Raw genomic sequence first — 114,510 nt, forward strand, 5'->3', positions numbered from 1 at the left:
GCACCCGGGATGCGGCACGCCACATGGCCGAGCACGGCGGCGGTTCGGTGATCAACCTCGGATCCATCGGCGGCATCCAGGCCGGCGGCGGCGTGTCGACCTACCGCGCCTCCAAGGCCGCCATCATCCACTTCACCAAGTGCGCGGCGATCGAACTGGCGCACTACGAGGTCCGCGTCAACTGCATTGCGCCGGGCAACATCCCGACGCCGATCCTCGCGTCGTCGGCCACCGCGGAGGACCGCGAACGCCTTGAGCGCTTCGAGGCGCGGATCCGCACGCAGATGCGCGACGATCGCCCGCTCAAACGGGAGGGCACCGCGGCCGACGTCGCCGAGGCGGCCCTGTATCTCGCCACCGACCGGTCCCGGTACGTGACCGGCGTCGTGCTGCCCGTCGACGGCGGCACTGTCGCGGGGAAGGTGATCGTGCGCAGGCCCGCGGCTGGAGGCCCACCAGCGTGAGCAGATTAAATCAGTCGCTTGACTTAGTGAGTGTGGCCCGGTTCACTGAGGTGGTGACCACTGCGCGGACCGTGCGTGCCGACCGGGCGTCGAGCACGCAAGAGGCGATCCTGAAGGCGGCCGAACGTCTCTACGCCGAACACGGGGTGTTCGCCGTGTCCAATCGGCAGGTCAGTGAGGCGGCCGGCCAGGGCAACAACGCCGCCGTCGGGTACCACTTCGGCACCAAGGCCGACCTGGTGCGCGCCATCGAGCACAAGCACCGCGGTCCGATCGAGGAGCTGCGCGAGCAGCGCATCGCCGCCATCGGCGACTCCGCCGACATGCGCGACTGGGTCGCGGCGCTGGTGTGCCCGTTGACCGATCACCTTGCCGAACTGGGGAATCCGACCTGGTACGCGCGGTTCGCCGCGCAGGTGATGACCGACCCCGCCTACCACAACATGATCGTCAAGGACGCGCTGTCCTCCTCGTCGTTGGTGCGGGTGCTCGACGGCATCAACGGCTGCCTGCCCGACCTGCCGGTCGAGGTCCGCGTCGAACGCAACATCATGGGCCGCAACCTGCTCATGCACAGCTGCGCCGAACGCGAGCGCCTGCTCGCCCACGGCGCACCGGTCGCCCGCCCGTCCTGGCAGGCGGCCGCGTCGGGCCTCATCGACGCGATCCTCGGACTGTGGCACGCGCCGGTGACGGAGGTGCCCTGACATGAGGGTCACCGTCGACCAGGACAGGTGCGTTTCCTCGGGGCAGTGCGTGCTCAACGCCGGCGAGGTCTTCGACCAGCGCGACGACGACGGCGTCGTCCAATTGCTGATTCCCGAGCCCGGACCCGAACACATAGAACAGACCCGCAAGGCCGCGGCCGCCTGCCCCGCCCTGGCCATCCATCTCGAGGAGCAAGGATGACGGAGACGCTGACCGAGGAAGCGGTGTCGGCCGCTCCCGAGTACCCGATGGAGCGCTCGGCGGGGTGCCCGTTCGCGCCGCCCGAACCGATGCTCGAGATGAACCGGACCGCACCCCTGTCCCGGGTGCGGATCTGGAACGGCGCCACACCGTGGCTCATCACCGGACACGAGGTGGCCAGGACGCTGTTCGCCGATCCTCGGGTCAGCGTCGACGACCGGCGTGAAGGCTTCCCGCACTGGAACGAGCACATGCTCGCGACGGTGGACAAGCGGCCCCGGTCGGTGTTCACCTCAGATGCCGAGGAGCACACCCGATTTCGACGCATGCTGTCCAAGCCGTTCACGTTTCGGCGCGTCGAGGCACTGCGCCCGGTGATCCAGCAGGTCACCGACGAGTGCATCGACGCGATCCTGGCCGGTCCTGCGCCCACCGACATGGTCTCCCAACTGGCTCTGCCCGTACCCACCCGGGTGATCAGCGACATGCTCGGCGTGCCCTACGACGATCACGAGTTCTTCCAGGAGCATGCCAACGCCGGGCTCGCGCGGTACGCGGCCGCGGACGCCATGCAGAAGGGTGCGATGAGCCTGCACCAGTACCTGATCAATCTGGTCGAGGAGAAGCAGGCCCATCCCGCCGAGGACGCCGTGTCCGACCTCGCAGAGCGCGTCACCGCGGGCGAGATCAGCGTCAAGGAGGCCGCGCAGCTGGGCACCGGGCTGTTGATCGCAGGTCACGAGACCACCGCCAACATGATCGGCATCGGCATCCTCGCGCTGCTGGAGAATCCGGAACAGGCTGCGCTACTGCGTGATTCCGAGGACCCCAAGTTCATCGCGAACGCTGCCGAAGAGCTGATGCGCTACCTGTCGATCATCCAGAACGGCCAGCGGCGGGTCGCGATCGAGGACATCGAGATCGCCGGCGAAACCATCAGGGCGGGGGAGGGCGTCATCATCGACCTCGCACCGGCCAACTGGGATGCGGCGGCCTTCCCCGAGCCCGACAGGCTCGATTTCAACCGGGACGCAGGCCAACAGCTCGGCTTCGGCTACGGCAGGCATCAGTGCGTGGGGCAGCAGCTCGCCCGCGCGGAACTGCAGATCGTGTTCCACACCGTGCTGCGCCGCATGCCCACGATGAAGCTCGCCATCCCGTTCGACGAGGTGCCGTTCAAACACGACCGTCTCGCCTACGGCGTCTACGAACTGCCGGTGACCTGGTAGTCACCTGTTGCCCTACCGCCCGATTGGAGACCCACCATGTCCACGCCAGTAGCCACGCTCTATCCCCCCGAAGGCTTCGGTGCCCCCAAGAACCGGCACGGCCACTTCCCGGGGGAGGGCCTGGCCGATCTTCCCAAAGACACGGTGATCTTCTCGGCCGACAACCACATCTCGGTCGCCGACGACATCTTCTACGAACGTTTCCCCGAAGAGCTCAAAGGTGCCGCGCCGCGGATCTGGTACGAGGACGGCGCGTACATGGTCGGCATGAAGGGCAAGGCCTGGACCGGTGGCGACTTCGGCCGTGTCCTGATGCAGTACGACGACCTCGCCGGCGCCGCGTCGAACAACATCACCGCGCGCATACGCGAGCTGAAGGAAGACGGCATCGACAAGGAACTGGCGTTCCCCAACGCGGTGCTGGCACTGTTCCACTACCCGGACAAGGCCCTCCGCGAACGCGTGTTCCGCATCTACAACGAGCACATCGCCGATCTGCAGGAGCGGTCGAACGGGCACTTCTACGGCGTCGGCCTGATCAACTGGTGGGACCCCAAGGGAACGCGCAGCACGCTCGAGGAGTTGAAGTCACTGGGGCTGAAAACCTTTCTGCTGCCGCTGAACCCCGGCAAGGACGACGACGGCAACATCTACGACTACGGCAGCACCGACATGGACGCCGTGTGGGACGAGATCGAGGCGGCCGGTCTACCGGTCAGCCATCACATCGGCGAGACGCCGCCCAAGACGCCGTGCCAGAACAACAGCGTGGTCGTCGGCATGATGGTCAACGTCGACTCGTTCCGCGAGCAGTTCGCCAAGTACGTGTTCTCCGGGATCCTCGACCGTCATCCGGGGCTGAAGATCGGCTGGTTCGAAGGCGGCATCGCGTGGGTGCCGACCGCCCTGCAGGACGCCGAGCACATGTTGGCCTCCTACCGGCACATGTTCAACCACGAACTCCGGCATCCGGTCAACCACTACTGGGCCAACCACATGAGCGCATCTTTCATGGTGGACCCGCTCGGTCTGGCGCTGATCGACAGGATCGGCGTCGACAACGTGATGTGGTCCTCGGATTATCCGCACAACGAGAGCACCTTCGGCTACTCGGAGAAGTCTCTCGCGTCCGTGGTGGACGCCGTCGGGGCGCAGAACGCGGTGAAGATCGTCAGCACGAACGTGCAGAAGTACCTGGAACTTTGATGACCACGTCTACTCATTCCGGCGTGACGCAGATCGCCCGGACCGGGTACACGTGGCTGGACATCCCTGCCGAGCCGGATCTCGCCCGGATGCGCCGAGAAGTCGGTGCCCGTCTGCACACCGCGATGGCCGACCAGGGCGTGGACGCCCTGGTGCTGCTGGGCAACGGCAACGTCATCTACGCCACTGGCATCAGCTGGCCGCTGGCCGACGCGGGTTTGTCACATGTCGAGCGGCCGGTCGCGGTCGTGCTGGCCGGCGATGAGCACCCGCACCTGTTCCTGCCCTTCCGCGAGGGCGCGGTCATGGAGTCGGACCTGCCAGCCGACCACCTGCATGGGCCGGTCTATCTCGAGTTCGACGAAGGCGTCAGTGAATTCGCCAGAGTCCTGGCGGGCTTGATCCCGGCTGCCGCCACCGTCGCGACCGACGAGTTGACGGGGGCGATGCGGCGGGCCGGCGCCGCGCTGTTCCCGAGCGCGCCGATCGATGCCGCCCCGGTGATCGGTGCGGCGAAGCTGGTCAAGACGATCGACCAGATCGCGTGTGTCCGGCGGGCCTGTCAGATCACCGAACAGGCCGTCGCCGAGCTTCAGAAGTCGTTGGCGCCCGGTGCGCGTCAGATCGACCTGTCCGCCGAGTTCGTACGCCGTACCTTCGAACTCGGCGCGACCACCAACATGTTCGACTCGGTCTGGCAGGTCATGCCCACGTCGAAGGCCGCCGGGACCTGGACCACCACCGGCGATCTCGCGCTGCCGTTGCTGACCACCGAGCGCGAGCTGGCACAGGGGGACGTGCTGTGGACCGACGTGTCCATCTCCTACCACGGCTACTGCTCCGACCACGGGCGCACCTGGATCGTCGGTCAGGACCCGACGGCGGCGCAGCAGCGGCAGTTCGACACATGGAGCCGGATCGTCGACGGGGTGCTCGCGGTGACCAGGGCCGGGGCCACCTGTGGTGACCTCGGACGTGCGGCGATCGCGGCCGCAGGCGGAGAGAAGCCGTGGCTTCCGCATTTCTACCTGGGCCACGGTATCGGAACGAGCGCGGCCGAAATGCCGATGATCGGAACCGATCTCGGTCAGGACTGGGACGACGGCTTCGTCTTCCCGGCAGGCATGTTGCTGGTGTTCGAACCGGTGGTGTGGGAGGACGGCACCGGGGGCTATCGAGGTGAGGAGATCGTCGTTGTCACCGAGGGCGGCTGGATGCCGTTGACCGCGTATCCGTACGACCCCTACGAGGTGTCCGATGGGGACTGAGATCGAAGCCGACGGTCGAGCTCTGCGGTTCAGCCGCCGGCAGCGCGCCCTCACGCAGATGGAGGTCCACGACCTCGACGTGTTGGTGCTCGGCCGTCAGGCCAACGTCCGCTACATCTCCGGTGCCCCGCAGCTGTGGGTGGTCGGCACCCGCCCGTTCGGTCCGATCTGCGAGTTCGTTCGTGCCACCGGTGAGATCCACCTCAACAGCACCTGGGACGAGGGCATTCCCGCCGAGATCCCGCACGAGAATCTGTACGGATTCGCATGGAACCCGATGACGTTGGTCGGCGTCCTCCAAGGCATCACCGGCAGTGAGAGTGCTCGCCGGGTCGGAACGGACGCGTTGACACCGACTTTCGCCACGTTGCTGCCGATGGCTTTCCCGAACGCGGAGTTGATCGACGCCGAGCAGGCGATGCAGGCCGCCCGCCGGATCAAGACTCCCGAGGAGGTGCAGGCGTTGCGTCGCGCGCTTGCGGTCGCCGAGGAGGGGCTGGCGGCCGGTGTTGCCGCACTCGGCCCGGGAATCACCGAGAAGGCGCTCGCCGGCGCGGTGCTGGAAGCAGAGGCCGCCGGCGGGGTGAGCACCCCGGCGACCCAGGACGCCGCCTGGGTGACGTCGAAAGAACATCCGTGGCGCCGCGCCGAGGGCGACGGTGTGGTGCGGGAGGGTGATCTGGTGGCGGTGTCGGCCGGGGTACTGGCCGACGGATATGTCGCCGAGGTGGCCCGAACCCTCTATGTCGGTGAGCCGACCGACGCCGTGCGTGCGCTGTACCGGCGCCGAGACGACCTGTGGGGCCGATTGCTGGGGGCCTGCCGCCCCGGCATGCCGACGAGCATGCTGTTGGACGCCTACCGGCAGTCGGGCGAGAATCTGCCGGCAATGCCGGTCGCACACGGCCTCGGCTTGGGCTTCGACCCGCCGGTCGTGACACCCAGTCTGCGCGAGACCGCGGAGACCGACATCCTCGAGGAGGGCATGGTGCTCGCGGTCAGCGCCTACGTGTGGGAACGGGGCGTGGGCGCGGTGTTCACCCGCGATGCCGTGTTGATCAGCGCCGACGGCGCCGAGATACTGTCGGCCGCAACGGCTTACGGTGAAACGGTCCATGACTGAGCGACCTTCGCCCGAGGACATCATCCTCTACGCGAAGGACCCGACGACCAAGATCGCCACGATCACGTTCAACAGGCCCGACTACCTCAACGCGCCGACGTCGGCGGCGCGGCTGCGGTATGCGGACGTGCTGCGTGCGGCAACCGTCGATAACGACGTCAAAGTGGTCGTGATCCGCGGCGTCGGCGACGATCTCGGCAGTGGGGCGGATCTTCCCGAGTTCATGGAGGGCCGCGACGACCCGTCTGCTCGGCTGGCCGAGTTGCGGCTCGAGGACGAGGGGGTCGGCGACGTCACCTATCCGCCGGCGGGCACTTTCCGCAACGGCGCCACGATCAGCGCGTGGTATGCCAACGTGGCGGCCGGCAACCGTCCGCTGCAGGAGCTGAAGAAGATCAGCATCGTCGAGGCCAAGGGATACTGCTACGGCTGGCACTTCTACCAATGCGCCGACGCCGACCTGGTGATCTCCTCCGAGGACGCGCTGTTCGGGCATCCGTCGTTCCGCTACTACGGGTGGGGTCCGCGGATGTGGACATGGGTGCAGATGATGGGGCTGCGCAAGTTCCAGGAGATGGTGTTCACCGGCAGGCCGTTCACCGCGGCCGAGATGTACGACTGCAACTTCCTGAACAAGGTGGTGCCCAGAGAGCGGCTCGAAGCGGAGGTGGAAAAGTACGCGCGGTCGTGTGCGCGCAACCGTCCCGTCGACACCGTGTTCCAGCAGAAGATGTTCTTCGAGATCTTCAAACAGCAGCAGGGCGAGTACATGGGCAGCCTGCTGGCGGCCTTCTTCGAATCCATGGGCAGCGGCGCGGTCAACGACGGCGAGGACTTCGACATGAACGAGGCGATCCGCACAGGGCTCGGCGACGCCGTCAACGACAACGACCTCAGGTTTCCCCCGGAGTTCCGGCTCAGCAAGTCCAACCGTGCCCCGGACGCCGATGCCTGAGCACCCGCTGGCCGGATACGTCGTCGTCGATCTCTCCAGCGGTATTGCGGGCGCCTACTGCACGAAGCTGCTGGCCGACGGTGGTGCTGAGGTCGTGAAAGTCGAACCGCCCGAGGGTGATCCGCTGCGGTCGTGGTCTGCGTCGGTGGCCGATATCGGCGGGGGCGCCGACGGTGCCCTGTTCTCCTACCTCGCATGCTCCAAACACAGTGTGGTCGCCCATCCGGATACCGACACCGACCTCGTCGACGCCCTGCTCGCCGGCGCGGACACGGTGGTGTGGTCGCGCGGTCCCGGCATCGCCGGCGCACCCGGGTTCGGGCCCGGCGAGATCCACCGCAGGCATCCGCACCTGACCGTCACCGCGATCACGCCGTTCGGTCTGGACGGACCCTGGAAAGACCGGCCCGCCACGGAGTTCACGTTGCAGGCGTGGTCGGGCGGGATCGTCGGCCTCGGCCGTGGCACCCCCGACCGCGCGCCGGTCCACGTCGGCGGGCAGGTCGGTGACTACCTTGCCGGTGCGTACGCGAGCGCGGCCACCTTGGCGTCGCGCATGCGGGGCGGCGCCGAGCTGATCGACCTGTCGATGCTGGAGACCTCCATCCTCGGCCTCACCTACTATCCCGTGACCTACTTCGAGATGCTCGGCAGGCCGTGGCGTGACGCGCGCCGGCTGACGGTGCCCGGCATCGCTCGCGCCAAGGACGGTCTCGTCGACATCGGCTGCGGTACCGCCCAGCAGTGGTTCGACCTGTGCGCGATGACCGGACACGTCGAATGGATCGACGAGGAGTCGCCGCTCACCATCACCCAGCAGGCGACCGAGCACGCCGACGAGTTGTACGCGTGGCTGGCCGACCAGACGGTCGACGAGATCCGCGACCTCGCGACGGCCTTCCGGATCCCGAACGCGCCGGTCGCCAACGGCGCCAACGTCGAACGGCTCGATCACTACGTCGAGCGCGGGTCGTTCATCCCGAATCCGCGCGAGGGGTTCACCCAGCCGGGCCACCCGTATCGGATGGCGCCTGCTGCGCTCCGGCCACCCGGGCCGGCCCCGCGCCGCGGCGAACACACCGAGGCCTACCGTGCGCGGAATCGGGGGTACCTCCCGCTTGCGGGGCACATTCCTGGTCGCGATCGCGGCGAATTCACGACCAGGAATGCTATTCCGCGGAAAGAGGGTCGGCCGTGCGCGGGGCTGCGGGTGATCGACATGACGACCTTCTGGGCCGGGCCCAGCTGCACCCATCTGCTGGCGATGCTGGGCGCCGACGTCATCCACGTCGAATCCACCCGCCACCCCGACGGCACCCGGCTGATCGCCGGCATCCCCGCCGGCGAGGAGCTGTGGTGGGAGCGCTCACCGATCTTCTCGGGCCTGAACACCGACAAGCGCGGCGTGACGTTGAATCTGCAGCACCCGACCGGCCGCGAACTGCTCGGCCGCCTGATCGCGACCGCCGACGTCGTCGTCGAGAACTTCACCCCGCGCGTGCTCGAGAGCATGGGCCTGACCTACGACGCGGTCAAGGCCATCAAACCCGACATCGTCATGGCCCGGATGCCCGGGTTCGGCCTCGACGGTCCGTGGCGTGACAACCCCGCGTTCGCCTACGTGATCGAGGCGGCCGCCGGAATCAGTTGGCTCACAGGCTATCCCGACCTCAATCCGTTCGAGCCCTACTCGGTGGGCGACCCCAACGCCGGGGTACACGCGCTCAACGCGATCCTGCTGGCGCTCGAACACCGCCGCAAGACCGGCGAGGGTTCGATGGTCGAGGCGGCGATGGTCGACGCGGCGCTGGCCGTCGCCGCCGAGCAGGTGATCGAGTACTCGGCGTACGGCGCGCTGCTTGCGCGGACGGGTAATCGCGGCCCGACCGCCGCGCCGCAGAATCTCTATCGCACCAACGAGACCGACGAGTTCGGCCGTCCCGACACCTGGGTGGCGCTCGCCGTGGAGACCGACCGGCAGTGGGCGGGTCTGTGCGATGCGCTGGGCAGCCCGCCGTGGGCGATGTCCGACGAGCTGACGACTGCGCGCGGCAGGCGCGCCCGGCACGATCTGCTCGACCGCCACCTGGCCCGGTGGTGTGGCGACCGTACCGGTGACGACATCGTGACGACGCTGTGGGACAGGGGCGTTCCTGTCGCCAAGGTCATGCAACCGCACCGGCAGACGGAACTGCCGCAGCTGTCGGCGCGGGGGTTCTTCGAGACGGTCCCACACCCGGTGAATCCGCCGACACCGCACAGCACCTTGCCGTTCCGCTCCAGCCGCGGTCCCGAGCGCGTGCACACCACGCCGGCTCCGCTGCTCGGCGAGCACAACGCCGAGGTGCTGCGCGAACTCGGCCTCGGCGACGAGGAGATCGCCCGGCTCGAGGCCGACGGGATCATCGGCACCGAGATCGCCCGGTGAGCGTCAGCCCATTTCGATCCGGATGTTCTTGACCTGCTGGAACTCCCGGAGTCCGTCGAGACCGCCGGTACGGCCGGATCCGCTCTGCTTGTATCCGCCGTAGGGGCCCTGCGGCGAGATCTGACTGAACTGGTTGATCCACACCGAACCCGCCTGCAGCTGCCGGGCGACCGTGTGCGCGCGGACGAGGTCGCGGGTGTGGACGAAGGCGTTGAGCCCATACCGGGTGTCGTTGGCGATCCGCACAGCGTCATCGTCGTCGTCGAACCGGATGAGCGAGACGACGGGGCCGAAGGTCTCCTCCTGGGCCAGTGTCGAGTTGTTGTCGACCGTCCCGAACACCGTCGGGGCGATGTAGTAGCCACTGGCCAGATCGCCGCCCAGACGTGTGCCGCCGGTGAGCAGTTCACCGGAACGTTCGTCGACCGCTTGGTGGACGGCGTTCAGGATGCGTTGCGCGGCAGACTCACTGATGACAGGACCGAAGGCCACAGCGGGATCCCGCGGGTGTCCGATCCGTGCGCTACCGATCAGGTCGAGGAACTTCGCCGCGAAGGCGTCGTAGACGGAGCTGTGGACGAGGATGCGGCTGGCGCAGGCGCAGCTCTGCCCCGACTGCATCAGCGGTCCCTGATGAGCGGCCAGCGCGGCCGCGCTCTCGAGATCGGCGTCGGCGAACACGATCTGGGCGGATTTGCCACCCAACTCGGTGACGACCGGGGTGAGGTTCTGCGCGGCGGCGGTCAGTACGGCACGCGCGGTCTCACCACCGCCGGTGAAGTGGATCTTGCGCACCCCGGGATGACGGACGAGTGCATCTGCGCCCTCCGCGCGCGCTGGAAGGACGCTGACGAGTCCGGGCGGCAGCCCCGCCGCCAGGCACAGTTCCCCGAAGCGAAGTGCCGCAAGCGGAGCGAGCTCCGACGGTTTGAAGATCACGGCGTTGCCGGCGGCCAGCGCCGGCGCGACGCACGCCCCGGCGACCACCAGCGAGCCGTTCCACGGTGCGATCACCCCGACCACCCCGTACGGCTCGCGCTCGATGAGGTTCACGTCGAAGGAGTGACTGACCGGCGTACTCGTGCCGTGGGGCTTGTCGACGTACCCGGCGAAGTGGCGCAGGAACCGCTCGAGCAGATGCGCGGTACCGGCGAAGGACACCGGTACGGCGTAATCGCGCACGTTGAGTTCCGTCAGCTCGTCGAGGTGCTCGTGCACCGCATCGGCGAGGTCGATGAGCAGATCCCGACGGCGATCGACGGTCAGTGCCGTCCACTCCCGGTGCGCGTCCCATGCCGCGGTGACCGCCAGGTCGATCTCGGCAGCACCGGCCAGCGCCACCGTGGCGTTCGGCTGCCCGGTCGCCGGGTCGATGTGCGCATGCCGACTGTCCGTGTCCGTGATCCGCTGGTCACCGATCACCAGACCGACCGTGTCGTGGACGACGTTCACGACGTCGCCTCCGATTCTCCGGCCCACTCAGCCGTCACCCGCTGCTTCTGTTCGGCGATGACCTGTCCCAGGTGTTCGGCCTTCGGCCAGCCGCAGTGCGCGGCGAAATGCAATGCCAGTTCGTCCATCTCGTCGAAGGAGAGGTCGCGACTCTTCAGCGCCGCATAGACGTGGCTGAGGATCGGATAGGGCGCGTCCTGGAAGGCGACGCACGCGACGGTGATCAGGCGCCGTTCCTTGACGCCGAGGCCGGGCCGCAGCCACATCTCACCGAACACGAAGTTGAGGATCCCGGCGCCCTGGAACGGGTTGTCCCGGTTCGGGGCGTAGGGCAGGCAGTTGATGTCCTTGAACGATTGCTCGCCGACACACAAGCGCTGCTCCGGATCGCTGGGCGTCGTCAGCGGGAGCAGTGGCTCCGGCGCGGGCACCGGCAGACCGCGCTCGGCGTGGATGCGTTCCCACTGCTGGTCGACGACCATGTTGAAACGAGATGCCTTGGGCCAGCCTGCGTAGACCGCGAAATGCAGCACCGTCTCCTGCATCTCACCGATGGCGACGTCGCCGCTACTCAGTGCGGCGTACACGTGGTCGCGCAGGGGGCCTTCGGCATCCGCGTCGGCTACACACGGCAGGGTGACGAAACGCCGCTCCCGACGGGTGAGGTTGGGCCGTTGCCACACTTCGGCGAAGACGAAATCGAGCAGTTGTTCGGCGGCCGCGGAGCAGTACCCGGGTGCGGGGACCGTCATGATGTCGGCGTACGCGCCTCGTCCGCGCCCGGTCATGGCCGTGCTCACCGCAGCGTCACCCCGGCGTCGACCTTGAGTTCCAGGCCGGTGACGTAGCGGGATTCGTCGGAGACCAGGAACAGCACGGCGTTGCTGATGTCGATCGCCTCGGCCATCACGATCGGCATGGCATTGGCGAAGATCGGGGCCAGGTCGGGCCGTTCCTCCCGGAGCAGACCATGCAGCGAGGCGGGCTGCATGCCCGTCTCGACGCCGGTCGGGTGCACGGTGTTCACCCGCACGTTCATCGCCGCCAATTCGTTGGCCAGGGCGCGACTCAGCCCCACCACGCCGTGCTTGGACGCGGTGTAGGGCAAGTGCAGTGGCGATCCCTTGATGCCGGCCGCCGAACTGATGTTGACGAGGCTGCCGCCGCGGTCGACGAGGTGCGGAAGGGCGGCGCGGCAGGTGTTCCAGGTGCCGATCAGATTCACATCGACCACGGTGCGCCACTGCTCGGACGTGGTCGTGTCCCAGGTTCCCGCGGTCAGCACCCCCGCGTTGGCGACCGCCGCATCCAGCCCGCCCAGCGTCTCGACCCCTTCATCGACTGCAGCGCAGAGGGTTTCGGCGTCGCGCACATCGACGGTCGCGGTGACCGCACGCCTGCCCGTGTCTTCGACCAGCTGTGCGGTCTCGGCGAGGTCGTCGGCGGTGGCGAGCGGATACTCGACCGACGGAAGTGATCCGCAGATGTCGACGAGGATGAGGTCGGCGCCCTCCTCTGCGAGCCGGACGGCGTGACTGCGGCCCATGCCGCGTGCCGCGCCGGTGACGAGCACCCTCTTGCCGGCGACGCGGCCGTTCCCGGCGCTCACAGCTTGTTGCAGAAGCCGGCGTCGACCGGGAACGTGACCCCGGTGACGTACTCGGCCGCGTCGGAGACCAGGTAGGCGATCGCGGCGCTGATGTCCTCGGGCTCGAGCAGTTGCACCGGCAGCGGGTTCTGCAGATGCGGACCTCCGCCGGGGTAATGCTCGAGGAAAGCGGTCATCGCCGGATTGACCGCCATCATCGTGTTCACCGCGGTGGGATGCACGGTGTTCACCCGGATGCTGTGCGGGGCCAGTGCATTGGCGAGCGTGCGCATCAGGCCGACGATGCCGTGTTTGGATGCGGCGTATCCGAGGCCGCCTCCCTGCAGCCCACCGAATCCGCGCAGGCCGGCGGTCGAGCTGGTGAAGACGATCGAGCCGCCGCGTCCTCCCGCGATCAGGTGGGGGATGGCCGCCTTGGCCGTGTGGAAGGACCCCGCCAGGTTGACGTCGACGACGTCGGTCCACATCTGCAGTTCTTCCTCGATCGTCAGCTCGCGGAACGCCATCGAGGCGATCCCGGCGTTCGCGCAGACGATGTCGAGCCGACCGAACCTTTCCACTCCCGCGGTCAGTGCGTCGTCGAGCGCATGGAAGTCGCGGACGTCGGCCACCGAGGCGACGATCGTGCCGCCGCGTGATTCGACGAGCGACACGGTCTCGGCCAGTTCGTCACGATCGGCCATCGGATAGCCGTTCGACGCGATGTCGGCGCAGATGTCCACGCCGACGATGCTCGCGCCGTCGGCCGCCAGTCGGAGCGCATGGCTTCGCCCCTGCCCGCGGGCCACCCCGGTGATGAAGGCGACTTTGCCGTCCAGAGAACCCATCGAACCCCTCGATCGTCGGGACGCCGCTGCCGCGGCGGAAAGTGAGTAACCTCGTTACACCCGGTACCGTAACGGAGTTACTACTCGACGGCAAGGATGCTTTCCGATGACGGGATCAGTGCAATCGGGGCCGTCTACTGCGGACGGCGATTCCCGCGTGCTCGCGACCGTCGTCGACATCCTCGAGTCGGACGGCTACGACGCCGTGCAACTTCGTGCGGTGGCGCGGCGGGCGCGCACGTCTCTGGCGACGATCTACAAGCGTTACCCCACCCGCGACGAGTTGATCCTCGCGGCGCTCGAAGCGTGGATGGCCGACAACAGGTACGCCGGTGTGGTTCCGCATGCCCGCGCACCGGGAGAGTCCCTCTACGACGCGCTGATGGATCTGTTCCGGCGCATCTTCGAACCGTGGGAGCGCCACCCCCGAATGCTCAGCGCCTACTACCGGGTGAGGTCGTCGCCGAGCGGCAAGCGGTTGCTCGACAGCGGGCTTGGCATCGTCGGACCGGCCGGACTCGAGTTGCTCTCCGATGTAGACGACGAGTTCATCAACAGTCTCGACACGATCGTCTCCAGCGTCGTGTACGGGTTGCTCGGCCGTTTCGCCATCGGTGAGATCGCCATCACCGACATCCTTCCCACCCTGGATCGGACGGTGTACTGGCTGACCAAGGGGTACGAGGCCGGCAATGCCGCCCTCACCGAGGTGGCTCAGCCGTCGGTGCAGGGTCGGGGTGGGCGATGATCACGCCGTCGGACATCCTGCTCACCGGCCGGGTGGCCGTGGTCACCGGCGGTGGCGCCGGGATCGGGCGCGGAATCGCCGGCGGGCTGGCGGCTTTCGGCGCGTCGGTGGCCATCTGGGAGCGCAACCCAGACACGTGCGCGGCGGCGGCCGACGAGGTCGGTGCGCTGGGCATCGTCGTCGACGTGCGCGATGCCGACGCCGTCGATGCCGCGCTCGCTCGCACCGAGGCCGAGTTGGGAACCGTCTCGGTGCTGGTCAACAATGCGGGCGGCACGTTCCGGTCGCCGCTGCTGGAGACGTCCGAGAACGGCTGGGATGCGTTGTACCGCAGCAACCTTCGCCATGTGCTGCTCTGCACGCAGCGGATCGCACGTCGGCTGGTGGCCGCAGGTATGCCGGGGAGCGTCGTGAACATCACCTCGATCGAGGGCGTACGTGCCGCGCCCGGGTACGCCGCCTACGCGGCCGCGAAGGCCGGCGTCGTCAACTACACCAAGACCGCGTCGTTCGAGCTGGCGGCCCACGGCATCCGGGTCAATGCGCTCGCACCCGACCTCACCATGACCGAAGGTCTGGCCGGCATCGCGTCGGTCGAGCGCTCCGACGACATCGGCGCGGGCATCCCGATGCGCCGTGCCGGGACCGTCGACGAGATGGCCTCAGCCGCCGTCTTTCTCGCGTCGGACATGTCGGCGTACATCACCGGCCAGACCCTCCACGTCGACGGCGGCACCGAGGCTGCGGGCGGCTGGTACCTCCACCCGCGCACCGGAGCGGCCACGCTGGGACCCGGCGCAGGCTAGGAGTCCGGCGACGGATCGCCGAGCTTGGCCGCGACCGCGCCCCATGGGTTTGCGAATTGTCCCGGCTGCTTCCAGTAGGCCGCGCGACGCTGGAGAATTGCCTTCACCAGCGGCGCCGCCAGTGGCAGCACATGCCGTGCCGGCCCGGCCCGCCTGGCGGCCTCGTCGAGCATGTCGTGCCACGAATGGTGCTGGAAGCCCAGTGCTTCCTGCGCCCGGGCCGTGTCCATCCAGTCGGTGACGAACCAGTCGTCGTCGCTGTCGGGGTTGCCCCTGCGTCCGGTGGGCAGTCCGTTCTTCAGTCCGCGGGCCGCGGCCAGCGCCGGGCCGACCTGACCCTGGCGCACCCGGTGGGAATCGTCGCCGGCGATCAACAGGATCTCGCCGACCACATCGGCGGTGGTCGCTGCGGCGAAGGCCCACGCGACATCGCGGACGTCGACGGTGTGCAACCTGCCGTCGGTGGGTAACGTGCTCTCGAAGTACAACGCGTCCATCGAGAACGGAATGGCCTTGGGGTCGACGCTGAGTACGCCGCCCAGCCGCAGCACCACCCAGTCCAGTGAGGAAGCTCGGACGATCGCCTCGGCCTCGGCCTTGTGGGCGCTGTAGAGGTCGGAGTGTTTCATCGGCATGTCCGCGGTGACAGGCTCCGCGCAGCGGTGGGGATTGCGCGCCCCGTACACCGCGTTGCTCGACGCCTGGACGAATCGTGGGGGAGCGGGCTGGGATTCGGCGATCCGGACGAGCGTGGCGGTGGCATCGACATTGACGCGCCGGGCCAGCGCGCGGTTCTTGTAGATCGCCGGCGGGATGATCGCGGCAAGGTGAACGATCACCTCCGGCGCCACCTCGGCGACCAGATGCCCGGTCTGCTCCGCGTCGGTCAGGTCGGCCCACTGCACCGAGACGCCCGCAGGAAGCTCGGCTGCGGCCGTCCGGTTGGCTGGGGTGTCGAGATCGGCGACCACGACCCGTCGGCCGAGTTCGGCCAGGCGGCGCACGGTGGCGGAGCCGACGAGGCCGAACCCTCCGGTGACAAGCACCGTTCCCGGCATGAAAGCTCCTCTCACCTGCGGTTATGTTATTCTCTAAAAAGGAGAGTAGCATCACCGGCACCATGGCCGAGGAACAGGCCGAGACGGCCAAGTGGGACCCGGCGCTCGCCCGGCAGATCGCTGCACGGGTGGGGCCGCTGGTCAGACGATACTTTCGTGCCGAGGTCCGCGGGCTCGACGCGATGCCCGCCACCGGGGGCGCGCTCGTGGTCTCGAATCACTCCGGCGGCATGCTCACGCCCGACGTTCTGGTCTTCGCGCCGGAGTTCTACAAGCGGTTCGGCTTCGAGCGCCCGTTGTACACCCTGGCGCACTACGGGGTCTTCCTCGGACCCCTCGGCGACGTCCTGCGACGTGCCGGCGTGATCGAGGCGAGCCGCGAGAACGCGGCCAAGGCACTGCGATCCGGTGCGGTGGTGCTCGTCTTCCCCGGCGGCGACTACGACTCCTACCGTCCGACGCTGACGGCGAACGTGGTCGACTTCGCAGGCCGCACCGGCTATGCGCGCACCGCCATCGAGTCGGGGGTACCGATCGTGCCGGTGGTCTCGATCGGTGCGCAGGAAACACAGATGTTCCTGGCGCGCGGGGACGCCATCGCCCGCCGGATCGGCCTGACCCGTGCGCGGATGGAGATCCTGCCGTTGAGTATCGGTTTCCCGTTCGGCCTCTCGGTGATCTTCCCGCCTAACATCCCCCTGCCGTCGAAGATCGTCACGCGCGTGCTGGCGCCCATCGACGTCGCCGCGGAGTTCGGCGACGATCCGGACGTCGACGAGGTCGATCTGCACGTGCGCGCCGTGATGCAGGCGGCGCTCGACGAGCTGGCACGTGAACGGCGTTTCCCCATCCTCGGTTGACGCGGCATCCCTCAGCCGACGGCAGGCGCCGGCGCCATCGCGGTGGCGACCCTGCTCGGCGGCGGAAGACCGCACGCTCCGCGCAGCTCGCCGAAGGCCTGCACCATCGCATCGGTGGCCTCGTGCGAATCGGTGAACGTACAGTCGTCGGAGAGCACCGCGATGTCGAGCTGATCGACGTAACTCCATACGGTCATGTTGAACGCGCTCCCGGCCGAAAGCACGCCGACAGAGTAGATCTCACTGACCGGTGCGCCGCCGATGTGGCCGCGATCCCGCGGGCCGGGCACGTTCGAGATCGCGACGTTCATCAGCCGGTTGTGATCGGCACGGGTTGACTGCGCGCGAAACAGGGCCGGCGCCAACGGTGGAGGCAAGTACTCGAGCATCCGGCCCTGCAACGTGGGACCCAGCAGATCGTTCACCTCCTTCGCGCGCGTACTCGCCAAGGACGTCAGGGCGACGCGCCGCAGCGGATCCGCGACGTGCACCGGCAGTGACACCATCATGCCGCCGATCTCGTTGCCGGTGATCCTGTCGGTCGACTTGTCGGTGGCGACGGGCACCGTCGCCATGATCGGACGCTCAGCGTGGCCGTCGTAGCGCAGCAACAGTTCCCGAAGGCCGCCAGCGGCGACGGACAGCACGACGTCGTTGAACGTGACCGACAGGGTCTTGGCCGTCTCCTTGACCTCGGCGAGCGAGACGGTGGCGGTCGCGAACGTGCGCGCGGGCGACACCACGTGGTTGAGAAAGGTCGACGGCGCGTTGAAGGGCTTGGCGAGGTCGGGATCGGCGCGGCGGTCCCGGGTCCGCCTCCGCAGCCGCACGGCACCGCGGGCGGCGTCGGCGAGCAGCCCGGGCAGCCGGGCCATGTTGTGCACGTGGTCGAGCTGGGCCTCCCACAGCAGTTGACCCGTCGACGGCACCTCACAGCTCTGCGGGGGTTCCTCTCGCTCGTCCTGCGCGGGGCCGGCCAGATCCATCAGCCGCGCTAGCAGATTCGCCGATGCGACACCGTCGGCCAGCGTGTGATGCACCTTGCCGATGAGCGCGAAGCGGGAGCCGGCCATCCCCTCCGCGAAGTGGAACTCCCACAGCGGCCGGCCGCGGTCCAACGGCGTGCTCGCGATCTCGCCGATCACTCGGTCGAGTTCGCGCCGGCCGCCGGGGGCGGGCACCCGCACCCGGCGCAGATGGTAATCGAGGTCGACCGGACAGTCCTGCAACCACATCGGGTGGTGCAGCCGCCAGGGAATGTCGACAAGGCGGTAGCGCAACGGTTCCAGGAGATGAAGCCGCCGGGCCACGGTGCGCCGGAACGTCTCGAATCCGTAGTCGCCGTCACGGCCGGAGGCGTCGATGACGGCAACCTTCAGCGTGTGCGTGTGAAGATTCGGTGTCTCGCTGTACAACAGCATGGCGTCCATGCCGTTGAGGCGCTTCATGGGACTTCATGCAACCACTCGAGCGTCATGATCAACGCCGTTTCGCCGAATGGTTCAACCGCAGACGGACTCGAGTGCCTCACGGGTGTCGAGGTCGACGAAAGCCGCGCCGTAGCGCTGCGCGAAGGCGAGGCAGATGTCGGCGCGCTGCCATGCGTCGCCGCCCGACAGCGTGGCCATCCAGATCGCGAGACCATGCGCCACCGAGGCCCGGTAGCGCAACCAGATGTCCTCGTCGGTGGGGAGTTCCGCAACCGGAAGGCGCAGTGCGTCGCGGTACTCACCGAGCAGCTCGCGTTCGCAGCGGCGTCGGTCGTCGATGGTCAGGGCGCCCTGGAGGAAGTAGCCGAGATCCAGAGAGTAGTTGCCGCGGCGCACCATCTGCCAGTCGAGGAATCCGACCGTGTCGTCGGGCATCACGTAGGTGTTGCCGATGTGTGGGTCGCCGTGCAGCAGGGTGGGAGGCGATGTCAGGCCCGACTCGGTGAGCGAGCCGATGTAGCGGGCCCAGATGTCGGAGAACAGGTCGGTTCCCGACAGTTCGCGGACCTCGGCGGGCACCGAATCGCCCAGCCGTTCGTGCGCGATGTGCAACGGCGCGTACTCCAGCCCGGCGAAGGCGATGAACGGTTCAACCCAGTCCAGCTCGCGCCGGGAGGGCAGCCGATCGCCCCAGTACTGACTGTGCAGCCGGGCCAGACCTCGCACGCCCGAGGCGACCTGCTCGACGGTCATCGGGCGCGTGGCATCGCGCGGATCCGCGCCGCGCGAAACGACGTCCTCCATGATCATCAGGAAGTCACGCCGGTCTTCGTCGATCACCGCGGTGTACACGGCGGGATGGTCCAGCGGCAGTGACACTTTCGAGGAGAACAATCTCGGCTCGTGGTAGAGCCCGCTGGTCAGTGCCACCAGATCGGCATGCTCCGGATCCACCGCCTTGGCGAACACCGTCGCCGGTCCGGCACCCGCGGAGTACGTCAGTGCCAGCCGAGCCCTCCTGTTGGTGCCGTCGTCTCGCAGCACGACACGCACGCCGTCCACCGCGACACCCGGAAAGTGCTCCATCAGAACGGCTGTCATCCACGCAGGGGTGATCTCGCCCCATCCCTGCGGAATCACCGGGTCGTCCCGATTCGCCGCGGTGGTCACTTCAGGCAGCTGCCCCCGTCGATGGGGAGTGTGACACCCGTGATGAACCGCGCCTCGTCGGATGCCAGGAACAGCACGGCATTGGCGATGTCCTCCGGTTCGACCCAGCCGATGGGGAGGGTGTGCATCAGCTGACCGACGACCTTCATGTCCTCGGGACCCGGGTTCTCCAGGTCGGGCCGGAACAACTTCATCGTGGGCTCGTTCATGAACAGCGGGGTGTTGACGTTGGTGGGATGCACCGAGTTGACGCGGATGTTGTGCGCGCCGAGTTCCACGGCGAAGGTCCTCATCAGGCCGACGACACCGTGTTTGGCGGCGACGTAGTGCCCGGTGTGCGGGTAGGCCTTGAGGCCGCCGACCGAACTCGTCAGCACGATCGACCCGCCGTTGCCGCCGGCCAGGATGTGCGGCACACCGGCCTTGACCGTCTTCCACACCCCGGACAGATTCACGCCGATCATGTCGTCCCAGTCGGGCTCACCGGTCTCGTGCAGCAACTGCCCGCCGTTGCCGATGCCTGCGTTGGCGACGATGATGTCGAGTTTTCCGAACTCCTCGACACCGGCGTTCACGGCGCTGTTGAGGGCATCGAAGTCACGCACGTCGACCTCGGCCGTGTGGACCCGGCCGCCGGCGTTCTTGACCAGGTCCGCGGTTTCCGCGAGGTCCTCCGAGGTGGACAGCGGGATCCGCACCGTGTCGATCTGTCGGCAGATGTCGACGGCGATGATGTCGGCACCCTCTTGCGCGAGCCGCACGGCATGGGCCCTGCCCTGTCCGCGCGCGGCTCCGGTGATGAAAGCGACTTTGCCTTCGACGCGTCCCGTCATGGTCATCAATCCTTCTGTGTCGTCGCTGAAGCGGGGGTCGTCAGGGGATGAAGGTGGGCATGGACTCCCAGCCGCGGACTGCGGTGGTCTGGGACGGGACCGCGTGAGACCAGTCGACTTCCCATGTCGGGAATCGCTTGAGGATCTCCTCGAGCGCGATCCGGCCCTCGAGGCGCGCCAGTGCGTTGCCCATGCAGAAATGTGTTCCGGCGCCGAACGTCATGTGCGAGCGCACCTCTCGGTGGATGTCGAACACATCGCCGTCGGGCGGAAAGCGCCGATGGTCGTGGTTGGCGGCGCCCATCAGCAGCAGGATCGCGCTGCCCTCCGGAACCGTCTGGCCGTAGTACTCGGTGTCGCGGGTGACGTACCGGGCCACCTGCAGCGCCGGCGGCTCCCACCGCAGGATCTCTTCGATCGCCTGGGGGATGAGTGAGGGGTCCTCGGCAAGTTGGCGGCGCTGGTCGGGATGGTCGGCCAGCGTCTTGGCGGCCCAGCCGATCAGCCGCGTCGTCGTCTCGGCACCCGCCGTGGCGACCACGGTCAGGTACATCAGCAGCTCATCACGCCGCAGCCGGCGCACGGTGCCGGTCTCGTCGGTGAATTCGACGTTGAGCAGGTCGGTCATGATGTCGTCGGACGGGTGCTCGGTGCGGTAGTCGATGAACTCCGCGAACACCTCACCGGTGGCCCACTGGCCGATCTCCGTGCTCTGCAGCGTCGCCTCGCCGTGGTCGGTGACCCGGCGCTGGTCGGCCTCGGGGATGCCCAGCAGCATGCCGATGACCCGCATCGGCATCTGCTCGCCGAGATCGTTGACGAAGTCGAAGCGGCCGGAGCCGATCAGCGGGTCCAGGCAGCGCGCGGTGAACTCACGGATCCGCGGCTCGAGAGCGAGCACCTTGCGGGGGGTGAACATGCGGGAGAGCAGATTGCGATGGATGTTGTGGATCGGCGGATCCTCGAAGATCAGCGTCCCCGGCGGGATGTCCATGCCCGACTTGATGATCTCGAGCAGCGCGCCGCGGCCGGAGATGAAGGTGCTGTGGTCGATGAGCGCCTTGTTGACGTCGTCGAACCGGCTCAGCGCGTAGAAGTCGTGCTTGGCGTTGTAGTACAGCGGCGCTTCCTCGCGGAGGCGAGCGAACACCGGGTAGGGGTTCATGTTCAGGTCGACGCTGTAGGGGTCGTAGTACAGCTCGCCCGGCGTCTCGGCGTCCTGCACGTCGGGGTTGTCGGCACTGATCGTCACGGTGTCCCTCTCGCTGGCCACGTCTCTGCGTAAGACATCGGGCTGCAATGTGTCTCACACTCTGACATCGGAGGACGCAAGGTGTCAATGACCGACTCGCTGAAGGCGAGGATGACTCTCGGTTTAGAAGAACTACCTTCTCCCCAAGGTTGGCGAGAGGAAGGGCGGCGTTACAGTAGAAGCACGTTCGGCCAAGCCTGTGCTGCAGTGTGCCCGAAGGGAGAGTGAGGTTCTCGCTGCTTCGCTCAGTCGGCGGCGAAGCCGTGGGCGCAGAAGTCCCACACTTCGTCGGCAGTGATCGGATGTGCCGCGCCGTCGCCGACATCCCCGCTGGACTGCGCGACGAACATCACGGTCTGCATGGTGATGGCGGCCATGCGCTTCGGGCTGACGCCGTCACGAAGCAGGCCCGCGGCACCGGCATCCTCCATCAACTCGGTGAGGAGCGCGAGGAGCGGCGCATGCGCGATCTTGACCTCGGACGGATGGGACACCAGCAGTCGCGGCGCGAAATCGGTGAAGAGGGGCCGCTTGGCCGCCGGGTCCGGCCGCGACGACTCGAACAGCAGGGAGATGGCCACTTTGAGCCGCTCGAGGGGATCGTCCTGGCCGGCGGTCGCGGCGCGGATCTGATCCGCCGAACGGCTCAGCGCGTCTTCGAAGAGGGCGAGCAGAAGTTCGTGTTTGCCGTCGAACTGGAGGTAGAAGCTGCGCAGCGACTGGCGCGACCGGTCGACGACCTCCTGCACCGTGAAGTCGGTGCTGCCCTTCTCGATGATGATCGCCTGCGCGGCGTCGAGGAACCGCTGCACCCGCTGGGCGGCGCGCAACTTGGCGGTCTTGATCGAACGCTCGACCGCACGCTGCTTCCAGGCCGGCTCCTCGCTGGGGCTGGTCACCGGCGGCTCGGACGCAGGCCGACTGGGAAGAACATGAACTGACTGTACCGGAGAACGCCTTGCCATAGCGGTCTAGGACCCCCTCTCGGCCGACGTGTCAGAGATTGTAACTTCCTCACCACGAGAATAGTATTCTCATTTTGGTGATAACAGAAGGCCCAGTCTCCACTTCGACACCGGGCTTCCCGACACCCGAGGACGGGCCGTGTACATCGACTACGACGTGACCGACAAGATCGCGACGATCACCCTGGATCGCCCTGAGGCTGCCAATGCGCAGAATCCCGAGCTGCTCGACGAACTCGATGCGGCGTGGACACGGGCGGCTCAGGACCCGGACGTCGCGGTGATCGTGCTGCGCGCCAACGGCAAACACTTCTCCGCGGGTCACGATCTGCGCGGCGGCGGTCCCGTTCCGGACAAGATCACGTTGGAGTTCATCATTGAGCACGAGGCGCGGCGCTACCTGGAGTACACGTTGCGCTGGCGCAATGTCCCCAAGCCGTCGATCGCCGCGGTTCAGGGCCGCTGCATCTCGGGGGGACTGCTGCTGTGCTGGCCGTGCGACCTGATCATCGCCGCCGACGATGCGCAGTTCTCCGATCCGGTGGTCCTGATGGGCATCGGCGGCGTCGAATATCACGGGCACACCTGGGAATTGGGCCCGCGCAAGGCGAAGGAGATCCTGTTCACCGGGCGTGCGATGTCGGCCGAGGAGGTACTGGCCACCGGCATGGTGAACAAGGTGGTGCCGCGCGCCGAACTCGACAGCCAGACCAGGGCGATGGCCCAACAGATCGCGAAGATGCCGCCGTTCGCTCTGCGGCAGGCCAAGCGTGCGGTGAACCAGACGCTGGACGTGCAGGGTTTCTACGCCGCGATCCAGTCGGTGTTCGACGTCCACCAGACCGGACACGGCAACGCGCTCAGTGTCGGGGGATGGCCGGTGCTGGTGGATCTCGAGCACATGAAGGCCAACATCACTTAGCTGGAGGCTCTGGTGTGCGCACAGATCGTCTCGTGAAGCCGTCTTTCGATCTGGACGCACACCAGGCGCGCTGCAGGATCCCGCTCAGAGGTTGGCCAGGCGCGGTGCCGAGCCGCGGGCCCGCAGGCCTGCGCCGGCCCGGCGGGTGAGTTCCCGTGAGCTGCCCAGTAATCCGTCCAGCACCAGTACCCGCTCGACGTGGTGGTGCAACTCGTGTTCGGCCGTGAAGCCGATGCCGCCGAGCACCTGCTGACAGTTCTTCGCTGCGGTCAGTGCCGCCCTGCCCGCGGCGGCCTTGGCGAGCAGCGAGGTCAGATCGGGGTTGTCCACGGCGGGCAGGCTCAGCGTCGCCTCGGCGCCCTCGATGGCCACCAGCGTCTCGGCCAGCCGATGCCGGACCGCCTGGAAGCCGGCGATCGGTTTGCCGAACTGCACGCGGTCCAGCGCATGCCGGCGAGCCAGCGCCACCATCGCCCGCGCGGAGCCCACCAGCCACCAGCCCACCGCCACCCGCGCTTCGGCCAGCCGGATCGGGTAGCCCTCCTCCTCGCGGCGCAACGGCAGACCGCCCAGCGTCGGCTCGGCAGTGGTCGGGCTGATGCGGTCCCACACCACCCACGTGTTGCCGGCGTACGGCAGGGGCAGTTCGACGGTGTCGCCGATCGTGTTGCCGGTGGCGTGCAGCACGACATCGACGAGTACCGAAGCGTGCGTACCGGTCTCGCCGAGGAGCCGGAAAACCAGGGGCACCGCGATCTGCGGCGTGTCCGCGAGCATGTCGGCCCAGCCCAATTCGGTCAGTGCCGCGTCGAGCTGCGCGCCGGACGCCGACAGCATGGTCTTGCGCAGCGCGGCCTCCAGCATGTCGAGTGACTCGCGGTCCATTGCGTGGTCGATTCCAGCGGCCATGGTCACTCCTTCCCGAGATCGAGTAGACGGCGGGCGATGATGTTGCGCTGCACCTCGGCCGTGCCGCCGTAGATCGTGGCTGCGCGCGAGTACAGGTACTCGGTGCGCCACGGGCCGTCGTCGAGTTCGATGACGCCCGGCAGCAGATCGCGCGCGGTGTCGTAGAGCCGCTGCTCGGCGCCGGCCAGCAGCACCTTGTCCACCGAGGTGTCCGGGCCGAGCTTCTGTCCGTTGGCGAGCCTGTGCTGGGTGGCCCGGGACCGGCAGCGCAGCGTGTGCAGCGCCAGATATGTCTCGCCCATGTCCGCGTCCACGGCCTGCCCCTGCGCCTTCACCGCTGCGATCAACGCGTCGAAACGTGAGTAGAGGTAGGCGATGCGCTGCCAGAAACAGGTGGAGCGCTCGTACGGAAGCAGATCCATCGCAAGGCGCCAGCCGTCGCCGGGAGCTCCCAGCATCCGGCCGCCGTCCACGACGACGTCGTCGAAGTAGACCTCGCAGAACTCGTCGACGCCGTGCATGGTGCGCAGCGGTCGTACGGTGATGCCGGGGGTGTCGAGGTCGACGAAGAACGCGGTGATGGCCTCGTGGTTCGGGATGTCAGGGCCGCCGGTCCGGGTGAGCAGCACGCACCGGCGGGAGAACTGCGCGAAGCTCGTCCACACCTTCTGGCCGTTGACGATCCACTCGTCCCCGCGCCGGGTGGCGCGGGTGGTCAGCGACGCGAGGTCGCTTCCCGACCCCGGTTCCGAAAACCCTTGGCACCACATCTCTTCTCCGCTGAGCAGCTTCGGCACCATCTCGGCGGCGAGTGCGGGGGAGGCGTAGTCGATGATCGTCGGCGCCAGCACGTCGAGCATGGAGTACGGTCCCGGCTCGACCAGACGGCGACCGACCACCTCCTCGCCGACGATGGCGCGCAGGATGTCGGGTCCGCCGAGCCCGCCGGCGTGCTCGGGCCAGCCGTAGCGGTTCCAGCCGGCGTCGTACAGGGCGCGCTGCACTCGGGCGAACTGGGTGAGGTGTCCTTCGAGTGAGTGGTCGTCGGCCGGCGTCAGATCGTGCTCGCCCAGCCATGCCACCAATCGCGTCCGGAACGTCGCCGGGTCGTGGAGGTCGGTCATCCCGCCTCAGGCCTCCCGATCGCGTGGGGGCGCCCGGAGTCGTGGTCGCCGTTGCGCCGGATGAAGGTCATGGCCCGGGTGCGCAGGCGCCAGCCCTGCTCGGTGCGGACGTAGGTGTCGTTGTAGTAGCCGATGCGCATGTCGTGGGTGCTGTGTTCGACGAAGCACAGCGGTTGGGTTCCGGTGGCCCGGTCCCGGTCCTCGGGGTCGAGCGTCACCAGCGACGTGCCGGTCATGAAGAGCCCTTTGGGCGCGGCGCCGACGAGTTCGGGGAAGCGGGCCAGGGTGTAGGTCGAGCCGAACGCGCTGTAGGTGCCGTCCGGGGTGAAGACCGAGACCAGCCCGTCGATGTCGCCCTGCGTGATGGTCACGGCGTACTTGGCCAGCACCTGCTGGATCTCCACGAGATCGTCGGTGCGCGAGGGTTCAGTTGGCACAGTCATTCTTGTAGACCTTACCGCCCTTCATTACAAAAGAAACATTGCGTGTAACGCCGATGTCGGCGAGTGGGTCGCCCGGCACCGCGATGATGTCGGCCAGGTACCCCTCGGCGATGCGGCCCAGCGAGTCGGATCTGTTGATGAGGTCCGCCGCGACCACGGTCGCCGCCCGCAGTACCGCGTCGGGCGGCATGCCCCAGTCGACCAGCGTGACCAGTTCGTCGGCGTTCTTGCCGTGTGGGATCGCGGGGGCGTCGGTGCCGACGGCGATCTTGACCCCCGCCTCGTACGCGGCCTTGATCGACGTGCGCGCCTTGGGGAACATCTCGGCTGCTTTGTCCTGCAACTCTTTCGGCGCCTTCGACACGTCCATGTACTCCGCGAGCCGCCGCGTCGTGACGAGGAAGCGGTCGTTGTCGACCAACATCTGGATGGCTTCGTCGTCCATCAGGAATCCGTGTTCGATGCAGTCGATCCCGCAGGCGACGGCGTGCTTGACCGCTTCGGCGCCATGGGTGTGGGCGGCGACACGCAGCCCCCGCCGGTGCGCCTCGTCGACGATGACGCGCAGCTCCTCGTCCGAATAGTGTTGTGCTCCAGCCTCTCCGGTCAGTGACATGACACCGCCCGAACAACACACCTTGATCAGCTGGGCGCCGTGCTTGATCTGGTAGCGGACCGCCTTACGGATCTCGTCGACCCCGTTGGCGATGCCCTCCTCGATGGTCAGCTCGAGCACGCCCGGCATGAACGCCGCGAACATGGTCGGGTCGAGATGGCCGCCGGTCGGGGTGATCGCGTGACCGGCCGGGATGACTCGCGGGCCCTCGATCAAGCCGCCGTCGATCGCCTTGGCCAGTGCGACGTCGAGCAGATAGCCGCCGGTCTTGACGAACAGCCCGAGGTTGCGCACCGTGGTGAAGCCGGCACGCAGCGTGCGGCGGGCGTTGCCGACCGCCCGCAGAACCCGGGTGGGAGGATCGTCCTGCACCTGCGACAGGCCGGGATTCTCCCCGCGTCCGCCCATCAGGAGGTTGACCTCCATGTCCATCAGACCGGGCAGTAGAATGGCGTCGCCGAGATCGAGGACGTCGGCGTCCGAGGCGATCTCGCCGCCCACGGAGGCGATCCGGCCGTCGTCGACCGTGACGATGCCGGGACGGATGATCTCCCCGGCGTCGACGTCGAGCAGACCCGCGGCTGTCAGGGTCAGCGGCACTAGACCACCGGCTCCTTGATGATCTCGACCCAGGCCGCGCCGCTGTCGAGGACGCGCGGTTGTTTCCAGACCTCGATCGGGAACGACACCATCACCACGGACTGCATCAGATGCATCAGGTTCTTCGCGTCTTCGGGCATGTCGTGCAGCGGAAAGCGGGCGTCCAGGTAGACCATCGCGTCCTCGAGTCGGGCCAGGCCGGCGTCGTAGAGCTCCTGCATCTCGGCCATCGTCGACGCCAGCCGCTTGGCGTAGCGCTCCGGTTCGGTGGCCAGGCACCAGTCGGTGAAGCGCTCCAGATCGGCGAACTCGGCGGGAAGCTGGGCGGTGGTGGTCTCAGACATGGGCGGCGCTCCCGTTCGTGGCGGCCTTGGTCAGACCGTTCTCTTCCTTGTACTTGTCAACGTAGCGGTGTGCGGTGTGATGAAGATGGCGAAGCAGCACTTCCTGGTCGCACAGCGGGAATTCGGTGACCGCGCGGGTGCCGATCTGGGTCTGCGTGGCTTCGAGGGTGTTGGCGTCCTGCAGCGCATACTCCTTGAACGTCACGGCCGCCAGTTCCTGCGAGAGCCGCTGGCGGGTGTTCTTCGGGGGCACGAAGTACAGGCTGGCCTCGAAGATGTGGGTGTCCACGCCCGTGGGCCAGTAGTGGTACGTCAGATACCAGCCCGGGGCCCAGATCAACAGCGTGAAGTTCGGAAAGAACTCGAAAGAGTCCTGGCCCCAGAAGGGTTGGCGTGAGGGATTGATCGCCGGCGGCAACTCGTCGGCGGCGACGCCCTTGATGTCGGGCCGGTCCCACGGACCGAACAGTCCGCTGTGCAGGATCCGCTCGATCGGTTTGACCATGCTCTCGTCCTTGGGCGGTGACATGCCTCCCCAGGAGGAGATCATCGAGTGCTGGCCCTTGATGTCGTAATGCAGCGCCTCGAAGCCGATCTTGGCGAGCTTCTCCGCCTCCTCCTTGACCGCCTGCTTCATGTGCAGCACCGGCGCATGGTAGAACTCGGTGAACGCGTCGATGAACAGCTTCCAGTTGGCCCTGATCTCCGAGCGGTAGCTGTAGACCTCCGTCATCTCGTGGAACGGATAGCCCTCAAGACCCGTGGCGAAATCGCCGAGGTAGTCGGTCAGCGGTTCGGCGTCGTCGTCGAAGTTGACGAAAATGAAGCCTTCCCAGACCTCGCAGCGCACCGGCTTGAGTCCGTAGTCGGCCTTGTCCACGTCGAAGAACTCCTCCTCCTGTTGGATGAAGGTCAGATCGCCGTTGAGGGCGTAGCGCCAGGCGTGGTACTTGCAGGTGAACTGCCGGCACGCACCCGAGACCTCCTCGCCCGGATAGTCGTTCCAGACGAGCTTGTTCCCGCGGTGCCGGCACAGGTTGTAGAACGACCGGACGTTTCCGTCCTTGTCCTTGACGATGATGATCGACGTGCCCGGCCCGACCGACGGCATCTCGCGGGTGAAGTAGCTGCCCGCCTTGGGCAACCGCTCCACGCGGCCTACGTTGAGCCAGCACTTGCGGAAGATGGCCTGCTGCTCAAGTTTCCACTGCTCAGGGTCGATCGAGTCGGTGTAGTCGACCGGTGCGGTTCCCAGCTCCGGCCAGTTCTCGGTCCAGCTCCCGGCAGCAGGCTTGGGGAAGTGTGCCATGGATTATCGCCTCTCTGTGTCGGGGTCGGGTTGAACCCCAAAGCTGTTGATGGCCATGGCCAGGGCGCCATAGCAGCCGATCGTGAAGACGAGATCCATGACCTGGTGCTCGTCGAGGTGGGTGGACAACGTCGCCCAGGTTGGGTCGGCGACGGTCGAGTCGCGGCGCAGCTCGTCGACGGCCGCCAGCACCGCGCGGTCGAGTTCGGTGGACGCGTCCCCGCGCTCGATGCCGGCGATGTCGTCGTCGGACAGGCCGGCGTCGCGACCCATGGTGACGTGGTGGCGCCACTCGTAGTCGCAGCCGCTGAGGAGCGCGATACGGAGCACGGCCAGTTCGCGCAGCCGAGGAGGCAGAGTGGATCCGTAGAGCAGGTGGAAGTTGAACCGCAGGAAGTTCCTGGCCAGTTTCGGGTGCTGTAGCAGCGTGGCGACGAGATTCCCGGCGGCTTCCGGGGTGCGCCGCTCGGCGGGCATCAGGCCCGACAGCGCCGCGTCGACGGCGTCGTCCCACTCGTCCGCCGGCAGCGGTGGGATGCGCACTGCCGTTGTCCTCTCCCTCATGAGAATCAGGTTCTCATATTTGAACAGTAGATTTCCAGTCCTACGCCGGAACGTCGATCGACGGATGCGGATCCGCAGGCCACGAGCCGTCCTCCATCGAGTCAACGTCGCAGCCAGTTGCCTGGCAATGACTTGCAACATTGATTCTCGCTCATGGAGAAGCTAGTTTCCATTGGAAGAAGCAACGGTCGGAAATGGCGCGCGCCGTGAGAACGGGTGTGCCGACGTGAAGGAGCCGTCGTGAACAAGAACGACATGATCTTGATCAGCGTGGACGATCACATCGTCGAGCCGCCGGACATGTTCAAGAACCACCTCCCGAAGAAGTACCTCGATGAGGCCCCTCGGCTGGTGCACAACCCCGACGGATCGGACACCTGGCAGTTCCGCGACGTGGTGATCCCCAACGTGGCGCTCAACGCGGTCGCAGGCCGGCCCAAGGAGGAGTACGGCCTCGAGCCTCAGGGGCTCGACGAGATCCGGCCCGGCTGTTGGCAGGTCGACGAGCGCGTCAAGGACATGAACGCAGGCGGCATCCTCGGCTCGATGTGTTTCCCGTCGTTCCCGGGCTTCGCCGGCCGGCTCTTCGCCACCGAGGATCAGGAATTCTCGCTGGCGCTGGTGCAGGCCTACAACGACTGGCATGTCGAGGAGTGGTGCGGGGCGTACCCCGCACGGTTCATCCCGATGACGTTGCCGGTGATCTGGGACCCGGTGGCGTGCGCGGCCGAGATCCGTCGCAACGCCGCGCGCGGTGTGCACTCGTTGACGTTCTCGGAGAACCCCTCGGCCATGGGCTATCCCAGCTTTCACGACTTCGACCACTGGAAGCCGATGTGGGATGCGCTGGTGGACACCGACACCGTGCTCAACGTCCACATCGGTTCATCGGGCCGACTGGCGATCACGGCGCCGGACGCGCCGATGGACGTGATGATCACCTTGCAGCCGATGAACATCGTGCAGGCCGCCGCGGACCTGTTGTGGTCGCGGCCGATCAAGGAGTATCCGGACCTGAAGATCGCGCTGAGTGAGGGCGGCACCGGGTGGATCCCCTACTTCCTGGAGCGGGTGGACCGGACCTACGAGATGCACTCCACCTGGACCGGACAGGATTTCAAGGGCAAGGTGCCCAGCGAAGTGTTCCGCGAGCACTTCCTGACCTGCTTCATCGCCGACCCGGTCGGGGTGACCACCCGTCACCAGATCGGGGTGGACAACATCTGCTGGGAGGCCGACTATCCGCACAGCGATTCGATGTGGCCGGGCGCTCCCGAGCAGCTCGACGAGGTGCTCAAGGCCAACGACGTGCCCGACGACGAGATCAACAAGATGACCTACGAGAACGCGATGCGGTGGTACAACTTCGACCCGTTCAGCCACATGTCGAAGGAGCAGGCGACGGTCGGGGCGCTGCGCAAGGCAGCGGAGGGCCACGACGTTTCGATCCAGGCGCTGAGCAAGCACGAGCACGGTGGAACGAGTTTCGCCGACTTCGCTGCGAACGCGAAAGAACTGACCGGCAACAAGGACTGAGCACCACCTCTTGCGCCGAAATGGCATTCCAGCAGGGAAAGATCGAGTGGACTCCTGCTGGAATGCGAGTTCGGCGGGGAGTGAGACCGAGGAGCAGGTTATGCCGAGCGGCATGAGTTTCGAGCTGAGCGACGATCAGGAACTGATCCGCAAGTCCGTGGCCGAGTTGTGCACCCGGTTCGACGATCACTACTGGCTCGAGAAGGACCAGGCGCACGAGTTCCCGCAGGAGTTCTACGACGCCATCGCCACGGGCGGCTGGCTGGGCATGACCATCCCCGAGGAGTACGGCGGCCACGGTCTCGGCATCACGGAGGCGACCCTGCTGCTCGAGGAGGTGTCCCGGTCCGGCGCGGCGATGAACGGCGCCAGCGCCATCCACCTGTCCATCTTCGGTATGCAGCCGGTGGTCAAGCACGGCTCCGACGAGCTCAAGGCCGAGACGTTGCCCCGCATCGTCGACGGTGATCTGCACGTCTGTTTCGGCGTCACCGAACCCGGTGCCGGGCTGGACACCTCACGGATCACGACGTTCGCCAAACGGGAGGGCGACCACTACCGCGTCAACGGCCGCAAGGTGTGGATCTCCAAGGCGCTGGAATCGGAGAAGATCCTGCTGCTGACCCGCACGACGCCCTACGAGGAGGTCACCAAGAAGACCGACGGCATGACGCTGTTCCTGACCGACCTGGATCGCGCCCACGTCGACATCCGACCCATCAAGAAGATGGGCCGCAACGCGGTCAGCTCCAACGAGCTGTTCATCGACGACCTGATGGTGCCGGTCGCCCACCGGGTCGGGGAGGAGGGGCAGGGCTTCAAGTACATCCTCGACGGCCTGAATCCGGAGCGGATGCTGATCGCCGCCGAGGCGCTCGGCATCGGCCGGGTAGCGCTGGAGAAGGCGGTCAAGTACGGCAACGAGCGGCAGGTGTTCAACCGCCCGATCGGGATGAACCAGGGCCTGCAATTCCCGCTGGCGGATTCCCTGGCCCGGCTCGACGCCGCCGAACTCGTACTGCGCAAGGCCACCTGGCTCTACGACAACGGCAAACCCTGTGGGCGCGAGGCGAATACGGCCAAGTACCTGTGCGCCGACGCCGGCTTCGGCGCCGCCGACCGCGCGCTGCAGCTGCACGGCGGCATGGGCTACTCCGAGGAGTATCACGTCGCGCGGTACTTCCGCGAGGCCCGGCTGATGAAAATCGCGCCGGTCAGTCAGGAGATGATCCTGAACTTCCTCGGCGAGCACGTGCTCGGCCTCCCGCGCAGCTACTGAACACCTGCTGTGGTTGTCTGAACACGTGTCGACTCCGAAAGCCGCGCCGCTGGCCGATGTCACCGTCGTCGCGATGGAGCAGGCTGTCGCGGCGCCGATGTGCACCCGGGTGCTCGCCGACTTCGGCGCCCGCGTGATCAAGGTGGAGAATCCCGACGGCGGCGATTTCGCCCGTCACTACGACGATGTCGTGAACGGCCCGGGCGGTCTGGCCGCCCACTTCGTGTGGTGCAACCGCGGCAAGGAATCCGTCGCGCTGAACACGAAATCCGCCGCGGGTGAGGAACTGCTGCACCGGTTGCTCGACCGCGCCGACGTGTTCGTGTCCAATCTGGCTCCCGGCGCCACGGCACGCCTCGGGGTGGCGGCCGCCGACCTCGCCGACCGCCATCCCGACGTCATACCCGTCGAGATCGACGGATACGGTCCCGGCGGCCCGATCTCCCACAAACGCGCGTACGACCTTCTGGTGCAGGCGGAGTCGGGGTCGTGCGCGATCACCGGCTCTCCCGGCATGCCCGCCAAGCCCGGCCCCGCGATGGCCGATTTCACCACCGGTCTCTACGCCGCCATGTCGATCGTGACGCTGCTGTACGGGCGCGCGCGGCAGCCGCGGCCGGGTCCGGCGCCGTCGGTCGAGTTGAGTCTGTTCGACGTGATGACCGACGTGATGGGATACGCGCTGACCTATACCCAGCATTCCGGCATCGACCAGGAGCCACTGGGCGTCGGTTCGCCGGCCGTCGCGCCGTACGGCGCCTACCCCACCCGTGACGGGCACACCGTGGTGCTCGGCACCACCAACGACCGGGAATGGCAGCGGGTGGCGCGGGAGATCATCGACCGCCCCGATCTGGCCGCCGACGCACGCTTCGCGACGAATCCCGGCCGGTGCGCCCACCGGGACATCCTCGACGACGCGATCGGATCCTGGTGTGCGCGACATGATCTGGCAGACATTCAGAAGACGGCAGACGAAGCCGGTATCGGCAACTCGCGGTTCAACAAACCGAGCGACGTGGTGGTCCACCCGCAGCTGAGTGCCAGGGACCGATGGCGAACCGTGGCCACCCCGAAGGGGGACATCCCCGCGCTCAGGCCGCCGCCGGTCATCAGCGACTTCACCCAGCCGATGGGCGCGATACCCGGCCTCGGTGAGCACACCGACGCGGTGCTCACCGAACTGGGGGTCACGGCCGAGGAACTCGCGCAGCTGCGCGCGGAGGGGTCGATCGGACCCGCCTATGAGTGACGACAGAGAGCACGTCGCGGCTCAACGGCGGGGCAGTGGCGACAGTGACGGAGACGCCGGCCAACGAGGCCCAAGCGCATACGACGACGAGGAGCAGAGGTAGATGCGGGAGACCGTGATCGTGGGAGCGGTGCGCACACCGGTCGGCAAGCGCAACGGGGGACTGTCGGATCAGCACGCGGCCGATCTGTCGGCGCTGGTGCTCAACGAACTGATCGAGCGGACCGGGGTCGACACCGACGTGATCGACGACGTCGTGTGGGGCTGCGTGTCCCAGGTGGGAGATCAGTCCAGCAACATCGGTCGCTACGCGGTGCTCGCGGCGGGGTGGCCCGAGCACATCCCGGGCACCACCGTGAACCGGGCCTGCGGGTCGAGTCAGCAGGCGCTCGACTTCGCCGTGCAGGCGGTGATGTCGGGGCAGCAGGAGGTGGTGGTAGCGGGGGGAGTGGAGGTGATGAGCCGCGTCCCGCTGGGCGCCGCACGCGCCACCGGCATGCCCTACGGGCCGAAAGTGCTTGCCCGCTATGACGACTTCTCGTTCAACCAGGGCATCTCCGCGGAGATGATCGCGCAGCGGTGGGGCTTCCCGCGCAGCCGGCTGGACGAGTATTCAGCCCGGTCACACGAGCTGGCTGCGGCTGCCCAGGACGTGGGCGCGTTCACCGATCAGATCGTTCCCGTCGCCACCGACGGCGGCGTCGTCACCGACGACGAGGGGATCCGGCGCGGCACGACGGTCGAGAAGTTGGCCGGCCTGAAGCCGGCGTTCGCCGACGACGGCGTCATCCACGCCGGCAACTCGTCGCAGATCTCCGACGGAGCCGCGGCCCTGCTGGTGATGTCCGCCGAGAACGCGGTGCAGCTCGGGCTGACCCCGCTGGTGCGCTACCGCGCGGGCGCGGTCACCGGTGCGGACCCGAAACTCATGCTGACCGGACCGATTCCGGCGACGGAGAAGGTGCTGCACAAAGCCGGGCTCGACCTGTCGGAGATCGGCGTGTTCGAGGTCAACGAGGCGTTCGCGCCTGTTCCGCTGGCCTGGCTGGCCGACACCGGTGCCGAGGAGGCGAAGCTGAACCCGCTCGGCGGCGCCATCGCCCTCGGCCATCCGCTCGGGGCGTCCGGTGCGGTGCTGATGACGCGGATGATCCATCACATGCGCGACAACGGGATTCGCTACGGTTTGCAGACGATGTGCGAGGGCGGCGGTACCGCCAACGCCACCGTCGTCGAGCTCGTGAGCTGACGGGAGGGCGGCGCGGATGCGCAGAGATCTGTTCACCGAAGACCACGAGGCGTTCCGGGAACTCGCCCGTGACTTCGTCGAGAAGGAGGTCGTCCCGCACTACCCGCAGTGGGAGCAGGGCGGCCGGATGCCGCGCGAAGTCTTCGAACACATGGGCACGTTGGGCATGCTGGGCGTCGCGATCCCCGAGCAGTACGGCGGCGGAGGTGTGCCGGACTACCGCTACAACGTCGTGCTGCAGGAGGAGGCGGCGCGCGCGCTGGTCACGTTGTCGACGGTGCGCACCCAACTCGAGGTGATCCTGCCGTACTTCCTGCACTATGCGAACGCCGAGCAGCGCGCGCGGTGGTTCCCGGGAATGGCGGCGGGCACACTGCTCACCGCGATCGCGATGACGGAGCCCGGCACCGGTTCCGATCTCGCCGGCATGCGGACAACGGCGGTGCGCGGTGTTGATTCAGAAGGCCCCCACTACGTCGTCAACGGCGCCAAGACCTTCATCACGGGCGGGATGCAGGCCGATCTGGTGATCGTCGTCGCGCGAACGTCGACCGACCCGGACAACCGTCGCAGGGGTCTGACCCTGCTCGTCGTCGAGGACGGCATGGACGGGTTCACCCGCGGCCGCGAGCTGCAGAAGATGGGCTGCAAGGTGCAGGACACCGCCGAACTGTCGTTCGTCGACGTGCGTGTGCCTGCGGCGAATGTGCTCGGCGAGGTGGACGAGGCGTTCGGCTACCTGGGCCACAACCTGGCCCAAGAGCGGCTGACGGTCGCGGTCGGCTCGGTGGCGCAGGCCCGTTCGGCGATCGCCGCGGCCATCGACTACACCCAGAACCGCACGGCCTTCGGCACGCCGGTCGCGTCGTTCCAGAACACCAAGTTCGAGCTCGCGGCCTGTTCGACCGAGGTCGAAGCCGCGCAGGCCATGCTCGACCGGGCGGTCGCGCTGCACGTCGACAGCGAGCTCTCCGGTGCCGACGCGGCCCGGGTCAAACTGTTCTGTACCGAGATGCAGCAGCGCGTCGTGGACCGCTGCCTGCAGCTCTTCGGCGGCTACGGCTACATGGTGGAGTATCCGATCGCGCGGCTGTACACCGATGCGCGGGTGGCCCGCATCTACGCGGGCACCAGCGAGGTGATGAAGGTGATCATCGCCAAATCGCTGGGTTTGTAGACGACCCGCCCCAATTTCTCTGAGACCCTTGTCACATCCGCCGAACCTACCTACTGTGTGTTCACTAGGTTGGTTCGAGCCGAGGAGATCAGTGTCTGCCGCGCAATCCGCCGGGTCCGATGTGGGTTCGCCCAGGCGTCCCTACGCGACCTTGTTCGCCAAGGGGGAGGACCGCAGGCAACGGATTCTCGCGGTGGCCGAGCGTCTGCTGGCACGCAACGGATGGCGGTCCACATCGTTGGCGCAGATCGCCCGAGAGGCAGGCGTGACGTCTGCCGGGCTGCTGCACCACTTCGAGTCCAAAGAACAGCTCCTCAACGCGGTGCTGGATGCGCGCGATGCCGACGACGACGCGCATGCCGACCGGTCCGGTGATCTGATCACCGAGTTGATGCGTGTTCCCGAGCGCTTCGAGCGTGCTCCCGAACTGGTGGGCACCTTCACCGTCCTGCTCGCCGAGAACATCGCTCCGGACGCCCCGCTGCACGACCGCCTGCACAACCGGTACCGGGCCGCGGTCGACATCATCAGGAAGATCATCGAGCGCGGCCAGCGGGCAGGTCGCTATCGCACCGACGTCGACGCGGCCGTCAAGGCCACGGAGATTCTCGCCTTCATCAACGGAATGGAGACCCTATGGTTGCTCGATCCTGCAATCCCGCTGACCGAGGTGTTCACGGAGTACGCAAAGTCGCTGGGCCGGGATCTGGCGGCGACACGATCGGAGGCCACGCCGACATGAGGTACCGGCTCGACATCGTCACGCCCACGGTGGTCGACGCGGTGCGGTTCGCCGGCGGCTGGGTCTACGACCGGGTGACGGCCGGCTGGGACGTCACCGTTCTGGTCGGCAACGACGACGATGTCCGTGCGCTGGAGATCCTCGGCGCCGCAACCGCTGATCTGGAGTCGGTGCTGCAGTCCTGGGAAGCGCGACCCCACCCGCAGACCGTCGCGGTGGCCGCCGATCTGTTCGGCCGCGACGAACGCGTCCGCGCCGGCGTACTCGGCGCGCTGTCCCAGGGGGCGACAGAGGTGACGCTGTGGGGTGAGCTCCGGTCGTCCGAACTGGACAGCAGCGTCGACGTCGTCGAGCACCGGCTCAGCGCCGCCGCCCGCGCGTTCAAGGCGCAGGCCCTGGCGGCGGCCGGCGTGGCGGGGGAGTCCGTGGCGCGCTCGGAGATCTTCTGCTGCGGCATGATGGCCTCCGTCGCTGCGGATCTGGTGCCCGCCAGCTGAGTTCATCGGAGGTCGATCAGCACCTTGCCGACGGCTCGGCCGTCGGCCACGTGCCGCAGCGCCGCCGCAATCTCGGTGAGCGGGTACACCGCTCCGATGTGCGGAACGACCCGGCGATCCGCCAGCAGCGTGCGCATCTCCTCCTCGGTGCGTGCGAATTCCTCGGCCGGCACGTCCTGGAACTGGAATCCCAGGACGTGAACGCCCTTGATGAGCACGAGGTTCAGCGGGATACGGGGAATCGTGCCGGAGGCGAAGCCGACGGTGACGAACCGGCCGCCCCGGCGCAGGCTGCGCAGCGCCGGTTCGCTCAGCCCGCCGCCGACGGGATCGAGCACGGCGTCGGCACCGGCAGGGATCACGTCCCGCAGCGCGGCCCGCAGGTCCACGTTCCGGTGATCGATCGCATGGTTGGCACCGTAACGAGATGCGGCGGCCAGCTTTTCGGGGGACGACGCGACGGCGGTGACCTGCGCGCCCAGCACGACGCCCAGTTGGACTGCGGCGAGGCCGACGCCGCCGCCCGCGCCGAGTACCACGAGTTCGTCGCCCGCGCGGACCCGCGCCATCGATCGCAGGCTGTGCAACGCTGTGTGGTACGCGACGCCGGAGGCCGCGGCCGCGAACATGTCCAGACCGTCGGGCACCGCCGCCAGGCTCGCCGCGTCCACCACGACGCGTTCGGCGAACGCGCCGGCGATCCCGGTACCCGTGACGCGGTCGCCGACCGCGAAACCATCCACGCCCGAACCGACTTCGTCGACAACGCCGGCGAACTCGCTGCCCGGGACGAACGGCGGCCGGAGGCTCACCTGGTAGGAGTCGGCGATCAGGAGCACGTCCGGGAAGTTCACCGCCGCCGCGTCGACGCGGACGCCGACCTGGCCGCGACCGGCGGGAGGGACGTCGCGTTGCTCGATGCGGACGACCTCGGGAGAGCCGAACGCCGGACAGACTGCGGCACGCACCGTGGCTATCCCCGGTAGTCCGAGGTCTCGGCGAGGTCGGCGGCCGAGGCCATCAGGTCTGTCACCACCGGTCCGAAGGCGAGCAACTTCTCGTCGTCGCCGGCCCGCTGGAAGCCCTGCTCGAGCACGATGGCCAACTTCCACTTCGCCAGCACCAGGTAGTAATCCAGGTCGTCGACCTGACGTCCCGACACCGCGGCGTAGTGCGCGACCACCTCGTCGCGCGACGGCATGCCACGCATGTCGACGTAGTTCATCTCCGATGTGCCGTCGGCGCCGGGCCAGCTCTGCACCATCCAGCCCAGATCGAGCTTCGGATCACCCACCGTGCCCATCTCCCAGTCGACGATCGCGGCCAGCCGGGCCGGTGCGCCGTGCCGGTACATCACGTTGGCGAACTGATAGTCGCCGTGCATCAGGCCGGGGACGAAGTCGAGGGGCTTGTGCGCCGTGAGCCACGCCGTCGCCACCTCCAACCCGGGCAGGTCGCGCTTCTTGATGCGCTTCAGGAAGCCGATCCAACGGGCGACCTGGCGTTCGTGGAAGCCCTCGGGCCTGCCGAGGTCCTGCAGACCCTTGGCGCGCCAGTCGACCTTCGACAGCAGGGCGATGCCCTCGGCCAATTGATAACTCAGGCCCGGCCGGAGCGAACCGTCGCTGGCGAACGGCTCCGGCCAGCGGCCGTGGGTGTCCATGGGTGACCAGCCGTCGACGAACCCCATCAGGTAGAACGGCCGGCCGAGCACCGACGGATCCTCGCAGACGCCGACTGCCTTCGTGTGCGGCACTTCGGTGCCGTCGAGCGCCTCGATGATCCGCCACTCGCGCAGGATGCCCTTGTCGCGGTCCTGGGGAGCGCCCGGTGGTGGCATCCGCAGGACGCACCGCTCGTCGCCGCGGGTGAGTTCGTAGATGACGTTCTGGGTACCGCCCGAGAGGAAGCGGGCCTGCAGCGGTTCTCCTTTGCCGGGCAGGGCAGCCTCGTCCATCCAGGCCGCCAGCCTCTCGGTGTGCACAGCCTCGCTCATCACCTGTTCCCGACTTCCGCCTCCAGGTACTCCGCGAACCGCTCGCGTGCTGCATCGCGCTTGCGCGGCAACCACTCCGACGGCCAGACATCGGTACTGGCGGTGTAGTCGCGCAGCACCTGCTTGGCCACCGTCGTCTTGTGCACCTCGGTCGGGCCGTCGGCCAGTCCCATCACCGCAGCACCGGTCACCATGGCAAGGAACGGCATCTCGTTGGTCACGCCGAGCGCGCCGTGCACCTGCATGGCGCGCCAGGCGATGTCGTGCAGTACGGTCGGCATCACGACTTTCACTGCGGCGATGTCCTTGCGGACCTTCTTGTAGTCGTTGTACTTGTCGATCTCCCAGGCGGTGTGGAGCACGAGCAACCGGAACTGCTTGAGCTGCGCGTAGGAGTCCGCGATGTAGGCCTGCACGGCCTGTTTGTCGGCGAGCAGGCTGCCGGCGGTCTGCCGGCTCAGCACCCGCTCGCACATCATGTCGATCGCCTTCTGCGCCAGCCCGATCGTGCGCATCGCGTGATGGATCCGGCCGCCGCCCAACCGCGTCTGCGCGATGACGAACGCCTGGCCTTCGCCACCGAGCAGCGCCGAACCCGGAACGCGCACATTGTCGTAGTGGATCAGCGCGTGGCTGCCCTCACCGTCGCGTTCGCCGTGCAAGCCGACGTTGCGGACGATGTTCACCCCCGGCGTGTCGGTGGGCAACAGGAACATCGACATCCCCTGATATGGGCTCACGTCGGGGTTCGTCACCACCATCACGATGAGGAACGACGCGGTGTTGGCATTGGAGGAGAAGTACTTCCAGCCGTTGATCACCCAGTCGTCGCCGTCGCGGACCGCGCTGGTGGTGAACTGCGTGGGATCGGCTCCGCCCTGCGGTTCGGTCATCGAGTAGCTCGAGAACAGTTCCCCGTCGAGCAGCGGGCGCAGATAGCGGTCCTTCTGCTCCGCAGTGCCGTAGTGCGCGATGATCTCGGCGTTGCCGGTGTCAGGTGCCTGGCATCCGAAGATGACCGGCGCCCACTGCGAGCGGCCGAGGATCTCGTTGAGCAGCGCCAACTTCAACTGGCCGTAGCCCTGCCCGCCGAGCTCCGGTCCGAGATGGGTGGCCCACAGCCCTTTCTGCCGCACACGCTCCTTGAGGGGGTCGACGACCTTGCGACGCGTCTGCGTCAGCGGCGTGAACTGCAGGTGCGGCCAGATCAGGTCGAGGGGCTCGACCTCGTCTCGGACGAAGGCATCCGCCCAGTCCAGCAGTTGCTGATAGTCGGGATCTGTCTCGAAGTCCCACATGCGGCCTCCTCGCCTGCGTCAGGATCTCTGGTATCCGGTGATGACGGTGCAGATGTCGGTGGTGACGACGTCGGCGAATGAGCGGTCACCGAAGGCGCCGGCCGCCCAGTGCCGGGCGCCCTCGCTGACCAGCGTCTGCGCCAGGTAGCTCAGGTGTGCGATGTCGACGTCCGGCCCGAGCTTGCCGTCGGCCTGCGCGCGCTCGAACAGTTCGGTGAACATGTCCGCCTCCACGGCGGACGGACTGCCCGCGGCGATAATGCGGTGTTCATGCCGGTAACCCTCGAGGATCGTCTCGATGATGAGCTCGGGCGGATTGCGCGCCATCGACCGCTCGAACGCCGTGAGCGCCGCGCGCAGGACGGCGTCGATCTCGTAGGGCTTGTCGAGCATCGCGTGGATGGTGCGGTACGCGGATTGCGTGGACAAGACGCCGACCTCGAACAGCACATCTTCTTTGCGCGGAAAGTAGAAGTAGAACAACGCTTTCGACACACCGGCTGCGGCGCAGATGTCGGCGACCGTGGTGGTCGCGTACCCCTTGGTGCGCCACAGCGCCATAGCTGCCTGGACCAGCATGCGTTTGGTCTCGTGTGACCGCGCGCGTTGAAACGACGCGCGACGCTGACCGGAGCCAGCAGTGGTGGACGTCACAAAGGGCGACGCTATCAGCCGATTTCGCCGCTGCCAAGAGCTGACCAGAGTCTAACTGGGTGGCAGCGCCTCGCGGGGGACGCCGCTCTCGTTGACGGCGCGGGGCCGGTGTGAAAACCTGATGCGCAAGGATGAGAATAACGTTCTCGTATGGCGAGATCGTCGAACGGAGCGAATATGCCTGAAGACCTCACCGCGGTCGACTTCTTCCGGGACGGCCGGCTCACCGACGACCCGTACCCGTTCTACAAAGCGCTACGGGACAAGTGCCCGGTGAGCCGCGAGAACCACTACGGCGTCACGATGGTGACCGGCTGGCAGGAGGCGGTCGACGTGTACAACGACGCCGAGACGTTCTCGTCGTGCATTTCGGTGACCGGCCCGTTCCCCGGCTTCCCGGTCCCGCTGGAGGGGGACGACGTGACCGAGGTGATCAGAGCGCACCGCGACGAGATCCCGTTCAGCGACCAGCTTCCGACGCTGGACCCGCCCACGCACACCGATCACCGTGCGCTGTTGATGCGGCTGATCACGCCCAAGCGACTCAAGGAGAACGAGGACGCGATGTGGCAGCTCGCCGACGACATCCTCGACGATTTCCTGGCGCCGGGCCACGGTGAGTTCATCGGAGGATTCGCCGCTCCGTTCACGCTGCGCGTCATCGCCGACCTGCTCGGCGTGCCGGAGGGGGATCGCGACGACCTGATCGACCGGCTGGCCCGCGGGACACACGGCAGCGCGGTGGGCAATGCCGAGAAGACGATGAACAAGACGCCACTGGAATTCCTCTACGAGGTCTTCGCGATCTATGTCGAGGAGCGGCGTGCGCAACCGCGCGACGATGTGCTGACCGGGCTGGCGACCGCCACGTTCCCGGACGGCTCCCTGCCTGAGGTCGGCGACGTGGTGCGGGTGGCCACCAACGTCTTCTCGGCCGGCCAGGAGACCACGGTCAGGTTGCTCAGCACCGCGCTCAAGGTCCTGGGGGACAACCCCGACATCCAGGCGAAGTTGCGCCAGGACCGCAGCCTGCTGCCGAACTTCATCGAGGAATGCCTGCGGATCGAGAGCCCGGTCAAGGGCGACTTCCGGTTGTCGCGGGTGCCGACGACGATCGGCGACCAGCCCTTGGGCGCGGGGACCACCCTGATGGTGATCAACGGTGCGGCCAACCGCGATCCACGCCGATTCTCCGATCCCGACACCTTCGACCCGGAGCGCAAGAACGCCCGTCAGCACCTCGCCTTCGGCCGCGGCATCCACAGTTGCCCCGGCGCGCCACTGGCGCGGGCCGAGACCCGCGTCGGGCTCGAGCGACTGCTGGACCGCACCACCGACATCCGCATCTCCGAAGCTGAGCACGGACCGGCGGGCGGCCGCCGGTACAGGTACATCCCGACGTACATCCTGCGCGGGCTCACCGAACTCCACCTGGAGTTCGACGTCCTATGAAAGTCACCGTCGACGAGGACCGCTGCGCCGGGCACGGCATGTGCCTGACGCTGTGCCCCGAGGTCTTCGAGATGACCGACGACGGCTGGGCCGTCGCGACCCCCGGCGAGGTCCCGGCCGAGTACGAAGGCGCCACGCGCGAGGCCATCGAGAACTGCCCCGAGCGGGCGATCAGCGAAACCGACTGAGAACAGGAGCATTCGAGTGCCCAAGGGTTACATCGTCATCACCGAGGACGTCAAGGATCCCGCCGGGATGGCGGAATACGGCAAGCTCGCGAGCAAGGCGATGGCAGGCGCCACGGTGCTGGCGTTCGACACCAAGGCCGAGACGATCGAGGGCGAGTGGCACGGCAGCCAGACCGTGCTGCTGGAATTCGAATCCGTCGAGGCGGCAAAGGAGTGGTATCACTCGGACGCCTACCAGGAGGCGGTCCCGCTGCGGCATGCCGCGGCGGACTGCAACGGCGCCATTCTCTCCGGCTTCTGACTTCTAGTCGGCCGATGTCATAGCACGTAAGCCTCTGGTTGCGAGGGTGTTCCACAGCAGAGTGCCGATGCTGCTGTCGGCCACTCCGATCTCGAGCGAGGCGCCGACGAGCGCGCCGGTGCGCACCATCATCATCGCGCGTGCGGTGGCATAGGCGTCGTCATGTCCCATGTCGGCAAGAACCTCGACGAGGAAATCGGTCACCCACTGGCGGTGATCGATGGCGAGACGGTGCGCAGGGTGCGCCGGATCCGCGAATTCGGCAGCGGCATTGATGAACTCGCATCCCCGGAAGCCGGGTAGGTTGCGGTAGTCGTCGACGACGTCGGCAATCGCGGACAGTATGCGCTGTGGTTGCGCGCGGTGGTCCTCCCGCAGAGCCATGAGGTCGGTGCGGGCACGCTCCGCGCGGCGCTCGAGGTACGCCGCGATCAGATGGTCCTTGGTGGGGAAGTGCTTGAAAAACGTCGCACGGGCCACGCCCGCCTCCGCGACTATGCGGTCGACTCCGACCGCACGCACCCCGACCGAGAAGAACAGGGCGTCGGCCGTGTCGAGTATCCGATCACGCGGGCGGACGGCGTCCATGGCCGCACTACGTGGTGACGTCGTCACACTTGTCGATACTAGCCATCGTCGGTGTGCAGGAACGTGAGAAGCACCTGCGTCATCTCGTCGGGCCGTTCTTCGTAGATCCAGTGCCCGGCGCCGGCGATGACCGCCGGGGTGACGTCGGATGCATAGTTCTTCACCTGGATGCCGACGAAATCGGCGAGGCTGCCTTCTGCTCCGATCGCGAGAACGGGCATCGCGAGCTTGGTCTTGCCGAACTCGGTATTGTCGGCCATGTCTTGCGGCAGTGAACGGAACCAGGCGAGGTTGGCGCGCAGATGTGCTGGGTCGCTGAGATATTCGGCGTAGATCGAGATGTCTTCGTCGGTGACCGAGCCTTTGATCATCTCCAGCGCATCGATGAACTTGGTTACCCAGAGCTTCTCGTTCCCGGCGATGAGTTCGTCGGCGAAGCCGTTGGCCAGGTTGAAGAATCCGAAGTGCCACGCCCCTGGTCCGTCCGGAGTCAGCGAGGGGAACGAGTAGATGGCGGGATCCGGTATCGGCGCCTCGCTGAGCACGAGTTTGGTGACCTCATCAGGATGGGCCACGGCGTACGCGTAGGCGACCATGGTGCCGATGTCATGGCCGACCATCCGCACCCGACTGTCGAGACCCAGGGCGACGAGCAGTCCATGGATGTCGGCTGCCATCGTCTTCTTGTCGTAGCCTGCCGGTGGAGCGTCACTGCGCCCGGCGCCCCGCAGGCTGGGCGCGACCACCGTGTAGTGCTCGGCGAGTGCGGGCAGCACATGCCGCCACTCGTACCACGTCTGCGGATATCCGTGCAGCAGAACAAGTGTCGGTCCACTCCCGCCGGTGACGTAGTCGATTCCCAACCCGCCGACGTCGACTTTGTCCCTGGTCAATCCTTCCGGTGTTTGCTCGCTGGTCACGGGGAACCTCCGGAGGATTAGTAGACAGACCGATCTGTCTACCTGGGACCGTAACGCAGTCGCGCGCCGGTGACAACCCGTGTCATCCCGCGGTTCACGTCTCGACGATGGAGATGGCCTGCCGGGGGCACTGCCGGACCGCTTCCCGGACCTGTTGTTCGTTCTCCGGGGTCACCTCGTCGGTCAGCACGTGCAGATAATCGTCGTCGTCGACCTGGAAGACCTCGGGGATGATGCCCATGCACACCGCGTTGCTCTCGCACAGGCCGAAATCGACCTCGATCTTGCGGCTCATGGCAGCACCGTGACGGGGACGTGGTGGTAGCCCGCGACGTTCTGCATGCTGACCCGCTGCAAACCGTCGAAGTCGACCTCGAACCGGGGCATGAAGTCCAGGAGGTGCTCGAGTGCGATCGCGGTCTCCATCCTGGCCAGCGCCGCGCCGAGGCAGCTGTGGATCCCGTAGCCGAGACCGAGGTTCTGCGCCTGGGTGCGGTCCCGGTCGATGTCGAACGTCTCACCGTCGTCGAAGGCCCGCGGATCGCGGTTGGCCGCCGCCCCCATCAGGAAGACAGGCTTGTGCGCAGGCACTGTGCCGCTGGGCAATTCGACATCTTTGAGGCTGTACCGGACGTTGTACTGCACCGGGCCCACGTATCGGAGGAGCTCCTCGACGGCGTCGGGGATCTTGCTGCGGTCCTCGAGCAGCTTCTGCCACTGCTCCGGATGGCGGGCGAACTCGACGATGGCGCTGCCGACGAGCTTGGTCACCGTCTCGGCGCCCGCTCCGCCCAGCAGCGTGGTGAAGCCGGTGATCTCGATGTCGTCGAGCTTGCGCAGGCTGCCGTCCTCAGCGGGGATCTCGGCGGCGATGAGACGGCTGATCATGTCGTCCTGCGGGTTCTTGCGGCGCTCCTGGACGAGCCCGTAGTAGTACATGCCGGAGTCGATGTTGGCCTGCATGTTCTCGTCGTTCATGGCGATCTGGCCCGGTTTGCGATGCAGGCTCGTGTCGATCCAGTGCCGGACCTGCTGGCGGAAGTCCTCGGGCACCCCGGCCATTCGCGTGATGACCTCCACCGGGAACGGTCCGGAGAAGTCCTGCACGACGTCGAAGTGATGGGGGTCGGCCGCGGCGAGGTAGTGCCGGACGAGCTCGACGACGGTCTCGCGCTGATTCTGGATCGCCCGCGGGGTGAAGGCCTTGTTCAGCAGGCTGCGCATGTGCCGGTGGTCCGGCGGATCCATGAAGATGATCGACTTCTGCGGCACTTCGCCGGAGCGCACCATGCCGAGGTCGCAGCCACGCGCCGACGAGAACGACTCGTGATCCTTGAACGCCGCCGCCACGTCGGCGTGCCGGGTCAGCGCGTAGAAGTCCTCCTCTTCGTCGTAGTAGACGGGCGCCTCGTCGCGCATCCGCCGGTAGATCTCGTACGGATTGTCGAAGTAATCCTCAGAAACCGGATCGAACACCAACCGGGGTGTGGTCACTGCGTCCTCCTCGGCGCTGTCCTCAGAGCCGGAAACGTTACGAAGGTCTGGCTTAATGTAACGGCTACAGTATGCGCCACCATGGCCCGGAAATCCTCGGTTTTCCGGCAACCGCGCGTCATGCCCGCACCCCCGCGTCCACCATGGCCTCGAGCCCACCGAGGTCACCGCCGAGTTCGGCGACGGTGGCGCGCACGACGGCGACGTCCTTGCCGATGAACTCACCGACGGCAGCGATGAAAGCATCCGCCGAACCCGCGGCCGCGATCATCGACAGCACCCGGCTCTGCGCGCTGCCGTGCGTCAACGCCTCCAGCAGACGACCCTCGTCCACGCCGAGCCGGTTGCCCAGCCGTACCCCCTCGGCGACCAGCCCGATCTGCGCCGCGAAGACCGTGTTGTTGACGAGCTTGACCAGCTGGCCCGCGCCGGTGGCGCCGGCATGCACGATGGGGGCGGCGTAGACGCCGAGCAGTGGCGCCACACGCGCCATCGCGTCGTCGCTGCCGCCGGCGAAGACGGTCACGTGCCCCGCCGCGATGTCGTGCGGACCCCCGCTGAGGGGGGCGTCGACGACGTCGACATGGCCGAACCGCGCGGCGATGGACCGCGCAGTGGCGGGGCTTCCGGTGGTGTGCAGCACCAGTGCGGCGCCGGGGGACATGCCCGCCACCAGCTCGCCGTCCAGACACAGCTCGGCGACCTGCTCGTCGGTGAACACGCATAACACCACCGCGTCGGCACCGTCGACCACCCCGGCGATGTCCCGGACGGCGTGCGCGCCGAGCCGGACTGCCGCACTGCGCTTCTCGTCGGTTCGGCCGAGGACGACGACGTCGTGGCCCGCCCCGACGAGGCGCTGCACCATCGGGGACCCCATGCGACCCGCGCCGACGAAGCCGACCCTCATGACCGCGGATGATCCATCAGCCGCAGCGCCGTGTCCGCGTCGGCGAACACCGTGCCCTCCGGCGCCGCCGCATGCGCCGCCAGGCTGGCGGCGTGCCGGACGTCTTTCTGCAGCAGCGCGCCGGCGATCGGCGCCAGCCCGTCGAGCGTGCCACCGAACATCGTGATGCTGCCGATCGCCTTGCTGGTCGCGGAGCCGCGATGCAGCACCTCGCAGAGCCGGTCGCGCGCGATGCCGAGCGCGTCACCCAGCTCGAGGGTGCTGATCGCCGCACCCAGGTTGGCGCTGAACAGCAGGTTGTTGAGGATCTTGGCGACCTGGCCACTGCCCAGTCCGCCGAGATGCACGATCGCGTCGGAGTAGGTGGCGAACACGGGGCGCACCTTCTCGACCACCTCGGCGTCGCCTCCGACCATCACCATCAGCGTGCCCTGTTCCACGGCGGGCGCCCCACCACTGACCGGGGCGTCGATGACCGTGACGCCCTGTGCGGCAGCCTGTTCGGCGATCTCCCTGCAGGTGTCGGGATGGACGGTGCTGTGGATCGCGACGATACCGCCGGGTGCCATGCCGGCCAGCACCCCGTTCTCGCCGCCGAGCACTTCACGCACATCGTCGTCACCGACGACGCACAGACACACCAGGTCACAGGCTGCCCCGAGTTCGGCCGGGGTGGCCGCGGCTCGGGCCGGTGTGTCGGCGTAGGGCTCGAGGCTGGCCGGCCGCCGTGCCCACAGTGTGGTGTGGAAGCCACCTTCGGCGATGCGCCGGGCCATCGGCCCGCCCTGGCTGCCCAATCCGATGAAACCGACGCGCATCAACTCGCCTCCACGTGGTCGGGGTCGCGATCCGGGAGGGCCGCGAGAGATTCTTCGGCGAAGGACAGCACACTGCGGTGGTACTCACCGGCGCTGTGCCCCACGCTGAGGTTGTGTCCGCTCCCCGTCATCTCGTTGAGGCGCACGCGGGGTGACGAGGTGAACAGCGCCGCGATCGCCGCCACGGCCTGCGGATCGGAATCCCAGACGCTTTCGTGCTCGGCGACGCTGAACTGCACCGGAACTCGCAACCGGGCGGCCGTGGCCGGAAAGTCGTGGCGCGGCCAATTCGCCGTGACCTCGCCTTCGTAAGGCGCTCCGGGGGCCGACAGCGCGCCGGTCAGCACCTCTGGTGGATACAGGTCGGTGGGCTGCCACAGCAGGTCGCGCAGGCCAGCCGGCCGGGAGGTCAGCGAGGCCTCGCTGAGCACGTCGCGCGCGGCGTCGGTGTAGCGCAATCCGGTGCCGGCGAGTTCGATGCCGATCACCCCGGGATGAGCGGTCGCCATCCGCAGCGCGAGCTCACATCCGGCCGAGTGTCCGACCAGGAACAACCCGGCGCCCCGGGCGCCCCCACCGAGCATCGCGTCCACCGCGCCCGACGCGGCGGCCACCCGCTGCGCCGGGTCGGCGAACCCGTCGGCGTAGAGGCCCGAGGCGCCGTAGCCGGGCCGGTCCAGGGCGATCGCCGAAAACTCCTGTGTCGCTGCAGCTCGCAACAGGGAGAGCTCGGGTCGGCCCGGGCAGTCGAAGTACGCCGACGACGTCGCGCCGCCGTGTAGCGCGACGATCACCCCGCGGGGATCGGACACCTGCACCGCGAGCCCGGACATCGGCACGCCGTCCACCAGGACGACCCGGCGGGCGGGAGCGGAGGCGTTCATGTTCCCGACCGCAGCAGCATGACTCCGCTGGGCGTCAGGCCGCCGCTGCTGACCACCGCGACCCGGGCGCCGTCGACCTGACGGTCGCCGGCCTCGCCGCGCAGCTGCGTGACCGCCTCGTGCACCAGACCCATGCCGTGTGTGCGGCCGTGGGAGAGCTGGCCGCCATGCGTGTTCAGCGGGATGGCGCCGTCGCGGGCGATCGCCGATCCGCCGTCGAGGAAGTCGCCGGCTTCGCCGATACCGCAGAACCCGAGCGCTTCCAGCCATGACAGACAGTTGAACGTGAAGCCGTCGTACAACTCGGCGACGTCGACGTCGTTCGCGCGCAACGACGTCCGCGTCCACAGGTGGGCCGCCTGACCGAGTACCTGCGGCTCGTGGGTCAGCGTGGTCTGGTCCCAGTCGGTGCGCTCGATGATCTGGGTACCCACCGCCTCGACGAACACGGGCGGCTTCGGCCGGTCGGCAACGGTGTCGACGGCGGAGACGACGACCGCGACCGCGCCGTCGCACGGCACGTCGCAGTCGTAGAGCCCGAACGGCGTCGTGATCATCCGGGCGCCGAGATAGTCCTCCATCGTCAGCGGATCCCGGTAGATCGCCGTCGGATTCAACGCCGCGTTCGCGCGCTGGTTCAGCGCGATCCAGCCGAGGGTCTCCCGGGTCGTGCCGTATCGGTGAAAGTGCCGCTGCGCGTTGAGCGCCAGCGTGTGTGCGGCCGACACCGCGCCGAACGGCATCTGCCAGCTGTCGGTGCGGGCACCTCCCGGGGGCGTGAGCCGGCCCTCCTTCACCAACTGCCCGAACGTCGCCTCCCACAGGGTGCGGAAGCACAGCACATGCCTGGCCATACCCGTGGCGACGGCCATCATCGCCGCGATCACCGAACCGCCCGGCCCGAAGGTGTCCATGCCGCCGTTGATCCACGTCGGCCGCAGGCCCAGCGCCCCTTCGAGCTTGGTGACTCCGCCCTCACCCATGCCGGCGATGTCCAGCCCCGGATAGGTCGAGAGGCCGTCGATGTCGGCGAAGGTCAGCCCGGCATCGGCGACGGCTGCTTCGCAGGCTTCGATCGTCAACGACAGCGGCGCGACCATCAGCCGCCGGCCCAGCCGTGACGCACCGATGCCGGTGATCGCCGACTTCTCCTCGAACTTCTCGGTGCGCAGCATCGGCCGGACGTGGGAACCGAAGTCAACGGGCGCGATCTCGTCGGTCGGCTCGGCGCCGAACTGCTTCGGGGACACCGGCCGGAACAGGGGCAGGTAGACGTCGGCGTTCTGCTCGAACACCACCTCGACCAGCTGGCCGATCTCGAGTTCGTCCGCGTCCGCGTCGATGATGTTGGTGGTCAACCGGATCCGGCAATCCTCCTGCAGCGCGACCTGGGCGATGACGTAGGGCGCCGCCAGCCCCGGGATGTTGAAGCGGTGGTTCACGGTGAAGGCCGACAGCACCGCCGTCCCCGAGACCTCACGTACTCCCATGTCTCGGCCGCGGCAGTACCGGCACACCGGCTGCGGCGGATGGATCAGCGCCGAGCAGGCCCGGCACTCCTGGATGCGCAGTGTGCCGTCGGCGCCCGAGGTCCAGAAGAACTCGTTGTCGAACGTCAACTGCGGCAGCGGCATCCGTGTCTCACCGCTCATCGGGTGAAGCCCCACTCCGCCTCGTTGTCTCCCACCTTCAGATGCTCCAGATCCGGCTCGGTCACCTCGGCGACGTGCGCGTCGTCCGGGCGGCGCTCGGTCAGCTCCATGATGGCGTGCACGGGACAGTCCATCAGCGCACGCTGGACCGCATCGCGATCAGGCTCGGGGATGTCGCCGTCCCCGACGAGGACCGCGTAACCCCAGTCGTCGAGCGAGAAGTAGCCCGGTGCGTGCTTGGCGCAGACTCCGAATCCGTCACACAGCGTCCGGTCGAGCTTGATCCGCAGTCGGTCTGTCACAGTGACTCCACCTCGAAGGGCCGCTGCGCGGTGTAGGCCGCGGCGGCGCAGTCCGGGCAGTTGCCGTCGAGATGCCGAGCGACGTCGTCACCGAACATCGCCAGCATGCTCGCGGCGATGTTGGTGGCCGCATCGAGCGTGGCGCATGCACCCCGGCCCCGCAGCACCACCGACCACCGCTCGAGGCGCTCCAGATCGTCGGCGCTCGCCACACCGTCCCGCAGCGCCGTTGCCGCGGCGGCCATCGCGGCGGTGCCGTTGAAGCACGACCCGCACTGCCCGGCGTTCTCGCGGTCGTAGTACGCGAGCACTGCCGCACCGACCGCCACGGGGCATTCGTCGGTGAGCACCGACACCGCGCCGCACCCCAGGCCGCTTCCGTGCGCCCGCAGCGAGTCGTGGTCAACGGTGCAGGCCAGCACCCGCCGGTCCAGCAGACCCGCGAAGTACCCGCCCATCAGGGCTCCCCGCACGCGGTCGAGCGGAATGCCGTGCAGGGCCAGCACCTCGGCCATCGGTACGCCGAACGGCAGCTCGTAGAGTCCCGGTCCGCGGCCCCCGCCGGTCAGCGTCGCCAAGAAGGTGCCGGGAGAGCCCTGCGCGCCGTACGCCCGGTACGCGGTGGCGCCGTGCTTGACCAGGAACGGCAGGTTGGCGAGCGTCTCGACATTGCTGACCACCGTGGGCAGGCCGCCGACGCCCTGTTCGAAGGGGCGCGGCGGCTTGTCGGTGGGCTTGGCCGGACCGCCGTTGATGGCCCGCACCGCGGCGGTCTCCTCGCCGGCGACGTAACCGGGTGCGACGGTCCGCACTCCGACGGTCACCCCGTCGAGCCCGTCGGCGCCCACCTCATCGAGCGCATCGGCCACGGCCCGTGCGGCACGAGGATCCGAGACGTACACGTGAGCGTTTCGGGCGCCGATGATGCGCGCGGCCAACCGAAGCCCGTCGAGCACCAGGTGCGGCCGATGACGCAGCAGCCAGCGATCTTTGACCGATGCCGGCTCGCCTTCCTCGCCGTTGGCCACCAGCACCGTGTCGCGGCCCCGCAGCGACGCATCGCGGACCGTCCCGAGCTTCACCGCCATCGGAAACGCGGCGCCCCCACGGCCCAGCACACCGGCGAGGCTGATCTCGTCGAGCAGTGCGGCGGGATCTGCGATGTCCTGGTAGCCGCCGGCGCCGCGGTACTCGTCGAGCGCCTCCGGTCCCGGCGCGCTCCGCAGCAGCCGCGGCGTCAGGCCGGGCCATGCGGTGACCGTGAGATCGGTGTTCATCGCCGTGCTCATCGAGACCTCCTGCACGCCGGGCTACTGTTCCCGTCATGCGAACCGCGGTGGTCCGGATCGGAATCGATCCGGACGGGAAGCTCTCGGCCGGGCAATTGCGCTCGGGGATGGCCGCACTGTCCGAACTTGCCGAGACGGCGGGATGGCAGGTGATCGCCGACGACCTCGCCGGTCTGCCGCCGAAACGCCGGGAAGTCGAGATCCTGATGACGGGCACCGATTCGGCGGCCCTGCAGGCCACGGGAATTGCCCTGTGCGCCCGCGCCTTCGGCACCGAACCGGTGGCCGGGGTGCTGACGTTCGTCAGCCACGGTACCGACGAGGATGCTCTCGGAGTGCTGGCCGGCTTCGGGGTGATCGGCCACATCGACCGCGCGCCCGGTGCGGACGGATGGGACATCCTCACGGTGACGCTGCGCAAGGCCGACCTGATGCGCGTGCCCGAGAGCCGCATCCACACCGCCCTGGAGGCCTCGACCAACTGCGAGGTGCACATCGTCACGACGGACTGAGCGCGTCGTCATCAGCGCCCCAGAAAATCGAGGATCGCGGGCGCGGCCTGCACCCAGGTGTCGAACATGTTGAAACGCTTCACCTTTCCTGACGCCCGCGCTTGCGCGGCGCGCTCCCAGGCATCCTCCGGCCACGGCGGGTCGATCAGCGTCGAGCCCTTGATCAGACAGCTGACCTCCAGCGAGGTGCGCTTGGGGTGGTCCATGTCGTTCTCGCCACCGCGGATGATCAGCGTGGGAACCCGGATGCGGTCGAACATCTCGTCGTCGACGCCGGGGATGGTCTGGCCCGGCTTCGAGACGAACGCGTTGAGCCAGCGCAACATCAGCTTCAGGAACTCGTCGGCGCCGAACGACAGCAACCGGTCCTCGTTCGCGGGGTTCTCGGCGATCCGCTCCTTCCACTCGCCGACCTGGATCACACCGCGCATCCCGGTACCGCGCACCGCGAGGATGCTGGGCACGATGTAGTAGGAACCGAGGACGAACGTGCCGTAGATCCCGCCGACGATGTTCCACACCACGAGTTTGCGGACGATCTCCGGATACAGCATCGTGGTCAGCATCGAGTCGCGCGCGCCGCCCGAGCCGCCGGCCAGGATGCACGGTCCGATGCCCAGGCCGGTGATCAGGGCGTGCAGCGTTTCGGCGCGCATGTGGGACTCGCTCTGTCCGTAGAACTGCACGTCGGACTTCCCGCAGTTGGGCCGGTCCCACAACAGCACGCGGTACCCGCCCTTGACCAGTGCCTGCGCCAGCGGCCGCAGCCCCTCGATGTCCTTGCTGAACCGTCCGCCGGGAGTCAGCGCGATGAAATCGCCCTGCTTGCCCAGGATTTCGTAGACGACATTGCCGCCGTTGACCTCGAAGATCTTCTCGCCGCGCCTCAGTGTCGCGCCGGCCACGTCAGTGGTTCTCATGCCTGCACCAGCACGTCGTTGCCCACCACGCGTACCGGGTAGGTGCGGATGCTCCACTCGGGTTTGACCGCCGTGGTCCCGGTCGCGAGCTCGAAACCCCACTGGTGCCAGGGGCAGTAGATGAATTCCTTGTCCCGGACCATCACGGCGTCACCGGGTACGTCCTCGTCGACGACGGTGCGCCCCCGTGCGCGACCGGAGCACAGCGGACCGCCCTCGTGGGGACAGTAGTTGGCGATCGCGTAGAAGGTGCCGTTGACGTTGTAGACCCCCACTCCGTGACGGCCGATCGGCACGAGCTTGTGTGTGCCGGGCGGGATTTCGTCGATGGTAGCGACCACGTGTTCGCGCCCCTGGGCCAGCCGGGGCGACTTCTGTGCCTCGGTCACCCTAGAAGACCCGGACCTGGCCCTCGAGCGCCGGCACGGTGTCCGGCAGCTTGTAGGTCGCGATGCCGTTGCGGAACATCACCGCTTCGCGGGCGTGCTCGGGAAGATGCTTGACCAGCCAGCGTGGATCGTCGAACGTCCAGTGCGGGTAGTCGCTGGAGAACAGCAGGATCTTCTCGCACTCCATCCATTCCAGCGCCCGCGTGAGTTCCGTCTTGTCCTCGGGATAGTCCAGCGGCTGGGTGGTGAACTTGATGTGGTCCTTGACGTACTCGCTGGGCTTGCGCTTGATGTCGACCCAGCGCTTGCGCTTCTCGTAGATGGCGTCCATGCGCCACATCAGCGGCAGGATCCACGTGAAAGCGTGCTCGACGAACACGATGCGCAGCGTGGGGAACCGGTCGAACACACCGTCGAAGATCAGGCTCATCACCTGGTTGGCCGCCAGAAGCGAGTAGGTGACCATGAAATCGTGGTTGTAGCTCGGGATACCGACCGGCGGGAACGGCAGCGTCTCGTAATAGCCGCGGGACAGGTGACAGCTGACGGTGATGTCGTGTTTGACCGCAGCGGCCCAGATCGGGTCGTAGCGCGGGTCTCCCCACGACGGCCGCGGCTCCGCCTTGATCAGAACCTGTGCCATGTACGGGTGGCCGGCCCACTTCTCGATCTCCTCGGCGGCTGACGCCGGCTCCTCGATCGCCACGCAGATCGAACCACGCCATCGCTCGTGCCAGTTGTTGTGCGAGTCCAGCCAGTGGTTGGCCAGCCACTGATTGGTGGCCACGCACATCGCGTGGGTGGCCTCGGAGAGCCGCATCTCGCCGTGTGTCGGCTCGAGAATCGCGATGTCGGAGCCGGCCTCCATGATCAGCTGCTTGAGCGCCAGATCAGGGTCGCTGCAGGCGAATTCCCCGTCGGGCGGGAAGGAGTCCACCCGCATCGCATAGGAGTGCGCGTAGTCGGGGGCGTCGTAGTAGATGGCCTCCCCGCGCGGGTGTGACAGGAAGTACCGACTGCGCCACGGTTCGGGGATGTATTCGACCAGCTCCCCTCGGCGCGGCATCGGGTGCACGTCCGAGTCCACGCACCGCACAGGGATGCGCTCGGTGGGGGTGATGCGGTCGCGGGACTGGGTGCCGGCCGTAACCGTCATGGGAAGCCTCCTTGTCGTGCCGCTGTCTACTGTGCGACCGCGCCGGCGGTGACGTCGATGCCGTACAGCTCAGCGGCGTTGCGCCAGCAGATCCGCATCCGTTGCTCATCGGTCATCGCCGACGCGAATGTCGGCCCGTGCATGCTCCAGTGCGGATAGCTGGAGCCGAACATCGTCATCCGGTCCTTGCCGGTGAAGTCGAGCCACTCGCCGGCGTACTCGACGTCTCCGGGGCCGTCCAGCCCACTCTCGATGAAATATGTGTGCCGGGAGAGGTATTCGCTGGGCATCTTCGGCGCCCACGGGGTCTGCTCCAGGTGAGGGCGGCCGAAGCAGTCCATCCGCCACATGAACGGCGTCAGCATGTCCGCCGCCCCGTCGGCCCACACCATCTTCAGACCGTCGTATCGTTCGAAGACGCCCTCGGCGATCATGTTCATCAGGTGGTACAGGTAGTTCAGCGACATGAAACCGAGGTACTGCTCATAGGTGCGCGTCGCTCCGGAGGGCGTGGGTGACAGCATGATCCCGTTGCCGACCTCGATGTGCACCGCCACCGGCAGCCCGGCGTCGACGGCGGCCTCCCACAGTGGCCAGTACTGCGGCTTTCCGTACAGTTCGCGCGACTGGAGGGGGACACCGATCTGGACCACGCGTGGATGGCCGCGGTACTTCTCGATCTCGCGGAGCGCGCCGGCGATGTCGTCGGGATTCACCCGGATCGTGCCGCGGAACCGGGCACCGTACTCGCCGTGCTCCAGCCACCGCGTCACCATCATCTCGTTGTGCGCGGCGGCGATCGCGGTGCCAAGGTGGCGGTCCGGCATGATGCCCCGCGTCATCGGGTGCAGCACGGCAACGTCGACACCGCGGTCGGTGAACAGGTGCTCGGCGACGGTGTCGACGTCGGAGCCCGGGTACTGGCCGTCAGGGCCCTGCGTGCCCTTCGCATACTCGCCGCCGGGCGCGCCGTACCAGTCCATCTCGTAGTCGGGGAAGCCGCGGCTGCTGAAGGGTTCGCGAAGGAAGTTCTTGCGCAAGTCCTTGTTCGACCCGAAGAAGATGTGCACGCTGGCATCGATCAGGGGGATTCTGACGGTCTGTGCGCCGTCACTGAGGTCGATCACGAGCGCTCACCGCGGCAGGCATCGGCACCGGACATGAAGCCAGTGTAGATCCTTGTTCTTCGTTGGCAAGAATTATGTTCTCAGTACACGGCGCTTAGTTTCATGCAGGTCAGCGGACCCGTCAAAGGGTGAGGGTCAGACCTGCGCCCGGAACGCGATGACCACCGTCCGAGAACGGTTACAGCGTCTAAAGAGAATGTTATTCTCGCTTGACCGTGACGAGCTCGGAGGCGCTGCATGCTGCTGGAATTCGACGCCGATCAACGGCTGTGGCAGGAGACCGTGCGCGACGCGGTCGCCAAGCAGTGCCCGGCCACGCTGATCCGGGATATCGCCGAGAACGGCGTCGATACGGCGCCGTTGTGGGCCGGCTACTGCGACGCCGGGTGGACGGAACTGACCGATCCCACGAATGCGGTGGAGCTGGCGATCGTGCTCGAGGAACTCGGCCGGGCAACGGATCCGACGCCGTTTCTGGCCACACTGACCCAATTCGCGCCCCTGGTCGGCGAACGGTTCGATCCGCAGAGTGCGGGCGCGGCGGTGTACTCGGGTGTGACCGCGGTCCGTGACACCAAGGGGTGGGTGCTGACCGGGACGGACCGGTTCGTGCTCGACGGTGATCGTGCCGAGCGCCTGGCGGTCCTCACCCCGGCCGGGGTGTTCCTCGTCGGCGCGGAGCAGGTGACGACGCGGCGGCTGGACGTGTTCGACCCGGTGCTGCACGTGGCCGAGGTGAGGTTGGCGGGCGTCCACGTCGCCGACAGTGACCGCCTGCCCGCCGACACCGAGCGTGCCCGCCACATCGCGCTGATGGGGATGGCCGCCACCATGGTGGGCGCGTGCCAGCGCATCCTCGACCTGGTCGTGGAGCATGCGAAGAGTCGCAGCCAGTTCGGTGTCGCGATCGGCACGTTCCAGGCCGTGCAGCACAAGGCGACCGACATGTTCGTCGCGATCGAGAGAGCACGTGCGCTGATGTACTTCTCGGCGTTGACCATCGCCGCCGACGATCCGCGCAGACGGCTCGCGGCCGCGATGGCGAAAGCATCGGCGGGGGAGTGCCAGTCGCTGGTGTTCCGCCACGGCATCCAACTGTTCGGGGCGATGGGCTTCACGTGGGAGAACGATCTGCAGTTCGCACTCAAGCGCGCCAAGGCCGGCGAGTTGATGCTGGGCGGTGCCGCGCAGCACCGGGCCATGATCGCCGACGAATACGGGAGGGATCTCTAGAATGCAGCTGGCCTTCGACTCCGACGTCGAGGAGTTCCGCGCGGAGTTCTCCGCATTCCTCGACGAGCACACCCCCTCCGCCGCGCAGACTGTGGAGCGGCCGCGTTCGGTCTCGCACATGCCGCAGTGGGCGCGGGACTGGCAGCGCCTGCTGTTCGACAACGGCTGGTTGCTGCCCGCGCAGCCGCCCGAGTTCGGCGGCCGCAACGCCTCGGTACTGCAGACGTTCGTCCATGCCGAGGAGCTGTGCCGGCGTCGGATCTACCACAGCTTCAACCCGCAGGGCGTCAACATCATCGCGGCGTCGCTGCTGACGTTCGGCACCGACGAACAGAAGCACCGATGGGCGGTGCCGGTCCTGCGGGGCGAACGCACCGCGTCGCTGGGCATGAGCGAGCCCAGCGCCGGGTCGGATCTGGCGTCGTTGCGCACCAGAGCCGTTCAGGATGGCGACCACTTCGTGGTGAACGGTCAGAAGGTCTGGACCTCCGGGGCCCATGACGCCGACTTCCTTCTCACGTTCGTCCGGACCGACCCGGATGCCGCAAAGCACAAGGGAATCAGCGTGCTGCTGATCCCGACCGATCTCGACGGCGTGGTGTGCCGGCCGTTCGCCGACATGTGCGGAATGGACAACCTCGACTTCAACGAGGTGTTCTTCACCGACGTCCGCGTCCCCGTCGAGCACCTCGTCGGTCCCCTCAACGGTGGCTGGGGCGTCGCCAACGGTTCGCTCGGCCATGAGCGCACGATGATGTGGCTCGGGTTCGCCGACCGGATCGCCAACTGCATCGCCGACTTCCAGCCGACGACGGCTCTCGAGCGCGATGCGCTGGCCACCAGCATCATGGACTACGAAGCGTTGCGGCTGCTGGGCTCGGTGGGCATCGCCAAGGCCGCGCGGGGCGAGGTCGATGTCGCGTCGGTGTCGATCCCGAAACTCTTGGGGGCCGAAGCCGAACAGCGTGTCGAGGGGCTCGCGTTGGAGGCGTCCGGTCCCGACGGGCTCCTCCACCCCGCGACGTCGGGGCCCTACGCGCACATGAACCTCGACCACTACTTCGCGAGCTGGTTCGAGCGGTACGCCCGCAGCTTCGGCGGCACCATCGCGGGCGGCACATCGGAGATCCAGCGCAACATCATCGCCCAGCAGGTGCTCGGGCTGCCGAGGCGGTAGCGCGTGCGCGTCCAGCCCGCAGCCTTCCTGCGGACCACGCTCCCGCTGGACCTGAGTCAGCTGGAGCAGCTGGACAGCGGGCGCTACCACTCGATCTGGATGCCCGACCACATGGTCAGTTTCTGGCCGGACTCCATCTGGACACCCGAGTTCACGGATCTGGCGGTCGCTTCCCCGTCCCCGCACCGCCACCTCGACGGCATGGCCGTCGCGGCGGCGGCGGCGGTGCTGACCGAGAACGTGCCACTGGTGACCAGTGTCGTCGACACCGTACGACGCCACCCGTCCTTGCTGGCTCAGAGCGCCCTGACCATCGATCACCTCGCCAAGGGCCGCTTCATCCTCGGGCTCGGCAGCGGCGAGGCTGAGAACATCACACCCTACGGATTCGACTTCACCAGGCCTGTAAGCCGTTTCGAGGAGGCGCTACAGGTCATCCGGCTGCTGTGGGACAGCGACGGACCCGTCGACTTCGACGGACGCTTCTATCGACTTCGCCACGCCCGGCTGGACACCGAGCCCTACGACGGCAGGCCGCCTCCCATCTGGATCGGCGCCAGCGGTCCGCGCGTGCTCGACATCGCCGGCCGGTACGCCGACGGCTGGTGGCCGGCAGGCGCGTGGACGCCCGAGGATTACGCCGAGAAGCTCGACGCGGTCCGGGCTTCCGCCGAGCGCGCGGGCCGCGACCCGATGGGGATCACGCCCTGCTTCATCCAGGTGTGCGTGATGGGCCGCGACGAGGCCGCGCTCGCCGAGGTTCTCGCAGCGCCGCTGGTCAAATGCTTCCTGCTGCAGGTGACTGCGGAGTTGTTGCGCGGACACGGTTTCGAGCATCCGATGGGGCCGGCTTGGCGCGGCTTCCACGACATCGACCCCGCAGTGCTCACCCGCGAGCGCATCATCGAGTTCCTCGATCGTGTACAGCCGGAGATGATCCTCGCTGTCGTGCCGCACGGGACGCCGAAGCAGGTCGCCCACATTGTCGCCGACTACGTCGACGCCGGTCTGCGGGTGCCCAAGATCCTCGACTACAGCGCGATGGCGGGGCTCGATCACGCCGCGGAGTCGGCGCGAAACGTTCGTGACGCCGAGGACGAGTTGTTGTCACTGTGCCGAGGAGTGCAGTGAGCGCGCGACTCGACGCCGAGGCGATGCTCCGCAGGGCCGAAGAGCAGACGGGCCTTCACGACTACGGTGATCCGACGCTGCCGCAACGGTTCGGTGTCGCCGTCGAGTTCCTCGACGACCAGGACATGGATGCGCACGGCCGCAGCCAGGCCGCCGACGTCTGCCACTGGCTGCTCACCACACGGCTGGAGTTCTTCGCAGATCGCGAGCGATTACCGGTGCGCGACGAGGTGATCGAGCGGCCGATGTTCGTCACCGGGGAGCCGCGCTCGGGCACCACGCTGATGCACGCGCTGATGTCGGTGGACCCGAACGCCCGCGCATTGCGGTTCTGGGAGGTCATGTACCCGTCGCCCCCGCCGGGCGTCAGCGCAGACGACGATCCGCGCCGGGCGCGCGCCGATGCGCACTGGCGGGAGATCAACGCGAAGATGCCCAAGTGGTTGCACAGCCACCCCTACAACGACATGCTCGGCGACGGCCTTCCCGAGGACGAACGCACCTGGGCGTTCGACTTTCGGGTGATGACGCCCACGACATGGTGGAGGGTGCCGATGCAGACGGTGGTCGGGGGGCTGCCCACCGACGCGACCGCGCAGTACCGTATCCACAAGGCGATGCTGCAGCACTGTCAGTATGCGAGAGCACCGAAGCAATGGGTGCTCAAAGGCTTTCATGGATTTCGGTTGGCCGAGTTGTTCACCGCCTACCCGGACGCGACGCTGCTGTGGCTGCACCGTGACCCCGTGCAGGTTGCGGCGTCGCGCACGATGATGATGGCCGACATCCTCGAGGGCATCGTCGGACCGATCGATCTGCGGGCCGCGGCGGCGACGCACCTGGCGCTGACACGGGAGAGCATCGCGAACACCATGACGAACCCGATGGTCGGCGATCCGAGGATCATGCATGTCCGCTATACCGATTTCCTCGCTGATCCGGTCGCGACGGTGCGCCGCTACTACGGTTTCGGCGGCCGTGTCCTGACTGACGAGGCGGAGCAGGCGATGCGCACCTACCTGGCCGCCAACAAGGGTGACCGGCATGGGAAGTTCCGCTACTCCGCGTCGCTGCTGACCGACATCGGCGAACGGCTCGAGGCGTTGCACGAAGAATTTCGGCCCTTCCGTGAGCGTTTCGGCGTCGACATCGAGCAACGGGCCTGACGTGTCCGGGATCGACGAGCGGCTCTCCGTTCACGACGTCACCTTCCTCGGCGCGACCGTCGACGAGTTGTGCGCCCATTGGCAGGCGCTGGGGGTGCGTCGGCTCAGCGTCATCGACACCGAGATGACCGACGGGCGGATGATGGAAGTCGTTTCCGCACAGGGCTATTCGGTGAACACGGTGTACCATCTGTTCACGTCGACCGAGGGGCTCCGCCGGGTGATCGACGATGCCGCGGCGGTGGGCGCCCGGTCGGTCTACATGCTGACCGGTGGCCGGGGAGTGTTGTCCTGGGAGGACGCTGCTGATCGTTTCTGCGCCGCGGTGCTGCCGTGCCTCGATGACGCCCGCGCAGCGGGGATCGACCTGGCGATCGAGAACGCCTCGGGGCTGTACGCCGACATTCATATCGCCCACACACTGGCCGACACCGTCGAACTGGCGGAACGAGCCGGCCTGGGGATCTGCATCGACCTGTTCCACTGCTGGACCGAGGCGCACCTGACCGCGCTGATCGACCGTGCCCTGCCCCGCACGGTGGCGATCCAGGTCAGTGACTATGTGCTGGGCGATCGCGCGCTGCCCGCCCGGGCGGTACCCGGTGACGGCGCAATACCCATCGAATCGGTTGTCGCTCACACACTCGACCGCGGCTATGCGCGCGGGTTCGACCTGGAACTGATCGGTCCGCGGATCGACAGGGAAGGCCGGCGCGAGGCCGCGCACCGGGCCTGCGAGGTGATGACGGCGATGCTGTCACGGCTCGACCCCACGGAATGCGCATGAGCTACGGAGACGGTCCCGACGACGCCGCGCTGCGTGGGGCGTGGGAGACCTTCTGTCACCAGCTCATGGGTGCAGGGGAGCAGGTGTTCAAGGATTACAACGGAATCTCCGGCCTGCAGCGCACCGACGCCCTGCGGTTCTTGACCCAGAACTTGAGTCAAGCCTTCGACTTGGCGCTGGAGACCCGCGACCCGCGGTACCCGAGTCTTCATGCGTTCTGTGGACCGACGCGCAAGCTGGGCGGTGACTGTGCCGATTTCACCTACCAGCAAGCATGGATCGACGGTCGGTCGGTCTATCGCATCGTCGGAGAGCGGGGAAGCGCCCCGTTCTTCAACATCACCGTGCAGGGCCCGCGCCTCGAGGGGCCCGCGGTGCTGCACGAGCCGTTCGGCGACGTGCCGGAAGCCAACCTCATGGGCGAGCAACTGGTGACGGATACGGACGGCCGGTTCGAGGTGTTCATCGGCGGACCGCAGCGGGCACCGAATTGGCTGCCCACCACGCCCGGCTCGCGAAAGCTTTTCATCCGGCAGGGATTCGACTCATGGGACGACCGCCCCGCCACCATGCGGATCGAGCGGGTCGACATGGACGCGCCCAGACCGCTGCCGACTGCCGAGACGATGGTGGCGGCGATCGCATGGGCGGGAGACTTCGTCACCGGCGTGATGTCCGACTGGCCCGAGTATCCGTTCACTCACGGCGGGGTCGACGCGGACCGGCCCAACGAGTTCCCGATGGTAGGCACCGGTGCCGGCGACGCGGAGAGAGGCAGGGCGGCGGCCAACATGCACTGGTCACTCGCTTCCGACGAGGCACTGGTCATCGAGTTCGACGCTCACGAGGGTCTCTGGATGCTGACGAACATGGGCGTGTTCTTCAACAGCATGGACTTCCTGTACCGCCCGGTGAGCTACACGCCTGATCGCACCAAGGTCGACGGGGACGGCACCGTGCGACTGATCCTGGCCCACGACGATCCCGGCTATCACAACTGGCTGGACACCCAGGGGTTCGAGCAGGGCAACCTGACCTACCGGCACATGCTCGCCGGACAGCCCGCGGTGATACGCACCCGCCTGGTCAAACGCGCGCAACTGCCCGAGGTGTTGCCCGCGGACACCGCGACAGTCACCGAGCAGGAACGCACGGACCAGATGTGGGCGCGATTCACCGCGATTCGGAGCCGCTACGCCCTGCTGTGATGGCCTCGGGGAATCACGTCAGTCGATGACGGCGGCCTGCTTGCGCTCGGTGATGGGCCGGGCCAGCTCCTGCTCTTCACAGATGCGCTGCAGCTTGTCCAGGGTCTCGTCGAGTCCAGGGCCGAGCCGTGGTCCCGGCGTGAACGTCGCGGGCAGATGACGCATGCCCTGAATCACGCCGATCGTTTCGTAGTGCACGGTGCCCTCGGGGTCGCACACATAATCGGGCATGCGGTCGAGCACCGCGGTCAGCATGGACTTGAACACCGTGCGCGCCACGTTCGACCCCACACAGCGGTGCACGCCGATGCCGAAGCTGAAGTGCCGGTTGCCTTTCCGGTCCATGATCACCGTGTTCGGCTCGTCGAACACCGACGGGTCCCGGTTGGCCATCGCCCACGACAGCCAGAGCCTCTCGAACTTCTTGAACCGGTAGCCCTCGACCTCGACGTCATCGGAGAAGGTCCGGCCGTCGCCGGGCGCGGGGGTGAAGAAGCGCAGGAACTCCTCGGTGGCCGGATCGAGCAGCGTGTCACGCTCCCGGCTGAGCCGCTCGCGGTCGGTGGGGTGCTCGCCGAGCCATTCCAGGGCGTGCGCGGTGAGCGCGGTGGTGGTGTCGAAACCGCCGCCGATGATCAGGCCGAGGTTGCCCAGTATCTCGATGTCGGGCGCGGGTTCACCGTCGATGCGCAACTGCAGCAGCGCATTCACCAGGCCGGGCCGCGGGTTCTCCCGGATCTCCATCATGTTGGTGATGAGGTCGATGCCCATTGCGCGGTGCTGCTCGTTGATCTTCTCGCGCTCGGGTGCGTGCTCCGGCGTGTACACCGACGCGTGGGTGGGCTCGCTGTAGACGTTCCACTTCTTCAGGTCGATGCCCATCATCGCCAGGGTGAACACCGCCGGCACCACGTTCGCGAGATCGTCGACGAAATCGATCCGGCCGGACTCGATGTGCTCGTCGAGCGCGGCCCGGGTGATCTCGTGGATGAACGGCTCCCACCGTTTGATCGCCGCAGGCGACAGGTACGGGTTCAGTGCTCCGCGGTAGGCGCTGTGCTCGGGTTCGTCCATCTCGAGGATGCCTCCGCGCACCACCGTGGCACGGCTGGCCTTCGGGATCGTGATGCCCTGGTACGGCGTCTCACCGGAGATGTCGTGATGGTTGGACACGGCCGGGCAGCGGGCCAGCTCGAAGACCTCCCTGCTGCCTGCGGCAACCCAGTGCCCGTTGTAGGTCTCCGACCACGCCATCGGGCACTTGGCCTGCATCTCCTCGGTGATCTTCTCGAACTGCAGGCGGTACTCGGGCGTATGCCGGTCGAAGTGGTACGTCGGCTTTCTGCGGCTGTCGTCGGCGGTGCCGTCCACGGTGCCGTCCGCGATGTCGTCGACACTCAAAGCTGTTGTCTCCCTGTTTGTTCGGTTTCCCCTCCAGGGGTCACTCTTCAATGGTGATGGCCTGCTCCGGGCACGACTGTGCGGCTTCGCGCACGGCGGCCTCCTGATCCGGGGGAACCACCTCGCTGACTGGGGAGGCGGTGCCGTCGATGTCGCTGAGCGCGAACGAATCCGGTGCGATCATCGAGCACAGCGTGTGCCCCTGGCACCGGCTGGAGTCAACCGAGACCTTCACGTGTGTCCTTCCTCAGACGTGGTAGTCGTACCACTTGAGATAGCCGCCCGCATCGACGCGCAGCTGCATGCCTGTGACGTAGCGCGCCTCGTCGGAGACCAGCCACAGGATCGCGTTGCTGATGTCCTCGGGCTCGATGAAGTTGACCCGCATCGCCTGCTGCACCCCGAACACCGGTTCGGCATCGGCGCGCGTCGGGTTCTCCAGGTCCGGCCGGAAGGACTTGTACATCGGCGGGCTCTGCAACATGTCGGTGTTGCAGTTCGTCGGATGCACCACGTTGGCCCGGATGCCGCGCACCGCCAGTTCGGTCGCCAAGTCGTGGACATACTGTGAGAGCAGTCTCTTCGAGGTCATGTAGGCCATGCCGCCGGGATCGCCGCCCGGATTGGGTTTGTTCTGCGTATCCATCAGCGCGGCCGTCGAACCCGTCGCCACGATCGCGGCACCCTCCTTGAGGTGGGGCAGCGCCACCTGGATCGCGTTGATGGTGCCGATCAGGTTGGTGTTGATGACGTCGGTCCACGCCTGCAGCGGCGGATCGCCCTTCATGCCCGCGATCCCGGCCTGCGCGACGACGATGTCCAGACCGCCCAGAGCGGCGACGCCGTCGTCGAGGGCCTTCCTCAGTTGGGCGGCGTCGCGCACGTCTGCCTTGGCGGTGACGATGCGCTGGCCGGTCTTCTCGACGAATGCCGCTGTCTCGTCGAGGTCTTCGGGAGTGGCCATCGGATAGCCGATGGTCGCGACATCCTCACACAGGTCGACGGCGATGATGTCAGCACCCTCTTCGGCCAGTCGCACGGCGTGGCTGCGTCCCTGCCCGCGCGCGGCCCCCGTGATGAAGGCGATCTTTCCCTGGACGCGTCCCATGTCCGCACCGATCCTTTCTAGGTGTTCCGGCCGCCGTTGACACCGAGGATCTGACCGGTGATGTAGCCGGCCTCCTCGGAGATGAGGAAGGCACATGCCGCGGCGATGTCCTCGGGCCGGCCGATGCGCCGCACCGGGGTGGCCTCGATCTGCTTCTGCGTATCGCCCAGGAAGCCGCGTTTCTCCGCCTTGCGCAGCATCGGTGTGTCGATGAATCCGGGCGGAACGGCGTTCACCGTGATCCCGTCGGGGCCGTACTCGAGCGCCAGCGATTTGGTCAGACCGTTGACCGCTGACTTGGCGGCCACATAGGGCGCCATGAAGGGCTGGCCGGAGTGGGTGCTCGAGGACGAGATGTTCACGATGCGACCCCAGCCGGCCTCGATCATGTCGGGCAACACCGCTTGGGTGCAGTGGAACACGCCGTTGAGATTGACGTCGATGACCTTCTGCCAGTCCTCGAAGGTCAGTTCGGTGAAGCGCCGGAAGCGGTCCAGCCCCGCGGCGTTGACCAGTACCGTGACCGGCCCCAGATCCGCCCGGATCTCGGCCAGTGCCGCGTCGACGGCGGCCCGGTCGGTGACGTCGGCAGTGTAGGAGAACTTCGCCTCGCCGGGGTTCAGGTCGATCGTGGCCACTTGGAGCCCGTCGGCACTGAGGCGGTCCGCGATGGCGGCCCCGATGCCCGAGCCGCCACCGGTGACGACAGCGTTCTTCACGCGCAGCACACACCCATCAAGAATCATCCTTTCAATTACGAGAACCGTACTCTCGCCGAGCGCTCCATCGCAAGACATCGGATGTGCACTGTTCGCACGGGTGAGACGTTCGGAAGGTGATTGTCACACCGCTTGATGCAGGCAGAGGCGGTTCCGGCGAATTCCTTGAGTTCTCATCCGCCGAATGTATGATTCGCCGAGGATGAGAATGCAGTTTCCATCACATACGCCCACATCACGATGACGGCGCATCTCATCGGAGGAGGATGATGCAGGAAACAGCCACGGTCTCGACGGACAACGGCAGCGGCGCGGCAGCCGGAGGGCCTGATCGCCGGATGCTGATCGGCGGACGGCTCGTCGAGACAGCACAGACGTTTCCTTCGCTCAATCCGGCGACCGGCGAGGTGATCGGCCGGGCCCCCGACGCCTCCGTCGCCGACGCCGAGGCCGCGGTGGCCGCCGCGCGGCACGCCTTCGACGATGGGAACTGGTCCACCAACGTCGAACTGCGCATCCACTGCCTCGAGCAGCTGCACCGGGCGTTGCTCGAGCACCGCGACGAACTCGCCGCGCTGACGATCGCCGAAGTCGGTGCCACCGAGGCGCTGTGTCAGGGAGCCCAACTCGACCAGCCCATCGGGATCGTGCGGTACTACGCCGATCTGCTGAAGACCTACCCGCTGAGCGAGGACCTCGGGCTCGTCGAGAGCCGCGGCATGCAGCACCACCGCTGGGTGGAGAAGGAAGCCGCGGGGGTGGTCGCCGCGATCATCGCCTACAACTATCCCAATCAGCTGGCGCTGGCGAAGCTGGGCCCTGCGCTGGCCGCGGGCTGCACCGTCGTGCTCAAGTCCGCGCCCGACACCCCGCTGATCACATTGGCGCTCGGCGAGTTGATCGCCGAGCACACCGATATCCCGGCCGGCGTGGTCAACGTGCTCTCCGGAGCGGACCCGGCGGTCGGGGCAGCGCTGACGACCAGTCCCGATGTCGACATGGTCACCTTCACCGGGTCCACGCCGACCGGGCGGGCGATCATGGCGGCCGCCAGCGACACCCTGAAGAAGGTGTTCCTCGAACTCGGCGGCAAGTCCGCGGCGATCGTGCTCGACGACGCCGACTTCTCCACGGCCGCGCTGTTCTCGGCGTTCAGCATGGTCAGCCACGCAGGCCAGGGCTGCGCGCTCACCTCCCGGCTGCTCGTTCCCGAGAAGCACAAGGACGAGATCGTCGAGCTGGTCAAGAACAACTTCGGCCTGGTGCGCTACGGCGACCCGGCCGATCCGGCGACGTACATGGGGCCGCTGATCAGCGCGAAGCAGCGCGACAAGGTCGACGGCATGGTGCAGCGCGCCGTCGCGGCCGGCGCCACGCTGGTCACCGGCGGGGAGAAGGTCGATCCCGGCTACTTCTACACCCCGACCCTGCTCGCGGACGTGGACCCCGACAGCGAGATCGCCCAGGAGGAGGTGTTCGGGCCGGTACTCGTCGTCATCTCCTACACCGACGACGACGATGCGGTGCGCATCGCCAACAACTCGATCTACGGCCTGTCCGGAGCGGTGTTCGGCAGTCAGGAACGCGCGCTTGCCGTCGCGCGCCGGATCCGGACCGGCACGTTCTCCATCAACGGAGGCAACTACTTCGGTCCCGACACCCCGTTCGGCGGATACAAACAATCGGGCATCGGCCGCGAGATGGGCACGGCCGGGCTCGAAGAGTTCCTGGAGAGCAAGACCTTCGCGACGGTGGTGCCGTAGTGAGCAAGCCGCTGGAAGGCATCCGGGTTCTCGAGGTCGCGATGTACGGATTCGTCCCGTCGGCCGGCGCGGTGCTCGCCGAATGGGGAGCAGACGTCGTCAAGGTCGAGCATGCCGTGACCGGAGACCCACAACGGGGCCTGCGCCAGACCGGACTCCTTCGCGTCGAGGGCGACCCCAACCCCAACATCGAACACGCCAACCGACTCAAGCGCAGCATCGGGCTCGACATGTCGGTGCCGGAGGGCCGCGAGGTCCTGCTGGAGTTGGCCCGCGGCGCCGACGTCTTCCTCACCAGCTTCCTTCCCGGCCACCGCGAGAAATTCGGCATCGACGTCGACGACATCCGCGCGGTCAACCCGGCGATCGTCTACGCCCGCGGCAGCGCACTGGGCCCGCGCGGGGTCGAAGCCGTCAAGGGCGGCTACGACATGACGGCGTTCTGGTGCCGCGCAGGCACCGCCGCCACCATCACCCCGCCCGGCACACCGGGGATGGTGGGGCCGCCCGGACCCGCGTACGGCGACACGATCTCGGGCACCAACCTCGCAGGCGGCATCGCGGCGGCGCTGCTCAAGCGGGAGCGCACCGGGGAGCCGTCGGTCGTCGACGTGTCCCTGCTCGGCAGCGGACTCTGGGCCATGGGTCACACCGTGGCGCTGACCAAGCATCTCGGGCAGCGCATGGAGGCGTTCCCGCCCGGGGTGCACGGCTCGCCGATCAACCCGCTGGTCGGTCTGTACGCCACCGCCGACGACCGCTACATCTCGTTCGTCATGATGCAGCCCACCAAATTCTGGGCCGACGTGTGCCGGCACATGGACCTCGAGGACCTGGCCGAGGATCCGCGCTTCGCGACGGCCGAGTCGATCGCCGAGAACACCGAGGCGGCCACCGAATTCCTCGCCGAGGCCATGAAGAAGCGGCCACTGGTCGAATGGAGCGAGCGCTTCGCGACGCTGGCCGGGCCCTGGGCGCCGGTACAGGACACGTTGCAGGCCGCCGAGGACGCTCAGGTCCGCGCCAACGAATACCTGGTTCAGGCAGGCGAACTCGAGCTCGTCTCGAACCCGGTGCAATTCGATGTGGCCGCGCCGAGTTCGGGTCCGGCACCCGGCTTCGCCGAGCAGACCGACGAGATCCTGCTGGAACTCGGACTGGACTGGGATCGCATCATCGAGCTCAAGACGGCCGGCGCCGTCACCTGATCGCCGCTTCCCCCCACCCACGCTCCCCTGGAGACCCCACCATGCCCCACGTCGCCTCGATCGGCACCTACCTGCCGTGCTGGGGGTCGTCCCTGCACCGGGTCGCCGGCGACGACGAGGACGTCGTCACGATGGCGGTGGAGGCGGGCCGGGCAGCGCTGGAGGCGGGGGCGACGGTCGAGCGGGTGGTGCTGGTCAGCCGGCACATGCCGCTGACGGAGAGCAGCAACGCCGCGGTCCTGCTGGCCGGCCTCGGGCTGGACTCGGAGCTCGAGGTGGACGAGCGGCTCGGCGGCGCCCCGGCCACCGTCGACGCCCTGAGCTCGGCGCGTCCGCGCACCTTGATCATCGGTGCCGACCTGAATCCGGCCGGTGCAGCGGCCCTGGTGACCGCTGAGCACGGGCTGCGGGTGCGGACCGCAGCGCGGGTCGCGCGCAGCCTGCCGGTGCGGACCCGCAACGCCACGGGCGACGTGCACGACTACGGTGACCCGCGCCTGCTGCACGAGCGGGGTCTGGTCGCCTCGCTGGCCGCCGCCTGGCTGGGCACCCCGGTGGCGGTGGCGGGTGTGGACCAGCAGCGCGTCACCGAGTTGTGTCTGCCGGATCCGCCCGTGCTGCCGACCATCGGCGCGAGCGCAAGCCTGTTCGCGCTGGCCTCCCTCGCCGAGCGCGGTGCCACCGGCCCACTGGTGGCCGTCGAGCAGGCGATCCTGTCCGGGATCACCGTCACCGGCGGCACCGCCGCAATACACCGCAGAGAGCCTGCGGCACAGCCGGTTCCGGCCGGAGATTTCGTCGCCGACGCCGACATCCCGATCTCCCTGGCCGCCTACGAGCGCGCCTTCGAGGCCAAAGTACGTTGGGAGGCAGGAACGTTCAGCGACAGCCAGGCGCTCGACTTTCCGCCCCGCTACCGGGTGGGCGATGACGGTTCGCTGGCAACCGATTACGAGTTGGTTCCGCTGCCGCGCACCGGCACCGTGTACACCGAGACCACGGTGCACATCCCGGTGCCGGGACTGCGGAGCCCCTATTCACTGGTCATCGTCGAGCTCGACGACGTCGCGGTGCGGGCGCTGGTGAAGGTCACGGGCGCGACGCCCGGCACGGTCGAAATCGGAGACCGTGGCCGGTTGGCGCTGCGCCGGGTCGCGGTGCGCTCCGGGGTCCCCGACTACGGCTACGCGTTCGAACCGGAACGAGTCGCGGCGTGAGGACCCGAAGGCGAGCGGGAGTCGAGGCATGAGGACCCGAAGGCGAGCGCGAGTGAGGATCGCAGCGAAGCGAGGACCGGAGCGAGCGGGAGTCGAGGCATGAGGAGGGTCGCGATCGTCGGCGCCGGGATGACCCCGTTCGCCGAGCACTTCGCCCTCGGCATCAAGGATCTGCTGCCGATGGCGTTCGCGGAGTGCGCGCAGTCGGTCGACAAGGGACTCGCGAGGACCGACCTGCAGGCCGCATGGTTCGGCGCGATGGGGACTGCCGACGGATTCCCCGCCGGAATCCTCGCCGACACCCTCGGGCTGCCCGAACTACCCGTCAGCCGCGTCGAGAACTCCTGTGCCACCGGCCATGACGCGCTGCGCAACGCGCTGTTCGGCGTCGCCTCGGGCGTCTTCGACGTCGCACTTGTGGTGGGCGCGGACAAACTGCGCGACACCACCTCGGCCGACATGCTCTGGGAGTGGGAGGCCATGGCCCGCGACATGGCCTGGGACTACCCGCTCGGTCTCGTGGCCCCCGCTGGATTCGCCCTCCATGTTCGCCGATATCTCCACGAATCTCCGGCAACTGAAGAACACTTGGCCATGGTGGCGGTCAAGAACCACCGCCAGGGTGTGGACAATCCCAAAGCGCGGCTGCGCTTCGAGATCACGATGGAGCAGGCCCTGAACGCACCAACGGTGGTGACGCCGTTCCGGATGTATGACTGCGCGCCGCAGAGCGACGGCGCCGCAGCGCTGGTGATCGCGGCCGAGGACGTCGTCGACCGGTTCACCGACCGGCCGGTATGGATCCGCGGGGTGGGACTGGGCCTGGATTCGGTCATGCATCAGCACAAGCCGGACCTGACGACGTTCCCGGCGACCACCCGCGCGGCCAAGCAGGCGTTCGCGATGGCCGGGTTGGGGCCGGTCGACGTCGACGTCGCCGAGGTGCACGACTTCCTCACCGGCATCGAGCTGATGAGCTACGAAGACCTCGGATTTGCTGAGAGGCTGGGCGGCTACAAACTGCTGGAAGCGGGGGAGACCAGCATGGGCGGGTCACTGCCCGTCAATCCCAGTGGTGGATTGAAGTCCAAAGGGCACCCGCCGGGTGCCACAGGTGTGGCACAGTGCGTCGAGTTGTTCCAGCAGTTGCGGGGTGAAGCCGTCAACCAGGTGGACGGGGCTCGTATCGGGTTGGCCCACAACATCGGCGGACCGACAGCGGTCGCGGCCGTGACGATCCTGGAAGGATCCGGCAGCCATGGCAGGTAGAGGACCTGAACGATGGTCCCCCGGGATCGCGCAGATTCGGAACGTCAAGGGTCCGCTGCAGGCGGTCGGGGGGTTGTTCTCGATGTCGGCCGATGCGGTGGTGTTCATCTTCCGCCGGCCCTTTCAGTGGCGAGAGTTCCTGGAGCAGTGCTGGTTCGTGGCCCGGGTGTCGCTGGCGCCCACGCTGCTGGTGGCCATTCCGTTCACCGTGCTCGTCAGCTTCATTCTCAACATCCTGCTTCGTGAGCTCGGAGCGGCCGACCTGAGCGGCGCCGGAGCGGCATTCGGGGCGGTGACGCAGGTGGGTCCGCTGGTGACGGTGTTGATCGTGGCGGGTGCGGGCGCGACGGCGATGTGCGCGGATCTGGGATCGCGGACCATTCGCGAGGAGATCGACGCCATGGAGGTGCTGGGTATCAACCCGGTGCAGCGGCTGGTGACTCCGCGGATGCTGGCCTCCGGTCTGGTGGCGCTGCTGCTCAACAGCCTGGTCGTGATCATCGGCATCCTGGGCGGTTACACGTTCTCGGTGTTCATCCAGGACGTCAACCCGGGCGCTTTCGCCGCCGGCATCACGCTGCTCACCGGTGTTCCCGAGGTCATCATCTCGTGCGTCAAGGCAGCGCTGTTCGGGCTGATCGCCGGCTTGGTGGCGTGTTACCGCGGGTTGACCATCACCGGTGGCGGCGCCAAGGCCGTCGGCAACGCCGTCAACGAGACCGTCGTCTACGCCTTCATGGCGCTGTTCGTCATCAACGTGGTCGTCACCGCGGTCGGCATCCGGATGACGTCGGGCTAGACGGGACATCATGGGCACCTCAACAGTTCTGCGTACGCGATTCCCGCGGCTGACGAATTACGCCGCCCGTCCGGTGGCGACGCTCTCACGCATCGGCGATCACACGATGTTCTACGGAAAGGCGATCGCCGGGGTGCCCCACGCGGCGGTGCACTACCGCAAGGAGATCGTCCGGTTGATCGCCGAGATCTCCATGGGCGCTGGGACGCTGGCGATGATCGGCGGCACGGTGGTGATCGTCGGCTTCCTCACACTGGCGGCGGGCGGCACGCTGGCGGTGCAGGGCTACAGCTCGCTGGGCAACATCGGGATTGAGGCGCTGACCGGCTTCCTGGCGGCCTTCATCAACGTGCGGATCTCGGCGCCCGTGGTGGCGGGCATCGGGCTGGCCGCCACCTTCGGCGCCGGCGTGACCGCGCAGCTGGGCGCCATGCGCATCAACGAGGAGATCGACGCCCTGGAGTCGATGGGCATCCGTCCCATCGAGTACCTCGTGTCGACCCGCATCGTCGCCGGCATGATCGCGATCACCCCGCTGTACTCCATCGCGGTGATCCTCTCCTTCGTCGCAAGCCAATTCACCACGACGGTGCTGTTCGGTCAGTCCAGCGGGCTCTACGACCACTACTTCGACACCTTCCTCAACCCGATCGACCTGCTGTGGTCCTTCCTGCAGGCGATCCTGATGGCGATCACGATCCTGTTGATCCACACGTACTTCGGTTACTTCGCCACCGGTGGTCCGTCGGGCGTCGGTGTCGCCGTGGGCAACGCGGTGCGCACCTCGCTGATCGTGGTGGTCTCGGTGACGCTGCTGGTGTCGCTGTCGATCTACGGTTCCAACGGCAACTTCAATCTGTCGGGCTAGGGGGACAGGTGACGCGCAGCTATCTCCGGCCCCTGGTCGGTGCGGGCATGGTCATCGCGATCGTCGCGGTGGTCGCGCTGGCCGTCGTCCTGTTCCGGGGTGGCTACCGCGACACCGCCCCAGTGACGGTCATCTCGAACCGCGCCGGCCTGGTGCTGAACCCGGAAGCCAAGGTCAAGATGCGCGGGGTGCAGGTCGGCACCGTGGAGACGGTGTCCTACCGTCCGGACGGCACAGCCGATCTGCGGCTGGCCATCGACTCCTCTGCGCTGCACCTGATCCCGAGCAATGTCGGCGTGGACATCGCCTCGTCGACCGTGTTCGGCGCCAAGTCCGTCGAACTGGTCGCGCCGTCGAATCCGTCGGACGTCCCGTTGCGGGCCGGCCAGACGCTGCAGGGCCAACACGTCATGGTGGAGGCCAACACCGTTTTCCAGCAGCTCGTTTCGGTGCTGAACAAGATCGACCCCGCGAAGCTGAACGAGACACTCGGTGCGCTCTCGGCGGCGTTCTCCGGCCGCGGTGAGAAGTTCGGTCAGGCGCTCAGCGATCTCAACACCCTGCTGGCCAAGCTGGAGCCGAGCCTGCCGAGCCTGAGCCGGGACATCGAGCTCACCGCACCGGTCGCCACCGCCTACGCCGATGCAGCGCCGGATCTCATTCGCACGATGCAGAACTCGACCACGCTCAGCGACAGCATCGTCGACCAGCAGGACAACCTGGACACCTTCCTGGTCAGTGCCATCGGCCTGGCCGACATCGGCAACGACGTCCTGGGAAGCAACCGGGCCGCGTTCAGCACCGTGCTGGATCTTCTCGTTCCGACCACGGATGTGTTCCAGCGGTATGCCCCGGCCATCGACTGCACGCTCAAAGGCATGCAGTACACGCTGCATCAACCGCCCCAGCTCGATCCCGGCGTTCTGGTCAACGTCGCCTTCACCCTCGGCATCGAGCGGTACCGCTATCCGGCGAACCTGCCCAAGGTGGCGGCCAAGGGCGGTCCGCAGTGTATGGGGCTGCCCTACATCGGATTCGGCAACAGATCGAAGTACCTGGTCGCCGACACCGGCGCCAACCCATGGCAGTACGGCAACCAGGGCATCGTGCTCAACTCCGACGGCCTCAAGCAACTGCTGTTCGGGCCGCTGGACGGTCCGCCTCGCAACACCGCACAGATCGGGCAACCGGGATGACGCGCACCACCGGCACTCTGGTCAAGTTCGGGATCTTCGCGGTGGTGATGGTCCTGCTCACCGCGTTCCTGTTCATGGCGTTCAGCCAGTACCGCAGCGGCTCGACCTCCAGCTACTCGGCGGTGTTCGGCGATGCCTCGCGGCTGAAGACCGGAGACTCGGTCCGTGTCGCAGGGGTGCGCGTGGGCACGGTCAACGACATCGAGCTGCAGGACGACAAGAACGTGCTGGTGAAGTTCGACGCGGACCGTACCGTGGTCCTGACCACCGGCACCAAGGCGGCGGTCCGGTATCTCAACCTGACCGGTGACCGCTACCTCGAACTCCTCGACGGCCCGGGCTCGACGCGGGTGCTGCCCGCGGGCGCGCAGATTCCGAAGGAACGGACCGCCGGCGCGCTCGATCTCGATCTGCTGCTCGGTGGCTTGCGGCCCGTGGTGCAGGGTCTGAATCCGCAGGATGTGAACGCGCTGACCTCGGCACTGGTGCAGATCTTCCAAGGTCAGGGCAACACCCTGGATTCGCTGCTCAGCAAGACGTCCTCGCTCTCCACCACGCTGGCCGACAACAGCGCCGTGGTGCAGCAGTTGATCGACAACCTGCGCACCGTCGTCGACACCATCGGCAAGGACGGCGACAAGTTCTCCGACGCCATCGACCGGCTCGAGCAACTGGTCAGCGGGCTGTCGCAGGACCGGGATCCGATCGGTACGGCCATCACTGCGCTCGACAGCGGAACCGCCTCTCTGACAGACCTTCTCACCGAGGCCCGGCCGCCGCTGGCCGGCACCGTCGACCAGCTCAACCGCTTGGCCCCGCTTCTCGACGACCATCAGGTCGTGCTCGACCGGGCGCTGCAGCGGGGGCCTGAGAACTACCGGAAACTGGCCCGCTTGGGCTCGTACGGCAGCTGGATCATGTACTACATCTGCGGCCTGTCGATCCGGGTCACCGATCTGCAGGGCCGGACCGCGGTCTTCCCCATGATCAAACAAGAAGGCGGAAGGTGCGCTGAGCCCTGATGCGCAAATACCGAGAATCGAATCTCATCAAGGCGGGTTTCATCGGCGTGACGCTGATCATTCTCGTCATCGCGGTCGGGCTGCAGCCCGAGCGTCTGGTCCAGTGGGCCACGTCCATCCGGCATCAGGCCCTGTTCACCGAGGCGGGCGGAATCGCCGTCGGCAACGACGTGACACTGTCGGGGATCAAGGTGGGCACGGTCACCGACGTCGCGCTCGACAACGGCGACGCGCTGGTCACGTTCACCATCGACGGCAAGTATCCGCTGGGTTCGCTGACGACCGCACACATCCGCACGGGATCCCTGCTGGGGGAGCGGGTGATCACCCTCGAGTCCGACGGCAGCGGCACGCTCGACTCGCACGACGTCATCCCCACGTCGCGCACGTCGTCCCCGTACTCGCTGACCGACGCCGTCAGCGACCTGACCACCAACACCGCGGGCACGGACACCGCGGCGCTGAACCAGTCGCTGGACACACTGTCGTCGACGATCGACCAGATCGCACCGCAACTGGGCCCGACGTTCGACGGCCTGAGCCGGCTGTCCCAGTCGATCAACGACCGCAACGAGAATCTGGCCGCCCTGCTCAAGAGCGCCGGCGACGTGACCGAGGTGCTGTCCCAGCGCAGTCAGCAGGTGAACACGTTGCTGCTCAACGCCAATGATCTGCTCGGTGTGCTCAACGACCGCCGGCAGGCGATCGTCGACCTGCTCGCCAACACCTCGGCGGTCGCGCAGCAGCTCAGCGGTCTGGTCGCCGACAACGAAGCCGAACTGGCGCCGACCCTGCAGCGGCTCAACTCGGTGATGGCGATGCTGGAGCGCAACCGGGAGAACATCACCAAGATCCTGCCGAGTCTGAAGAAGTTCATCCTGGCCCAGGGTGAGACCCTGGCCAATGGCCCGTACTACAACGCCTACGTCCCGAACCTGCAGCCCGCGCAGTTGCTGCAGCCGTTCATCGACTACGCGTTCGGTTTCCGGCGCGGCACCAACGCCGGTCAGCCGCCGGACACCTCGGGGCCGCGCGCAGAACTCCCGTTGCCGTACAACGGGATCCCGGGAGGTACCCGCTGATGGGGCGTAGGCGGCTGGCGACGATCGTGGCGGTGGCCCTCGCGGTGCTGCTCCTCGCAGGCGGTGGTTACCTGATCCGACAGACCTACTTCGGGCCGCGCACGATCTCGGCGATCTTCACCTCCGCCACGGGTATCTATCCCGGCGACGAGGTGCGAGTGTCGGGAGTCGAGGTCGGGCGGATCGAGTCGATCACCCCCGAGGGCACGCAGACCCGGATGGTGCTCAGCGTCGACCGCGATGTGCCGATACCGGTCGACGCCAAGGCCGTGATCGTCGCTCCGAACCTGGTGGCCGCGCGGTACCTGCAGCTGACGCCCGCCTACCGGTCGAGCGGCCCCACGATGCCCGACGACTCGGTGATCCCGCTGGAGCGCACCGCGGTGCCGGTTGAATGGGACGAGGTCAAAGAACAGCTCATGCGGTTGGCCACCGACCTCGGTCCGCGAAGCGGTGTGGACGGCACGTCGGTGTCCCGGTTCATCGACAGCGCGGCCAACGCGATGGAGGGCAACGGAGACAAGTTGCGCCAGACCATCTCTCAGCTCTCGGGCGTGGCCCGCGTGCTCGCCGAAGGTAGCGGCAACGTGGTCGACATCATCAAGAACCTGCAGACATTCGTCACCGCGTTGAAGAACAGCAACGAGCAGGTGGTGATGTTCCAGAACCGGTTGGCCACGCTGACCAGTGTGGTCGACGGCAGCAGATCGGACCTCGACGCCGCGCTGAAGAACCTGTCGGTGGCCGTCGTCGACGTGCAGCGGTTCGTCGCGGGCACCCGGGACAAGACCTCCGAACAGGTGCAGCGGCTTGCCAACGTGACCGGCAACCTGCTCGACAACAAGATGGAGCTGGAGAACCTCCTGCACATCGCGCCCAACGCACTGTCGAACGCGTACAACATCTACAACCCCGACGTGGGCAGCGCGGTGGGCCAGTTCGTGCTGAACAACTTCTCCAACCCTGTGCAATTCGTCTGCGGGGCCATCGGAGCCATCGAGAACACCACCGCCCCCGAGACCGCGAAGCTGTGCTCGGACTACCTCGGTCCCGCGCTGCGGCTGCTCAACTTCAACTACCTGCCGTTCCCGATCGCCCCGTTCCTGATGCCCTCGGCCAACCCGGACAACCTGATCTACTCCGAGGCCAACCTGATGCCAGGCGGCCCCGGCGGGGCGCCGGCACCGCCGACCGAGCCGCCGGCCATCTCCGCCTACGACGGGGTCGCACCCGGACCGGCGCCGTACACCGGGCGGCCGCCCGGCGTGCCTGCGCCCGGCGCACAGCAACTGTTGCCCGGTGCCCCGCCGGTGATTCCCCCCAGCGTGCCGCCCAGCGTGTACTCGATGCTGGCGCCGGCCGGTCCCGCTCCGGGACCCGCGCCGGGCCCGGTGGGCGGGCCGCCGCTGGCCGCAGAAGCTCCGGCGCCCGCACCGGCGCCCCCCGCAGGAGGGACGCCCCCGGCATGACCAAACAGACATTCTCACGGCGGGCCGCCGTCGTCACCACGTGTGTGGCGGTGTCGGTCAGCGGGTGCGGCTTCCAGGGCGTGAACTCGCTGCCGCTACCCGGTGCCGTCGGGCGGGGCTCCGACGCGGTCGTCTATCACGTCGAGGTGGCGAACATCGCGACGCTGGAACCGAATTCACCGGTGATGATCGACGACGTCGTGGTGGGGAGCGTGCGGTCCCTGTCGGTCAAGGACTGGCACGCCGACGTGGAGATCTCGGTCAAGCCGGACGTGATGATCCCGGCCAACGTGGTCGCCAGCGTCGGACAGACCAGCCTGCTCGGATCCATGCACCTTGCGTTGAACCCGCCGGCCGGGCAGGCCCCGCAGGGCACGCTCGCCCCGGGCACCACCATCGGACTCAACGACTCGTCGACCTATCCGACCACCGAGCAGACCCTGTCGGCGCTCGCGGCCGTCGTCAACGGCGGAGGCCTCGGCCAGATCGGCGATGTCATCCACAACGTCAGCGGGGCGCTCAACGGCCGCGAGGGGGAGATCCGCGATCTTCTGGGCCGGCTTGACAACTTCGTCGGCACCCTGGATGCGCAGCGGGACAACATCGTGGCGTCGATCCAGTCGCTCGATCGCCTCGCGTCGACCTTCGCCGGTCAACGCGACGACATCACCAGGGCGCTGGACCGGATCCCGCCCGCCATCGACGTCCTGGTCAGGGAGCGGCCACGCCTGACCACCGCGCTGCAGAAGCTGGGAACGTTCAGCGACACCGCCACCCGGTTCGTCAACGATTCACAGGCCGATCTGGTGCAGAACCTGAAGAACCTCGAGCCGGTCATCAAGACCTTCGCCGACGTGGGCCCCGATCTGAACTCGCTGCTGGAGTACGCCGCACACTTCCCCTTCACTCAGAGCTTCATCGACCGCGCGATCCGCGGCGACTACTACAACCTGTTCGCCACCGTCGACCTCACGATCCCGCGGCTGAAGCGCACCACCTTCCTCGGTACCCGGTGGGAACAGGAAGGGGCGCAGCTGATTCCCGCGCCCGGCGACCCGAACTATCTGCAGTACACCTACGACCCGCTCAAGCTCGGGATCGACCCACCGCCGAACATGCGCCCCCCGGTGGGTGATGTCTCCTACCCGCCGGCACCGCCGGTGCCACCCCGCGACGTGGTGGTGCCGTCGGCCCCGCCTCCCGTGACCGCGGATGTCGGACCGATCCTGCCGGTGATCCCGCCGGCGCCGCTGTCGGTGCCGGGCGGGCAGATCCAGACCCAGTCCGCACCGCCGGCGCCCAGCGGCCCCGGCCAGATCTTCGCGGGACCGTATGGCCCGCAACCGAATGCCCCGGCCGCCCAGCCGCCTGCCCCCGGAGGTGGTGGCTAGTGCTCACCCGTTTCGTCCGCAACCAGCTGATCATCTTCACGATCGCCTCGGTCGTCGGGGTCCTGGTGATGGTGTTCGTCTACATGCAGGTCCCCATGCTGCTGGGCGTGGGCCGCATCACCGTGAAGATGGATCTTCCCGCCGCCGGCGGTCTCTACCAGTTCAGCAACGTCACTTACCGCGGGTCCCAGATCGGCAAGGTGACATCGGTGACGCTCACCGATCACGGCGCCGAAGCGACGATGTCCCTGGAGCGTTCGCCCAAGATCCCCGCCGACCTGAAGGCCGAGGTGCGCAGCATGTCGGCGGTGGGTGAGCAGTACGTGGAGTTGTTGCCGCGCACCGATTCCGGACCCTACCTGGAGAACGGATCGGTGATCGCGATGGCGAACACCGCCATTCCCCAGGCGGTCGGCCCGATGCTGGACCAGCTCAGCTCCCTGGTGGACACGATTCCCAAGGACAGCCTGAGCCGGCTGCTCGACGAGTCGTACAAGGCGTTCAACGGAACCGGATACGACTTCGGTTCGCTGCTGGACTCGTCGTCGACGGTCACCCGGGATGCGAACGCGGTGTCCGACCAGACGGTCGCACTCACCGAGGACGCCGGCCCGTTCCTGGACGCCCAGGCGCGCACCACCGATGCGATCCGGACGTGGGCGGCGAGCCTGGCCGGTGTCACCGAACAGGTCGCGAACAACGACTCCCAGGTGCGCTCGATCCTGCAGAACGGTCCCGGATTCGCGCAGGAGACATCGCGTCTGCTCAATCAGATCAAGCCGACGCTGCCGGTGCTGCTGGCCAACCTGACCACGTTCGGCCAGATCGGGGTGACCTACAACCCGTCGATCGAGCAGTTGCTGGTGCTGGTCCCACCGTTCGTCGCGCAGATCCAGACCTACGCCCCGACCAACAACCCGACCGGATTACCCAACGGCGACTTCTCTTTGGGCCTCGGTGATCCGCCTGCCTGCACCGTGGGCTTCCTGCCGCCGTCGGAGTGGCGCAGTCCTGTCGACACGTCGGTCATCGACACGCCTGACGGCCTGTATTGCAAGTTGCCGCAGGACTCACCGATCGGGGTCCGCGGCGCTCGGAACTACCCTTGCATGGATCATCCGGGTAAGCGGGCGCCCACCGTCGAGCTGTGCAACGACCCGAACGGCTATCAGCCGATCGCGCAGCGCCAGCACGCGCTCGGTCCGTATCCGCTCGATCCGAACCTCATCGCGCAGGGCATCCTGCCGGACTCGCGAGTGCGGCCGGACGACAACATCTTCGGTCCGATCGAGGGCACCCCGCTGCCGCCGGGAGTGGTCGCTCCGCCGCCGGACATCGCTCCGCCGCCGTCGCCGCCGCCGAACTTCGCGGGGACGAATCCCGGGGCGATGCTGCCGGGCCAGCCGCTGTACACCGCACCTCCGGTGAGTTCACCCGGACCAGCTCAGGTGACCGATCCGGCGATCGTGCCCGCGCCGCCGGCGCAGCTTCCGCAGGCGACTGAAATCCCGGTGCCCCCGGGGGTTTCGCCGGACGAGCTGAACCTGCCGCCCACCGTGGTTCCGGTGCCGGCTCCGGCGCCCGTCGTCTCGCCGAGCGCCTTCACCGGTGGTCAGGGGGACGGGCCGTCGGTTGCGGTGGCCAAGTACAACCCCCGCACCGGGGAGTACATGGGCAGTGACGGAAAGCTCTACCGCCAAGCCGATCTCGCCACGGCGCCCACGTCGTGGCGGGACCTGATGCCGATGTGACACCGTGAGAACGGCTCGGCCCCGAGCGCATCGCACGCGGGGCCGGTCGGGCGGCGGTGCCGGGTGTCAGATCTTCTTCATGTAGAACGGCATCCGAACCGTCGGCCACTGATTGCGGCCACAGGAGCCGCTGGGGCCGGTCGTCTGGTTCTCGCCGGTGTACTCGTCGGCGGCCGCATCGACGTGCCCGTCGAAGCCGACGGGATAGAGCTTGTAGACCTGCAGACCTTCGATCGGCTGGCCGTCCGCGCAGAAGCGCCAGTTGGGGACGACGCGCTTGACGTAGTACAGCCCGTTCGTCGTGTAGATCGGCGCACTCCAGCCGGCGTCGCTGGTGACCGTGCCGGTGCACTCGGTGGGGGAGACGCACTGCGTGCCGATGGTCCAGGTGGACCGCTCGCCGGGTTGATCCTGGAACCGCTCGTTCACCTTGGCGAAGTCGCCGTTGGACGACACCGCGAAGGTACCGTTGATGCCCCAGCCCTCGCCCGCGTCGGCGGGTGGCGCGAGCAGCACACCGGCGGCGGCCGCCGTGACGAGCGCGGCGCTGGCATTGAGTCTGGACGCCGACATGGGTGAGCTCCTCGAAACCGGGGTAGGCGTGTTCTCGATTTCGGAGAATAACAGTTACATCGGGGTGACGTTGCCTTTCAACGGATCTGGCGGCAGTGGTGATCGCGCGGTCAGTGTGGTCAGATCGATCTTCTCCGATATCGAGAGTTCCATTTCCGGATGTGGGAGAGTGGTCACGTGCGTTTGACCGTCATCGCGGCCACGTCACTGGTGGCGCTGGGAGTAATGCCCGCGCCTCAGGCCGCCGCAGAGCCGCAGACCTGCAACGATCCGTCGTGCGTGCCGGGGATCACGCCGAACGTCGTTCAGGGTTCGTACTGCTCGAACACGAGCTACTACGTCTTCGGCACCGCCGTCGCCGGTGTGTCGACGCGGGCCGGCCGGCTGCTGTTCTGCGGCTCTCCCCGCCGCTACGAGCCGCGCTGGTTCCGCTCTCCACCGATGATGGGCATCCGCGAGGAGAACACCGACTGCACCGGCTACATGGACGCCGTCGCGCAGGCGCCGGACGGGCTCTTCCTGGCGTGCGTGCCGATGAACGACCGCAGCCTCTGGCGCCGCGGCGACGCCTGAGGGCGGCTACCAGTTCCGGATCGAGCAGAGCGCACCTCTGGCGCCGCTGTTGGTCTTCACCACCACACCGTCGACGGCGAGTTCGCAGGTGAAGCCGGCGGTGTCGAACATGCGGGTCTCGCCGCTCTGCACCAGCACCATCGCCCACAGGTCGGGATTCGCGAGTTGCGTCTCCAGTACCCACGGTCGGTCCGGCGCGACATCGACCTGGACGCGGGGGCTGAAGACGTAGGGGTTGTGGCTGTAATCGCTGAACACCGCCGGCTCCGCGTCGCGGTAGTAGATGTCGGCGAAGGACGCAGCGTTGGCGCTGACGGTGTAGCGCACGTGATGCATCGCCGGGCCCTGCGCCGTGGCCGGCGCCGTCGCGCTCACGGCTACCACGACCAGCGCTGGAAGAACGGCGTATCGCACTCTCATCTCACATCCTGGTCAGAAAGAAGGGATAGGTGAGCCGGCCACCCGGTGCACCGTCACAGCCGGCGGCGAAGGAGGAGACGAGCTCGCCGGTGAGCGACGTCGCGTCCCACGTGTAGACGTCGTGGGTGGGAACCGTAGGTCCGTAGTAGATGTCGCCGCAGCGCAGCCCGAACGGGTCCTCGATCACCATCGTGTAGCGGTTGTCGGCCAGTGTTGCCTTGACCTGGCTGTAGACGGCCTTGGCGATCGGCTGGGGCAGGGTGTTCACGTCGATGCAGTCCTGGCGTTTCGAGTTGTCCGGGTTCCGGCACGGCGCGATCATCGACCAGACGTACGTGTGGAAGTCGCGCCGGTCCGGGATGTGCAGCAGATAGTTGCCCAGCGTCATCGCCGGCGCGGTGGGGGCGGACACGAGACCCGCGACCATCAGGACAGCGAGCGCCACGACCGACTTCACATGATCCTCCATGTCGAGCTCGCTGCAGATCGCTACGAGAGCGTCATTCTCCCCGGTGAGAATAGCAACTCCGCGCGGGCGCGTCGGTGGAACGGCGGAGCGGGCCCCCGCCGGGCCGGGTGCTCAGCTTGCCGGGGTGAAGGTGATGTTCAGCGACGTCAGTCCGCGCAGGATGAACGTGGGTTCATAGGTGTACCGGCGGGCGTGGGCAGGGCCGTGATGGTCCTCGTCGATCGCGATGTCGCGCATGCGATCGAGGATCCGTTCGATCGACACCCTGCCCTCGACGCGGGCGAGTGGCCCGCCGGGGCAGGAGTGCACGCCGCGGCCGAACGCGATGTGCTCCCGGACGTTCTTGCGGTCCAGATCGAATTCGTGGGGATGCGCGAAGCGGTCGGGATCCCGGTTGACCGCGCCCGGGCACACCATCATCGTGGTGCCCGCGGGCACGTCGACGTCGCCGACCTTCGTGTTCTTCCGGGCGAGGCGGAACTGACTCTTGACCGGCGCGTCCATCCGCAACGCCTCCTCGACGAAGACGGGGATGCGAGAGCGGTCGCTGCGCAACCGCTCCTGGACGTCGGGGTGGTCGCCGAGCACGCGCAGGGAGGCGGTGAGCAGCTTGGTGGTCGTCTCCTGGCCGGCGGCGAACAGGAAGGTGGCCGAGCGCACGACCTCGATCACCGGCGGCGTCGACCCGTCCGGGTACTTCGCCGTCGCGAGTGCGGTGAGCACGTCGTCGCGCGGCTCCCTGCGGCGGTCTTCGAGGTAACCGATGAACTTCTCGTCCAGCCACTCCAGCGGGTTCGTGCCCACCAGGTCGCTGTGGTCCAGCGAGCCGACGATGGCGCCCGGCCGCGGTGCACCCAGCACGGTGCGGAACTCCTCGTGGTCGGCTTCGGGGACGCCGAGTAGGTCGGCGATCACCAACAGCGAGAACGGCTTTGCGTAGGCGGACAGGAATTCACAGCGCCCGGCGGGTTCCCTGGCGAAGATGTCGTCGAGCACCTCGTCGGCGAGCCGCCACATGAAGTCCTCGTTCTCCTTGAGCCGGCTGGGCGTCAGGAGCCTGTTGAGAAGGGACCGGGCGTTGGTGTGGTCCGGTGGATCCATCGTGACCATGTGCTCGTACATGGGCATCTGGGGTCGGTGCACGGTGATCTGGTCGGTGATGTCGTCCCCTTCGGGCACGAACGGCAGCGGCGGGAACGGGCCGGCGACCGCGATGCACGACGAGAACGTCTCGGCGTCCTTGAGGACCGTCGCCGCTTCCTCGTACCCGGTGACGGCCAGCACCCCGTAGTTGGGTTCCCGCACCACGGGACACCGGTTGCGCAGATGATCGAAGTACGGGTGCGGATCGGGCACCAGCGACGGATCGGTGAAGTAGTCGATCGTGTCGAAATCGCTCATGTCCCGGGCCTCCTGAAGTGGTGTGTTCCGCGAAACGCTACCGAGGGAACGCCGCGAAATGCTGAGCACTTGCTTAGCATGGTGCAAGAGTTAGGGTCAAGGTTCCAAGACGACACGCGCAGGAAAGGTGGTCGCCGTGGCATCGCCACGCCGGATCGGGGCGCCGGACGCGAAAAACCGCGTCGTGCTCCTCGACGCCGCCGAGCAGCTGCTCATCGAGGAGGGGTACGCGGCGGTCACCTCGCGGCGCGTCGCCGACCGGGCCGGGCTCAAACCTCAGCTGGTGCACTACTACTTCCGCACGATGGAAGACCTCTTCCTGGCAGTGTTCCGGCGCAGGGCCGAAGAAGGTCTCGCCGTGCTGAGCACGGCGCTGCAGTCCGAGCAGCCGCTGTGGGCGCTGTGGCGGTTCAGCACCGCTCCCGAGGCCACCCGGCTGACGATGGAGTTCATGGGTCTGGCCAATCACCGCAAGGCACTGCGGGCCGAAATCGTCTACTACGCTGAGCGATTCCGACAGGAACAGAACATCGCCATCACCGTGGCCCTGCGCAGGCACGGTATCGACGCGACGGAGGTGCCGCCGGTGGTGTGGACCGTGTTCGCCACCAGCGTGTCTCAGGCCATGGTGGTCGAGCGCGCGCTGGGCATCAGCACCGGCCACGCGGAGACGTTCGCGTTCTGTGAACAGTGGCTGCGCCGCCTGGAGGGTGACCCGCTGCCTGCGGTCGAGGGCGCGGCGGCTCACCAGAGGTAGATCACCAGGATCGACGCCCAGAGCGTCACCAGCCATCCATCCGTGGCCCTGCGTAGCCACGCAGGAGCGAAGCGGACTTCCATGAAACTGCGCACGATCACCCGTCCCTTGACGAAGCCGAGCGTGATCGCGGTGACGGTGAGCGGCACGCTGGCGCTCGCGGTGCCGGAGGCATGCCCCGGTGCCAGCCACCACGAGATCACCGTGATCGCGCAGAGGGCGAGCCACGCCACGGTGAGAGCGCGGGTGGTGCTCGTCGCCGGCGTCGTCACCGTCTCACCTCACCACGTAGAGCAGGGCGAAGATGACCACCCAGAGCAGATCGACCATGTGCCAGTAGACGGCCCCGGACTCGATCATCGACAGCCGCCGCCTGTGCGTAGGCCGAATCTCGCGCAACACGACTCCCATGATCACCAGCCCGAGCAGCACGTGGAACACGTGCACGCCGGTGAGCATGTAATAGAACATGAAGAACTCGCTGCCGGCCACGGTGTGGCCGACAGCGATCATGGTCGACCACTCGTAGCCCTTCAGTGCGACGAACACGAACCCGCACCCACCGGCCAGCACGGTCAACCGCAGGGCGGCCGCATGCTCGCCGCCGCGGGCGTGCACCACACTGCGTGCGATGAACCACGAACTCGTCAGCAGTACAAGAGTGTTCAACGCGCCGATGTCGAGGTCCAGATGCTGCTGGGCCTCGAGGAACCCATGCGGATCCATCGCCCGGTGCACCATGAAGATCAGGAAGTAGGCGCCGAAGATCAGCAGATCGCCGAGCACCATCACCCACATGGGGAGGTCACCGGGCAGATGCCCCCTCCGCGCGGCTGTCTTGGGCGCATCGCTGCGCGGAGCAGTGGTCTCGGTCATCCCACCGGCACCTCGTCGGCGGATCGGCACTCGTTGGCGCGCTTGAGGAAGTAGATCACGCACGACAGCCAGAAGCCGAAGATCACGGTGCCCATCCAGAAGGAGATCGAGCCGTTCCAGGCGAACGGGCCTGCCGTGGAGATGAACACCGGAACGGCGAGGATCTCGGTGACGATCTGCCAGATCGACACGTACGCCAGCCATTTCGGGAAGATCTGGTTGCGGTCGTAGAGGATCGCGACGGCGAAGGCGAAGTAGGCGGTGGTGAAGCAGCCCAGCGACCCGACATAGGACAGCAGGCCCAGGTCGTACAGCAGCGCGAGCAGCGCTGGGTCCCTCTCGGGCCGGTAGACCGCGGCGAGGAAGCAGAACGCGACGAGAAGACACCCCGGCAGCGCGCCCACGGCCATCGAGCCGATGTAGGCGTAGGCCAGCACAGAGCCGGTCGTCATGCGCTTCATGTGGTAGGCGACGATGCCGTTGGCCACGCCGGCGCCACCCACGATGAGAACGAGCGTGCCGAAACCGATCCCGATGGTGGTCGCGTGCGCGCCGAAGAACGCGGCCTGCTGCGCCTCGGTGATGTCGGGCCGCGGCGGCGGCATCACGCGGGCCAGCGCGAAGAAGATGACACCGAACGCGGTGTAGAAGGCCGGCACGATCCAGAAGACGAGCCAGAGGTCGCGCGCCGGCGCCGGCCGGACGTCGGGGGGTGCCGTCATGAGGCGATGCCGTCGTCGATTGCCTGACGGTGCAGCGTGTTTCGCAGGACGAAGAACATCACGGCCACGAAGGAGGCGAAGGCCGCGATCCGCAGCCAGAACGACACGGCACCGTTCCAGGCCAGCGGTCCGGAGGACGCCACCGCGGCCGCGGCAGCAGGCGCCATCGCCAGCCCGGTGAGCGCGGCGAAGTACCCGACCCAGCGGCCGAACACGGGACGCGGGCTACCGTGGCGGCCGGTGTCGAAGAAAACCGCAGCGGCCAGCAGGAGGTTCTGTGCGACGAGCATGCCGACCGGGGCGACGAGCGTGATCCAGGCCAGGTCATTGAGCAACTGGACGAGTTCGGGATCGCGGTCCCGGCGGAACGCGGCGACCAGGAAGAAGATGTCGGCGAGCGCGAAGATCGTCGCGCCGCTCACGACCGCGGTGAGGTAGCAGTAGGCCAGCACATGGGTCTGCGTGGCCATCCGTTTCATCTGGACGACGATCAGCATGAAGAACGGCAGCAGCATGATCGCGCACAGGTTGTAGGTGAGCATGCTGAACCGGATCATCGCGGTGTTCTCGGTGTAGAACGTCGCGACCTCGGCCGGTGACATGTCCGGTGCCATCGGAGGCAGGAACCCCGGGAACGCGACGAACGCTACGAGCAGAATCGCGCCGACCGCCGGGGTGATCCGCAGGCACACCAGTTGGGCCTTCAGCGCGCTCGTTCTCGGAAGTTCCTCTGCTGCAGCCAGAATCTGCATCGGGACCCTCCCTCGCATTCGGTAGCCGATCGGCTACCGGCGAGAGTAGCCGATCGGCTACCGAAGCTCCAGGGTGGGATCTACAGCGACAGGATCGTCGCCGACGCGGTGCCGGGCGCGCCGTACACCTGTGCCAGCCCGACCCGGGGTCTGCCCGGCACCTGACGGTCACCGGCCTGCCCGCGCAGCTGACGGACGAGTTCGTGCACCTGCCGCAGGCCGGAGGCGCCGATGGGCTCGCCGTTGGCGATCAGGCCGCCGTCGGTGTTGACGGGCATGCTTCCGTGGATCTCCGTCGCGCCGTCGGCCAGCAGCTTCTCCTGCTCGCCGTCTGCGCACAAGCCGGTCTCGGCCATGTGGATGACCTCCGCGCCGGCGTCGGTGTCCTGGAGCTGGGCGATGTCGACGTCTTCGGGTCCGATCCCGGCCGCCTCGTAGGCGGCCCTGGCCGCGTACACAGTCGGAGAGGGATCCTCGTCGAGCGGTGCGGAGGTGGCGTGGACTTCGTAGGCGCCGAAGGTCCGCGTCCGGATCTCGCTGGCCCGCACGTAGACGGGCGTATCGGTGAACGTGCGCGCCAGGTCGCCGCGACACATGATCACCGCGGCGGCGCCCTCGTCGGGCGCACAGAACATGTACTGGGTCAACGGGTAGTTGAGCACCGGGGAGGCGAGGATCTCCTCGACCGAAATCTCCTTGCGGCGGAACGCATTCGGATTGAGGGCGCCGTTGCGGAAATTCTTGTTCGCGACCCGGGCCAGGGTCTCCTGAGAGATCCCGTGCTCGTGGATGTAGCGGTTGGCCTTCATGCCGAAGAACTTTGTGGTGACGAACTGGCCGTTCTCGGCGTACCACTGGGGCAGGGCGAGCTTGGCGGGATCGTCGGTGAAGGCGCCGCGAGGGTGCTTGTCCAGCCCGATGGCGATACCGATGTCGTACTTGCCCAGCCGGATCGTGTCCGCGGTCTGCTGGATCGCCGACGCCGAGGTGGCGCAGGCGTTGAACACGTTGGTGAAGGTGATTCCCGTCAACCCGACCAGTCGGGTGACGGCGTCGGGATTGGAGATCTCGTAGCTGCCTCCGAAACCGAACTGGATTTCCTTCCAACCGATTCCGGCGTCGGCGAGCGCGAGATCGATGGCTTCGGCGCCCATCTCCATCGCGGTCTTGTCGAACCGGCCAAACGGGTGCAGGCCGACGCCGATGATCGCAACGTCCGTGGCTGTACTGGTCACGCCGGGGCCTCCTGGTCATCGATCGGCTGGAACGCGAACGTGACGATCTCGGTCCCGTCCGCGTCGGTGGTGAACGGAATCATCGTCAGCTCGACGCGTTCGCCGAATCGCAGCTTCACGGGATCGTTTTCGGTGAGTCGGCCCTCGACCCGGATGACGGCGTCGGCGCCTTCGCCCAGTTGCACCAGGCCCACCCCGAACGGCACGAAGTCCTTGCCGGCCGGACCCATGTACGGGGCTCCGGGCGGGAATCCCTGCGTGGTCCAGGCCACCAGGGTGCCGCGGCGGGGGAGCAACGTCTGGCTCATCGCGGCGGCACTGCACCGGGGGCAGCGGTGCTGAGACGGGAAGGCGGTGGCGCCGCAGACGCCACAGGTGCTGCCGATGAGCTGGGGATCGTCATCGGGCCAGGTGGAGATCTCGGGCGCCAGCGCCCGCTGCGAGGTGGACACTCGATGACCATAAATGGAAATGTCGTTCTCGTCCAGAGAGAACGTATTGCCCGAAGTCTTCACCCGCTGGTGCGTCGCCCCTTGTTCATCACCCTGTCCGCCGCTGCCCAGTGGTCGTCAGACACCCACAGGCGCGCGAACGCCGACACGGCCTCAGCGGTCGGCACGCCCCGCATGACGCGCTTGACCTGACCGGCCGGGACCGTCGCCAGCGATCGGGCGGCCAGGCGCCACTGCTCGTCGAACGAGGCGCGGGGGATCACCTGGTCGATCAGCCCGATCCGCTCGGCCTCCGCGGCACCGAGAATGCGCCCGGTACCCGCCAGCAGGAGTGCCCGGCTGTAACCCACGAGGCCGACGAGGCGCTCGGCCCCGCCCCATGCCGGCATGATCGCGAGCGCGACCTGATTGAAGCCGATCGTCACGTCGTCGGCGGCGATGCGGATGTCGGCGGCCACGGCGAACTCTGCGCCGCCGCCGAGTGCGTGACCGTTGAGGGCGGCGACGACGGGGGCGGGAAAGCTCGCGATCCGATCGCAGATCGACCTCATCCGGACGGCCATCGCGGCGGCCTGCTCCTCGGTGCGAAGCGCACTGAGCTCCTTGAGGTCGCCGCCGGAGACGAAGGCCCGGTCGCCGGCCCCGGTGAGAACGAGACCCGCCGAACCCGAGGCGCCGTCGAGGGCCTCGTCCAGCTGATCCATCGTGTCGAGGGAGATCGCGTTGCGGGCGTGCGGCCGATCGATGGTGATGATCGCCAGACCGTCATCGATGTCGAGGTCCACCATCGACGTTCTCCCTTTTCGGTATTGGCATTCTCGCAGGCGGAGAATAGCATCGTCTCCCGGATGGGAGGTGGCGCGAAGGACATGCGAAGTATCCCCGCTGACCTGGTCAGCCGATACGAGCGCCAAGGCTGGTGGACGCGGGAGAGCCTGGGCGAGCTCGTCGCCACGGGGCTGGAGCGCAGCCGCGACACCGGCTTCCACGTCCACTCCGCGGTCCGGCCGTATGCGGGGACCTGCGGTGAGGTGGAACGCGACGCGCGCCGCCTGGCCGCCGGACTGGCCGCCCGTGGCGTCGGACCGGGCGATGTGGTCGCCCTGCAGCTGCCCAACTGGCGTGAGGCCGCCGTGACGTTCTGGGCCTCGGCCCTCCTCGGCGCGGTCATCGTCCCGATCGTGCACTTCTACGGCCGCAAGGAGTTGGCGCACATCATCGCGACCGCACGGCCGCGGGTCTTCATCACGACCGAGGCGTTCGGCCGCATGCGTTTCCAGCCCGATCTGGTCGTCGACGTCCCGATCGTCGGCCTCGTCGGTCACCACTCGTTCGACGACCTCCTGGCCGACGAGCCCTTCGAGGGCACCGTCGCCGTCGACCCGTCGGGTCCCGCCCTGATCGCGTTCACCTCCGGCACGACCCACGATCCCAAGGGCGTGATCCACAGTCACCAGACGCTGGGCTTCGAGACGCGCCAGCTACTCGAGAACTACCCGCCCGACCGTGGGCGCCAGCTCACCGCGACCCCGGTCGGGCACTTCATCGGCATGCTGGGAGCGTTCCTGATCCCGGTCCTCGAAGCGGCGCCGATCGATCTGTGCGACGTCTGGGACCCGGCGAAGGTGCTGACGCTGATCGAGCGGGACGGCCTGTCGATCGGAGGCGGCCCGCCGTTCTTCGTCACCAGTTTGCTGGACCATCCCGACTGCCGGCCCGAACACCTCGCCCACTTCACCACGGTCGGTCTCGGCGGCTCGTCGGTGCCGGCGTCGCTGACCCGGCGGCTGGCTGACCTCGGGATGTTCGTCTTCCGCTCCTACGGAAGCACCGAGCACCCGTCGATCACCGGGTCGCGCCCGGACGCGCCCGAGGCGAAGCGGCTGTTCACCGACGGTGATGTCCGGCCCGGGGTGGAGATCCGCCTCGGCCCGGACGGCGAGATCTACAGCCGTGGCCCTGATCTGTGCCTCGGGTACACCGACGCCGAGCTGACCCGGCGCGCGTTCGACGACGACGGCTGGTACCGCACCGGCGACATCGGGACCCTCGACGAGGACGGCTACCTGACCATCACCGACCGCAAGGCCGACGTCATCATCCGTGGCGGCGAGAACATCAGCGCCCTCGAGGTCGAGGAGGTGCTGCTCGCCATGCCCGCGGTGGCCGAGGCGGTCGTCGTCGCCGCGCCCGATGCGCGGTTGGGCGAGCGGGCCGCCGCGGTGCTGCGGATCCGCGACGGCCATGCGATGCCGTCGATCGAGGACGTGCGCGCCCACTTCCGCGGGGCCGGGGTGGCGACGCAGAAATGGCCCGAGGAGTTGTTGGAGGTGGACGACTATCCGAGGACCGCCAGCGGCAAGGTCCAGAAGTTCCTGGTGCGCGAACACGTCCGCCTGACGACGGCGAGGTAGGCGGGCCGTTGCGGCCGACCGCGAATGAGAATACGATTCTCGCGAGAGGATAAGGAGTTTTTCAATGGGACAACTGTCGCACCGGGTGGACATCCCCTTCCCGCTGTTCGATGCGGACAACCACCTGTACGAGCCGCCGGAGGCGCTGACCAAGTACCTCCCCAAGGAGTACAAGGACGTCGTCCAGTACGTCGAGGTCAACGGTCGCACCAAGATCGCGATCAAGGGACAGATCAGCAACTACATCCCGAACCCCACGTTCTCCGTGGTCGCCAAGCCGGGCGCGTGGGAGGAGTACTTCAAGTACGGCAATCCCGACGGCAAGAGCAAGCGCGAGCTGTTCGGCGAGCCGATGAAGGCCATCCCGGCGTTCTTCGAGCCCGAGCCGCGCATCCAGGTGATGGACGAACTGGGCATCGAACGCAGCCTGATGTTCCCGACGCTGGCGAGCCTCATCGAGGAGCGGCTCTCCGACGATCCGGTCGCCATCCATGTCCTGATCCACGCGCTCAATCAGTGGCTCGACGAGGTGTGGGGCTTCAACTACCAGAACCGCATCTTCACCACCCCGGTGATCACGCTGCCCATCGTCGAGAAGGCGATCGAGGAGCTCGAGTGGGCGGTCAAGCGCGGTGCCCGCGCGATCCTGATCCGGCCCGCCCCGGTGCCAGGTTTCCGCGGCCCGCGGTCATTCGCGCTGCCCGAGTTCGATCCGTTCTGGGAGCGCGTCGTGCATCACGACGTGTTCGTCGGCATGCACTCGTCGGACAGTGGCTACTCGCGGTACACCTCGGAGTGGGACGGCGGTGCCCAGGAGATGCTGCCGTTCCAGACGAACGCGATGTCGATCCTCAACGAGTGGCGCCCGATCCAGGATGCGGTGGCCTCCTGGGTGATCCACGGTGCGCTCTTCCGGCACCCCAAGCTGAAGGTCGGCATCGTCGAGGCCGGGTCGAAATGGATGTTCCCGCTGCTGGATTCGATGGCCGAGGTGTGGAAGAAGGCGCCGGAGGCGTTCCTGGGCAATCCCATCGAGGAGATCAAGAACCGCATCTACGTCAGCCCCTTCTACGAGGAGGGCATCGACGACCTGATCAACCTGATCGGCGTGGACCAGGTGCTGTACGGCTCGGACTGGCCGCATCCCGAGGGGCTGGCCGAGCCCACCCACTACGTCACCGCGCTCGAGCACCTCTCGGTCGAGGATCAGGCGAAGATCATGGGCGGCAACCTCGGCCGTCTGGTCACCACCTGACGTCGCATTGACCTACGTTGCCCGGTGGCAGACCATCCCCGAGATGGTCGCCGGCGCGGCGGACCGGTTCGGTGACGCCGAAGCCGTCGTCGACGGTCCGCTGCGCTTGTCCTTTTCCGAGGTGGTCGATCGGATCCGTTGTGCGGCAGGTTCCTTCGCCGATCTCGGGATCGGCGCGGGGGATCGTGCCGCGATCTGGGCGCCGAACAGCGCCGAGTGGATCATCGCCGCGTTCGGTCTGCTGACCGCCGGTGGCGTGCTGGTGCCCGTGAACACCCGGTTCAAGACCGAGGAAGCCGCAGACGTCATCGGGCGCAGCGCCGCAAAGGCGGTCCTGGTCCAACAGGGCTTCCTGGGCGTCGAATACACCGCCCCCGCGGGTGTGCCCGTCATCGACCTGAAGTCCGGGTTCCTCTCCAGCGGAAAGCCGTTCAGCCGGCCGATGCGGTCCACCGACATCTCGGACGTCATCTTCACCTCCGGCACCACCGGACGCCCCAAGGGTGTGATGATGAACCACGGCCAGAACCTGCGGCTCTACGAGGAGTGGTGCGACCTGGCCGACCTGCGCCAGGGTGACCGGTATCTGATGGTCAACCCCTACTTCCACACCTTCGGCTACAAAGCCGGATTGATCGCATCGTTCATCCGCGGGGCGACGATGCTGCCGGTACCGGTCTTCGACATCGACCGTGTTGTCGAACTCATTGCCGCAGAACGCATCACGATGCTGCCCGGACCCCCGACGCTGTACCATTCGCTGCTGGCCGCCCCGGACAAGAACAGGATGCGCAGCCTGCGCGCCGGCGTCACCGGCGCAGCCGACATCCCGGTCGAGCTGGTGCGTCGGGTGCACGAGGAGCTCCCGTTCCAGACCCTGGCGACCGGATACGGCCTCACCGAGGCCGGCACCGTGACGCTGTCGCGGCCCGGGGATTCGTTCACCGACATCGCCACCACGGCCGGGGTGGCCTGTGACGGTGTCGAGATGCGCATCGCCGCGGACGGCGAGGTGCTCGTGCGCGGATACACGGTGATGCAGGGCTATCTCGACGACCCCGCCGCCACGGCCGAGGTGATCGACGCCGACGGCTGGTTGCACACCGGCGACCTGGGCACCCTCGACGCGGGCGGTCGACTGCGGATCGTGGGCCGCAAGAAGGACATGTTCATCGTCGGCGGATTCAACGCCTACCCGGCCGAGATCGAAGGTTTCCTGCTCGAGCACCCTGCCGTCGCCCAAGCGGCGGTCATCGGGGTTGCCGACGAGCGGCTGGGACAGGTCGGGAAGGCGTTCGTGGTCCGCACGCCGACGGACGGCAGCCGGCCCGCCCTCAGCGCCGAGGAGCTGATCGCGTGGAGCCGCGACCGAATGGCCGGTTTCAAGGTGCCCCGCTCTGTAGAGTTCCTCGACGAGTTGCCGGTGAACGCGACCGGCAAGGTGATGAAGGACAGGTTGCAGAACAGTCAGCGCTGAGCATCCGCACAGCACGTAAATTGCATTTCCGCAGCCAAGAGCTTTGTCGGTAGCTCAGCGGCCGGGGTATGGTCTTGGCCATACGCAAAAAAGAAGAATGCCATTCTCAACAGCCTCTCAGGTGGGCGACACAGCAGACGAGGAGGTCGGTGTGCCGTCATTCAGGCGTCGCGGGTCGGTGATCGACGACGACCGCGCCGACGAGCCGCGCCAGGACAGCGACCCCGCGCGGGATGCGGATCAGGTTCTCGCGTTGGCGGAGGAGGCCGAAGCCGAGGCCGCAGAGGCCGAGGCGATGGCCGCCGCAGCCCGGGCCCGCGCGCGGGCACTCCGGCTGCGGCGCGAGGCCGAGGACCGGGCGGCAGCCCCCACCCGCGCGTCCGAAGCAGACGTGGTCGAGGCGCCCGAGCACGCCGTGGAGACGTCCGACGCCATCGAGGAGCCCGAGGAGACCGCACCCGTGGCCGCCGGCGGCGGTGCGCCGCGACGGCGGCCGGGGTGGCCCCGCGTGGCGCGCTATCTCGCGGCGGCGCTGGGCGTGCTCGCGACCTGCGCGCTGATCGTCGCCACGGTCTTCATGGTGATCCAGCACCGCAGCGCCGTGCACGACGAGCAGCAGCGCAGCGAGTTCTCCGCCGCCGGCAGGCAGGCCGTCGTGAACCTGATGTCGCTGGACTTCAACAACGCCCAGGAGAACGTCAACCGCATCATCGACAACTCGACCGGCCAGTTCCGGGACGACTTCAAGAACACCGCCGCGGACTTCGTCAAGATCGCCAAGGAGTCGAAGGTGGTCACCGACGTCTCCGTCAACGCCTCGGCGGTCGACTCGATGTCCGGCGATACCGCGGATGTGTTGGTAGCCGCGACATCCCGGGTCACGAACTCCTCCGGGGCCAAAGATCAGCCCCGATCGTGGAGATTGCTCGTCAGCCTGGTCCGGGAAGGCGATCAGATCAAGATGTCGAAAGTCGAGTTCGTCCCGTGAGCGCCGAAGACACCGACGCGGGCGACGAGGTGATCAGCACCACCGAGGAATCGGGGCCTGCCGACGCCGTCGAGCCACCGCGCAGGAGGAGTCCGATGGCCGCACTGCGGCGCCACCTCGGGGCGGTCGTGCTCGTGGTCGCACTGGTGGCGTCGGCCGGTGCCGCCGCAGCCGTGTACTTCTCCCAGTACCGTCAGGACCGCGAAACCGATGCGGCGGCCACGGGCGCGGCGCTCGAGGCGGCCAAGACGGGCACCGTGGCGCTGCTGTCGTACTCCCCGGACAGTCTGGACAAGGACTTCGCGGCGGCCAAGTCCCATCTGACCGGCGAATTCCTCAGCTATTACACCGACTTCACCACGAAGGTGGTCGCGCCCGCGGCCACCCAGAAGGCTGTTCAGACCAAGGCGGACGTGGTGCAGGGCGCGGTCTCGGAGATCCATCCCGACACCGCCCAGGTTCTGCTGTTCATCAACCAGACGACCCTCAGCAAGGAGAATCCCGATGGATCCTTCGCGGCGAGCAGCGTCAAGGTCGGCCTGAAGAAGATCGACGGGGCGTGGCTTATCGAGAAGTTCGACCCGGTGTGAGGCTGATATAGCCTCGGCGCCGTGACAGCGACGGCGATCCTGCCCGTGCCGGCCTCGCCAGAGTCGGCGGCCGTACTGACGCCGGTGGCCGGCACCTCGCCGCTGATCCGGATCGTGCGTGCCCTCTCGCAGGCGGCGTCCGTCGTCGTCGCCGCGCCCGCTGGGCCGGTGGTCCCGGTGCGGGAACTGCTGGTTGCCGAGGGATTCGCGGACGTCCGGGTGCTGACCGCGGACGCGCCGGGCGACCGCGCGCAGTGTCTGGCGGCGGCACTGGCGACGATCAGCCCGGGGACCCCCGTCCTGGTGCACGACATCGGATGGCCGCTTGTCGATTCGGCCACGGCGCGCCGCGTCCTGGCGGCGCTGCGCGACGGCGCCCAGGTGGTGGCGCCGGCGCGGCCGGTGACCGACAGCATCAAGACCGTCGACCGCGACGGCGTCGTGACCGCGACGCTGGACCGCGCCGAGTTGCAGGTGCTGCAGTACCCGCGCGGGTTCGACGCCGAGGTGCTCACCCGATCGGTGGCCGCAGCCGCAGGCGCCCCCGCCGACGAGCTGGACATCGCACTGCGCAGCGGCGCGCGGGTCGAACTGGTCGACGGAGATGCCGGGGCGCTGGGCGTCGAGCTGCCGAGGGACGCGGATTTCCTGGCGGCGGTCATCGAGGACCGGCGGAGCGGTTCCTCTCGGTGAGGAGCCGGTGTGCGATGCCGATGTCGCCGGCATAGGTGACCTTGAGGTTCGCGGCACTGCCGGGGAAGGTGCGCACCGCGACGTCGGTGTACCGCTCGATACACGACGACGTGTCGGTGCCCTCGAAGCCGTCCGCTTCGGCGAGCCGGTAGGCGTCGAGCAGTTCGCGCGCCCGGAACGCCTGCGGTGTCTGCACCCGGACCAGGGACCCCGGCACCGTCTCCACACCGCGATCGGTCACCCTGGCCAGGCTGTCGACCGGTAGCGCCGGCAGCGCCCCGCCGAACTCGCGCGCGAGCGCGAGCGCCGTCGCGAACATGGCGGCGCCGGCCAGCGGGCGGGCGGCATCGTGGATCACCACCGCATCGACGGCGCCAGACTCGATGTCGGCCGCCAGATGGCGCAGCATGTTCCGCTCGGAGGCGTGCCGGGTGGGGCCGCCCTCGACGAATTCGACAGAGGCATCACCGAGTTCGCGCTCGACCGTTTTACGCGCCAGCTCGGATTCGCCCTGCCGGAACACCAGGACGGTGCGCGCGATCTCCGGCACGCGTGCGAGGGTGTCCAACGACCACACCAGCATGCTGCGTCCGTCGAGCGGGAGATAGGCCTTGTTTCCGTCGGCGCCCACCCGGGTGCCCATGCCGGCCGCGAGCACGACTCCCACTGCCTCGGCGCCCATGGACGAACAGTATCTCCGGTACGGTCGACGCCCAGCACGGAAGGGGAATCACCGGTGACAGAAGGACCTGACGGAACCGACTCCGCCGTGCACCGCGTGCGGATGATGACCGGCCGGGACCCGCACGAGCAGCACCGCGTGGCCACCCCGCTGGAACTGCTGTTCGACCTGACCTTCGTGGTGGCGTTCGGTATCGCGGCGTCGCAGTTCGCCCACGCGCTGGCCGGCGGTCACGTCGCCGCGGGCTTGGCCGCGTTCTTCTTCGCGATGTTCGCCGTGTGTTGGGCATGGATCAACTTCAGCTGGTTCGCCTCGGCCTACGACACCGACGACTGGATCTACCGGCTGACGACCATGCTGCAGATGGTCGGTGTGATCGTGCTGGCGCTCGGGCTGCCGCAGATGTACGCGTCCATCGAACACGGCGGGCACGTGGACAACACCGTGGTGGTCGCCGGGTACGTGGTGATGCGGGTGGCCATGGTCGCACAGTGGCTGCGCGCGGCCCGCCAGGACCCGGCGCGCCGGCGCGCGTGCCTGACCTACGCGTGGTGGATCACGGTCGCCCAGATCGGTTGGATGGCGGCGATTTTCGTGCACACCTCCGTCCCGGTGACGGCCGCCATCGTCGTCGGTCTGGTCCTCGTCGAGATCATGGGTCCGGTCCTCGCGGAGTTCGGCAGGGGCGGCACGCCATGGCACGCCCACCACATCGTGGAGCGCTACGGGTTGTTCACGATCATCGCCCTCGGTGAAGGGGTGGTCGGCACGGTGGCGTCGCTGAGCGCGGTGGTGGACGCCCAGGGGTGGTCTGTCGACGCGGTGTTCGTCGCCGTCGCCGGCATCGGTCTGACCTTCGGCATGTGGTGGACGTATTTCGTCCTTCCGCAGGCAGACATCCTGCACGTACGACGCGAGCGCTCGTTCTGGTTCGGCTATCTGCACATCGTGGTGTTCGCGGCGATCGTCGCCACCGGCGCGGGACTGCATGCGGCGGCGTACTACATCGAGCACCACTCCGAGCTCGGCTCCACCGCCACGGTGCTCACCGTCGTCATCCCCGTCGCGGTCTACGTCGCCACGATCTACGTCCTCTACTCGGTGATGACGCGCACCGTGCTGCTGTTCCACGTCCTGCTGATGGCGTTCACCGCTGCCGTGCTCGGCCTGGCGGTCCTGCTGGCGACGCTCGGTGTGTCGATGGCCAACTGTCTGCTGGTGGTGACGCTCGCACCGGCCGTGCCGGTGCTGGGTTACGAACTGCGGGGCTACCGCCACGCGGCGGCCGCCGCGGCGGGCGCGTCCCGACGCAGCTAGCCGTTGATCCCCTCGAGCAGCATGCGATCGTCCTGCAGGGCGAGCAGCCGACGGGCCTTGCGGCGGGTGATCAGGATGCCGGCGACGGCCAGCGCCCAGACGAAGTATTGAAGCGTCCACGCGAGCCGGAACGAATCGAACGACAATCCGCCGGCGGCCTGCAGGATCATCCCCATCGCCTGCATCAGCAGCAGCGAGGCGACGAAGCCGCCCATGTTGACCATGCCTTGCGCGGTACCCAGCGTCGAGCTCGGGTTGAAGGTGCGCGCGAAGTCGAAACCGACCATGGAGCCGGGTCCGCCCACCGAGATGACCACGATCAGGATGACCAGTAACCACAGCGGCGCCCTGCCGGGGAGCGCGAGGACGACGGTCCACGCCGCGGCGTTGGCGGCGATGATGGCGAGCACCAGCCGCGACCGCCGGTGCGGCAGTCGGCCGGTGACGATGCCGATCACCACGCCTGCGCAGATCGCGGCCACCACGGAGACGGTCAGCAGCGTGCCCGCCATGCCCGTCGAGAGGCCCTGTGCGACGGTCAGGTAGGGCACGCCCCACATCAGCGCGAAGACGGTCACCGAGAACTGGGTGCCCATGTGGGTGAAGAAACCGAGCCGCGTTCCGGGCCGCAACCAGACGGTCTTGACGCTCGCGATCGTCTCGCGCATCCCCATCGTCTCCGCGGCTACGGCGACGCCGTCGGGCGCGTTGCGCACCAGTGCGGCGACCAGCACGATCACCAGCGCGCCGCCGGCCGCAGCCGAGGTGTAGGCGGCCGTCCAGCCCGACGCGGACAGCAACGCCAGGAACGGCACCGCGGAGAGCACCTGCCCCAGCTGGCCGCAGATCCCGGTCAGCTGCGTGACCAGCGGGATCTGGCGCGGTGCGAACCAGCGTGGCACCAGCCGCAGCACCGAGATGAACGTGACCGCATCGCCGAGCCCCACGACGGCGCGCGCAGCGATGGCCAGTGGCAGCGACTCGGTGACGGCGAGGATCAGCTGCCCGGCGCCCATCAGCGTCGCTCCCGACACGATCAGTGCCCGTGATCCGTAGCGGTCGAGCAACAGTCCTGCCGGCACCTGAGCGCCCGCATAGACCACGACCTGCAGGACGACGAACATCGACAGCAGGCCGGGACCGGCGGCGAACCGCTCGGCGGCGGGCAGACCGGACACGCCCAAGGTGGTGCGATCGAGAACAGCCACGATGTAGGCGAGAAGCCCGGTCGCCCAGACGATCCAGGGACGCACGGTGGAACCTCTCGGCACGAGATCACGAAATGTCTGAATGTCCTGCAGTGCAGGACCGCTTCACATCCTCGCCCACGCGGCCCCGCGAACGCCAACCAGTTACGTCATACGTTCCGACTACAGAGGGTGTAGACGGCGGCAAACAAGTTGGCTGAAAGTGCACACTCGCGTCGTCAAATTTGCTGTACTGACCCGATCATCGCAGATGACCGGCATGAAATTGGAAGCGTAGGCTGTGGTTCCGCGTGGGAGAATACTTCGCTCATGCGGTAGGCAGGGGGGTTAGAGTGGGGGTGCACTGTGCGGATCGCCACGTGGTATCCCGACGGCAGTGTTGAGGGGGTGCCGCTGTGGCTGAATATCGACTCGAGGATCTAGCGCGGGAGTCCGGCGTCAGCACCCGCAACATCCGCGCCTACCGCGAGCGTGGCCTGCTGGACCCGCCGCGGCGCGTGGGCCGTTCCGCGCTCTACGACGACTATCACCTCTCGCAGCTGAACACGATCAGCCAGCTGCTCCGTAAGGGGTACAACTCCGCCCACATCGCCGAGTTCTTCACCAGCATGCGCCAGGGGGAGGACCTCGCCGACATCCTGGGCCTGCAGCGCGCCGTTCTGGGCCCCGAGTCCGAACATCACGACCGTTCGACGCTGGCGATCGACCCGGATTCGCCCGAGGCCCGACAGCTGATCACGCACGGCATGGCCGAGATGGTGGGCCGGAAGGTCATGCTCATCGACGGTGACGCAGCCGAGATCTTGGCGCGCTCGCCGGATCACATGCGCTACGTCCGCGCGCTGCTGCGGTTCGTCGACGCCGCGGATAAGTCGTTCGATCTGCTCGCCGAGGCTTTCGTCGACAGTCTGGTCGAGCTGTATCAGGCAGAGGTCGGGCCCGGCTACCTCCCCAAGCCCGAGGACATGGGCCGGCTCCGGCAGGTCGTCGCCGATTATCGGCTGCTGGGGGAGAAGGTGATGGCGTCGCGATTCGACCAGGCGACCCGCCGCCTGATGGTGGCCTCGGCGTCGGACTACACGGCCGGCATCCTGTTGACCGGCGCCTGGGAGCGGCCGACGGGGTGACCGCCCACCTCCGACGAAGTGATGCAGTTGTGACGGTGGCGGCTCGCGTGAAAAGAGATGTTCCTGTCATACGCTGTGGCACGTGTCGATGTCGCGGCGTGACGTCCTGCGCTACGCCGCTGCGGCGGCGCCGGCGGCGCTGGGGCTGAGCGCGCTGTCGGCGATGGTGCCCGGCGCGACTGCGTCCGCGGCGCCTCTCGGGGTCCTGCTGGATTACGCGGCGGGGGTCATCAACGCTGCTGATCTGCGCGCCTCCGGCGCCGTCGGGGCGATCCGTTACGTGTCCGACCGCAGACCCGGCGGTGCGTGGATGCTCGGCAAGCCGATTCAGCTGGCCGAGGCCCGCGACCTCTATCGGGGCGGACTCAAGATCGTGTCCTGCTATCAGTACGGCAAGCAGGACACCGCCGACTGGCTGGCCGGCGAGCCGGCAGGAATTCAGCATGCCCAGCGCGGCTGGCAACTCCACGTCGCGGCGGGCGGGTCGTACGGCGCGCCGATCTATACCTCCATCGACGACGACCCGACCTTCGAGCAGTACAAACGCCAGGTGGCCCCCTACCTGCGCGGGTGGGAGCGGGTGCTCGGGCACCAGCGGGTCGGTGTCTACGGGAACTCGAAGACGATCGAGTGGGCGCTGCAGGACGGTCTCGGTTCGTACTTCTGGCAGCACAACTGGGGATCGCCCGGTCGCGTCGCGCATCCCGCCGCGCATCTGCACCAGGTGGAGATCGACTCTCGCACCGTGGCCGGCATCGGCGTCGACATCAATCACATTCTCAAGCCGAATTTCGGGGCCTGGGACTAGAGCACTGCGGGCACCGAATCGGCGCGGCCGACAGACTTACTGATCGGTAAGGTTGTGCAGCAAACACCTGTCCACTCGGCGAAATCGCGACCATACAGTTCTGCCGGGGTTGTCGAGCACGTGCGCCACGCCGGGACCGGTAGTGCGAACGCAGGTTTCCAGATAACGATTGCATAACAATGCGGCCTTGAACTGCGCTTCTATCTTACTGGACCGTAACCACCCGCCAGCAGGACGTTTGTCCCGGAAGGGATCCGACCGTGTTCGGGCCGGTGTTATGCAACATTCTGTTACCCACGCGTAGAACTCGCTAGTAACCATTTTCGGGGCGAAACTGGGGTCGTCTCTTATGACACTCTTAGTACGGCTGCAGTGTCCGCCACGGCTCCTCATGCGTTCGAGGCTCCGCGGCGAGACCAGCCGGATTCGACGCCGAATCGCACTGGCCCCGCAGAAGGGCTCGTCCGACGCCAACGACGAGCACACGAGCCCCACCCGAGCACCGACGACCGCGCCCTTTAAGCCGCGAACGCATCACCGAGGAGAACACACGACGTGACGATCAACGACCAGCACCGCGCGACCACCAGCTCCGAGTCCGAAGGCGGTCCGGCCTTCGAATCTCTGGCGGGAGCGCACGCACTCGTCGATCGACTGCACGCCGGCGAACCGTACGCCGTCGCGTTCGGCGGCCAGGGCGGCCCCTGGCTGGAAAACCTGGAGGAGCTGGTCAACTCCGCCGGGATCGAGTCCGAGATCAGCCAGCTGGTCGCTGAGGCGGAACTGCTGCTCGAGCCGTTGGCCCGGGAACTGGTCGTGGTCCGGCCGATCGGCTTCGAGCCGATGAAGTGGATCCGCGCGCTGGCCGCCGACGAGCCGCTGCCGGCCCTCAAGGACCTCACCACCGCCGCCATCTCCGGCCCCGGCATCCTGCTGACCCAGATGGCCGCCCAGCGGGCGCTCAAGCGCCAGGGGCTGGACCTGGAGGGCCACCCGCCGGTCGCGATCGCCGGGCACTCGCAGGGCGTGACCGCCGTCGAGTCCCTCAAGGCCGGCGGTGCGCGTGACGCCGAGTTGCTGGCCATCGGACAGCTCATCGGCGCTGCGGGCTCGCTGGTGTCGCGCCGTCGCGGCATGGTCGGTCGCGGCGACAAATCGCCGATGGTGTCGGTGACCAATGTCGACCCGGCCCGCATGGCCGAGCTCCTCGACGAATTCGCCCAGGACGTGCGCACGGTCCTGGCTCCCGCGCTCTCCATCCGCAACGGCCGCCGCTCGGTGGTCATCACCGGCACGCCCGAGCAGCTGGCCCGCTTCGAGCTCTACTGCGAGAAGATCACCGAGCGCGAAGAGGCCGAACGCAAGAACAAGACGCGCGGCGGCGCCATCTTCCGCCCGGTGTTCAACCAGCTCAATGTGGAGGTCGGCTTCCACACCCCGCGGCTGGCCGACGGAGTCGACCTGGTCGAGGAGTGGGCGGCGCGCACCGGTCTGGACCGTGACCTCACCCGCATGCTCACCGAGCACATCTTCATCAAGCCGGTCGACTGGGTTTCCGAGGTCGAAGGGCTCGCCGCAGCGGGCGCCAAGTGGATCATCGACCTGGGCCCGAGCGACACCGTGACGCGGCTGACCGCCCCGGTGATCCGCGGCCTCGGCATCGGCATCGTCGCGGCCGCCACCCGCGCCGGGCAGCGCAGCCTGTTCACCGTCGGCGCCGCGCCCGATGTGGCGCCGGCCTGGTCGAGCTACGCACCGACCCCGGTCGCCCTGCCCGGCGGCTCGGTGAAGGCGTCGACGAAGTTCACCCGCCTCACCGGCCGCTCGCCGATCCTGCTCGCAGGCATGACGCCCACGACGGTCGACGCCAAGATCGTCGCGGCGGCGGCCAACGCCGGGCACTGGGCCGAGCTCGCCGGTGGCGGTCAGGTCACCGAGGAGATCTTCGACGCCCGCATCCAGGAGCTGACCCAGCTGCTCGAGCCGGGCCGTGCCGTGCAGTTCAACTCGCTGTTCCTCGATCCGTACCTGTGGAAGCTGCAGGTCGGCGGTAAGCGGCTGGTGCAGAAGGCGCGTCAGTCCGGGGCACCGATCGACGGCGTCGTCGTCACCGCGGGCATCCCCGACCTCGAAGAGGCCGTGGACCTCATCGAGGAGCTCAACACCGTCGGCATCACCCACGTGACCTTCAAGCCCGGAACGGTCGACCAGATCAAGTCGGTCATCAAGATCGCCGCCGAGGTGCCCGCCCGCGACGTCATCGTCCACATCGAGGGCGGCCGCGCCGGCGGACACCACTCCTGGGAGGACCTCGACGACCTGCTGCTGTCCACCTACGGGGAGCTGCGCAAGTACCGCAACATCACGATCTGCGTCGGCGGTGGCGTCGGCACCCCCGAGCGGGCGGCCGAGTACCTCTGCGGTGACTGGGCCAAGGCCTACGGCTTCCCGGCCATGCCGGTGGACGGCATCCTGGTCGGCACCGCGGCGATGGCCACCAAGGAGGCGACCACCTCGCCTGCGGTCAAGCGGATGCTGGTGGAGACCAGCGGCACCGACACCTGGGTCGGTGCCGGCAGGGCAATCAACGGAATGGCCAGCGGCCGTAGCCAGTTGGGCGCCGACATCCACGAGATCGACAACGCCGCCTCCCGCTGCGGTCGCCTGCTCGACGAGGTCGCCGGTGACGCCGACGCCGTCGCCGAGCGACGCGACGAGATCATCGCCGCGATGGCCGCCACGGCCAAGCCGTACTTCGGTGACGCCGGCGACATGACCTACCTGCAGTGGCTGCAGCGCTACGTGGAACTGGCCATCGGCGCCGGCGACAGCACCGCCGAGACCATGGCCCCCGGCAGCCCCTGGCTGGCCGTCACCTGGCGGGACCGGTTCGCCGACATGCTCAAGCGCGCCGAGGCACGGTTGTCCGAGAAGGACTTCGGCCCGATCGAGACGTTGTTCGGCGCCGACGGCGACGCCCTGCTCGACGATCCGCAGTCGGCGATCGCCGCCCTGCTCACCCGCTACCCGGACGCCGAGACGGTGCGGTTGCATCCGGCCGACCTGCCGTTCTTCGTGACGCTGTGCAAGACGCCGGGCAAGCCGGTCAACTTCGTGCCCGTCATCGACAAGGACGTCCGGCGCTGGTGGCGCAGTGACTCCCTGTGGCAGGCGCACGACGCCCGCTACACCGCCGACCAGGTGTGCATCATCCCGGGCACCCAGGCGGTCGCCGGTATCACCCGCGTCGACGAGCCGGTCGGCGACCTGCTCGACCGCTTCGAGCAGGAGATCGTGGACCGCGTGCTGGCCTCCGGTGCGCAACCGGTGCCGGTGGTGTCGCGCCGTCAGGCCCGCGCCGACGTCAGCGGTCCGCTGGCCGTCGTGCTCGACTCGCCCGACGTGCTGTGGGCAGGCCGCACCGCGATCAACCCGGTGCACCGCATCGGCGCCCCCGGCGAGTGGCAGGTCAACGACGTGCCCGGCAAGCCCAGCGCCACCCATCCGAACACCGGGGCGCGGTTGGAACTGGCCGCGGATTCGGATCGGCGGGCAGGAGCGGAGCGACCGGGGGATGTCGCTGTGACGCTGAGTGTTCCGCTGTCCGACATCTGGATTGAGATCCGCTTCACGCTGCCCTCGTGCACGGTCGACGGCGGTATGCCCATCGTCACCGTCGAGGACGCTTCGAAGGCCATGCGCGCGGTGCTGGCGATCGCGGCCGGTGTGGACGGCCCGGATGCGCTTCCGGCCGTCGTCGACAACACCGCGACGGTCACCGTCGAATGGGACCCGGAGAAGGTCGCCGACCACACCGGTGTCACCGCGACCTTCGGCGCTCCGCTGGCGCCGGGCCTCACGCTGGTGCCCGACGCCCTGGTCGGCCTGTGCTGGCCCGCGGTGTTCTCGGCCATCGGGTCCGCGGTCACCGGTGACGACTTCCCCGTCGTCGAGGGCCTGCTGAGCCTGGTGCACCTGGATCACGCGGCGCACCTGCTCGCTACGATGCCGTCGACCAAGGCCGAATTGACCATCACCGCAACGGCTTCGGCGGCAACCGACACCGAGGTCGGGCGTGTCGTCCCGGTCATCGTGACGATCGCCGACTCCGAGGGCACCGCCCTGGCCACGCTCGAGGAGCGGTTCGCGATCCGCGGCCGCACCGGCCCCGCCGAGCTGACCGATCCGCCGCGCGCCGGCGGAGCCATCACCGACAACGCGACCGATACCCCGCGGCGCCGCCGCCGCGATGTCGTCGTCAACGCCCCGGTCGACATGAGTGCGTTCGCGGTGGTGTCCGGTGACCACAACCCGATCCACACCGATCGCGCCGCGGCGCTGCTCGCCGGTCTGAAAACCCCCATCGTGCACGGCATGTGGCTCTCGGCCGCCGCGCAGCACGCGGTCACCGCGACCGACGGCCGCGCGACCCCGCCGGCGCGTCTGGTCGGCTGGACGTCCCGTTTCCTGGGCATGGTGCTGCCCGGCGACGAGATCGAGTTCCGCGTCGACCGGGTCGGCATCGACCGCGGGGCGGAGATCGTCGAGGTGGCGGCTAAGGTCGGTGGCGAGCTCGTGATGGCCGCGACCGCGCAACTGGCCGCTCCCAAGACCGTCTATGCCTTCCCGGGCCAGGGCATCCAGTCCAAGGGCATGGGGATGGACGTGCGGGCGCGTTCCAAGGCCGCCCGCAAGGTCTGGGACATCGCGGACAAGTTCACCCGCGAGACGCTCGGCTTCTCGGTGCTGCACGTGGTGCGCGACAACCCGACCAGCCTGATCGCCTCCGGTGTGCACTACCACCATCCCGAGGGCGTGCTGTACCTGACGCAGTTCACCCAGGTCGCGATGGCGACCGTGGCGGCCGCCCAGGTCGCCGAGATGCGCGAGCAGGGCGCCTTCGTCGAGGGCGCGATCGCGTGCGGTCACTCCGTCGGCGAGTACACCGCGCTGGCGTGCGTCTCCGGTGTGTACGAGCTGCCGGCGCTGCTCGAGGTGGTGTTCCACCGCGGGTCGAAGATGCACGACATCGTGCCGCGCGACGCGCAGGGCCGGTCCAACTACCGGCTGGCCGCCATCCGGCCCTCGCAGATCGACCTCGACGATGCGGACGTGAAGGACTTCGTCGCCGAGATCTCCGAGCGCACTGGTGAATTTCTCGAGATCGTCAACTTCAACCTGCGCGGTTCGCAGTACGCCATCGCCGGTACCGTCGCGGGCCTCGAGGCACTCGAGGAAGAGGTCGAGCGCCGCCGCGAGATGAGCGGCGGGAAGCGGTCTTTCATCCTGGTGCCCGGCATCGATGTGCCGTTCCACTCCTCGGTGCTGCGGGTCGGCGTCGCCGACTTCCGCCGCGCGCTGGAGCGGGTCATGCCCGAGGACACGGATCCCGAGCTGCTGGTCGGTCGCTACATCCCGAACCTGGTGCCGCGGCCGTTCACCCTCGACCGCGACTTCGTGCAGGAGATCCGCGATCTGGTGCCTGCCGAGCCGCTCGACGAGATCCTGGCCGACTACGACACGTGGCGTAACGAACGTCCGGCGGAGTTGTGCCGCAAGCTCGTCATCGAGCTGCTCGCCTGGCAGTTCGCCAGCCCGGTGCGCTGGATCGAGACCCAGGATCTGCTGTTCATCGAGGAGGCCGCGGGCGGTCTCGGGGTGGAGCGCTTCGTCGAGATCGGCGTCAAGAACGCGCCGACCGTCGCCGGCCTTGCGACCAACACGCTGAAACTGCCGGAGTACTCGCACAACACCACCGAGGTGCTCAACGCCGAGCGTGACGCCGCGGTGCTGTTCGCGACCGACACCGATCCCGAGCCGGACATCGAGGACACCCCGCCGGCTCCCGCGTCCGCCGAGCCGGAGGCCGTCCCCGCGGAGGCGGCGCCCGCCGCACCCGCGCCGGCCGCCGCGCCCAGCGGCGGACCCCGGCCCGACGATCTGACCTTCGACGCCTCGGACGCCACGATGGCGCTGATCGCGCTGTCGGCGAAGATCCGCATCGACCAGATCGAACCGCTGGACTCCATCGAGTCGATCACCGACGGCGCGTCCTCGCGACGCAATCAGATGCTCGTCGACCTCGGATCGGAGCTGAACCTCGGCGCGATCGACGGTGCGGCAGAAGCGGATCTGGCCGGGCTGAAGTCTCAGGTCACCAAGCTGGCCCGGACGTACAAGCCGTTCGGCCCGGTGCTCTCCGACGCGATCAACGACCAGTTGCGGACGGTCTTCGGGCCGTCGGGCAAGCGGCCGGCCTACCTCACCGAGCGGGTCACCAAGACCTGGGAACTGGGCGAGGGCTGGGCCAAGCACGTCACCGTCGAGGTGGCGCTGGGCACCCGTGAGGGGTCCAGTGTCCGCGGTGGGGCGCTGGGCGGTCTGCACGACGGCGCGCTGGCCGACGCGGCCGCCGTGGACAAGACCATCGACGCCGCGGTGGCGGCCGTGGCGGCACGCCGCGGCGTGTCGGTGGCGCTGCCCTCGGCCGGTGGCGCAGGCGGCGGTGTCGTCGACTCCGCCGCGCTGGGTGAGTTCGCCGAGCAGGTCACCGGACCCGACGGTGTGCTCGCGTCGGCGGCGCGCACGATCCTCGATCAGCTGGGCCTGGGCGCCCCGTTCGTCACGCCGGATTCCTCAGCGGACGCGGAGCTAATCGATCTGGTCACCGCCGAACTGGGGTCGGACTGGCCGCGCCTGGTGGCGCCGTCGTTCGACGCCCGCAAGGCGGTGCTGCTCGACGACCGGTGGGCCAGTGCCCGTGAGGATCTCGTCAAGATCTGGCTGATGGAGCCCGACGAGGTCGAGGCGCAATGGTCTCGCCTGGCGGAGCGCTTCGAGGGCGCAGGCCACGTGGTCGGCACCCAGGCGACGTACTGGCAGGGCAAGGCGCTTGCTGCGGGACGTACCGTCCACGCATCGCTGTACGCCCGCGCGGCAGCGGGGGCGGAGAACCCGGGCAAGGGTTGCTACAGCGACGAGGTCGCGGTCGTCACCGGCGCCTCGAAGGGCTCGATCGCCGCCTCGGTGGTTGCGCAGCTGCTCGCCGGTGGTGCGACCGTCATCGCGACGACGTCCAAGCTGGACGACTCCCGGCTCGGCTTCTACCGCAATCTCTACCGGGACAACGCGTGCTTCGGCGCCCAGCTCTGGGTGCTGCCGGCGAACATGGCCTCCTACAACGACATCGATGCGCTGGTCGAGTGGGTCGGCACCGAGCAGACCGAGAGCCTCGGGCCCAAGTCGATCCACATCAAGGACGCGCTGTCGCCGACGTTGCTGTTCCCCTTCGCCGCGCCGCGGGTGGGTGGCGACCTCTCCGACGCCGGTGCGCGCTCGGAGATGGAGATGAAGGTCCTGCTGTGGGCCGTGCAGCGGCTGATCGCCGGGCTGTCCCACATCGGTGCCGACCGCGACATCGCGGCCCGACTGCACGTGGTGCTGCCGGGCTCGCCCAACCGCGGCATGTTCGGCGGCGACGGCGCCTACGGCGAGGCCAAGGCCGCGCTGGACGCGGTGGTGTCGCGCTGGAAGGCCGAGACCTCGTGGGCGCAGCGGGTCAGCCTGGCTCACGCGCTGATCGGGTGGACCCGCGGGACCGGGCTGATGGGCCACAACGACGTCATCGTCGATGCGGTCGAGGAGGCCGGGGTGACCACCTACTCGACCGAGCAGATGGCCAGCATGCTGCTGGACCTGTGCGACGTCGAGTCGAAGGTTGCGGCGGCTCAGGAACCTGTGCAGGCCGACCTGACGGGCGGACTGGCCGAGGCCGACCTCGACCTGTCCGAGCTGGCCGCGAAGGCCCGTGACGACGCCGCAGAGGCGCCGGCCGAGGAGGAGACCGAGGAAGAGGCTGCCGGCCATACGGTTTCGGCTCTGCCGTCCCCGCCGCGTCCCGTCCCGGCATCCCCGGCGCCGGAGTGGGCCGACCTCGACGTCGACCCGGCCGATCTCATCGTCATCGTCGGCGGCGCCGAACTGGGTCCGTACGGCTCGTCGCGCACCCGCTTCGAGATGGAGGTCGACAACGAGCTCTCGGCGGCCGGCGTGCTCGAGCTGGCCTGGACGACCGGGCTGATCACGTGGGAGGACGACCCGCAACCGGGTTGGTACGACACGGAATCCGGCGAGCTCGTCGACGAGTCCGAGCTGGTCGAGCGGTATCACGACACCGTGGTGGAGCGTTGTGGCATCCGCGAGTTCGTCGACGACGGTGCTATCGACCCCGATCACGCGTCGCCGCTTCTGGTCAGTGTGTTCCTGGACAAGGACTTCCGGTTCGTGGTCTCCAGCGAGGCCGACGCGCGGGCGTTCGTCGAGTTCGACCCGGAGCACACCGTGGCCCGGCCGATTCCGGACAGCGGTGACTGGGAGGTGATCCGCAAGGCGGGCACCGAGATTCGCGTGCCGCGAAAGACGAAGCTGTCGCGGACCGTGGGCGCCCAGATTCCCACCGGCTTCGATCCGACGGTGTGGGGCATCAGCCCCGACATGGCGACCTCGATCGACCGGGTGGCGCTGTGGAACATCGTGGCGACCGTGGACGCGTTCCTGTCGTCGGGGTTCACCCCGGCTGAGCTGATGCGGTGGGTGCACCCGAGCCTGGTGGCCTCCACGCAGGGCACCGGCATGGGCGGCATGACGTCGATGCAGACCATGTACCACGGCAACCTGCTGGGTCGCAGCAAGCCCAACGACATCCTGCAGGAGGTGCTGCCCAACGTCGTTGCGGCACACGTCATGCAGTCCTATGTCGGCGGCTACGGCGCGATGGTGCACCCGGTCGGTGCATGCGCGACCGCGGCGGTCTCGGTCGAGGAGGGCGTCGACAAGATCCGCCTCGGCAAGGCCGAGTTGGTCGTGGCGGGCGGCTTCGACGACCTGACGCTCGAGGCGATCATCGGATTCGGTGACATGGCGGCCACCGCCGACACCGAGATGATGCGCGCCAAGGGCATCAGCGACTCGAAGATCTCCCGGGCGAACGATCGGCGCCGGCTCGGCTTCCTGGAGGCCGAGGGCGGCGGCACGATTCTGCTGGCCCGTGGTGACCTGGCGGTGAAGATGGGTCTGCCGGTGCTCGCGGTGGTCGCGTACGCGCAGTCGTTCGCCGACGGCGTGCACACCTCGATCCCGGCACCCGGGCTCGGCGCGCTGGGCGCCGGTCGTGGCGGCAGGGACTCGGTGCTGGCCCGTTCGCTGGCCAAGCTGGGCGTGGGTGCCGACGACATCGCGGTGATCTCCAAGCACGACACCTCGACGCTGGCCAACGACCCCAACGAGACCGAGTTGCACGAGCGGCTCGCGGCCTCACTGGGCCGGTCCGACGGGGCGCCGCTGTTCGTGATCAGTCAGAAGAGCCTGACCGGCCACGCCAAGGGCGGTGCCGCGGTCTTCCAGATGATCGGGTTGTGCCAGGTCCTGCGCGACGGCGTCATTCCGCCGAACCGCAGCCTGGACTGTGTGGACGACGAGCTGGCGACCTCGGCGCACTTCGTGTGGCCGCGGGAGACGCTGCGGCTGGGCGAGAAGTACCCGCTCAAGGCCGGTCTGGTGACCAGCCTCGGGTTCGGTCACGTCTCGGGCCTGATCGCGCTGGTGCATCCGCAGGCGTTCCTGGCCACGCTGACTCCCGAGCAGCGGGCGGACTACACCGCCCAGGCCCAGGAGCGCACGCTGGCCGGTCAGCGCAGGCTGGCCTCGGCGATCGCGGGCGGACAGCCGCTGTATGAGCGGCCCGCCGACCGGCGCTTCGACCACGATCACCCGGAGAAGGCGCAGGAAGCGGCCATGCTGCTGGACATGGCGTCCCGACTCGGGGAGAACGGCGTGTATCAGCGGTGACCCGTGAGATAGCGTGCTGCCCGTGGGCATCGTCGGGATAGGCATCGACCTCGTTTCCATCCCGGACTTCGCCGAGCAGGTGGACCGGCCGGGCACGGTGTTCGCCGAGACGTTCACGCCAGGGGAGCGGCGCGACGCCGCCGACAAGAGTTCGTCGGCGGCGCGCCACCTGGCGGCGAGGTGGGCGGCCAAGGAGGCCGTGATCAAGGCATGGTCGGGGTCGCGGTTCTCCAAGAGGCCGGTGCTGCCCGAGGCGATCCACCGGGACATCGAGGTGATCACCGACATGTGGGGCCGTCCGCGGGTCCGGCTCTCGGGTGCGGTGGCCGAGCATCTCAAAGAGGTGACCATCCACCTGTCGCTGACCCACGAGGCGGACACCGCCGCGGCGGTCGCGATCCTCGAGGAGCGGTAGCGCCGGACTACCCTCGACGCCATGAGCGATCTCGTCCAGCGCGTGCGTGACGTGCTGCCCTCGGTGCGGGCCGACCTCGAGGATCTGGTGCGCATCGAGTCGGTCTGGGCCGACCCGCGGCGCCGCCCGGAGGTGCAACGCAGCGCCGCGGCGGTGTCGAAGCTGTTGTCCGACGCCGGTTTCGGTGACGTTCGCATCGTCGCCGAGGGCGGGGCGCCGGCGGTCATCGCCCACCACCCCGCGCCCGACGGGGCGCCGACGGTCCTGTTGTACGCCCACCACGACGTGCAGCCAGAAGGCGACGCCGGGGCGTGGCACTCCGCGCCGTTCGACCCCACCGAACGCGACGGCAGGCTCTACGGACGTGGCACCGCCGACGACAAGGCGGGCATCGCCACGCATCTGGCAGCGTTCCGCGCCCACGGTGGCAATCCGCCGGTCGGGGTGACCGTCTTCGTGGAGGGGGAGGAGGAGTCGGGGTCGCCCTCGCTGTCGCGGCTACTGGCTGCGCACAAGGACGCGCTGGCCGCCGACGTCATCGTGATCGCCGACTCCGACAACTGGAGCACCGACATCCCGTCGCTGACGGTCTCGTTGCGGGGTCTCGCCGATTGCATCGTCGAGGTCGCGACCCTCGACCACGGACTGCACTCGGGCATGTGGGGCGGGGTGGTGCCCGACGCGCTCACGGCCCTGGTCCGCCTGCTGGCCGGCATGCACGACGACGACGGCAACGTCGCCGTGGAGGGGCTGCACGAATCCGTCGCCGCCGACGTCGACTACACCGCCGAGCGGGTGCGTGCCGACACCGGGTTGCTCGACGGGGTGCGCGAGATCGGTTCCGGGTCAGTGGCGCAACGGCTTTGGGCCAAGCCTGCGATCACCGTCATCGGCATCGACACCACCCCGATCGACAAGTCGTCGAACACCCTCATCCCGTCGGCGCGGGCGAAGGTGAGCATGCGCGTGGCGCCCGGCGGTGACGCCGCGGAGCATCTGGCCGCGCTGACCCGTCACCTGGAGCGGCACGCGCCGTGGGGCGCGCGCGTCACCGTCACGCCCGGCGACGTCGGCCAGCCGTATGCCATCGACGCCGGCGGACCGGTGTACGACGCGGCGCGGGAGGCTTTCCGGGAGGCGTGGGGCACGGACGCCGTCGACACCGGTGTCGGGGGATCGATTCCGTTCATCGCCGCGTTCGCGGGCGCGTTTCCGGATGCCAAGATCCTCGTGACCGGTGTGGAGGATCCGGACACCCAGGCGCACAGCATCAACGAGAGCCTGCACCTGGGCGTGCTGGAGCGGGCCGCGACCGCCGAGGCGCTGCTTCTCGAGAAACTCGGATCAGACCGACAGGTCGCGCCGTAGCTTCGCCACGTGGCCGGTGGCGCGGATGTTGTACTGCGCCACCTCGATCTTGCCCTTCTCGTCGACGACGAAGGTGGAGCGGATCACGCCCTGCACGGTCTTGCCGTACATCGTCTTCTCGCCGTAGGCGCCCCATGCCTCCAGCACGCTGCGGTCGGGATCCGAGAGCAGCGGAAAAGTGAGTCCCTCCTTGTCGCGGAACTTCGCGAGCTTCTCGGGCTTGTCGGGCGAGATGCCGACGACGTCGAGGCCCGCCTCGTTGAGTTCGGCGAGGTTGTCCCGGAAGTCGCACGCCTCCTTGGTGCAGCCCGGCGTGGAGGCGGCCGGGTAGAAATACACGATGACTCTGCGGCCTCCGAAGTCCGAGAGTTCGACGGTCTTGCCGTCGGCGTCGGGAAGGCTGAACGCAGGCGCTGTGTCGCCGGCCTCGAGCCGGGTTTTCTGCGGCATGGGTCGTGGTCTCCTGGTGATCTGTGACCGGGCGCTGCGGTGCGCACCGGCTGAACTAGGGTAGTGCGGCAGGACAAGGGCGGGCGGAAACAGGCGGAGGCATACGTGGCGGATCGTGATCCCGACACCATCAAGGCCGAGATCGACGAGGCACGCGATCAGTTGGCCGTGACCGTCGACTCGTTGACGGCGCGGGCCAACCCGCGGCGGCTCGCCGACGACCTGAAGGCGGGCGTGGTGCGCTTCGTCAAGCGACCGCCGGTGGCCATCACGCTGGCCGGGGTCGGCGTTCTGGTGCTCGTGGTGACCGTGCGGCGCGCTCGCCGCTGACACATTCAGCGACGACGCGCCGAACGGAACCAGTCGGAGAAGGAAAAGCCGGGCGGGTTCGCGACGCGTCCGAGTCGGCTGCAGCTGTGGACCAGCACCGGACGTGGTGCGACGCTGTTCTCAGCCGCGCCGTCTGTCGCGATTCCGGTCGACACCGGTTCCGCCAGCCCTGACATCAGCTAATTTCCTCGTTTCGTGCCGCAAAGGTGACCCCGAACGGTTCCCCTGCTCAACAGCTAACGGAACAGTAGCACCGGCTTCGCTCTTTGCCCAGCGCAATCGCCATCTTTTCGACGGCTCCGTCGAATGTCGGTTACCGTAAGTCGAGTTTGACGCCTGGGG

General features: G+C 67.8%; 110 protein-coding genes (1 of these 110 running past the window's edge). 57 read left to right on the top strand and 53 right to left on the bottom strand.

The features are described 5' to 3' along the window. The 9 genes in view from G6N45_RS12880 to G6N45_RS12920 are tightly spaced (at most 36 nt apart) and all read left to right on the top strand, a layout consistent with a single transcriptional unit that may run on beyond the window. On the top strand, positions 1–464 hold the 3' portion of the coding sequence (locus G6N45_RS12880; RefSeq protein WP_163722677.1) for an SDR family NAD(P)-dependent oxidoreductase. 367 nt of this gene lie to the left of the window's left edge; 464 of the gene's 831 nt are visible here — the last part of the coding sequence; the start codon falls outside the window, past its left edge; the stop codon is at positions 462–464. Continuing rightward, positions 461–1,171, top strand: coding sequence for a TetR/AcrR family transcriptional regulator (locus G6N45_RS12885; RefSeq protein WP_179965316.1), 711 nt, complete (start codon positions 461–463; stop codon positions 1,169–1,171). The genes G6N45_RS12880 and G6N45_RS12885 overlap by 4 nt, the downstream gene beginning before the upstream one ends. 1 nt (position 1,172) lies before the next feature. Then, the gene (locus tag G6N45_RS12890; RefSeq protein WP_163722679.1) at positions 1,173–1,373 is read left to right on the top strand and encodes a ferredoxin; all 201 of its coding nucleotides are present in this window, start codon (positions 1,173–1,175) and stop codon (positions 1,371–1,373) included. Next, positions 1,370–2,602, top strand: coding sequence for a cytochrome P450 (locus G6N45_RS12895; protein WP_163722680.1), 1,233 nt, complete (start codon positions 1,370–1,372; stop codon positions 2,600–2,602). The genes G6N45_RS12890 and G6N45_RS12895 overlap by 4 nt, the downstream gene beginning before the upstream one ends. 36 nt (positions 2,603–2,638) lie before the next feature. Continuing rightward, positions 2,639–3,808, top strand: a complete 1,170-nt coding sequence (locus tag G6N45_RS12900; protein WP_163722681.1) for an amidohydrolase family protein — start codon at positions 2,639–2,641, stop codon at positions 3,806–3,808. Next, positions 3,808–5,076: a M24 family metallopeptidase gene (locus tag G6N45_RS12905; protein ID WP_163722682.1), complete on the top strand. Its 1,269-nt coding sequence runs from the start codon at positions 3,808–3,810 to the stop codon at positions 5,074–5,076. The genes G6N45_RS12900 and G6N45_RS12905 overlap by 1 nt, the downstream gene beginning before the upstream one ends. Next, the gene (locus tag G6N45_RS12910; RefSeq protein ID WP_163722683.1) at positions 5,066–6,199 is read left to right on the top strand and encodes a M24 family metallopeptidase; all 1,134 of its coding nucleotides are present in this window, start codon (positions 5,066–5,068) and stop codon (positions 6,197–6,199) included. The genes G6N45_RS12905 and G6N45_RS12910 overlap by 11 nt, the downstream gene beginning before the upstream one ends. Beyond that, positions 6,192–7,154 (top strand): enoyl-CoA hydratase/isomerase family protein, encoded by a 963-nt coding sequence (locus G6N45_RS12915; protein ID WP_163722684.1) that lies wholly within the window; start codon positions 6,192–6,194, stop codon positions 7,152–7,154. The genes G6N45_RS12910 and G6N45_RS12915 overlap by 8 nt, the downstream gene beginning before the upstream one ends. Further along, on the top strand, positions 7,147–9,582 hold the full coding sequence (locus tag G6N45_RS12920) for a CaiB/BaiF CoA transferase family protein (protein ID WP_163722685.1): 2,436 nt from the start codon (positions 7,147–7,149) through the stop codon (positions 9,580–9,582). Before G6N45_RS12915 ends, G6N45_RS12920 begins: the two co-directional genes overlap by 8 nt. A gap of 3 nt (positions 9,583–9,585) precedes the next feature. On the opposite strand, the gene G6N45_RS12925 is transcribed toward G6N45_RS12920, so the two are convergent. From G6N45_RS12925 to G6N45_RS12940, 4 genes are read right to left on the bottom strand one after another with little or no spacing between them, the layout of a single operon-like run. Further along, complete coding sequence (locus G6N45_RS12925; protein WP_246228981.1) at positions 9,586–11,034, bottom strand: aldehyde dehydrogenase family protein; 1,449 nt, start codon at positions 11,032–11,034, stop codon at positions 9,586–9,588. After that, positions 11,031–11,822 carry a carboxymuconolactone decarboxylase family protein gene (locus tag G6N45_RS12930; protein WP_163728323.1) on the bottom strand — a complete coding sequence of 264 codons (792 nt, stop codon included), beginning with the start codon at positions 11,820–11,822 and terminating at the stop codon, positions 11,031–11,033. The genes G6N45_RS12925 and G6N45_RS12930 overlap by 4 nt, the downstream gene beginning before the upstream one ends. An 8-nt stretch (positions 11,823–11,830) precedes the next feature. Further along, positions 11,831–12,643, bottom strand: a complete 813-nt coding sequence (locus G6N45_RS12935; RefSeq protein WP_163722687.1) for a mycofactocin-coupled SDR family oxidoreductase — start codon at positions 12,641–12,643, stop codon at positions 11,831–11,833. Continuing rightward, entirely contained in the window at positions 12,640–13,470 is an 831-nt protein-coding gene (locus G6N45_RS12940) for a mycofactocin-coupled SDR family oxidoreductase (RefSeq protein ID WP_163722688.1), read from the bottom strand. The genes G6N45_RS12935 and G6N45_RS12940 overlap by 4 nt, the downstream gene beginning before the upstream one ends. Positions 13,471–13,576: 106 nt before the next feature. On the opposite strand from G6N45_RS12940, the gene G6N45_RS12945 reads away from it, so the two are divergent. Together G6N45_RS12945 and G6N45_RS12950 are read left to right on the top strand one after the other, a co-directional pair. After that, complete coding sequence (locus G6N45_RS12945) at positions 13,577–14,218, top strand: TetR/AcrR family transcriptional regulator (RefSeq protein ID WP_163722689.1); 642 nt, start codon at positions 13,577–13,579, stop codon at positions 14,216–14,218. Continuing rightward, positions 14,215–15,024 carry an SDR family NAD(P)-dependent oxidoreductase gene (locus tag G6N45_RS12950; RefSeq protein ID WP_163722690.1) on the top strand — a complete coding sequence of 270 codons (810 nt, stop codon included), beginning with the start codon at positions 14,215–14,217 and terminating at the stop codon, positions 15,022–15,024. The genes G6N45_RS12945 and G6N45_RS12950 overlap by 4 nt, the downstream gene beginning before the upstream one ends. Here the strand turns inward: G6N45_RS12950 and G6N45_RS12955 are convergent. Further along, complete coding sequence (locus tag G6N45_RS12955; RefSeq protein ID WP_163722691.1) at positions 15,021–16,082, bottom strand: NAD-dependent epimerase/dehydratase family protein; 1,062 nt, start codon at positions 16,080–16,082, stop codon at positions 15,021–15,023. The genes G6N45_RS12950 and G6N45_RS12955 overlap by 4 nt on opposite strands. A gap of 23 nt (positions 16,083–16,105) precedes the next feature. On the opposite strand from G6N45_RS12955, the gene G6N45_RS12960 reads away from it, so the two are divergent. Continuing rightward, positions 16,106–16,942: a lysophospholipid acyltransferase family protein gene (locus tag G6N45_RS12960; protein WP_163722692.1), complete on the top strand. Its 837-nt coding sequence runs from the start codon at positions 16,106–16,108 to the stop codon at positions 16,940–16,942. A gap of 11 nt (positions 16,943–16,953) precedes the next feature. Here G6N45_RS12960 and G6N45_RS12965 read toward each other — a convergent pair whose 3' ends face one another. The 5 genes from G6N45_RS12965 to G6N45_RS12985 form a co-directional block, all read right to left on the bottom strand. Continuing rightward, positions 16,954–18,390, bottom strand: a complete 1,437-nt coding sequence (locus G6N45_RS12965) for a WS/DGAT/MGAT family O-acyltransferase (protein ID WP_163722693.1) — start codon at positions 18,388–18,390, stop codon at positions 16,954–16,956. 54 nt (positions 18,391–18,444) lie between these two features. Next, positions 18,445–19,473 (bottom strand): phosphotransferase, encoded by a 1,029-nt coding sequence (locus tag G6N45_RS12970; RefSeq protein WP_179965367.1) that lies wholly within the window; start codon positions 19,471–19,473, stop codon positions 18,445–18,447. Positions 19,474–19,538: 65 nt separating this feature from the next. Continuing rightward, positions 19,539–20,375 carry a mycofactocin-coupled SDR family oxidoreductase gene (locus tag G6N45_RS12975; RefSeq protein WP_163722695.1) on the bottom strand — a complete coding sequence of 279 codons (837 nt, stop codon included), beginning with the start codon at positions 20,373–20,375 and terminating at the stop codon, positions 19,539–19,541. Between the two features lie 40 nt (positions 20,376–20,415). Beyond that, positions 20,416–21,627 (bottom strand): cytochrome P450, encoded by a 1,212-nt coding sequence (locus tag G6N45_RS12980; RefSeq protein ID WP_163722696.1) that lies wholly within the window; start codon positions 21,625–21,627, stop codon positions 20,416–20,418. A gap of 245 nt (positions 21,628–21,872) precedes the next feature. Continuing rightward, on the bottom strand, positions 21,873–22,592 hold the full coding sequence (locus tag G6N45_RS12985; protein WP_082597496.1) for a TetR/AcrR family transcriptional regulator: 720 nt from the start codon (positions 22,590–22,592) through the stop codon (positions 21,873–21,875). A 139-nt stretch (positions 22,593–22,731) separates the two neighbouring features. Here G6N45_RS12985 and G6N45_RS12990 point away from each other — a divergent pair, with 139 nt between their 5' ends. Next, a complete protein-coding gene (locus G6N45_RS12990) occupies positions 22,732–23,514 on the top strand; it encodes an enoyl-CoA hydratase (protein ID WP_163722697.1) in 783 nt (260 codons plus the stop codon). Between the two features lie 84 nt (positions 23,515–23,598). Here G6N45_RS12990 and G6N45_RS12995 read toward each other — a convergent pair whose 3' ends face one another. From G6N45_RS12995 to G6N45_RS13025, 7 genes are read right to left on the bottom strand one after another with little or no spacing between them, the layout of a single operon-like run. After that, on the bottom strand, positions 23,599–24,399 hold the full coding sequence (locus G6N45_RS12995) for an acyl-CoA dehydrogenase family protein (protein WP_163728326.1): 801 nt from the start codon (positions 24,397–24,399) through the stop codon (positions 23,599–23,601). A gap of 26 nt (positions 24,400–24,425) precedes the next feature. Beyond that, complete coding sequence (locus tag G6N45_RS13000; RefSeq protein ID WP_163722698.1) at positions 24,426–25,547, bottom strand: acyl-CoA dehydrogenase family protein; 1,122 nt, start codon at positions 25,545–25,547, stop codon at positions 24,426–24,428. Beyond that, a complete protein-coding gene (locus tag G6N45_RS13005; RefSeq protein WP_163722699.1) occupies positions 25,544–25,990 on the bottom strand; it encodes a nuclear transport factor 2 family protein in 447 nt (148 codons plus the stop codon). The genes G6N45_RS13000 and G6N45_RS13005 overlap by 4 nt, the downstream gene beginning before the upstream one ends. Then, a complete protein-coding gene (locus G6N45_RS13010) occupies positions 25,974–27,206 on the bottom strand; it encodes a metal-dependent hydrolase family protein (protein WP_163722700.1) in 1,233 nt (410 codons plus the stop codon). The genes G6N45_RS13005 and G6N45_RS13010 overlap by 17 nt, the downstream gene beginning before the upstream one ends. Next, positions 27,206–27,550 (bottom strand): hypothetical protein, encoded by a 345-nt coding sequence (locus G6N45_RS13015; protein WP_163722701.1) that lies wholly within the window; start codon positions 27,548–27,550, stop codon positions 27,206–27,208. The genes G6N45_RS13010 and G6N45_RS13015 overlap by 1 nt, the downstream gene beginning before the upstream one ends. After that, positions 27,543–28,859, bottom strand: a complete 1,317-nt coding sequence (locus G6N45_RS13020; RefSeq protein WP_163722702.1) for an aromatic ring-hydroxylating oxygenase subunit alpha — start codon at positions 28,857–28,859, stop codon at positions 27,543–27,545. Before G6N45_RS13020 ends, G6N45_RS13015 begins: the two co-directional genes overlap by 8 nt. A gap of 3 nt (positions 28,860–28,862) precedes the next feature. Beyond that, positions 28,863–29,402 (bottom strand): carboxymuconolactone decarboxylase family protein, encoded by a 540-nt coding sequence (locus tag G6N45_RS13025; RefSeq protein WP_163728329.1) that lies wholly within the window; start codon positions 29,400–29,402, stop codon positions 28,863–28,865. Between the two features lie 261 nt (positions 29,403–29,663). Here G6N45_RS13025 and G6N45_RS13030 point away from each other — a divergent pair, with 261 nt between their 5' ends. The 7 genes from G6N45_RS13030 to G6N45_RS13060 all read left to right on the top strand — a co-directional run bounded on the left by G6N45_RS13030 (position 29,664) and on the right by G6N45_RS13060 (position 37,155). Next, a complete protein-coding gene (locus G6N45_RS13030; protein WP_163722703.1) occupies positions 29,664–30,959 on the top strand; it encodes an amidohydrolase family protein in 1,296 nt (431 codons plus the stop codon). Positions 30,960–31,071: 112 nt separating this feature from the next. Further along, on the top strand, positions 31,072–32,238 hold the full coding sequence (locus tag G6N45_RS13035; RefSeq protein ID WP_163722704.1) for an acyl-CoA dehydrogenase family protein: 1,167 nt from the start codon (positions 31,072–31,074) through the stop codon (positions 32,236–32,238). Between the two features lie 25 nt (positions 32,239–32,263). Next, positions 32,264–33,490, top strand: coding sequence for a CaiB/BaiF CoA transferase family protein (locus tag G6N45_RS13040; RefSeq protein WP_163722705.1), 1,227 nt, complete (start codon positions 32,264–32,266; stop codon positions 33,488–33,490). Positions 33,491–33,593: 103 nt separating this feature from the next. Further along, positions 33,594–34,739 (top strand): thiolase family protein, encoded by a 1,146-nt coding sequence (locus G6N45_RS13045; protein WP_163722706.1) that lies wholly within the window; start codon positions 33,594–33,596, stop codon positions 34,737–34,739. A 16-nt stretch (positions 34,740–34,755) separates the two neighbouring features. Beyond that, positions 34,756–35,916 (top strand): acyl-CoA dehydrogenase family protein, encoded by a 1,161-nt coding sequence (locus tag G6N45_RS13050; protein ID WP_163722707.1) that lies wholly within the window; start codon positions 34,756–34,758, stop codon positions 35,914–35,916. A 91-nt stretch (positions 35,917–36,007) separates the two neighbouring features. After that, the gene (locus G6N45_RS13055) at positions 36,008–36,658 is read left to right on the top strand and encodes a TetR/AcrR family transcriptional regulator (protein WP_163722708.1); all 651 of its coding nucleotides are present in this window, start codon (positions 36,008–36,010) and stop codon (positions 36,656–36,658) included. Continuing rightward, positions 36,655–37,155, top strand: a complete 501-nt coding sequence (locus G6N45_RS13060) for a hypothetical protein (RefSeq protein ID WP_163722709.1) — start codon at positions 36,655–36,657, stop codon at positions 37,153–37,155. Before G6N45_RS13055 ends, G6N45_RS13060 begins: the two co-directional genes overlap by 4 nt. A 2-nt stretch (positions 37,156–37,157) precedes the next feature. Here G6N45_RS13060 and G6N45_RS13065 read toward each other — a convergent pair whose 3' ends face one another. Genes G6N45_RS13065 through G6N45_RS13080 form a run of 4 tightly spaced genes read right to left on the bottom strand, consistent with a single transcriptional unit; the run spans position 37,158 to position 41,028 of the window. Continuing rightward, the gene (locus G6N45_RS13065; RefSeq protein ID WP_163722710.1) at positions 37,158–38,123 is read right to left on the bottom strand and encodes an NADPH:quinone oxidoreductase family protein; all 966 of its coding nucleotides are present in this window, start codon (positions 38,121–38,123) and stop codon (positions 37,158–37,160) included. Positions 38,124–38,128: 5 nt separating this feature from the next. After that, complete coding sequence (locus G6N45_RS13070; RefSeq protein ID WP_163722711.1) at positions 38,129–39,151, bottom strand: phosphotransferase family protein; 1,023 nt, start codon at positions 39,149–39,151, stop codon at positions 38,129–38,131. Further along, complete coding sequence (locus tag G6N45_RS13075; RefSeq protein ID WP_163722712.1) at positions 39,151–40,449, bottom strand: acyl-CoA dehydrogenase family protein; 1,299 nt, start codon at positions 40,447–40,449, stop codon at positions 39,151–39,153. Before G6N45_RS13075 ends, G6N45_RS13070 begins: the two co-directional genes overlap by 1 nt. 18 nt (positions 40,450–40,467) lie before the next feature. Next, positions 40,468–41,028: a TetR/AcrR family transcriptional regulator gene (locus G6N45_RS13080; protein ID WP_179965318.1), complete on the bottom strand. Its 561-nt coding sequence runs from the start codon at positions 41,026–41,028 to the stop codon at positions 40,468–40,470. A 252-nt stretch (positions 41,029–41,280) separates the two neighbouring features. Between G6N45_RS13080 and G6N45_RS13085 the strand changes: the two genes are divergently transcribed. The 3 genes from G6N45_RS13085 to G6N45_RS13095 are packed head-to-tail and all read left to right on the top strand — an operon-like array spanning position 41,281 to position 43,044. Continuing rightward, a complete protein-coding gene (locus tag G6N45_RS13085) occupies positions 41,281–42,555 on the top strand; it encodes a cytochrome P450 (protein WP_163722713.1) in 1,275 nt (424 codons plus the stop codon). Further along, complete coding sequence (locus tag G6N45_RS13090; protein WP_163722714.1) at positions 42,552–42,743, top strand: ferredoxin; 192 nt, start codon at positions 42,552–42,554, stop codon at positions 42,741–42,743. Before G6N45_RS13085 ends, G6N45_RS13090 begins: the two co-directional genes overlap by 4 nt. Positions 42,744–42,759: 16 nt before the next feature. Beyond that, entirely contained in the window at positions 42,760–43,044 is a 285-nt protein-coding gene (locus tag G6N45_RS13095; RefSeq protein WP_163722715.1) for a DUF1330 domain-containing protein, read from the top strand. A 3-nt stretch (positions 43,045–43,047) separates the two neighbouring features. On the opposite strand, the gene G6N45_RS13100 is transcribed toward G6N45_RS13095, so the two are convergent. The 10 genes from G6N45_RS13100 to G6N45_RS13145 all read right to left on the bottom strand — a co-directional run bounded on the left by G6N45_RS13100 (position 43,048) and on the right by G6N45_RS13145 (position 51,901). Continuing rightward, the gene (locus G6N45_RS13100; RefSeq protein ID WP_163722716.1) at positions 43,048–43,632 is read right to left on the bottom strand and encodes a TetR/AcrR family transcriptional regulator; all 585 of its coding nucleotides are present in this window, start codon (positions 43,630–43,632) and stop codon (positions 43,048–43,050) included. A gap of 38 nt (positions 43,633–43,670) precedes the next feature. After that, positions 43,671–44,552, bottom strand: coding sequence for an alpha/beta fold hydrolase (locus G6N45_RS13105; RefSeq protein ID WP_197746874.1), 882 nt, complete (start codon positions 44,550–44,552; stop codon positions 43,671–43,673). Between the two features lie 94 nt (positions 44,553–44,646). Continuing rightward, complete coding sequence (locus G6N45_RS13110) at positions 44,647–44,847, bottom strand: ferredoxin (RefSeq protein WP_163722717.1); 201 nt, start codon at positions 44,845–44,847, stop codon at positions 44,647–44,649. Beyond that, on the bottom strand, positions 44,844–46,046 hold the full coding sequence (locus tag G6N45_RS13115) for a cytochrome P450 (RefSeq protein WP_163722718.1): 1,203 nt from the start codon (positions 46,044–46,046) through the stop codon (positions 44,844–44,846). The genes G6N45_RS13110 and G6N45_RS13115 overlap by 4 nt, the downstream gene beginning before the upstream one ends. A 118-nt stretch (positions 46,047–46,164) precedes the next feature. Further along, complete coding sequence (locus tag G6N45_RS13120; RefSeq protein ID WP_163722719.1) at positions 46,165–46,956, bottom strand: NAD(P)-dependent oxidoreductase; 792 nt, start codon at positions 46,954–46,956, stop codon at positions 46,165–46,167. After that, positions 46,953–47,774: an NAD(P)-dependent oxidoreductase gene (locus G6N45_RS13125; protein WP_163722720.1), complete on the bottom strand. Its 822-nt coding sequence runs from the start codon at positions 47,772–47,774 to the stop codon at positions 46,953–46,955. Before G6N45_RS13125 ends, G6N45_RS13120 begins: the two co-directional genes overlap by 4 nt. Beyond that, positions 47,774–48,658, bottom strand: coding sequence for an alpha/beta fold hydrolase (locus tag G6N45_RS13130; protein ID WP_163722721.1), 885 nt, complete (start codon positions 48,656–48,658; stop codon positions 47,774–47,776). The genes G6N45_RS13125 and G6N45_RS13130 overlap by 1 nt, the downstream gene beginning before the upstream one ends. Further along, the gene (locus tag G6N45_RS13135; RefSeq protein WP_163722722.1) at positions 48,655–50,310 is read right to left on the bottom strand and encodes a thiolase C-terminal domain-containing protein; all 1,656 of its coding nucleotides are present in this window, start codon (positions 50,308–50,310) and stop codon (positions 48,655–48,657) included. Before G6N45_RS13135 ends, G6N45_RS13130 begins: the two co-directional genes overlap by 4 nt. Then, positions 50,307–50,600 (bottom strand): ferredoxin, encoded by a 294-nt coding sequence (locus tag G6N45_RS13140; protein ID WP_179965369.1) that lies wholly within the window; start codon positions 50,598–50,600, stop codon positions 50,307–50,309. The genes G6N45_RS13135 and G6N45_RS13140 overlap by 4 nt, the downstream gene beginning before the upstream one ends. Positions 50,601–50,608: 8 nt before the next feature. Next, the gene (locus G6N45_RS13145) at positions 50,609–51,901 is read right to left on the bottom strand and encodes an NADH-ubiquinone oxidoreductase-F iron-sulfur binding region domain-containing protein (protein ID WP_163722724.1); all 1,293 of its coding nucleotides are present in this window, start codon (positions 51,899–51,901) and stop codon (positions 50,609–50,611) included. A gap of 35 nt (positions 51,902–51,936) precedes the next feature. Here G6N45_RS13145 and G6N45_RS13150 point away from each other — a divergent pair, with 35 nt between their 5' ends. After that, entirely contained in the window at positions 51,937–52,413 is a 477-nt protein-coding gene (locus G6N45_RS13150) for a hypothetical protein (protein ID WP_163722725.1), read from the top strand. Between the two features lie 11 nt (positions 52,414–52,424). Here the strand turns inward: G6N45_RS13150 and G6N45_RS13155 are convergent, their stop codons facing one another. From G6N45_RS13155 to G6N45_RS13170, 4 genes are read right to left on the bottom strand one after another with little or no spacing between them, the layout of a single operon-like run. After that, complete coding sequence (locus tag G6N45_RS13155) at positions 52,425–53,333, bottom strand: alpha/beta fold hydrolase (RefSeq protein ID WP_163722726.1); 909 nt, start codon at positions 53,331–53,333, stop codon at positions 52,425–52,427. Next, complete coding sequence (locus G6N45_RS13160) at positions 53,330–53,722, bottom strand: Rieske (2Fe-2S) protein (RefSeq protein ID WP_163722727.1); 393 nt, start codon at positions 53,720–53,722, stop codon at positions 53,330–53,332. The genes G6N45_RS13155 and G6N45_RS13160 overlap by 4 nt, the downstream gene beginning before the upstream one ends. A 1-nt stretch (position 53,723) precedes the next feature. Then, positions 53,724–54,878, bottom strand: a complete 1,155-nt coding sequence (locus G6N45_RS13165; protein ID WP_163722728.1) for an amidohydrolase family protein — start codon at positions 54,876–54,878, stop codon at positions 53,724–53,726. A gap of 26 nt (positions 54,879–54,904) precedes the next feature. Further along, positions 54,905–56,005 carry an amidohydrolase family protein gene (locus G6N45_RS13170; protein ID WP_163722729.1) on the bottom strand — a complete coding sequence of 367 codons (1,101 nt, stop codon included), beginning with the start codon at positions 56,003–56,005 and terminating at the stop codon, positions 54,905–54,907. A 237-nt stretch (positions 56,006–56,242) separates the two neighbouring features. On the opposite strand from G6N45_RS13170, the gene G6N45_RS13175 reads away from it, so the two are divergent. The 6 genes from G6N45_RS13175 to G6N45_RS13200 are packed head-to-tail and all read left to right on the top strand — an operon-like array spanning position 56,243 to position 62,707. After that, positions 56,243–57,238, top strand: coding sequence for an acyl-CoA dehydrogenase family protein (locus G6N45_RS13175; protein WP_163722730.1), 996 nt, complete (start codon positions 56,243–56,245; stop codon positions 57,236–57,238). A gap of 1 nt (position 57,239) precedes the next feature. After that, positions 57,240–58,415, top strand: a complete 1,176-nt coding sequence (locus G6N45_RS13180) for an acyl-CoA dehydrogenase family protein (protein WP_163722731.1) — start codon at positions 57,240–57,242, stop codon at positions 58,413–58,415. Positions 58,416–58,418: 3 nt separating this feature from the next. Then, entirely contained in the window at positions 58,419–59,546 is a 1,128-nt protein-coding gene (locus tag G6N45_RS13185; protein ID WP_163722732.1) for an LLM class flavin-dependent oxidoreductase, read from the top strand. Next, entirely contained in the window at positions 59,543–60,712 is a 1,170-nt protein-coding gene (locus G6N45_RS13190) for a sulfotransferase family protein (RefSeq protein WP_163722733.1), read from the top strand. The genes G6N45_RS13185 and G6N45_RS13190 overlap by 4 nt, the downstream gene beginning before the upstream one ends. 1 nt (position 60,713) lies before the next feature. Next, positions 60,714–61,499, top strand: coding sequence for a sugar phosphate isomerase/epimerase family protein (locus G6N45_RS13195; protein WP_179965319.1), 786 nt, complete (start codon positions 60,714–60,716; stop codon positions 61,497–61,499). After that, positions 61,496–62,707 (top strand): DUF1214 domain-containing protein, encoded by a 1,212-nt coding sequence (locus tag G6N45_RS13200; protein ID WP_163722734.1) that lies wholly within the window; start codon positions 61,496–61,498, stop codon positions 62,705–62,707. The genes G6N45_RS13195 and G6N45_RS13200 overlap by 4 nt, the downstream gene beginning before the upstream one ends. An 18-nt stretch (positions 62,708–62,725) precedes the next feature. On the opposite strand, the gene G6N45_RS13205 is transcribed toward G6N45_RS13200, so the two are convergent. Genes G6N45_RS13205 through G6N45_RS13220 form a run of 4 tightly spaced genes read right to left on the bottom strand, consistent with a single transcriptional unit; the run spans position 62,726 to position 65,935 of the window. Next, on the bottom strand, positions 62,726–64,108 hold the full coding sequence (locus G6N45_RS13205) for a cytochrome P450 (RefSeq protein ID WP_163722735.1): 1,383 nt from the start codon (positions 64,106–64,108) through the stop codon (positions 62,726–62,728). A gap of 40 nt (positions 64,109–64,148) precedes the next feature. After that, on the bottom strand, positions 64,149–64,343 hold the full coding sequence (locus G6N45_RS13210) for a ferredoxin (protein WP_163722736.1): 195 nt from the start codon (positions 64,341–64,343) through the stop codon (positions 64,149–64,151). 12 nt (positions 64,344–64,355) lie between these two features. Beyond that, positions 64,356–65,216: a mycofactocin-coupled SDR family oxidoreductase gene (locus G6N45_RS13215; protein ID WP_163722737.1), complete on the bottom strand. Its 861-nt coding sequence runs from the start codon at positions 65,214–65,216 to the stop codon at positions 64,356–64,358. A 17-nt stretch (positions 65,217–65,233) separates the two neighbouring features. Beyond that, positions 65,234–65,935, bottom strand: coding sequence for an SDR family NAD(P)-dependent oxidoreductase (locus tag G6N45_RS13220; protein ID WP_057146149.1), 702 nt, complete (start codon positions 65,933–65,935; stop codon positions 65,234–65,236). 269 nt (positions 65,936–66,204) lie between these two features. On the opposite strand from G6N45_RS13220, the gene G6N45_RS13225 reads away from it, so the two are divergent. The 12 genes from G6N45_RS13225 to G6N45_RS13280 all read left to right on the top strand — a co-directional run bounded on the left by G6N45_RS13225 (position 66,205) and on the right by G6N45_RS13280 (position 80,970). Then, a complete protein-coding gene (locus G6N45_RS13225) occupies positions 66,205–67,698 on the top strand; it encodes an aldehyde dehydrogenase family protein (RefSeq protein ID WP_163722738.1) in 1,494 nt (497 codons plus the stop codon). After that, positions 67,698–68,906 (top strand): CaiB/BaiF CoA transferase family protein, encoded by a 1,209-nt coding sequence (locus G6N45_RS13230; protein WP_163722739.1) that lies wholly within the window; start codon positions 67,698–67,700, stop codon positions 68,904–68,906. The genes G6N45_RS13225 and G6N45_RS13230 overlap by 1 nt, the downstream gene beginning before the upstream one ends. A gap of 41 nt (positions 68,907–68,947) precedes the next feature. Next, the gene (locus G6N45_RS13235; RefSeq protein WP_163722740.1) at positions 68,948–70,123 is read left to right on the top strand and encodes an OB-fold domain-containing protein; all 1,176 of its coding nucleotides are present in this window, start codon (positions 68,948–68,950) and stop codon (positions 70,121–70,123) included. 99 nt (positions 70,124–70,222) lie between these two features. Further along, entirely contained in the window at positions 70,223–71,392 is a 1,170-nt protein-coding gene (locus G6N45_RS13240; protein WP_163722741.1) for a thiolase C-terminal domain-containing protein, read from the top strand. Further along, positions 71,382–72,191 (top strand): MlaE family ABC transporter permease, encoded by an 810-nt coding sequence (locus tag G6N45_RS13245; protein WP_163722742.1) that lies wholly within the window; start codon positions 71,382–71,384, stop codon positions 72,189–72,191. The genes G6N45_RS13240 and G6N45_RS13245 overlap by 11 nt, the downstream gene beginning before the upstream one ends. Positions 72,192–72,201: 10 nt before the next feature. Next, entirely contained in the window at positions 72,202–73,059 is an 858-nt protein-coding gene (locus G6N45_RS13250; RefSeq protein WP_163722743.1) for an MlaE family ABC transporter permease, read from the top strand. An 8-nt stretch (positions 73,060–73,067) separates the two neighbouring features. Next, positions 73,068–74,255, top strand: coding sequence for an MCE family protein (locus tag G6N45_RS13255; RefSeq protein ID WP_246228985.1), 1,188 nt, complete (start codon positions 73,068–73,070; stop codon positions 74,253–74,255). Next, complete coding sequence (locus G6N45_RS13260) at positions 74,252–75,277, top strand: MCE family protein (protein ID WP_163722744.1); 1,026 nt, start codon at positions 74,252–74,254, stop codon at positions 75,275–75,277. Before G6N45_RS13255 ends, G6N45_RS13260 begins: the two co-directional genes overlap by 4 nt. Further along, positions 75,277–76,359 carry an MCE family protein gene (locus G6N45_RS13265; RefSeq protein ID WP_163722745.1) on the top strand — a complete coding sequence of 361 codons (1,083 nt, stop codon included), beginning with the start codon at positions 75,277–75,279 and terminating at the stop codon, positions 76,357–76,359. The genes G6N45_RS13260 and G6N45_RS13265 overlap by 1 nt, the downstream gene beginning before the upstream one ends. Beyond that, complete coding sequence (locus G6N45_RS13270; protein WP_163722746.1) at positions 76,359–77,828, top strand: MCE family protein; 1,470 nt, start codon at positions 76,359–76,361, stop codon at positions 77,826–77,828. Before G6N45_RS13265 ends, G6N45_RS13270 begins: the two co-directional genes overlap by 1 nt. After that, positions 77,825–79,219 (top strand): MCE family protein, encoded by a 1,395-nt coding sequence (locus G6N45_RS13275; protein ID WP_163722747.1) that lies wholly within the window; start codon positions 77,825–77,827, stop codon positions 79,217–79,219. The genes G6N45_RS13270 and G6N45_RS13275 overlap by 4 nt, the downstream gene beginning before the upstream one ends. Further along, complete coding sequence (locus G6N45_RS13280) at positions 79,219–80,970, top strand: MCE family protein (protein ID WP_163722748.1); 1,752 nt, start codon at positions 79,219–79,221, stop codon at positions 80,968–80,970. Before G6N45_RS13275 ends, G6N45_RS13280 begins: the two co-directional genes overlap by 1 nt. A gap of 66 nt (positions 80,971–81,036) precedes the next feature. Here the strand turns inward: G6N45_RS13280 and G6N45_RS13285 are convergent, their stop codons facing one another. Then, a complete protein-coding gene (locus tag G6N45_RS13285; protein ID WP_163722749.1) occupies positions 81,037–81,543 on the bottom strand; it encodes an Rv2253/PknI dimerization domain-containing protein in 507 nt (168 codons plus the stop codon). Positions 81,544–81,720: 177 nt separating this feature from the next. On the opposite strand from G6N45_RS13285, the gene G6N45_RS13290 reads away from it, so the two are divergent. Continuing rightward, entirely contained in the window at positions 81,721–82,116 is a 396-nt protein-coding gene (locus tag G6N45_RS13290) for a hypothetical protein (RefSeq protein ID WP_407664327.1), read from the top strand. A gap of 6 nt (positions 82,117–82,122) precedes the next feature. On the opposite strand, the gene G6N45_RS13295 is transcribed toward G6N45_RS13290, so the two are convergent. From G6N45_RS13295 to G6N45_RS13305, 3 genes are all read right to left on the bottom strand, one after another. Beyond that, positions 82,123–82,536: an Rv2576c family protein gene (locus G6N45_RS13295; protein WP_163722750.1), complete on the bottom strand. Its 414-nt coding sequence runs from the start codon at positions 82,534–82,536 to the stop codon at positions 82,123–82,125. A gap of 1 nt (position 82,537) precedes the next feature. Further along, positions 82,538–83,005 carry a hypothetical protein gene (locus G6N45_RS13300; protein ID WP_163722751.1) on the bottom strand — a complete coding sequence of 156 codons (468 nt, stop codon included), beginning with the start codon at positions 83,003–83,005 and terminating at the stop codon, positions 82,538–82,540. 111 nt (positions 83,006–83,116) lie between these two features. After that, positions 83,117–84,406, bottom strand: a complete 1,290-nt coding sequence (locus G6N45_RS13305; RefSeq protein ID WP_163722752.1) for a cytochrome P450 — start codon at positions 84,404–84,406, stop codon at positions 83,117–83,119. A gap of 136 nt (positions 84,407–84,542) precedes the next feature. Between G6N45_RS13305 and G6N45_RS13310 the strand changes: the two genes are divergently transcribed. Beyond that, complete coding sequence (locus G6N45_RS13310; protein WP_163722753.1) at positions 84,543–85,163, top strand: TetR/AcrR family transcriptional regulator; 621 nt, start codon at positions 84,543–84,545, stop codon at positions 85,161–85,163. On the opposite strand, the gene G6N45_RS13315 is transcribed toward G6N45_RS13310, so the two are convergent. The 7 genes from G6N45_RS13315 to G6N45_RS13345 form a co-directional block, all read right to left on the bottom strand. Continuing rightward, positions 85,151–85,435 (bottom strand): cytochrome C oxidase subunit IV family protein, encoded by a 285-nt coding sequence (locus tag G6N45_RS13315; RefSeq protein ID WP_163722754.1) that lies wholly within the window; start codon positions 85,433–85,435, stop codon positions 85,151–85,153. The genes G6N45_RS13310 and G6N45_RS13315 overlap by 13 nt on opposite strands. Before the next feature lie 4 nt (positions 85,436–85,439). Then, positions 85,440–86,039: a cytochrome c oxidase subunit 3 family protein gene (locus G6N45_RS13320; RefSeq protein ID WP_163722755.1), complete on the bottom strand. Its 600-nt coding sequence runs from the start codon at positions 86,037–86,039 to the stop codon at positions 85,440–85,442. Further along, on the bottom strand, positions 86,036–86,761 hold the full coding sequence (locus G6N45_RS13325; protein WP_163722756.1) for a hypothetical protein: 726 nt from the start codon (positions 86,759–86,761) through the stop codon (positions 86,036–86,038). Before G6N45_RS13325 ends, G6N45_RS13320 begins: the two co-directional genes overlap by 4 nt. Further along, on the bottom strand, positions 86,758–87,513 hold the full coding sequence (locus G6N45_RS13330) for a hypothetical protein (protein ID WP_163722757.1): 756 nt from the start codon (positions 87,511–87,513) through the stop codon (positions 86,758–86,760). Before G6N45_RS13330 ends, G6N45_RS13325 begins: the two co-directional genes overlap by 4 nt. 80 nt (positions 87,514–87,593) lie before the next feature. Continuing rightward, entirely contained in the window at positions 87,594–88,748 is a 1,155-nt protein-coding gene (locus G6N45_RS13335) for a thiolase family protein (RefSeq protein ID WP_163722758.1), read from the bottom strand. Next, positions 88,745–89,200 (bottom strand): Zn-ribbon domain-containing OB-fold protein, encoded by a 456-nt coding sequence (locus G6N45_RS13340; RefSeq protein ID WP_179965321.1) that lies wholly within the window; start codon positions 89,198–89,200, stop codon positions 88,745–88,747. Before G6N45_RS13340 ends, G6N45_RS13335 begins: the two co-directional genes overlap by 4 nt. Positions 89,201–89,259: 59 nt before the next feature. Then, positions 89,260–89,988, bottom strand: a complete 729-nt coding sequence (locus tag G6N45_RS13345) for an enoyl-CoA hydratase/isomerase family protein (protein WP_163722759.1) — start codon at positions 89,986–89,988, stop codon at positions 89,260–89,262. Between the two features lie 81 nt (positions 89,989–90,069). Here G6N45_RS13345 and G6N45_RS13350 point away from each other — a divergent pair, with 81 nt between their 5' ends. From G6N45_RS13350 to G6N45_RS13375, 6 genes are all read left to right on the top strand, one after another. Then, on the top strand, positions 90,070–91,614 hold the full coding sequence (locus G6N45_RS13350) for an AMP-binding protein (protein ID WP_163722760.1): 1,545 nt from the start codon (positions 90,070–90,072) through the stop codon (positions 91,612–91,614). A 64-nt stretch (positions 91,615–91,678) separates the two neighbouring features. After that, positions 91,679–92,869, top strand: coding sequence for an amidohydrolase family protein (locus tag G6N45_RS13355; protein WP_163722761.1), 1,191 nt, complete (start codon positions 91,679–91,681; stop codon positions 92,867–92,869). 7 nt (positions 92,870–92,876) lie between these two features. Continuing rightward, complete coding sequence (locus G6N45_RS13360) at positions 92,877–94,346, top strand: FadD3 family acyl-CoA ligase (protein WP_163722762.1); 1,470 nt, start codon at positions 92,877–92,879, stop codon at positions 94,344–94,346. Between the two features lie 151 nt (positions 94,347–94,497). Further along, positions 94,498–95,334, top strand: coding sequence for an Rv1363c family protein (locus tag G6N45_RS13365; protein WP_163728385.1), 837 nt, complete (start codon positions 94,498–94,500; stop codon positions 95,332–95,334). Further along, positions 95,331–95,924, top strand: a complete 594-nt coding sequence (locus tag G6N45_RS13370; protein WP_246228987.1) for a twin-arginine translocation pathway signal — start codon at positions 95,331–95,333, stop codon at positions 95,922–95,924. Before G6N45_RS13365 ends, G6N45_RS13370 begins: the two co-directional genes overlap by 4 nt. A gap of 21 nt (positions 95,925–95,945) precedes the next feature. Continuing rightward, entirely contained in the window at positions 95,946–96,617 is a 672-nt protein-coding gene (locus G6N45_RS13375; protein WP_163722763.1) for an IspD/TarI family cytidylyltransferase, read from the top strand. Here the strand turns inward: G6N45_RS13375 and G6N45_RS13380 are convergent. Continuing rightward, positions 96,583–97,299, bottom strand: a complete 717-nt coding sequence (locus G6N45_RS13380; RefSeq protein ID WP_163722764.1) for an IspD/TarI family cytidylyltransferase — start codon at positions 97,297–97,299, stop codon at positions 96,583–96,585. The genes G6N45_RS13375 and G6N45_RS13380 overlap by 35 nt on opposite strands. A 105-nt stretch (positions 97,300–97,404) precedes the next feature. Between G6N45_RS13380 and G6N45_RS13385 the strand changes: the two genes are divergently transcribed. Next, the gene (locus G6N45_RS13385; RefSeq protein ID WP_163728389.1) at positions 97,405–98,616 is read left to right on the top strand and encodes a low temperature requirement protein A; all 1,212 of its coding nucleotides are present in this window, start codon (positions 97,405–97,407) and stop codon (positions 98,614–98,616) included. Here G6N45_RS13385 and G6N45_RS13390 read toward each other — a convergent pair. Beyond that, a complete protein-coding gene (locus G6N45_RS13390) occupies positions 98,613–99,869 on the bottom strand; it encodes an MFS transporter (protein WP_163722765.1) in 1,257 nt (418 codons plus the stop codon). The two genes, G6N45_RS13385 and G6N45_RS13390, sit on opposite strands and share 4 nt — an antisense overlap. 350 nt (positions 99,870–100,219) lie before the next feature. Between G6N45_RS13390 and G6N45_RS13395 the strand changes: the two genes are divergently transcribed. The 5 genes from G6N45_RS13395 (at position 100,220) to G6N45_RS13415 (ending at position 113,388) form a co-directional block, all read left to right on the top strand. Further along, positions 100,220–100,951, top strand: a complete 732-nt coding sequence (locus G6N45_RS13395; RefSeq protein ID WP_163722766.1) for a MerR family transcriptional regulator — start codon at positions 100,220–100,222, stop codon at positions 100,949–100,951. Between the two features lie 88 nt (positions 100,952–101,039). After that, a complete protein-coding gene (locus G6N45_RS13400) occupies positions 101,040–101,759 on the top strand; it encodes a DUF1906 domain-containing protein (protein ID WP_163728392.1) in 720 nt (239 codons plus the stop codon). Positions 101,760–102,314: 555 nt separating this feature from the next. After that, the gene (locus tag G6N45_RS13405) at positions 102,315–111,605 is read left to right on the top strand and encodes a type I polyketide synthase (RefSeq protein ID WP_163722767.1); all 9,291 of its coding nucleotides are present in this window, start codon (positions 102,315–102,317) and stop codon (positions 111,603–111,605) included. A 22-nt stretch (positions 111,606–111,627) separates the two neighbouring features. Then, entirely contained in the window at positions 111,628–112,020 is a 393-nt protein-coding gene (gene acpS / locus G6N45_RS13410; RefSeq protein ID WP_179965322.1) for a holo-ACP synthase AcpS, read from the top strand. Positions 112,021–112,041: 21 nt separating this feature from the next. After that, entirely contained in the window at positions 112,042–113,388 is a 1,347-nt protein-coding gene (locus tag G6N45_RS13415) for a dipeptidase (RefSeq protein WP_163722768.1), read from the top strand. Here the strand turns inward: G6N45_RS13415 and bcp are convergent. After that, a complete protein-coding gene (bcp, locus tag G6N45_RS13420; protein ID WP_163722769.1) occupies positions 113,365–113,838 on the bottom strand; it encodes a thioredoxin-dependent thiol peroxidase in 474 nt (157 codons plus the stop codon). The two genes, G6N45_RS13415 and bcp, sit on opposite strands and share 24 nt — an antisense overlap. Positions 113,839–113,943: 105 nt before the next feature. Here bcp and G6N45_RS13425 point away from each other — a divergent pair, with 105 nt between their 5' ends. Continuing rightward, entirely contained in the window at positions 113,944–114,168 is a 225-nt protein-coding gene (locus G6N45_RS13425) for a DUF3618 domain-containing protein (protein ID WP_163722770.1), read from the top strand. Positions 114,169–114,510: the final 342 nt, after the last annotated feature.

Source organism: Mycolicibacterium psychrotolerans (genome assembly GCF_010729305.1).
Classification (GTDB): Bacteria; Actinomycetota; Actinomycetes; order Mycobacteriales; family Mycobacteriaceae; genus Mycobacterium; species Mycobacterium psychrotolerans.

Excerpts from the sequence above, each read along its gene's own strand:
- G6N45_RS12890 (WP_163722679.1), top strand. The coding sequence starts at position 1,173 with ATGAGGGTCACCGTCGACCAGGACAGGTGCGTTTCCTCGGGGCAGTGC.
- G6N45_RS12895 (WP_163722680.1), top strand. The coding sequence starts at position 1,370 with ATGACGGAGACGCTGACCGAGGAAGCGGTGTCGGCCGCTCCCGAGTAC.
- G6N45_RS12900 (WP_163722681.1), top strand. The coding sequence starts at position 2,639 with ATGTCCACGCCAGTAGCCACGCTCTATCCCCCCGAAGGCTTCGGTGCC.
- G6N45_RS12905 (WP_163722682.1), top strand. The coding sequence starts at position 3,808 with ATGACCACGTCTACTCATTCCGGCGTGACGCAGATCGCCCGGACCGGG.
- G6N45_RS12910 (WP_163722683.1), top strand. The coding sequence starts at position 5,066 with ATGGGGACTGAGATCGAAGCCGACGGTCGAGCTCTGCGGTTCAGCCGC.
- G6N45_RS12915 (WP_163722684.1), top strand. The coding sequence starts at position 6,192 with ATGACTGAGCGACCTTCGCCCGAGGACATCATCCTCTACGCGAAGGAC.
- G6N45_RS12920 (WP_163722685.1), top strand. The coding sequence starts at position 7,147 with ATGCCTGAGCACCCGCTGGCCGGATACGTCGTCGTCGATCTCTCCAGC.
- G6N45_RS12930 (WP_163728323.1), bottom strand. The coding sequence starts at position 11,822 with ATGACCGGGCGCGGACGAGGCGCGTACGCCGACATCATGACGGTCCCC.
- G6N45_RS12940 (WP_163722688.1), bottom strand. The coding sequence starts at position 13,470 with ATGGGTTCTCTGGACGGCAAAGTCGCCTTCATCACCGGGGTGGCCCGC.
- G6N45_RS12945 (WP_163722689.1), top strand. The coding sequence starts at position 13,577 with ATGACGGGATCAGTGCAATCGGGGCCGTCTACTGCGGACGGCGATTCC.
- G6N45_RS12950 (WP_163722690.1), top strand. The coding sequence starts at position 14,215 with ATGATCACGCCGTCGGACATCCTGCTCACCGGCCGGGTGGCCGTGGTC.
- G6N45_RS12955 (WP_163722691.1), bottom strand. The coding sequence starts at position 16,082 with ATGCCGGGAACGGTGCTTGTCACCGGAGGGTTCGGCCTCGTCGGCTCC.
- G6N45_RS12960 (WP_163722692.1), top strand. The coding sequence starts at position 16,106 with ATGTTATTCTCTAAAAAGGAGAGTAGCATCACCGGCACCATGGCCGAG.
- G6N45_RS12965 (WP_163722693.1), bottom strand. The coding sequence starts at position 18,390 with ATGAAGCGCCTCAACGGCATGGACGCCATGCTGTTGTACAGCGAGACA.
- G6N45_RS12970 (WP_179965367.1), bottom strand. The coding sequence starts at position 19,473 with ATGACAGCCGTTCTGATGGAGCACTTTCCGGGTGTCGCGGTGGACGGC.
- G6N45_RS12975 (WP_163722695.1), bottom strand. The coding sequence starts at position 20,375 with ATGACGGGACGCGTCGAAGGCAAAGTCGCTTTCATCACCGGAGCCGCG.
- G6N45_RS12985 (WP_082597496.1), bottom strand. The coding sequence starts at position 22,592 with ATGGCAAGGCGTTCTCCGGTACAGTCAGTTCATGTTCTTCCCAGTCGG.
- G6N45_RS12995 (WP_163728326.1), bottom strand. The coding sequence starts at position 24,399 with ATGGACCGCGAGTCACTCGACATGCTGGAGGCCGCGCTGCGCAAGACC.
- G6N45_RS13000 (WP_163722698.1), bottom strand. The coding sequence starts at position 25,547 with ATGACCGACCTCCACGACCCGGCGACGTTCCGGACGCGATTGGTGGCA.
- G6N45_RS13005 (WP_163722699.1), bottom strand. The coding sequence starts at position 25,990 with ATGACTGTGCCAACTGAACCCTCGCGCACCGACGATCTCGTGGAGATC.
- G6N45_RS13015 (WP_163722701.1), bottom strand. The coding sequence starts at position 27,550 with ATGTCTGAGACCACCACCGCCCAGCTTCCCGCCGAGTTCGCCGATCTG.
- G6N45_RS13020 (WP_163722702.1), bottom strand. The coding sequence starts at position 28,859 with ATGGCACACTTCCCCAAGCCTGCTGCCGGGAGCTGGACCGAGAACTGG.
- G6N45_RS13035 (WP_163722704.1), top strand. The coding sequence starts at position 31,072 with ATGAGTTTCGAGCTGAGCGACGATCAGGAACTGATCCGCAAGTCCGTG.
- G6N45_RS13045 (WP_163722706.1), top strand. The coding sequence starts at position 33,594 with ATGCGGGAGACCGTGATCGTGGGAGCGGTGCGCACACCGGTCGGCAAG.
- G6N45_RS13050 (WP_163722707.1), top strand. The coding sequence starts at position 34,756 with ATGCGCAGAGATCTGTTCACCGAAGACCACGAGGCGTTCCGGGAACTC.
- G6N45_RS13060 (WP_163722709.1), top strand. The coding sequence starts at position 36,655 with ATGAGGTACCGGCTCGACATCGTCACGCCCACGGTGGTCGACGCGGTG.
- G6N45_RS13070 (WP_163722711.1), bottom strand. The coding sequence starts at position 39,151 with ATGAGCGAGGCTGTGCACACCGAGAGGCTGGCGGCCTGGATGGACGAG.
- G6N45_RS13075 (WP_163722712.1), bottom strand. The coding sequence starts at position 40,449 with ATGTGGGACTTCGAGACAGATCCCGACTATCAGCAACTGCTGGACTGG.
- G6N45_RS13080 (WP_179965318.1), bottom strand. The coding sequence starts at position 41,028 with ATGCTGGTCCAGGCAGCTATGGCGCTGTGGCGCACCAAGGGGTACGCG.
- G6N45_RS13085 (WP_163722713.1), top strand. The coding sequence starts at position 41,281 with ATGCCTGAAGACCTCACCGCGGTCGACTTCTTCCGGGACGGCCGGCTC.
- G6N45_RS13090 (WP_163722714.1), top strand. The coding sequence starts at position 42,552 with ATGAAAGTCACCGTCGACGAGGACCGCTGCGCCGGGCACGGCATGTGC.
- G6N45_RS13100 (WP_163722716.1), bottom strand. The coding sequence starts at position 43,632 with ATGGACGCCGTCCGCCCGCGTGATCGGATACTCGACACGGCCGACGCC.
- G6N45_RS13110 (WP_163722717.1), bottom strand. The coding sequence starts at position 44,847 with ATGAGCCGCAAGATCGAGGTCGATTTCGGCCTGTGCGAGAGCAACGCG.
- G6N45_RS13120 (WP_163722719.1), bottom strand. The coding sequence starts at position 46,956 with ATGAGGGTCGGCTTCGTCGGCGCGGGTCGCATGGGGTCCCCGATGGTG.
- G6N45_RS13125 (WP_163722720.1), bottom strand. The coding sequence starts at position 47,774 with ATGCGCGTCGGTTTCATCGGATTGGGCAGCCAGGGCGGGCCGATGGCC.
- G6N45_RS13130 (WP_163722721.1), bottom strand. The coding sequence starts at position 48,658 with ATGAACGCCTCCGCTCCCGCCCGCCGGGTCGTCCTGGTGGACGGCGTG.
- G6N45_RS13135 (WP_163722722.1), bottom strand. The coding sequence starts at position 50,310 with ATGAGCGGTGAGACACGGATGCCGCTGCCGCAGTTGACGTTCGACAAC.
- G6N45_RS13145 (WP_163722724.1), bottom strand. The coding sequence starts at position 51,901 with ATGAGCACGGCGATGAACACCGATCTCACGGTCACCGCATGGCCCGGC.
- G6N45_RS13150 (WP_163722725.1), top strand. The coding sequence starts at position 51,937 with ATGCGAACCGCGGTGGTCCGGATCGGAATCGATCCGGACGGGAAGCTC.
- G6N45_RS13155 (WP_163722726.1), bottom strand. The coding sequence starts at position 53,333 with ATGAGAACCACTGACGTGGCCGGCGCGACACTGAGGCGCGGCGAGAAG.
- G6N45_RS13165 (WP_163722728.1), bottom strand. The coding sequence starts at position 54,878 with ATGACGGTTACGGCCGGCACCCAGTCCCGCGACCGCATCACCCCCACC.
- G6N45_RS13175 (WP_163722730.1), top strand. The coding sequence starts at position 56,243 with ATGCTGCTGGAATTCGACGCCGATCAACGGCTGTGGCAGGAGACCGTG.
- G6N45_RS13180 (WP_163722731.1), top strand. The coding sequence starts at position 57,240 with ATGCAGCTGGCCTTCGACTCCGACGTCGAGGAGTTCCGCGCGGAGTTC.
- G6N45_RS13200 (WP_163722734.1), top strand. The coding sequence starts at position 61,496 with ATGAGCTACGGAGACGGTCCCGACGACGCCGCGCTGCGTGGGGCGTGG.
- G6N45_RS13215 (WP_163722737.1), bottom strand. The coding sequence starts at position 65,216 with ATGGGACGCGTCCAGGGAAAGATCGCCTTCATCACGGGGGCCGCGCGC.
- G6N45_RS13225 (WP_163722738.1), top strand. The coding sequence starts at position 66,205 with ATGCAGGAAACAGCCACGGTCTCGACGGACAACGGCAGCGGCGCGGCA.
- G6N45_RS13235 (WP_163722740.1), top strand. The coding sequence starts at position 68,948 with ATGCCCCACGTCGCCTCGATCGGCACCTACCTGCCGTGCTGGGGGTCG.
- G6N45_RS13240 (WP_163722741.1), top strand. The coding sequence starts at position 70,223 with ATGAGGAGGGTCGCGATCGTCGGCGCCGGGATGACCCCGTTCGCCGAG.
- G6N45_RS13245 (WP_163722742.1), top strand. The coding sequence starts at position 71,382 with ATGGCAGGTAGAGGACCTGAACGATGGTCCCCCGGGATCGCGCAGATT.
- G6N45_RS13250 (WP_163722743.1), top strand. The coding sequence starts at position 72,202 with ATGGGCACCTCAACAGTTCTGCGTACGCGATTCCCGCGGCTGACGAAT.
- G6N45_RS13260 (WP_163722744.1), top strand. The coding sequence starts at position 74,252 with ATGACGCGCACCACCGGCACTCTGGTCAAGTTCGGGATCTTCGCGGTG.
- G6N45_RS13265 (WP_163722745.1), top strand. The coding sequence starts at position 75,277 with ATGCGCAAATACCGAGAATCGAATCTCATCAAGGCGGGTTTCATCGGC.
- G6N45_RS13270 (WP_163722746.1), top strand. The coding sequence starts at position 76,359 with ATGGGGCGTAGGCGGCTGGCGACGATCGTGGCGGTGGCCCTCGCGGTG.
- G6N45_RS13275 (WP_163722747.1), top strand. The coding sequence starts at position 77,825 with ATGACCAAACAGACATTCTCACGGCGGGCCGCCGTCGTCACCACGTGT.
- G6N45_RS13285 (WP_163722749.1), bottom strand. The coding sequence starts at position 81,543 with ATGTCGGCGTCCAGACTCAATGCCAGCGCCGCGCTCGTCACGGCGGCC.
- G6N45_RS13295 (WP_163722750.1), bottom strand. The coding sequence starts at position 82,536 with ATGAGAGTGCGATACGCCGTTCTTCCAGCGCTGGTCGTGGTAGCCGTG.
- G6N45_RS13300 (WP_163722751.1), bottom strand. The coding sequence starts at position 83,005 with ATGGAGGATCATGTGAAGTCGGTCGTGGCGCTCGCTGTCCTGATGGTC.
- G6N45_RS13305 (WP_163722752.1), bottom strand. The coding sequence starts at position 84,406 with ATGAGCGATTTCGACACGATCGACTACTTCACCGATCCGTCGCTGGTG.
- G6N45_RS13320 (WP_163722755.1), bottom strand. The coding sequence starts at position 86,039 with ATGACCGAGACCACTGCTCCGCGCAGCGATGCGCCCAAGACAGCCGCG.
- G6N45_RS13325 (WP_163722756.1), bottom strand. The coding sequence starts at position 86,761 with ATGACGGCACCCCCCGACGTCCGGCCGGCGCCGGCGCGCGACCTCTGG.
- G6N45_RS13330 (WP_163722757.1), bottom strand. The coding sequence starts at position 87,513 with ATGCAGATTCTGGCTGCAGCAGAGGAACTTCCGAGAACGAGCGCGCTG.
- G6N45_RS13345 (WP_163722759.1), bottom strand. The coding sequence starts at position 89,988 with ATGGTGGACCTCGACATCGATGACGGTCTGGCGATCATCACCATCGAT.
- G6N45_RS13350 (WP_163722760.1), top strand. The coding sequence starts at position 90,070 with ATGCGAAGTATCCCCGCTGACCTGGTCAGCCGATACGAGCGCCAAGGC.
- G6N45_RS13355 (WP_163722761.1), top strand. The coding sequence starts at position 91,679 with ATGGGACAACTGTCGCACCGGGTGGACATCCCCTTCCCGCTGTTCGAT.
- G6N45_RS13380 (WP_163722764.1), bottom strand. The coding sequence starts at position 97,299 with ATGGGCGCCGAGGCAGTGGGAGTCGTGCTCGCGGCCGGCATGGGCACC.
- G6N45_RS13385 (WP_163728389.1), top strand. The coding sequence starts at position 97,405 with ATGACCGGCCGGGACCCGCACGAGCAGCACCGCGTGGCCACCCCGCTG.
- G6N45_RS13400 (WP_163728392.1), top strand. The coding sequence starts at position 101,040 with ATGTCGCGGCGTGACGTCCTGCGCTACGCCGCTGCGGCGGCGCCGGCG.
- G6N45_RS13415 (WP_163722768.1), top strand. The coding sequence starts at position 112,042 with ATGAGCGATCTCGTCCAGCGCGTGCGTGACGTGCTGCCCTCGGTGCGG.
- bcp (WP_163722769.1), bottom strand. The coding sequence starts at position 113,838 with ATGCCGCAGAAAACCCGGCTCGAGGCCGGCGACACAGCGCCTGCGTTC.